The 111,152-nt window shown below is 62.9% G+C and carries 110 protein-coding genes and 1 tRNA gene (2 of these 111 running past the window's edge); 57 read left to right on the forward strand and 54 right to left on the reverse strand.

The window, feature by feature from the left end; all coding sequences use genetic code 11:
• The 3 genes from ACK2SD_RS15210 to ACK2SD_RS15220 form a co-directional block, all read left to right on the forward strand.
• Positions 1–1,220, forward strand: the 3' portion of a protein-coding gene (locus ACK2SD_RS15210; protein ID WP_029614857.1) for a saccharopine dehydrogenase family protein. It extends 25 nt beyond the left edge of the window; only the last 1,220 of its 1,245 coding nucleotides appear in the window; the start codon falls outside the window, past its left edge; it ends in the stop codon at positions 1,218–1,220.
• A gap of 179 nt (positions 1,221–1,399) precedes the next feature.
• A complete protein-coding gene (locus tag ACK2SD_RS15215) occupies positions 1,400–2,620 on the forward strand; it encodes a putative DNA modification/repair radical SAM protein (protein WP_412460216.1) in 1,221 nt (406 codons plus the stop codon).
• Positions 2,611–3,444 (forward strand): TIGR03915 family putative DNA repair protein, encoded by an 834-nt coding sequence (locus ACK2SD_RS15220; RefSeq protein ID WP_116888006.1) that lies wholly within the window; start codon positions 2,611–2,613, stop codon positions 3,442–3,444. Before ACK2SD_RS15215 ends, ACK2SD_RS15220 begins: the two co-directional genes overlap by 10 nt.
• A gap of 223 nt (positions 3,445–3,667) precedes the next feature.
• Here the strand turns inward: ACK2SD_RS15220 and ACK2SD_RS15225 are convergent, their stop codons facing one another.
• Positions 3,668–4,747 carry an ABC transporter substrate-binding protein gene (locus tag ACK2SD_RS15225; protein ID WP_412460217.1) on the reverse strand — a complete coding sequence of 360 codons (1,080 nt, stop codon included), beginning with the start codon at positions 4,745–4,747 and terminating at the stop codon, positions 3,668–3,670.
• A 216-nt stretch (positions 4,748–4,963) separates the two neighbouring features.
• Here ACK2SD_RS15225 and ACK2SD_RS15230 point away from each other — a divergent pair, with 216 nt between their 5' ends.
• From ACK2SD_RS15230 to ACK2SD_RS15240, 3 genes are all read left to right on the forward strand, one after another.
• Positions 4,964–6,616: a nitrite/sulfite reductase gene (locus tag ACK2SD_RS15230; RefSeq protein ID WP_029614854.1), complete on the forward strand. Its 1,653-nt coding sequence runs from the start codon at positions 4,964–4,966 to the stop codon at positions 6,614–6,616.
• Positions 6,600–7,094, forward strand: coding sequence for a DUF934 domain-containing protein (locus ACK2SD_RS15235; RefSeq protein WP_412460218.1), 495 nt, complete (start codon positions 6,600–6,602; stop codon positions 7,092–7,094). The genes ACK2SD_RS15230 and ACK2SD_RS15235 overlap by 17 nt, the downstream gene beginning before the upstream one ends.
• A 141-nt stretch (positions 7,095–7,235) precedes the next feature.
• Positions 7,236–8,816, forward strand: a complete 1,581-nt coding sequence (locus ACK2SD_RS15240) for a hypothetical protein (RefSeq protein WP_412460219.1) — start codon at positions 7,236–7,238, stop codon at positions 8,814–8,816.
• Positions 8,817–8,903: 87 nt separating this feature from the next.
• Here the strand turns inward: ACK2SD_RS15240 and ureG are convergent, their stop codons facing one another.
• From ureG to ACK2SD_RS15280, 8 genes are read right to left on the reverse strand one after another with little or no spacing between them, the layout of a single operon-like run.
• Positions 8,904–9,527, reverse strand: coding sequence for an urease accessory protein UreG (gene ureG, locus ACK2SD_RS15245; protein WP_295481499.1), 624 nt, complete (start codon positions 9,525–9,527; stop codon positions 8,904–8,906).
• A gap of 11 nt (positions 9,528–9,538) precedes the next feature.
• On the reverse strand, positions 9,539–10,213 hold the full coding sequence (locus ACK2SD_RS15250; RefSeq protein WP_412460220.1) for an urease accessory protein UreF: 675 nt from the start codon (positions 10,211–10,213) through the stop codon (positions 9,539–9,541).
• The gene (locus ACK2SD_RS15255; RefSeq protein WP_412460221.1) at positions 10,213–10,758 is read right to left on the reverse strand and encodes a HupE/UreJ family protein; all 546 of its coding nucleotides are present in this window, start codon (positions 10,756–10,758) and stop codon (positions 10,213–10,215) included. Before ACK2SD_RS15255 ends, ACK2SD_RS15250 begins: the two co-directional genes overlap by 1 nt.
• 30 nt (positions 10,759–10,788) lie before the next feature.
• Positions 10,789–11,256, reverse strand: a complete 468-nt coding sequence (gene ureE / locus ACK2SD_RS15260) for an urease accessory protein UreE (RefSeq protein WP_412460222.1) — start codon at positions 11,254–11,256, stop codon at positions 10,789–10,791.
• A gap of 10 nt (positions 11,257–11,266) precedes the next feature.
• Positions 11,267–12,970: an urease subunit alpha gene (gene ureC, locus ACK2SD_RS15265; RefSeq protein WP_116888001.1), complete on the reverse strand. Its 1,704-nt coding sequence runs from the start codon at positions 12,968–12,970 to the stop codon at positions 11,267–11,269.
• Positions 12,967–13,284: an urease subunit beta gene (locus ACK2SD_RS15270; protein ID WP_029614849.1), complete on the reverse strand. Its 318-nt coding sequence runs from the start codon at positions 13,282–13,284 to the stop codon at positions 12,967–12,969. Before ACK2SD_RS15270 ends, ureC begins: the two co-directional genes overlap by 4 nt.
• Before the next feature lie 19 nt (positions 13,285–13,303).
• Entirely contained in the window at positions 13,304–13,606 is a 303-nt protein-coding gene (locus ACK2SD_RS15275) for an urease subunit gamma (RefSeq protein WP_029614848.1), read from the reverse strand.
• A gap of 11 nt (positions 13,607–13,617) precedes the next feature.
• Positions 13,618–14,451: an urease accessory protein UreD gene (locus ACK2SD_RS15280; RefSeq protein WP_412460223.1), complete on the reverse strand. Its 834-nt coding sequence runs from the start codon at positions 14,449–14,451 to the stop codon at positions 13,618–13,620.
• A 510-nt stretch (positions 14,452–14,961) separates the two neighbouring features.
• On the opposite strand from ACK2SD_RS15280, the gene ACK2SD_RS15285 reads away from it, so the two are divergent.
• From ACK2SD_RS15285 to ACK2SD_RS15295, 3 genes are all read left to right on the forward strand, one after another.
• The gene (locus tag ACK2SD_RS15285) at positions 14,962–15,330 is read left to right on the forward strand and encodes a histone-like nucleoid-structuring protein, MvaT/MvaU family (RefSeq protein WP_295481474.1); all 369 of its coding nucleotides are present in this window, start codon (positions 14,962–14,964) and stop codon (positions 15,328–15,330) included.
• 223 nt (positions 15,331–15,553) lie between these two features.
• Positions 15,554–16,081, forward strand: a complete 528-nt coding sequence (gene gloA / locus ACK2SD_RS15290; RefSeq protein WP_412460224.1) for a lactoylglutathione lyase — start codon at positions 15,554–15,556, stop codon at positions 16,079–16,081.
• 97 nt (positions 16,082–16,178) lie between these two features.
• Positions 16,179–16,421 carry a hypothetical protein gene (locus tag ACK2SD_RS15295; protein ID WP_029614844.1) on the forward strand — a complete coding sequence of 81 codons (243 nt, stop codon included), beginning with the start codon at positions 16,179–16,181 and terminating at the stop codon, positions 16,419–16,421.
• Positions 16,422–16,461: 40 nt separating this feature from the next.
• On the opposite strand, the gene ACK2SD_RS15300 is transcribed toward ACK2SD_RS15295, so the two are convergent.
• Positions 16,462–17,283 carry a shikimate 5-dehydrogenase gene (locus ACK2SD_RS15300; RefSeq protein ID WP_412460225.1) on the reverse strand — a complete coding sequence of 274 codons (822 nt, stop codon included), beginning with the start codon at positions 17,281–17,283 and terminating at the stop codon, positions 16,462–16,464.
• A 160-nt stretch (positions 17,284–17,443) separates the two neighbouring features.
• Between ACK2SD_RS15300 and ACK2SD_RS15305 the strand changes: the two genes are divergently transcribed.
• Together ACK2SD_RS15305 and ACK2SD_RS15310 are read left to right on the forward strand one after the other, a co-directional pair.
• Positions 17,444–17,794: a hypothetical protein gene (locus ACK2SD_RS15305; RefSeq protein WP_039577049.1), complete on the forward strand. Its 351-nt coding sequence runs from the start codon at positions 17,444–17,446 to the stop codon at positions 17,792–17,794.
• A gap of 105 nt (positions 17,795–17,899) precedes the next feature.
• Positions 17,900–18,082, forward strand: coding sequence for a hypothetical protein (locus ACK2SD_RS15310; protein ID WP_029614841.1), 183 nt, complete (start codon positions 17,900–17,902; stop codon positions 18,080–18,082).
• 64 nt (positions 18,083–18,146) lie between these two features.
• On the opposite strand, the gene ACK2SD_RS15315 is transcribed toward ACK2SD_RS15310, so the two are convergent.
• The gene (locus tag ACK2SD_RS15315; RefSeq protein WP_412462326.1) at positions 18,147–18,791 is read right to left on the reverse strand and encodes a glycoside hydrolase family 19 protein; all 645 of its coding nucleotides are present in this window, start codon (positions 18,789–18,791) and stop codon (positions 18,147–18,149) included.
• 361 nt (positions 18,792–19,152) lie between these two features.
• Between ACK2SD_RS15315 and pbpG the strand changes: the two genes are divergently transcribed.
• Positions 19,153–20,073, forward strand: a complete 921-nt coding sequence (pbpG, locus tag ACK2SD_RS15320) for a D-alanyl-D-alanine endopeptidase (protein WP_039583114.1) — start codon at positions 19,153–19,155, stop codon at positions 20,071–20,073.
• A gap of 32 nt (positions 20,074–20,105) precedes the next feature.
• Here the strand turns inward: pbpG and ACK2SD_RS15325 are convergent, their stop codons facing one another.
• Both ACK2SD_RS15325 and ACK2SD_RS15330 read right to left on the reverse strand, forming a co-directional pair.
• Entirely contained in the window at positions 20,106–20,525 is a 420-nt protein-coding gene (locus ACK2SD_RS15325) for a hypothetical protein (RefSeq protein ID WP_039577044.1), read from the reverse strand.
• A 65-nt stretch (positions 20,526–20,590) separates the two neighbouring features.
• On the reverse strand, positions 20,591–21,292 hold the full coding sequence (locus tag ACK2SD_RS15330) for an NrtR DNA-binding winged helix domain-containing protein (protein ID WP_412460226.1): 702 nt from the start codon (positions 21,290–21,292) through the stop codon (positions 20,591–20,593).
• A 133-nt stretch (positions 21,293–21,425) separates the two neighbouring features.
• Between ACK2SD_RS15330 and ACK2SD_RS15335 the strand changes: the two genes are divergently transcribed.
• Together ACK2SD_RS15335 and pncB are read left to right on the forward strand one after the other, a co-directional pair.
• Positions 21,426–22,076 carry a nicotinamidase gene (locus tag ACK2SD_RS15335; protein ID WP_412460227.1) on the forward strand — a complete coding sequence of 217 codons (651 nt, stop codon included), beginning with the start codon at positions 21,426–21,428 and terminating at the stop codon, positions 22,074–22,076.
• Complete coding sequence (gene pncB, locus ACK2SD_RS15340) at positions 22,073–23,272, forward strand: nicotinate phosphoribosyltransferase (protein ID WP_029614836.1); 1,200 nt, start codon at positions 22,073–22,075, stop codon at positions 23,270–23,272. The genes ACK2SD_RS15335 and pncB overlap by 4 nt, the downstream gene beginning before the upstream one ends.
• A 58-nt stretch (positions 23,273–23,330) precedes the next feature.
• Here the strand turns inward: pncB and ACK2SD_RS15345 are convergent, their stop codons facing one another.
• Positions 23,331–24,530, reverse strand: coding sequence for an S-(hydroxymethyl)glutathione dehydrogenase/class III alcohol dehydrogenase (locus ACK2SD_RS15345; RefSeq protein ID WP_412460228.1), 1,200 nt, complete (start codon positions 24,528–24,530; stop codon positions 23,331–23,333).
• 138 nt (positions 24,531–24,668) lie between these two features.
• Between ACK2SD_RS15345 and ACK2SD_RS15350 the strand changes: the two genes are divergently transcribed.
• The 4 genes from ACK2SD_RS15350 to ACK2SD_RS15365 all read left to right on the forward strand — a co-directional run bounded on the left by ACK2SD_RS15350 (position 24,669) and on the right by ACK2SD_RS15365 (position 28,565).
• A complete protein-coding gene (locus ACK2SD_RS15350; RefSeq protein ID WP_412460229.1) occupies positions 24,669–25,655 on the forward strand; it encodes a GlxA family transcriptional regulator in 987 nt (328 codons plus the stop codon).
• 109 nt (positions 25,656–25,764) lie between these two features.
• Complete coding sequence (locus tag ACK2SD_RS15355; protein ID WP_412460230.1) at positions 25,765–26,205, forward strand: DUF4440 domain-containing protein; 441 nt, start codon at positions 25,765–25,767, stop codon at positions 26,203–26,205.
• 121 nt (positions 26,206–26,326) lie between these two features.
• On the forward strand, positions 26,327–27,700 hold the full coding sequence (ppnN, locus tag ACK2SD_RS15360) for a nucleotide 5'-monophosphate nucleosidase PpnN (RefSeq protein WP_412460231.1): 1,374 nt from the start codon (positions 26,327–26,329) through the stop codon (positions 27,698–27,700).
• 226 nt (positions 27,701–27,926) lie between these two features.
• On the forward strand, positions 27,927–28,565 hold the full coding sequence (locus ACK2SD_RS15365; protein ID WP_039577034.1) for a TIGR04211 family SH3 domain-containing protein: 639 nt from the start codon (positions 27,927–27,929) through the stop codon (positions 28,563–28,565).
• A gap of 59 nt (positions 28,566–28,624) precedes the next feature.
• On the opposite strand, the gene quiC is transcribed toward ACK2SD_RS15365, so the two are convergent.
• Positions 28,625–30,520 (reverse strand): 3-dehydroshikimate dehydratase QuiC, encoded by a 1,896-nt coding sequence (gene quiC / locus ACK2SD_RS15370; RefSeq protein WP_295481446.1) that lies wholly within the window; start codon positions 30,518–30,520, stop codon positions 28,625–28,627.
• Between the two features lie 277 nt (positions 30,521–30,797).
• On the opposite strand from quiC, the gene ACK2SD_RS15375 reads away from it, so the two are divergent.
• Positions 30,798–32,168, forward strand: a complete 1,371-nt coding sequence (locus ACK2SD_RS15375; RefSeq protein WP_304484307.1) for an MFS transporter — start codon at positions 30,798–30,800, stop codon at positions 32,166–32,168.
• Here the strand turns inward: ACK2SD_RS15375 and ACK2SD_RS15380 are convergent.
• The 4 genes from ACK2SD_RS15380 to ACK2SD_RS15395 all read right to left on the reverse strand — a co-directional run bounded on the left by ACK2SD_RS15380 (position 32,158) and on the right by ACK2SD_RS15395 (position 36,910).
• Positions 32,158–33,582 carry a DOPA decarboxylase gene (locus ACK2SD_RS15380; RefSeq protein WP_412460232.1) on the reverse strand — a complete coding sequence of 475 codons (1,425 nt, stop codon included), beginning with the start codon at positions 33,580–33,582 and terminating at the stop codon, positions 32,158–32,160. The genes ACK2SD_RS15375 and ACK2SD_RS15380 overlap by 11 nt on opposite strands.
• 108 nt (positions 33,583–33,690) lie before the next feature.
• Positions 33,691–34,635, reverse strand: a complete 945-nt coding sequence (locus ACK2SD_RS15385; protein ID WP_412460233.1) for a LysR family transcriptional regulator — start codon at positions 34,633–34,635, stop codon at positions 33,691–33,693.
• A 76-nt stretch (positions 34,636–34,711) separates the two neighbouring features.
• Positions 34,712–35,422, reverse strand: coding sequence for a YebC/PmpR family DNA-binding transcriptional regulator (locus ACK2SD_RS15390; protein ID WP_412460234.1), 711 nt, complete (start codon positions 35,420–35,422; stop codon positions 34,712–34,714).
• 96 nt (positions 35,423–35,518) lie between these two features.
• On the reverse strand, positions 35,519–36,910 hold the full coding sequence (locus ACK2SD_RS15395; RefSeq protein ID WP_412460235.1) for an FAD-dependent oxidoreductase: 1,392 nt from the start codon (positions 36,908–36,910) through the stop codon (positions 35,519–35,521).
• Positions 36,911–37,039: 129 nt separating this feature from the next.
• Here ACK2SD_RS15395 and ACK2SD_RS15400 point away from each other — a divergent pair, with 129 nt between their 5' ends.
• Positions 37,040–37,915: a LysR substrate-binding domain-containing protein gene (locus ACK2SD_RS15400; protein ID WP_412460236.1), complete on the forward strand. Its 876-nt coding sequence runs from the start codon at positions 37,040–37,042 to the stop codon at positions 37,913–37,915.
• A gap of 18 nt (positions 37,916–37,933) precedes the next feature.
• Here ACK2SD_RS15400 and tam read toward each other — a convergent pair whose 3' ends face one another.
• Positions 37,934–38,710: a trans-aconitate 2-methyltransferase gene (gene tam / locus ACK2SD_RS15405; protein ID WP_317871461.1), complete on the reverse strand. Its 777-nt coding sequence runs from the start codon at positions 38,708–38,710 to the stop codon at positions 37,934–37,936.
• A gap of 165 nt (positions 38,711–38,875) precedes the next feature.
• On the opposite strand from tam, the gene ACK2SD_RS15410 reads away from it, so the two are divergent.
• Complete coding sequence (locus tag ACK2SD_RS15410) at positions 38,876–39,610, forward strand: FecR family protein (RefSeq protein ID WP_162889506.1); 735 nt, start codon at positions 38,876–38,878, stop codon at positions 39,608–39,610.
• Between the two features lie 64 nt (positions 39,611–39,674).
• Here the strand turns inward: ACK2SD_RS15410 and ACK2SD_RS15415 are convergent, their stop codons facing one another.
• Positions 39,675–41,087, reverse strand: a complete 1,413-nt coding sequence (locus tag ACK2SD_RS15415) for an amino acid permease (protein ID WP_039577013.1) — start codon at positions 41,085–41,087, stop codon at positions 39,675–39,677.
• A 332-nt stretch (positions 41,088–41,419) separates the two neighbouring features.
• Between ACK2SD_RS15415 and ACK2SD_RS15420 the strand changes: the two genes are divergently transcribed.
• Positions 41,420–42,835 carry a PLP-dependent aminotransferase family protein gene (locus ACK2SD_RS15420; protein WP_412460237.1) on the forward strand — a complete coding sequence of 472 codons (1,416 nt, stop codon included), beginning with the start codon at positions 41,420–41,422 and terminating at the stop codon, positions 42,833–42,835.
• Positions 42,836–43,730: 895 nt separating this feature from the next.
• On the opposite strand, the gene ACK2SD_RS15425 is transcribed toward ACK2SD_RS15420, so the two are convergent.
• Complete coding sequence (locus ACK2SD_RS15425) at positions 43,731–44,756, reverse strand: IS110 family transposase (RefSeq protein WP_412460238.1); 1,026 nt, start codon at positions 44,754–44,756, stop codon at positions 43,731–43,733.
• A 158-nt stretch (positions 44,757–44,914) separates the two neighbouring features.
• Between ACK2SD_RS15425 and ACK2SD_RS15430 the strand changes: the two genes are divergently transcribed.
• Entirely contained in the window at positions 44,915–46,162 is a 1,248-nt protein-coding gene (locus ACK2SD_RS15430; RefSeq protein WP_412460071.1) for an IS256 family transposase, read from the forward strand.
• Between the two features lie 126 nt (positions 46,163–46,288).
• On the opposite strand, the gene ACK2SD_RS15435 is transcribed toward ACK2SD_RS15430, so the two are convergent.
• The 4 genes from ACK2SD_RS15435 to lexA are packed head-to-tail and all read right to left on the reverse strand — an operon-like array spanning position 46,289 to position 52,028.
• Entirely contained in the window at positions 46,289–49,390 is a 3,102-nt protein-coding gene (locus ACK2SD_RS15435; RefSeq protein ID WP_412460239.1) for an error-prone DNA polymerase, read from the reverse strand.
• Positions 49,366–50,784: a Y-family DNA polymerase gene (locus ACK2SD_RS15440; protein ID WP_412460240.1), complete on the reverse strand. Its 1,419-nt coding sequence runs from the start codon at positions 50,782–50,784 to the stop codon at positions 49,366–49,368. The genes ACK2SD_RS15435 and ACK2SD_RS15440 overlap by 25 nt, the downstream gene beginning before the upstream one ends.
• A gap of 6 nt (positions 50,785–50,790) precedes the next feature.
• Positions 50,791–51,411, reverse strand: a complete 621-nt coding sequence (gene imuA / locus ACK2SD_RS15445) for a translesion DNA synthesis-associated protein ImuA (RefSeq protein WP_116887992.1) — start codon at positions 51,409–51,411, stop codon at positions 50,791–50,793.
• Positions 51,411–52,028, reverse strand: a complete 618-nt coding sequence (gene lexA / locus ACK2SD_RS15450) for a transcriptional repressor LexA (RefSeq protein ID WP_412460241.1) — start codon at positions 52,026–52,028, stop codon at positions 51,411–51,413. The genes imuA and lexA overlap by 1 nt, the downstream gene beginning before the upstream one ends.
• Positions 52,029–52,122: 94 nt before the next feature.
• Here lexA and ACK2SD_RS15455 point away from each other — a divergent pair, with 94 nt between their 5' ends.
• Entirely contained in the window at positions 52,123–52,788 is a 666-nt protein-coding gene (locus ACK2SD_RS15455; RefSeq protein WP_412460242.1) for an HAD family hydrolase, read from the forward strand.
• A 24-nt stretch (positions 52,789–52,812) separates the two neighbouring features.
• On the opposite strand, the gene ACK2SD_RS15460 is transcribed toward ACK2SD_RS15455, so the two are convergent.
• Positions 52,813–54,018, reverse strand: a complete 1,206-nt coding sequence (locus ACK2SD_RS15460; protein ID WP_412460243.1) for an MFS transporter — start codon at positions 54,016–54,018, stop codon at positions 52,813–52,815.
• 410 nt (positions 54,019–54,428) lie between these two features.
• Between ACK2SD_RS15460 and ACK2SD_RS15465 the strand changes: the two genes are divergently transcribed.
• Entirely contained in the window at positions 54,429–56,039 is a 1,611-nt protein-coding gene (locus ACK2SD_RS15465) for a methyl-accepting chemotaxis protein (protein ID WP_412462327.1), read from the forward strand.
• 38 nt (positions 56,040–56,077) lie between these two features.
• On the opposite strand, the gene ACK2SD_RS15470 is transcribed toward ACK2SD_RS15465, so the two are convergent.
• Complete coding sequence (locus tag ACK2SD_RS15470; RefSeq protein ID WP_412460244.1) at positions 56,078–57,481, reverse strand: purine-cytosine permease family protein; 1,404 nt, start codon at positions 57,479–57,481, stop codon at positions 56,078–56,080.
• A 317-nt stretch (positions 57,482–57,798) separates the two neighbouring features.
• Between ACK2SD_RS15470 and ACK2SD_RS15475 the strand changes: the two genes are divergently transcribed.
• From ACK2SD_RS15475 to ACK2SD_RS15520, 10 genes are all read left to right on the forward strand, one after another.
• Positions 57,799–58,284: a flavin reductase family protein gene (locus ACK2SD_RS15475; RefSeq protein WP_039576989.1), complete on the forward strand. Its 486-nt coding sequence runs from the start codon at positions 57,799–57,801 to the stop codon at positions 58,282–58,284.
• Positions 58,285–58,395: 111 nt separating this feature from the next.
• The gene (locus ACK2SD_RS15480; RefSeq protein WP_412460245.1) at positions 58,396–59,439 is read left to right on the forward strand and encodes an LLM class flavin-dependent oxidoreductase; all 1,044 of its coding nucleotides are present in this window, start codon (positions 58,396–58,398) and stop codon (positions 59,437–59,439) included.
• A 146-nt stretch (positions 59,440–59,585) separates the two neighbouring features.
• A complete protein-coding gene (locus ACK2SD_RS15485) occupies positions 59,586–60,182 on the forward strand; it encodes an amino acid synthesis family protein (protein ID WP_029613156.1) in 597 nt (198 codons plus the stop codon).
• A 59-nt stretch (positions 60,183–60,241) separates the two neighbouring features.
• Positions 60,242–61,075 carry an alpha/beta fold hydrolase gene (locus ACK2SD_RS15490; protein WP_039576986.1) on the forward strand — a complete coding sequence of 278 codons (834 nt, stop codon included), beginning with the start codon at positions 60,242–60,244 and terminating at the stop codon, positions 61,073–61,075.
• Positions 61,072–62,553 carry an aldehyde dehydrogenase gene (locus ACK2SD_RS15495; RefSeq protein ID WP_116887985.1) on the forward strand — a complete coding sequence of 494 codons (1,482 nt, stop codon included), beginning with the start codon at positions 61,072–61,074 and terminating at the stop codon, positions 62,551–62,553. Before ACK2SD_RS15490 ends, ACK2SD_RS15495 begins: the two co-directional genes overlap by 4 nt.
• A 14-nt stretch (positions 62,554–62,567) precedes the next feature.
• Positions 62,568–63,053, forward strand: a complete 486-nt coding sequence (locus ACK2SD_RS15500) for a flavin reductase family protein (RefSeq protein ID WP_039576980.1) — start codon at positions 62,568–62,570, stop codon at positions 63,051–63,053.
• A gap of 97 nt (positions 63,054–63,150) precedes the next feature.
• Complete coding sequence (gene pcaC, locus ACK2SD_RS15505) at positions 63,151–63,540, forward strand: 4-carboxymuconolactone decarboxylase (protein WP_029613154.1); 390 nt, start codon at positions 63,151–63,153, stop codon at positions 63,538–63,540.
• Positions 63,541–63,625: 85 nt separating this feature from the next.
• Positions 63,626–64,378, forward strand: coding sequence for a GntR family transcriptional regulator (locus tag ACK2SD_RS15510; protein WP_029613153.1), 753 nt, complete (start codon positions 63,626–63,628; stop codon positions 64,376–64,378).
• Between the two features lies 1 nt (position 64,379).
• Positions 64,380–64,943: an NUDIX hydrolase gene (locus ACK2SD_RS15515; RefSeq protein ID WP_412460246.1), complete on the forward strand. Its 564-nt coding sequence runs from the start codon at positions 64,380–64,382 to the stop codon at positions 64,941–64,943.
• A gap of 93 nt (positions 64,944–65,036) precedes the next feature.
• Entirely contained in the window at positions 65,037–67,217 is a 2,181-nt protein-coding gene (locus ACK2SD_RS15520; RefSeq protein WP_412460247.1) for an ATP-binding protein, read from the forward strand.
• Between the two features lie 26 nt (positions 67,218–67,243).
• On the opposite strand, the gene ACK2SD_RS15525 is transcribed toward ACK2SD_RS15520, so the two are convergent.
• Positions 67,244–69,454 carry an ATP-binding protein gene (locus tag ACK2SD_RS15525; RefSeq protein ID WP_412460248.1) on the reverse strand — a complete coding sequence of 737 codons (2,211 nt, stop codon included), beginning with the start codon at positions 69,452–69,454 and terminating at the stop codon, positions 67,244–67,246.
• 381 nt (positions 69,455–69,835) lie between these two features.
• Here ACK2SD_RS15525 and ACK2SD_RS15530 point away from each other — a divergent pair, with 381 nt between their 5' ends.
• The 7 genes from ACK2SD_RS15530 to ACK2SD_RS15560 all read left to right on the forward strand — a co-directional run bounded on the left by ACK2SD_RS15530 (position 69,836) and on the right by ACK2SD_RS15560 (position 76,762).
• A complete protein-coding gene (locus ACK2SD_RS15530; protein WP_317870258.1) occupies positions 69,836–70,504 on the forward strand; it encodes a GntR family transcriptional regulator in 669 nt (222 codons plus the stop codon).
• Positions 70,505–70,564: 60 nt separating this feature from the next.
• Complete coding sequence (locus tag ACK2SD_RS15535) at positions 70,565–71,374, forward strand: ABC transporter substrate-binding protein (RefSeq protein ID WP_029613152.1); 810 nt, start codon at positions 70,565–70,567, stop codon at positions 71,372–71,374.
• Positions 71,375–71,389: 15 nt separating this feature from the next.
• Positions 71,390–72,160 carry an amino acid ABC transporter permease gene (locus ACK2SD_RS15540; protein ID WP_039576963.1) on the forward strand — a complete coding sequence of 257 codons (771 nt, stop codon included), beginning with the start codon at positions 71,390–71,392 and terminating at the stop codon, positions 72,158–72,160.
• Between the two features lies 1 nt (position 72,161).
• On the forward strand, positions 72,162–72,941 hold the full coding sequence (locus ACK2SD_RS15545; RefSeq protein WP_116887982.1) for an amino acid ABC transporter ATP-binding protein: 780 nt from the start codon (positions 72,162–72,164) through the stop codon (positions 72,939–72,941).
• Between the two features lie 10 nt (positions 72,942–72,951).
• The gene (locus ACK2SD_RS15550; RefSeq protein ID WP_317870253.1) at positions 72,952–74,043 is read left to right on the forward strand and encodes a polyamine ABC transporter substrate-binding protein; all 1,092 of its coding nucleotides are present in this window, start codon (positions 72,952–72,954) and stop codon (positions 74,041–74,043) included.
• Between the two features lie 33 nt (positions 74,044–74,076).
• The gene (locus ACK2SD_RS15555; RefSeq protein WP_039576956.1) at positions 74,077–75,693 is read left to right on the forward strand and encodes a gamma-glutamyltransferase family protein; all 1,617 of its coding nucleotides are present in this window, start codon (positions 74,077–74,079) and stop codon (positions 75,691–75,693) included.
• Positions 75,694–75,877: 184 nt separating this feature from the next.
• The gene (locus ACK2SD_RS15560; protein WP_412460249.1) at positions 75,878–76,762 is read left to right on the forward strand and encodes a hypothetical protein; all 885 of its coding nucleotides are present in this window, start codon (positions 75,878–75,880) and stop codon (positions 76,760–76,762) included.
• Between the two features lie 60 nt (positions 76,763–76,822).
• Here the strand turns inward: ACK2SD_RS15560 and ACK2SD_RS15565 are convergent, their stop codons facing one another.
• A complete protein-coding gene (locus ACK2SD_RS15565) occupies positions 76,823–77,896 on the reverse strand; it encodes an aldo/keto reductase (protein ID WP_304484291.1) in 1,074 nt (357 codons plus the stop codon).
• Between the two features lie 190 nt (positions 77,897–78,086).
• Entirely contained in the window at positions 78,087–78,533 is a 447-nt protein-coding gene (locus tag ACK2SD_RS15570; protein WP_412460250.1) for a hypothetical protein, read from the reverse strand.
• 394 nt (positions 78,534–78,927) lie between these two features.
• Here ACK2SD_RS15570 and ACK2SD_RS15575 point away from each other — a divergent pair, with 394 nt between their 5' ends.
• Together ACK2SD_RS15575 and ACK2SD_RS15580 are read left to right on the forward strand one after the other, a co-directional pair.
• The gene (locus ACK2SD_RS15575; protein WP_412460251.1) at positions 78,928–79,362 is read left to right on the forward strand and encodes a YeeE/YedE family protein; all 435 of its coding nucleotides are present in this window, start codon (positions 78,928–78,930) and stop codon (positions 79,360–79,362) included.
• Between the two features lie 2 nt (positions 79,363–79,364).
• Entirely contained in the window at positions 79,365–79,775 is a 411-nt protein-coding gene (locus tag ACK2SD_RS15580; protein ID WP_116887975.1) for a DUF6691 family protein, read from the forward strand.
• Positions 79,776–79,877: 102 nt separating this feature from the next.
• On the opposite strand, the gene ACK2SD_RS15585 is transcribed toward ACK2SD_RS15580, so the two are convergent.
• The 12 genes from ACK2SD_RS15585 to thrS all read right to left on the reverse strand — a co-directional run bounded on the left by ACK2SD_RS15585 (position 79,878) and on the right by thrS (position 88,888).
• Complete coding sequence (locus tag ACK2SD_RS15585) at positions 79,878–80,105, reverse strand: hypothetical protein (protein WP_029613145.1); 228 nt, start codon at positions 80,103–80,105, stop codon at positions 79,878–79,880.
• A 356-nt stretch (positions 80,106–80,461) separates the two neighbouring features.
• Positions 80,462–80,701 carry a hypothetical protein gene (locus ACK2SD_RS15590; RefSeq protein WP_412460252.1) on the reverse strand — a complete coding sequence of 80 codons (240 nt, stop codon included), beginning with the start codon at positions 80,699–80,701 and terminating at the stop codon, positions 80,462–80,464.
• A gap of 34 nt (positions 80,702–80,735) precedes the next feature.
• Positions 80,736–80,999, reverse strand: a complete 264-nt coding sequence (locus ACK2SD_RS15595; RefSeq protein ID WP_029613143.1) for a hypothetical protein — start codon at positions 80,997–80,999, stop codon at positions 80,736–80,738.
• A gap of 411 nt (positions 81,000–81,410) precedes the next feature.
• Positions 81,411–81,487: transfer RNA gene (locus tag ACK2SD_RS15600), tRNA-Pro, on the reverse strand.
• A 100-nt stretch (positions 81,488–81,587) separates the two neighbouring features.
• The gene (locus ACK2SD_RS15605) at positions 81,588–81,944 is read right to left on the reverse strand and encodes a MerR family transcriptional regulator (protein WP_009394050.1); all 357 of its coding nucleotides are present in this window, start codon (positions 81,942–81,944) and stop codon (positions 81,588–81,590) included.
• Positions 81,925–82,227: an integration host factor subunit alpha gene (gene ihfA / locus ACK2SD_RS15610; RefSeq protein ID WP_029613142.1), complete on the reverse strand. Its 303-nt coding sequence runs from the start codon at positions 82,225–82,227 to the stop codon at positions 81,925–81,927. The genes ACK2SD_RS15605 and ihfA overlap by 20 nt, the downstream gene beginning before the upstream one ends.
• Positions 82,228–82,231: 4 nt before the next feature.
• A complete protein-coding gene (gene pheT / locus ACK2SD_RS15615; protein ID WP_412460253.1) occupies positions 82,232–84,613 on the reverse strand; it encodes a phenylalanine--tRNA ligase subunit beta in 2,382 nt (793 codons plus the stop codon).
• Between the two features lie 33 nt (positions 84,614–84,646).
• Positions 84,647–85,663 carry a phenylalanine--tRNA ligase subunit alpha gene (pheS, locus tag ACK2SD_RS15620; RefSeq protein WP_029613141.1) on the reverse strand — a complete coding sequence of 339 codons (1,017 nt, stop codon included), beginning with the start codon at positions 85,661–85,663 and terminating at the stop codon, positions 84,647–84,649.
• 110 nt (positions 85,664–85,773) lie between these two features.
• Entirely contained in the window at positions 85,774–86,130 is a 357-nt protein-coding gene (gene rplT, locus ACK2SD_RS15625; protein ID WP_003250671.1) for a 50S ribosomal protein L20, read from the reverse strand.
• A gap of 28 nt (positions 86,131–86,158) precedes the next feature.
• Positions 86,159–86,353: a 50S ribosomal protein L35 gene (rpmI, locus tag ACK2SD_RS15630; protein WP_003250667.1), complete on the reverse strand. Its 195-nt coding sequence runs from the start codon at positions 86,351–86,353 to the stop codon at positions 86,159–86,161.
• Positions 86,354–86,414: 61 nt separating this feature from the next.
• On the reverse strand, positions 86,415–86,966 hold the full coding sequence (gene infC, locus ACK2SD_RS15635) for a translation initiation factor IF-3 (protein WP_205419309.1): 552 nt from the start codon (positions 86,964–86,966) through the stop codon (positions 86,415–86,417).
• Positions 86,966–88,888 (reverse strand): threonine--tRNA ligase, encoded by a 1,923-nt coding sequence (gene thrS, locus ACK2SD_RS15640; RefSeq protein WP_317870451.1) that lies wholly within the window; start codon positions 88,886–88,888, stop codon positions 86,966–86,968. Before thrS ends, infC begins: the two co-directional genes overlap by 1 nt.
• Positions 88,889–89,216: 328 nt before the next feature.
• On the opposite strand from thrS, the gene ACK2SD_RS15645 reads away from it, so the two are divergent.
• Together ACK2SD_RS15645 and ACK2SD_RS15650 are read left to right on the forward strand one after the other, a co-directional pair.
• Positions 89,217–89,531 (forward strand): hypothetical protein, encoded by a 315-nt coding sequence (locus ACK2SD_RS15645; RefSeq protein WP_412460254.1) that lies wholly within the window; start codon positions 89,217–89,219, stop codon positions 89,529–89,531.
• A 154-nt stretch (positions 89,532–89,685) separates the two neighbouring features.
• The gene (locus tag ACK2SD_RS15650) at positions 89,686–89,898 is read left to right on the forward strand and encodes a cold-shock protein (RefSeq protein WP_412460255.1); all 213 of its coding nucleotides are present in this window, start codon (positions 89,686–89,688) and stop codon (positions 89,896–89,898) included.
• Between the two features lie 61 nt (positions 89,899–89,959).
• Here ACK2SD_RS15650 and ACK2SD_RS15655 read toward each other — a convergent pair whose 3' ends face one another.
• Positions 89,960–90,283 (reverse strand): I78 family peptidase inhibitor, encoded by a 324-nt coding sequence (locus ACK2SD_RS15655; RefSeq protein ID WP_039576890.1) that lies wholly within the window; start codon positions 90,281–90,283, stop codon positions 89,960–89,962.
• 268 nt (positions 90,284–90,551) lie between these two features.
• Here ACK2SD_RS15655 and ACK2SD_RS15660 point away from each other — a divergent pair, with 268 nt between their 5' ends.
• The gene (locus tag ACK2SD_RS15660) at positions 90,552–90,764 is read left to right on the forward strand and encodes a hypothetical protein (RefSeq protein ID WP_039576887.1); all 213 of its coding nucleotides are present in this window, start codon (positions 90,552–90,554) and stop codon (positions 90,762–90,764) included.
• On the opposite strand, the gene ACK2SD_RS15665 is transcribed toward ACK2SD_RS15660, so the two are convergent.
• The 7 genes from ACK2SD_RS15665 to ACK2SD_RS15695 all read right to left on the reverse strand — a co-directional run bounded on the left by ACK2SD_RS15665 (position 90,736) and on the right by ACK2SD_RS15695 (position 97,718).
• Complete coding sequence (locus ACK2SD_RS15665; protein WP_412460256.1) at positions 90,736–91,755, reverse strand: nucleoside hydrolase; 1,020 nt, start codon at positions 91,753–91,755, stop codon at positions 90,736–90,738. The two genes, ACK2SD_RS15660 and ACK2SD_RS15665, sit on opposite strands and share 29 nt — an antisense overlap.
• 67 nt (positions 91,756–91,822) lie before the next feature.
• Positions 91,823–92,227: a D-ribose pyranase gene (gene rbsD / locus ACK2SD_RS15670; RefSeq protein WP_029613135.1), complete on the reverse strand. Its 405-nt coding sequence runs from the start codon at positions 92,225–92,227 to the stop codon at positions 91,823–91,825.
• Positions 92,224–93,132, reverse strand: coding sequence for a ribokinase (gene rbsK, locus ACK2SD_RS15675; RefSeq protein ID WP_412460257.1), 909 nt, complete (start codon positions 93,130–93,132; stop codon positions 92,224–92,226). The genes rbsD and rbsK overlap by 4 nt, the downstream gene beginning before the upstream one ends.
• A gap of 9 nt (positions 93,133–93,141) precedes the next feature.
• Complete coding sequence (locus ACK2SD_RS15680) at positions 93,142–94,164, reverse strand: LacI family DNA-binding transcriptional regulator (protein ID WP_412460258.1); 1,023 nt, start codon at positions 94,162–94,164, stop codon at positions 93,142–93,144.
• Positions 94,165–94,167: 3 nt separating this feature from the next.
• Positions 94,168–95,163: an ABC transporter permease gene (locus ACK2SD_RS15685; RefSeq protein WP_039576874.1), complete on the reverse strand. Its 996-nt coding sequence runs from the start codon at positions 95,161–95,163 to the stop codon at positions 94,168–94,170.
• Entirely contained in the window at positions 95,160–96,713 is a 1,554-nt protein-coding gene (locus tag ACK2SD_RS15690) for a sugar ABC transporter ATP-binding protein (protein ID WP_412460259.1), read from the reverse strand. Before ACK2SD_RS15690 ends, ACK2SD_RS15685 begins: the two co-directional genes overlap by 4 nt.
• Before the next feature lie 51 nt (positions 96,714–96,764).
• Complete coding sequence (locus ACK2SD_RS15695; RefSeq protein ID WP_039576869.1) at positions 96,765–97,718, reverse strand: sugar ABC transporter substrate-binding protein; 954 nt, start codon at positions 97,716–97,718, stop codon at positions 96,765–96,767.
• A gap of 319 nt (positions 97,719–98,037) precedes the next feature.
• On the opposite strand from ACK2SD_RS15695, the gene ACK2SD_RS15700 reads away from it, so the two are divergent.
• From ACK2SD_RS15700 to ACK2SD_RS15710, 3 genes are all read left to right on the forward strand, one after another.
• Positions 98,038–99,129, forward strand: coding sequence for an asparaginase (locus ACK2SD_RS15700; RefSeq protein ID WP_039576867.1), 1,092 nt, complete (start codon positions 98,038–98,040; stop codon positions 99,127–99,129).
• A gap of 199 nt (positions 99,130–99,328) precedes the next feature.
• Positions 99,329–99,568: a DUF1654 domain-containing protein gene (locus ACK2SD_RS15705; RefSeq protein ID WP_295487755.1), complete on the forward strand. Its 240-nt coding sequence runs from the start codon at positions 99,329–99,331 to the stop codon at positions 99,566–99,568.
• 57 nt (positions 99,569–99,625) lie between these two features.
• Entirely contained in the window at positions 99,626–100,597 is a 972-nt protein-coding gene (locus tag ACK2SD_RS15710) for an endonuclease (RefSeq protein WP_029613132.1), read from the forward strand.
• Positions 100,598–100,640: 43 nt separating this feature from the next.
• Here the strand turns inward: ACK2SD_RS15710 and ACK2SD_RS15715 are convergent, their stop codons facing one another.
• Positions 100,641–102,491, reverse strand: coding sequence for a polyurethanase (locus tag ACK2SD_RS15715; RefSeq protein WP_412460260.1), 1,851 nt, complete (start codon positions 102,489–102,491; stop codon positions 100,641–100,643).
• Between the two features lie 245 nt (positions 102,492–102,736).
• On the opposite strand from ACK2SD_RS15715, the gene ACK2SD_RS15720 reads away from it, so the two are divergent.
• From ACK2SD_RS15720 to ACK2SD_RS15735, 4 genes are all read left to right on the forward strand, one after another.
• Positions 102,737–104,737 carry a DNA topoisomerase III gene (locus ACK2SD_RS15720; RefSeq protein ID WP_412460261.1) on the forward strand — a complete coding sequence of 667 codons (2,001 nt, stop codon included), beginning with the start codon at positions 102,737–102,739 and terminating at the stop codon, positions 104,735–104,737.
• 110 nt (positions 104,738–104,847) lie between these two features.
• Positions 104,848–105,783 carry a glutaminase B gene (glsB, locus tag ACK2SD_RS15725; protein WP_039576861.1) on the forward strand — a complete coding sequence of 312 codons (936 nt, stop codon included), beginning with the start codon at positions 104,848–104,850 and terminating at the stop codon, positions 105,781–105,783.
• Positions 105,784–105,868: 85 nt separating this feature from the next.
• Positions 105,869–106,492: a glutathione S-transferase family protein gene (locus ACK2SD_RS15730; RefSeq protein WP_412460262.1), complete on the forward strand. Its 624-nt coding sequence runs from the start codon at positions 105,869–105,871 to the stop codon at positions 106,490–106,492.
• A 101-nt stretch (positions 106,493–106,593) separates the two neighbouring features.
• The gene (locus ACK2SD_RS15735) at positions 106,594–107,373 is read left to right on the forward strand and encodes a TSUP family transporter (RefSeq protein WP_039576859.1); all 780 of its coding nucleotides are present in this window, start codon (positions 106,594–106,596) and stop codon (positions 107,371–107,373) included.
• A 31-nt stretch (positions 107,374–107,404) separates the two neighbouring features.
• On the opposite strand, the gene nudC is transcribed toward ACK2SD_RS15735, so the two are convergent.
• Together nudC and ACK2SD_RS15745 are read right to left on the reverse strand one after the other, a co-directional pair.
• Positions 107,405–108,235 (reverse strand): NAD(+) diphosphatase, encoded by an 831-nt coding sequence (gene nudC, locus ACK2SD_RS15740; RefSeq protein WP_295487764.1) that lies wholly within the window; start codon positions 108,233–108,235, stop codon positions 107,405–107,407.
• Positions 108,236–108,269: 34 nt separating this feature from the next.
• Complete coding sequence (locus tag ACK2SD_RS15745) at positions 108,270–109,082, reverse strand: crotonase/enoyl-CoA hydratase family protein (RefSeq protein ID WP_039576855.1); 813 nt, start codon at positions 109,080–109,082, stop codon at positions 108,270–108,272.
• A gap of 148 nt (positions 109,083–109,230) precedes the next feature.
• Between ACK2SD_RS15745 and ACK2SD_RS15750 the strand changes: the two genes are divergently transcribed.
• From ACK2SD_RS15750 to ACK2SD_RS15760, 3 genes are all read left to right on the forward strand, one after another.
• Positions 109,231–110,196 carry a ribonuclease Z gene (locus ACK2SD_RS15750; protein WP_412460263.1) on the forward strand — a complete coding sequence of 322 codons (966 nt, stop codon included), beginning with the start codon at positions 109,231–109,233 and terminating at the stop codon, positions 110,194–110,196.
• A gap of 103 nt (positions 110,197–110,299) precedes the next feature.
• Entirely contained in the window at positions 110,300–110,728 is a 429-nt protein-coding gene (locus ACK2SD_RS15755) for a DUF2231 domain-containing protein (protein WP_039576850.1), read from the forward strand.
• On the forward strand, positions 110,725–111,152 hold the 5' portion of the coding sequence (locus ACK2SD_RS15760) for a PQQ-dependent sugar dehydrogenase (protein ID WP_412460264.1). 865 nt of this gene lie beyond the right edge of the window; 428 of the gene's 1,293 nt are visible here — the first part of the coding sequence; it begins with the start codon at positions 110,725–110,727; the stop codon falls past the right edge of the window. Before ACK2SD_RS15755 ends, ACK2SD_RS15760 begins: the two co-directional genes overlap by 4 nt.

The raw sequence follows: 111,152 nt of genomic DNA on the forward strand, positions 1-111,152 counted from the left end.
GTGCAGGAGGTGTCGCCAAGGTGGTGGCCCACAAGTGCGCACAGCATAACGACGAACTCGGTCGTATTGCCATTGCGTCACGGAACATCTCCAAATGCCAGGCCATCATCGACAGCGTCAAGGCCAAGGGTAGCCTCAAGGTACCCGCCGACATCCAGGCCTTCTCGCTCAACGCCCTCGATGTCGAGGCGACCAAGGCTTTGATCCGCGAGACCGAATCGCAGATCGTGATCAACGTCGGTTCCGCCTTCCTTAACATGTCGGTGCTGCGTGCCTGCATCGATACGGGTGTCGCTTATCTGGACACCGCGATTCACGAAGAACCGGGCAAGATCTGCGAAACCCCGCCCTGGTATGGCAATTACGAGTGGAAGCACCTCGAGGAATGCCAGCAGAAGAACATTACCGCCATTCTCGGCGTCGGCTTCGACCCGGGTGTGGTGAACAGCTACGCCAAATTGGCCCAGCAGCAGTACTTCGACCACATCGAGTCGATCGACATCCTCGACGTCAATGCCGGCTCCCACGGCAAGTACTTCGCCACCAACTTCGATCCGGAAATCAACTTCCGCGAGTTCACCGGGCAGGTGTGGAGCTGGCAGAACAGCCAGTGGACCCGCAATACCATGTTCGAGGTCAAGCGCACCGACGATCTGCCAGTGGTTGGTTCGCAGAACCTGTACCTGACCGGGCACGACGAAGTGCATTCGATCTCGAAGAACCTGGACGTGCCGAACGTGCGCTTCTGGATGAGCTTCGGCGAGCACTACATCAATGTGTTCACCGTACTGAAGAACCTCGGCCTGCTCTCCGAGCAGCCGGTCAAGACCGCTGAAGGCCTCGAAGTAGTGCCGTTGAAAGTGGTCAAGGCGGTTCTGCCCGATCCAGCCTCCCTTGCCCCGGGCTATACCGGCAAGACCTGCATTGGCGACCTGGTCAAGGGCACCAAGGATGGCCAGCCACGCGAAGTGTTCATCTACAACGTCGCCGACCACGAAGAAGCCTATGCCGAGACCGACAGCCAAGGCATTTCCTACACCGCCGGTGTGCCGCCTGTAGCCGCTGCATTGTTGGTGGCGCGTGGCGAATGGGATGCCAAGCGCATGGTCAACGTCGAAGAGTTGCCGGCAGAGCCGTTCCTCAAGGCGTTGGACGTGATGGGTCTGCCGACCCGGGTCAAGGACGAACACGGCGACCGCGCGTGGGATGCTGAAGTCTAAACGATAGACGCTCAGACACCACGCCTGCAGACGGCCCGCTCCGAACGAGGACTTTGCTCCTCGCCTTCGGGCGGGCCGTCTTGCTACAGGGCATCCATTCGCCCGCTGATCGGAAAGGCTCTTGCAAGCAAGCCATTCTCTTAATACTGTATGAAAAGCCAGTATATCGAGAAGCCTTCATGCAACTCATTGCCAAGCTCGGCATTCTTGCCGACGCCGCCAAGTATGATGCGTCCTGCGCCAGCAGCGGCGCGCCCAAGCGCAGCTCTCGCGGGCAAGAGGGGCTGGGCGCAACCAATGGCATGGGCATCTGCCACAGCTACACGCCTGACGGTCGATGCGTGTCGTTACTCAAGATACTGCTCACCAACTTTTGCTTGTACGACTGCCAGTACTGCGTGAACCGCCGCTCCAGCAATGTACCCAGGGCGCGTTTCAGCCCCGAGGAGGTGGTGCGTCTAACGCTGGATTTCTACCGCCGCAATTGCATCAGTGGTCTGTTCCTGAGCTCGGGCATCATCCGCTCGGCCGATTACACCATGGAGCAGTTGAACCGCGTCGCACGCCTGCTGCGCGAAGAACATGGTTTCCGCGGCTACATCCACCTCAAGACCATTCCCGATGCCGATCCGATGTTGATCGAGGAAGCCGGACGTCTGGCCGATCGCTTGAGCGTGAACGTCGAATTGCCCACCGACGCCAGCCTCAAACGCCTGGCGCCGGAGAAGCAGGCGCACACGATTCGCCAGGCCATGGGCATCATTCATCAGGGCCAGCAGGCGGTGGCCGGCGAGCCGCGAGCACCGCGGTTCACCCCGGCCGGTCAAAGTACTCAGGTGATCGTGGGTGCCGATGCCACCGACGACAGTACGCTGCTGCGCAATGCCGAATCGCTCTACCAGGGCTATGGCCTCAAGCGCGTCTACTATTCCGCCTTCAGCCCCATTCCTGACAGCCCCAACAGCGTGCCATTGGCCGCCCCACCGCTGCTGCGTGAGCACCGCTTGTACCAGGCCGATTTCCTCATGCGCGGCTATGGCTACAAAGCCGGCGAACTCCTCGGCCAGACCGGCAACCTGGCGCTGGACGTCGACCCCAAGCTGGCCTGGGCCCTGGCCAATCGCGACGTCTTCCCGCTGGATCTGAACCGCGCCGAACCCGCCCTGCTTGCCCGCATTCCCGGCATTGGCCTGCGTAGCGTTCAGCGCTTGGTGGCGCTGCGACGCGAGCGGCGCATTCGCTACGATGACCTGATTCAATTGCGCTGTGTGCTGGACAAGGCGCGCCCGTTCATCGTCACCACCGATTACCGACCTGCCCAAAGCGAATTGCGCAGCGGTTTGCTGAGAGAGCGCTTGCGCGAACCGCAAGCGCCCGTGCAGATGAGCCTGTGGGCATGATCGCGCTGGACTGCGACGACCTGTTCAGCACCTGGCGCTCTCAGGCGCGTACGCTACTGGGGCACGGCATCGACCCGAGCGAGGTCACCTGGGGCCAAGGCCCAATCGACGATCTGCTCGCACTGCCGACTCCGCTACCCGAAGGACCAGGCCCGTTCAGAGCGCGCATACCGGCTACGCTGCTCGAGCAGCTTGAACAGGCCGCACGTTACCGGGGTGATCAACGCTGGAACATGCTGTACGAGGTGCTGTGGCGCGTCGCCCATGGCGACCGCACGGCCATGCTGGCCGGCGACCGGCTTGGCAGCGAGTTGCACAGGCGAATCAAACAGGTCAGTCGTGAAGCCCACCACCTGCACGCGTTTCTTCGTTTCGTCCCGTTGCCAGAACCGATTGCCAGCCATTTGCAATTGGATCTGGTGGCCTTTCACGAGCCCGCACACGACATTCTCGAAAGCGCCAGCAGTCACTTCGCCGACCGCCTCGGACGCCAGCGCTGGCTGATTGCGACGCCAGAAGATGGCATCCGTTTCGATGGGGCGCAATTGGACTACCGCCGACGCTGTCCGCCCGAATGGATCGAGTGGGCTAGGCACGCCGAAGATCCCGGCGCGGAACTCTGGCGCACTTACTACCGCTCCACATTCAATCCTGCTCGGCTCAATCCCGACGCGCTACGCTTGCACATGCCTGGCAGGTTCTGGCGGCACTTGCCTGAGGGCATGCTCATTCCGCAACTTGAAGGGCTCGCTCGCCAAGGTAAACAACGCGACGGGCAGGCACTGGAAGTTGGCCAGCAGCGGGGTAAACGGGTGGGGCGCTAAGCCCGGCGTGAACCGGCAGCTTTGCGTCAGGGATGTCCGAGCCAATAGACAGCGGTCACCACCACCAGCACGATCAGACACAGGATCGCCCAGGTGTCGACGCTGACCGCGGGTTTGCGCAGCTTGGTAGGATTAGCCATTGCATTGCCTCTTGGAGTGATTATCGGAATGCACGTCACCCAGCAGTAAAGCCCAGCAATGCCCTTTGCTCAAGCAAGGTCTTTCAGTAATCGACGGGTGACGTCAAAAATGGGTAGCGGTAATCACTGGCCTTGCCCTGCGCGCTGTAGCGACGGAAATCGATGCCGTAGTCTGCCCGCTCTTGCAATGCCAACCAGCGCCGCGCCTTCGCCGGGTCGATCGGCTGCAATACCGGTAGGGTGCGCACCGTGTGACCGTCACGATCAAGCGCCAGGCCCAAGGCATCATCGTGCAGCATCACCATCGCCCAGCCGCCCAAGCTGAAATGCCCTCCGACCAGTGCGCTTAGTCGCCCATCGATTCGCGCCCGCAGCGCTTCGGGGGAACTGTTGATCGCGCTGAATAGCACATCGCGCCCCGGCACCCTGCCCGCCGCTTCGAACGCCTGCATGGCCCCAAAGGCCATCTCGTCGTTTGCCGACCACACCAGACGCACCTTCGGATAGCGTTGCACCAGAATCTGCGCCTGCTCGAAAGCCCGCTGGCGGCTCCAGCCACCGGAAACCACCTGACGCAAACGGACTTGGGGAAAATCAGCGAGCGCCCGGCGCATGCCCTGCTCACGCAATTGCGAGGCGGGCGTGGTGCTGATGCCCGAGAAGGCCAACAACTCGATGGGGCCGCTCGTCACTGGAAGACTGGCGACCAGATCGCGCAGCATCTGGTAACCGGCCTGCTCGTCGTTGGTGATCAGTGCACCCAGCAACGGTGCATAGCTACCAGGCCGCGCCTTCACCGAATCGGCCTGGCTGCGCGTCAGGCCGTTGTTGACCAGCACCAGCTTGATCCCGCTACCTCGGGCCAGGCGCATCACCTCCGGCGCTGCATATTGTTCGTTGACCAACATCAGATAGTCGGGTTTGTGTGGGCTGCGCAGCAACGCACGGACCTGTGCCAGTTGCCGTTCGGCCTGGCGCTCACCGTATTGCACCTGCAACTGCATGCCCAGATTGTCCGCAGCCGCCTGCATGAACCGCGTATAGCTGACCCAGAATGTTTCGTCTGAAAGGCCCGGGTTGAGAAACACTACCGAGGCCGCCTGCGCGTTGGCCATCAGCGCCAACCCGAGACAAAGGCCGTGACACAGTGCTCTGAAGAGCATTAGGAAAATCCCTACAGCACAAAGGGAAACAGTATACGGGCCTAGCGAGAGGGTTAGAGCAAATAGCAGACAATCTCACTTAGTCCAAATGGTTCTTTTTATATGCAAAAACATCACTTTTGCGCATAAATGCACTCTGCTATCGTTCCCCCGCTCCGATCCGGAGTGCGCGGCCGTGCGCGCGATTAGCTGCATGCAGCCTGAGACAGGACTTTTATGTACGTATACGACGAGTACGATCAGCGGATCATCGAGGACCGCGTCAAGCAGTTCCGTGATCAGACCCGCCGCTACCTGGCCGGTGAGCTGAGCGAAGAAGAATTCCGCCCTCTGCGCCTGCAGAACGGCCTCTACATCCAGCGTTTCGCCCCGATGCTGCGCGTCGCCGTGCCCTACGGTCAGTTGAACGCGCGCCAGGTCCGCATGCTGGCCAAGATCGCCCGCGACTACGACAAGGGCTACGCACACATCAGCACCCGGCAGAACGTGCAGTACAACTGGCCGGCGCTCGAAGACGTTCCCGAGATCCTGGCCGAGCTGGCCACGGTGCAGATGCACGCGATCCAGACCAGCGGCAACTGCCTGCGCAACGTCACCACCGACCAGTTCGCCGGCGTTGCTGCGGATGAATTGATCGACCCGCGCCCATGGTGCGAGATCGTGCGTCAGTGGACCACCTTCCACCCCGAATTCGCCTACTTGCCGCGCAAGTTCAAGATCGCCGTCAACGGCTCGAAGGACGACCGCGCCGCCATCGAAGTGCACGATATCGGCCTGGAGCCGGTGTACAACGCGGCCGGAGAGCTGGGCTTCCGAGTTCTGGTCGGCGGTGGCCTGGGCCGTACCCCGGTGATCGGTGCGTTCATCAACGAGTTTCTGCCCTGGCAGGACCTGCTCAGCTACCTCGATGCGATCCTGCGCGTGTACAACCGTTACGGCCGACGTGACAACAAGTACAAGGCGCGCATCAAGATCCTGGTCAAGGCGCTCACCCCTGAGGTCTTCGCCGAGAAGGTCGAGGCGGAGATGGCCCACCTGCGCGGCGGCAGCACCACGCTGACCGAGGCGGAGCTGCAGCGCGTGGCCAAGCATTTCGTCGACCCGCAGTATCTGGCGCTCGACAACGTCGACTTCACTGCCCTGGAGCAGGAAAACCCAGGTTTCGCCCGCTGGCGCTCGCGCAACACCCGTGCCCACAAGAAGCCCGGCTATGTCGCCGTTACCCTGTCGCTCAAGCCCACCGGCGTGGCGCCGGGCGATCTGACCGACAAGCAGCTCGATGCCGTCGCCGATTTGGCCGATCGCTACAGCTTTGGCCACCTGCGCACCTCGCACGAACAGAACATCATTCTTGCCGACGTCGAGCAGCGCCAGTTGCACGCGCTGTGGCTGGAACTGCGCGAAAGCGGTTTCGCCACGCCGAACATCGGCCTGCTGACCGACATCATCTGCTGCCCGGGCGGTGACTTCTGCTCCCTGGCCAACGCCAAGTCGATCCCGATCGCCGAATCCATCCAGCGCCGTTTCGACGACCTGGACTATCTGTTCGACATCGGCGAGCTCGACCTCAACATTTCCGGCTGCATGAACGCCTGCGGCCACCACCATGTGGGCCACATTGGCATCCTCGGCGTGGACAAGAAAGGCGAAGAGTTCTACCAGGTCTCGCTCGGCGGCAACGCTGCGCGCGACGCGAGCCTGGGCAAGATCCTCGGCCCGTCCTTCGCCCAGGACGACATGGCCGATGTGATCGAGAAACTGATCAACGTCTACGTCGAACGACGCAACGAAGACGAACGCTTCATCGACACCTATCAGCGTATCGGCATCGACCCATTCAAGGAACGCGTCTATGCAGCGAATCATTAAGCACAACGAAATCGTCGACGAGACCTGGCACCTGCTGCCCAAGGACGCCTCTTTCGATGAGCTGAGCAACTGCGACGACTACATCGTACCGCTGCAGATGTGGCGCGATCATGGCCACGCGCTGCTCGCGCGTGACGGCGGACTGGGCGTGTGGCTGGACAGCGACGAGGAAGCCGAGGAAATCGCCGAGCAGGTGCAGCACTTCCAGGTCATCGCGCTGAATTTCCCGGCCTTCACCGACGGACGCAGCTATTCCAACGCCCGTCTGCTGCGTGATCGCTATCAGTACAAGGGCGAATTGCGTGCCATCGGCGATGTACTGCGCGACCAGTTGTTCTACATGGCGCGCTGCGGCTTCGATGCCTTCGCTATCCGTGCCGACAAGGATCCGCAGGACGCACTGCAAAGCCTGAAAGACTTCTCGGTGACCTACCAGGGCGCCACCGACGAGCCGCTGCCTCTGTTCCGCCGCCGCTGACCGTCGCCGCTTATCCGTTACACCAAGGTAGAGCCGCTCCCTCTCGGAGCGGCTTTCACCGCCCCAACGCTCCGCCATTTTCCTCATGCATTTCATTGCCCGGCCGATACCCCGATATCCACTCGAATCGGCAGGACGCTCATGACTTCGATCACCGCCGTGCAAACCCTCGCCCCGAGGGTCGCCCTCGCGCAACCGCCCACAGCACTGACCAGCGCCGCAGATACCCTGACCGCCGCCGCCAATGTGCCGAGCAGCACCGTCTCCCTGGGGCAGCCGACCATCGCCAGCGAGCCGCAAACCTACACTCGCCAAGGGCTGCTGCCCGGGCAGACGCGCTATGTCTGGGAGAACGACAGCCAGGACAAGCTGGCTACCTCGCTGCTCACAGCGTTCAAGACGTCCAGTACCGCCGGACGTTTCAACGGCATCGGCGCGGCGTTGATCGAGCAGTTGGTACGCAACGGCGGCAGCGGCATTTCGCAATCGGTTTTCGCCGTTAGCGACGACTCGCCCATCAACCCTGCGGTGCTGAAGCTGCAGCAGACACGCTTGCGCGAGAACCCTGACAATGGCGTCAGCTTCAGCCTGACCACGGCCTCCGGCGCGACCATCAGGCTGTCGCTGGCCAGCGGCGAGAAAGGCCTGGCGGTCAGCGCCGAGGTGGATGGCGGCGAATTGAGCGACGACGAACTGCGCGGTTTGGGCAAACTCGCCGACAGCTTCCAATCGACCATCGATGGCTTGAACGCACAGCCCCCGCAGTTGAAATTGGGCGCACTGGCCAAGCTCGACACCACCCTGTTCTCGTCGCTGCAGATGAACGCCAAACTGCAGACGCCCACCGGCGAACAGCGTTTCACCCTCGACCTCAACGAGCGCACGCGCAAGCTCAGCCTGGAAGGCCCCACGGGGGACGTTCGCCTGAGCCTCGACACCCATGACGGCGAGCTGCTGGGCAGCGCAGATCAACGCAAGGCCGCGATCGCCAACTACCTGACCCAGTTCGATGCCGCCCAACGCCGCGGCCGCGCCGATGAGAATCTGATGGGCCTATTCAAGGACGCCTTCAGCCAGCTCAACAGCCTGGACGACACCCGCCCGACCGCTGTGCAGAAACCGTTCTCCATGACCGACAAGGACCGCGCCCTGCTCAGTGGCCTGGCCGATTTCAGCGCCTCGATCAGCGAAACTGCACAACGTAGCAACCCGATGCGCCAGGACGAAACGGACAGTTTCACCTTCAGTGCGTCGCAGCAGACCGATATTCAACGCCAGGGCCTGCTGGACTATTCGGTGCAGCAGCGCCAGCAAAGCAAGCTCGATGCCTCGTTCCACCAGGGTGCCAATCCGCTCATGGCGCTGTCGCTGGGCAGCGACCGCGAATCGCAGAACTACAGCTACCATGTGATCGACGACCAGGCCAGCAGCACCACGCGCCTGGGCTTCGACAAGGGCAAGCTGGTCGAAGCCAGTGCTACCCAGCAGGCGAGCCAGAAGGAGCGCATCCTCACCTACGTCAACGGCGACCTGAAGAGCGACGTGACCACGCCCAAGGCCGTGACCCAGTCGCGCAACCTGCAAAGCCTGCTCAAGGACGCGTTCGAGCAAGAGCGCATCGCTCAGCGCGACCGCGGCGACTCGGTGCTCGAAGGGCTGTTGCAGGGCCAGCGCAGCCAGTGGTGGCTGCAGACGGATCCGGCGAAGATCGCGGCGGGATGAGCGACACCGTGCGGCGCCTGCCCTGCGGCCACAGCCGCGATGCAGGCGCCGCGATTGCACGCACCGACTACGCCCAGACGACCCACACTATCCCCTGACCCCGAGCATGCCGCGATCAACGATGAAATCGATGATCGCCTGCAAGCCTTCGCCTTTCTTCAGGTTGCTGAACGTCCACGGCCGCGCTGGGCGCATGCGGTTGGTATCGCGCTCCATCACCTCCAGCGACGCACCCACGTAAGGCGCCAAGTCCGTCTTGTTGATGACCAGGAAGTCCGACTTGGTGATCCCCGGTCCACCCTTGCGTGGAATCTTCTCGCCTTCGGCCACATCGATCACATAGATCGTCAGGTCGGCCAACTCGGGGCTGAAGGTGGCGCTGAGGTTGTCGCCACCGCTCTCGACGAAGATCACCTCCAGGTTGCCGAACTTGCGCGCCAGCGCTTCTACCGCCGCCAGGTTCATCGAGGCGTCCTCACGGATTGCGGTATGCGGGCAGCCGCCGGTTTCCACACCGACGATACGCTCGGGCTCCAGCGCGCCGGCTTCGGTCAGGATGCGCTGGTCTTCCTTGGTGTAGATATCGTTGGTGACCACGGCGATGTGGTAGTGATCGCGCATGGCTTTGCACAGCGCTTCGAGCAGCGCGGTCTTGCCTGAGCCGACCGGGCCGCCGACACCGACGCGCAGGGGTTGCTGATAGCTTTGCATGCAGGTAGTCCTCAAGAACGGAACAATCGGGTGTATTGGGTTTCGTGACGCGAAGAAGCAATGGCCAGCAATGGCAGTCCGCCGCCGAGCTGGTCGTCTCCGCGCATCAGCGCCTGATCGAGCACAGTGGGCAACTCGGCGCTCAGATCGCGTAGCAGGGTCTGTGCCGCCTGCTGGCCGAACGGCACCAGCTTGACACCGGCCATCACCGCACCTTCCAGCCAGGCGAAGCCGTGGCCCAGGGCCAAGTCGCGCAAGGGAATGGCCCAGTGCGCGCCCAGCCAGGCCATGCCGCCGAGCTGCGACAGCTCGAGACTGTCGCGCCAGGCCGGGGCCTGAGCGAGTTGCCAGCCGTCGAGCAGACGCGCAAACGCGCTGCCGCGCTGGCGCTCCTCCAGGCGCAGCTCGGCCGTCTCGCGGTTGGCCAGGAGGAATCGCGTCCAATGGCCGAAGGCGTCGGCATCACCGTCTTGGCAGGCCTGATACAAGCGCGCCAACAGCGGCCAGTCCAGCCCGCCGAGGGTGTCGTGCAGTTGCTCGCGCTGCCAGGTGCAGAAGCCCGCGGTATCACGCACCCAGCCTGCTTCCACGGCCCACTCGAGGCCCTGCGAATAGGTGAAGCCACCCACTGGCAGGCCGGGGCTGGCCAGTTGCAGCAGGCGCAGCAGCGCCAGGTCGGCGCTCATCAGCCGACCAGCACGAAGGCAGCGCCCGCCAGCAGGCCGCCGCCGAACAACTGCTGCAACTTGCTCTGGCGACGCAGCAGGCAACCGACGCCGAAGCCGGCCACCAACAGCAACGCGCTGACGCTGACGAAACCTGCGCTGAACACCCAGAATGCGCTCGGGGTGGCCTCGACACCGTGGGCCCAGCCGTGGAACAGGGCGAACACCGGCATGACCAAGGCCAGCAGCATCTGCCGGCTGGGCAGCAACAGTGCGCCGGCAGCCACGACCAGCGACAGGGTGATCAGGGTTTCGACACCGACCAGGTCACCGACCAGATGACCCAGCACAGCGCCGCCGAACATCGCCGACAGCGTGGCCAGAGGCAGCGACAGGGTACGGCCCGTCAGCGCGGCCAATACGCCGGTCCCCAGCAGCATCAGCAGATGGTCCAGGCCGGTCAATGGGTGCAGCAGGCCATCCTGCAAGGGGTTGCTGTCGTGACCGGGGTGAGCGAAGGCTGGCAGGGCAATCATCAGCAACGCGAGGGCTAGGGTTTTTTTCATGGTGTGCTCCAAGGCAGTTCTTCAATAGATTTACAGGCGGACGAAGGGGTGATTGTGATGGTGTCCGTGCGCAGCGCTCTGATAGGCGCCCGCCTCCGGCTCGAACGGCGCCTGCTCCTGCAGCACATCGAGGCCTAGGCCGCTGACCATTTCGTCCAGCACATGGTCGTGCTGGTAGCGCAGCAGGCCAGGCTCGATCTGCAGCGGTACGTGACGGTTGCCCAGGTGATAGGCGGCACGGGCCAGCAGCAGCGGATCGGCGCAGCGCACCGTCGACACCTGCTCGGGCGCCGCCAGCACGCGCACTGCGTGCAGGCCGTCGGCATCGGCGAGCAGTTCGCCGCCGCGCAGCAAATGCCCGCGCGCCAGCATCAGGCCGGCCTCACGGCCATCATCGAGGGTCACGCGCAGGCGGCTCTTGATCCGGCTGTCCACGTCCAAGGTAACGGTGCCGGTCACCGAGGCGGCCTCGGCGATGCGGCGAGTCAGGACAATCATGCTTGCTCCTTCAAAACAGAAAATAGCGCTGGGCCAGCGGCAGTTCGCTGGCCGGCTCACAGACCAGCAGTTCGCCATCGGCACGCACCTGGTAGGTCTGGGCATCGACTTCGATCACCGGTTGCAGGCCGTTATGCACCATGTCCGCCTTGCGCACCCGACGACAGCCTCGGGTCACGCCGATGAGGCTGCGCAGCCCCAGCTCGTCGGGCAGCCCGCGATCCAGGGCGGCCTGGGGCAGAAAGGTCATGCGCGTGGCGTGGCGCGCATCGCCGAAACTGCCGAACATCGGTCGGTAATGCACCGGTTGCGGCGTGGGGATCGAGCCGTTGACGTCGCCCATGGGGGCGGTGACGATCATCCCACCCTTGATCACCAGCGCCGGCTTGACGGCGAAGAAGGCGGGCGACCAGAGCACCAGGTCGGCCAGCTTGCCCACTTCCACCGAGCCCACTTCGTGGGCGATGCCATGGCTGAGCGCCGGATTGAGGGTGTACTTGGCGATGTAGCGCTTGACCCGGAAGTTGTCGCTGTAGTCGCCATCGGGTGCCAGCGGGCCGCGACGCAGCTTCATCTGGTGCGCCACCTGCCAGGTACGCAGCACCACCTCGCCCACCCGGCCCATGGCCTGGGAGTCGGAGGAGGTCATGGAAAACGCCCCCATGTCGTGAAGGATGTCTTCGGCGGCAATGGTTTCGCGGCGGATGCGCGACTCGGCGAAGGCGACGTCTTCGGCGATGCTCGGGTCCAGGTGATGGCAGACCATGAGCATGTCCAGGTGCTCATCGACGGTGTTGCGGGTGTAGGGCAGTGTCGGATTGGTCGAGGATGGCAGCACGTTGGCCTGGCCGGCTGCGCGGATGATGTCCGGTGCATGCCCGCCACCAGCACCCTCGGTGTGGAAGGTGTGGATGGTGCGGTCGCCGATGGCCGCCAGGGTGTCTTCGATGCAGCCGGACTCGTTGAGGGTATCACTGTGAATGGCCACCTGAATGTCCATTTCTTCGGCCACGCCCATGCAGCAATCGATGGCCGCCGGCGTAGAACCCCAGTCCTCGTGCAGCTTCATGCCCATGGCGCCGGCGGCAACCTGCTCGCGCAGGGGCTCGGGTCTGGAGACATTGCCCTTGCCCAGCAAGCCGATGTTGATCGGCAGACAGTCTGCGGCCTGGAGCATGCGTGCCAAGTACCAGGGGCCCGGGGTGCAGGTGGTGGCGTTGGTGCCGGTAGCAGGTCCGGTTCCGCCGCCAATGAAGGTGGTGACGCCGCTGGCCAGCGCTTCATCCACCTGCTGCGGACAGATGAAGTGAATGTGGCTGTCGATGCCGCCGGCGGTGACGATCTTGCCTTCGGCGGCGATCACCTCGGTGCAGGCGCCGATCGGAATGGTGACCCCAGGTTGCACATCGGGGTTGCCAGCCTTGCCGATGGCCACGATGCGCCCGCCACGTACGCCGATGTCGGCTTTGACGATCCCCCAGTGGTCGATGATCAGCGCGTTGGTCAGCACCAGATCGACCGCGTCGGCGGCGACCATCTGACCTTGCCCCATGCCGTCGCGAATCACCTTGCCACCGCCGAACTTGACCTCCTCGCCATACAGCGTGAAGTCCTTTTCCACCTCGACCCACAGCGCGGTATCGGCCAGCCGTACGCGGTCGCCCACGGTGGGGCCGAACATGTCGGCGTAAGCCCGCCGAGAAATGCGGCTCATGCCCTGCCCTCCAGCGTGCCCATCACCTGGCCTTGGAAACCATAGACTTCGCGCTTGCCGGCGTAGCTCACCAGCTGCACGGTGCGCGATTGACCAGGCTCGAAGCGCACGGCTGTGCCGGCGGGAATGTCCAGGCGAAACCCGCGCGTCGGTGCGCGTTCGAAGACCAGCGCCTGGTTGACCTCGAAGAAGTGATAGTGCGAGCCGACCTGGACAGGGCGGTCGCCGTGGTTGGCCACACTGACGCTGACCCGCTCGCGGCCGACGTTGAGTTCGATGTCGCCCGCGGCGACCTGGATTTCTCCGGGAATCATGCTTGCCTCCTGGGCAGGTTCAGACGATCGGCTCGTGCACGGTCACCAGCTTGGTGCCGTCAGGAAAGGTCGCTTCGACCTGGATGTCATGGATCATCTCCGGCACGCCGTCCATGACCTGATCGCGCCTCAACACCTCGCGTCCCAGACTCATCAGTTCCGCGACCGTACGGCCATCGCGGGCGCCTTCCATCACCGCAGCACTGATCAGCGCCACCGCTTCTGGGTAGTTGAGCTGCAGTCCACGGGCCAGGCGACGCTCGGCCACCAGCGCGGCGGTGAACAGCAGCAGTTTGTCTTTCTCTCGGGGGGTCAGCTCCATGGCGGGCTCTCTCAGGTGGCCCAGATGCGCGGCGGGCACGGTGCCAGGCCGAGAACGGCCGGGCGCAGCACATGCCAGAGGCGCTGCAGGGTACGTTGCAAATGTTGGTTGTCGTGGTCGAGCAGGCGGATGACCAGTAAAGGCCCGAGCAGCGTGGCGCCAGCCGGGATGTTCAGTTCCTCGAGCAACTGACGCACCTGGTCGAGCAGGTGCGTGTCGGCCGGCGCGGCGCAGAACGTCGCCACGAGGGGGTGACCGCCGAGCTTTTCCAGCCGCCCGCCTTCGATGCGCAAGCGCTCGTGCAGGCCTGGATCGTCCGGCAGGTCGATGCGCAAGCAACTGTCCAGGACGCCGTGGTCGAAACGTTCGTTCATGGCTGGTCGGCCCAGGCACAGCGTTTCCCAAGCCAGTAACCGAGCGCCAGGCTCAAGCGTGAAACGACTCTCCAGGCGCACTCGGGCCCCGTCGAACAGGATGCTGTCCTGGGGCAGCCACTCCAGTGTGCTGCCGGCCTGCAGATGGAAATGTTGGGCGACCTGGGCGGTCGGCCCGATACTGCGGTAGAACTTGCTCGCGCCGGGCATGGTGAGCAAGGCATGACTGCCCGACTCCAACTGTATGTCGAGCTCCAGACGGTCACCGGCCACGATGCCGCCGGGTGGATGGAGAATATAGACATGACAGGGCGCGCCCTCCGGATAGAACGGACGCTGCACCAGAAGAGGGCCAAAATGCTTGCGCGCACCAAGACGAGTCACAGTTTCGCGTTGAACAAAGCGCAACTGCAGGAACGCGCTCCAGCCTTGGTCATGGTGCAAATTATCGAGTTGTAGCGCGAACGCCATCCTGCCGCCCCTGAAATCCGTGGTTCGGGCCACCTTCGAGTCACCGACGCGCCTAAGTGCAAGGCTGGGTGTGGGTGGCCTGTGCGAGATCGCCATCGAGATATTGCAGGTTGCGGGCCAACCGCGCGCATGAACAATGATGAAGAGTACGCGCCGGCATGGGGCGCACAGGGCCAGCGTGCTCGATCTCAGGGCTGGCGTGAGCGCGTTTTCGGTGCCAGACCGGCAATCGGGATCGAGCGCCGGATTAGCGCAATAGGTTATGCATCGGTTTGCATCCCGTTCCGAAGGCTGAATCCCGACCACGGATGAATGCGATAAACACCCCAAAGATGCAGCACGGGCGAACGGGAAAGTTCAAACATTCAGATATAAAAGTTGAGGTTTACCGAACTCCAGCACCCGACTACACTCCCAACACATAAGCAGTTTCTCTATCCAAGCGGCCAGCCTTAATTGTTCGAGCATGCTTTTTAAAGCTTGCCGCGCCCACTGACGGGAGTAGTCATAGTGTCCAGACTTGCAGAGTTTCGCGCAGCGGAAAAAGCACTCCAGGAGCAAATCGCCCAACTGGAAGCCATGAAAAAGGATTCCAGTCTCAAACGTGAAATAGAATTCGAACAGAAACTTCTCGGGCTGATGAAGACCTATGACAAGGGCCTGCGTGAAATCGTCGCGATCCTTGATCCAAAGGCCTCCAAAGCGCCCGCAAAAACTACAGGGAGTGCGCCGAAACAGCATCGCAGGCCTCGTGTGGTCAAGGTCTACGAAAACCCGCATACCGGCGAGCTGATCGAAACTAAAGGGGGCAACCATCGGGGCCTCAAGGCCTGGAAAGAACAGTACGGTGCAGCCACCGTGGATTCTTGGGTTCGCTGATGAAACGTCAACGCCCGCTTCACAGTTTTTTCACAAGCCGTGGGCGAATATTGAAGCAGCTAAAGGATTAGCGACCCCATCAAGCGCCCGCACATGCGGGCCTCTAATTCCAGCGCCCTGCTCATGCAGGGCGCTTTCGTTTGCGCAATCGGTTCAGTGCCGTATCATGGGCGTTCTGTTTTTCCGTCGACACTCAGGTGTCGACCCCGTCTGTGGAGTTCCCATGAGCCTGAATGATCTGCAAACACTGCCTGGCGTTACTGCCCAGCCCGACAGCGCAACCGCCCAGTTCGTGTTCAACCACACCATGCTGCGGGTCAAGGACATCGAGAAGTCGCTGGACTTCTACACCCGCGTTCTGGGTTTTCGCGTTGTCGACAAACGTGACTTCCCCGCTGCCGAGTTCAGCCTGTACTTCCTGGCCTTGGTGGATCCGGCACAGATTCCCGTCGATGACGCCGCACGTCACCAGTGGATGAAATCAATTCCCGGTGTTCTGGAACTGACCCACAACTACGGCACCGAGAAAGATCCCGAGTTTGCCTACCATGATGGCAATACCGATCCACGCGGCTTTGGTCACATCTGTGTCTCGGTACCCGATGTACGCATCGCCTGCGAGCGCTTTGAAGCGCTCGGCGTGCCCTTCCAGAAACGCCTGCAGGACGGGCGGATGAACCACTTGGCTTTCATCAAGGATCCGGACGGCTACTGGGTCGAGGTGATCCAACCTACCGAGCTCAAAGGCTGACTCCAGCCCACACGCTCGTCGGGGCCGGGAACTTCCGGCCCTTCGTTGTGGTACATAGCAAGAGGCCCTTGCACACCACCACAGCGAGGTAATCACGATGCAATCCCTTCATTGCGAGTACCGCGATCACACCATCACCGCCAGCGTGATGCCGCACCCTGACTCTCCCCTGCCCTACGCCGCTGGCTGCCTGATCACTGATCCAGAGGGTCATACCAGCCGACGTTTCTCGATACCCATGAAGTTCTTCTCGGATCTGGAGAACGCCCAGCATGTGTCACTGGCGCACGGACGGGCGCTCGTGGATGAGCGCTTGGACCGGGGACAACAGGTTGTCTGAACCTGTAGCGGCCATCACGGGCTGATCCGTGATGGTCGCTTCAACCTTCCCGTGCGTAGGCCACGGCGGATTCGACTTGCTCGGGCGTCGGCCTGATCCCGGTGTACAACACGAACTGCTCGAGCGCCTGCAACGCGATCACCTCCAACCCTGTGATCACAGGTTTACCCAGCTTCTCGGCCAGTTGCACCAAGGGCGTACGGACCGGCAATGCCACCACATCGAATACCCGCTCGGCAGCGGCGACCGCCGCATGCGGGAAGGCAAGCGCCTGCGCGTCCGCGCCACCGGCCATCCCGATGGGCGTGACGTTGATCAGCATCGGCGGGCATAGGTCGCCCAGCTCGGGCTGCCAGGCGTAACCGCAGACATCTGCCAACTGGCGCCCTGCCTGCTCGTTGCGGGCGACGATCAGCCCCTGGTTGAATCCGGCATCGCGCAAGGCACTGGCTACCGCCTTGGCCATGCCGCCGCTGCCGCGCAGAGCGAAGGCCGTTTGCGGGTCGAGCCCGTGCTGCTCCAACAACTGGCGCACCGCCAGGTAGTCAGTGTTGTAGGCTTTCAGACGGCCCTGCGTGTTGACCAGCGTATTGACCGATTCGATCGTCGCAGCGGAGGGATCGATTTCGTCCACCAGCGCCATGCACGCCTCTTTGTAGGGCATGGATACGCCACAGCCGCGAATGCCCAGGGCGCGGATGCCGGCCACTGCGGCCGGCAGGTCCTCGGTGGTCATGGCCTTGTAGTAATAGTCCAGACCTAACTGCTGGTAGAGATGATTGTGAAAGCGCACGCCAAAGGTGCCCGGCCGACCGGCCAATGAAATGCACAGTGTGGTGTCCCTGCTGGGTGCGATGGTCATCTTAGCTGAAGTCCTTGCGAGCTGAATCGATTCGCGCAGCGTAGCAGAGACGACCGCCGGTCGTCCTTACATAACCTTTACCTTGTCTTCGCACTGGCTTGACGGTTTTCCCGGTCTTATGAGCAAGCCCCATAGGTGGGGTCATCGCGAGGATCCATTCATGAATCGTCTCATCCCCGGAATCGCCCTGCTGGTCGGTGCCCTGGCCGTCAGCGGCCCTGCGGCGGCCCATGGTCACGGCTGGGGTCCAGGTCCGGTGCTTGGCGCCGCAGTGGTCGGTGCAGTCGTTGGCGCTACGGTCTACGGAGGGCATGACCGCACGGTGTATGTCGAGCGCGCGCCGACCTACTATGCGCCTCCACCGGTGTATGTACAGGCACCGCCACCCCCGCCGCCACCTCCGGGGTATTACCAACCCTACGTGGTCGAACGTTACGTGCCGGCGCCACCCCCGGTGTATCGCCGCTACTACGGACCACCGCCGGTGTATTACGGCCCGCCGCGGTGGTGAGCCACGGCGACCGTTGATAAAACTAATGACCACTATCGATGAAGTTGATTTTCACCTACACCAGGGACTGGGTAAGTTAGCAACATGTTCCGCAGGAGGTTCATCATGCCCACTATCCAAATCGTCTCAGTCGTAGGCAGTGCAGTCCCGGCCACGCTACGTGCGCAAGGACTGCTGGCTTGCTGGTATCTGGTGCGCAATGGCGAACCGGTCGGCGGCCCGGTGACGTCGCGGCACATGGCGCAAGCCATGGCAGATCGACTGGAAGCGGACGTGCTGACCGCCTGAAACACCTGTTCTTGCGTTGCTCCTTACGCTCTCTTGACCCGCCTTCTGGCGGGTTTTTTTTGCGCTACGCTGAGCCGATCGGTTTACCGAGCACCTCCAGCGCTCTCTGGTACAGCGCCATCCGTTGCGCAGCACCATGCGCAACACGTCCGGGCTGGCCGGTGTTGATGATGCTACCTATATCCGCGATTTCCTGCGCATCGGCCAGTTCATTCAAACCATGACTGGCCCACCACCACGCTGCGGACTGCGCAGCGGCTTCGGCCCCCTCCAGCAGCTCCGGTTGCTCTTCCAGGGGCAGCCCAAGTGCCTGAGCGGCCGCACGGTAGTTGTCCCGTCCGGTCAATTGGATCAGACCGCGTCCGCGATAGCGCCAGCCATCGCCTGAGTCTGCCGGACCATTGCCCATACGGGCGCTGTAGACATGATTGGCAATTTTCTCCGGCTGACGCGCGCAGGCTTCAGCGGTCTGCGCGTCAAACCGCTTGGGCCAGATCCGCAACAAGGCTTCGGCGCTGTAGTTGAGGTTTTCTACAAGGCAGCACAAATGTGCCGACTCGTGTCCCACCTGGGCGATAAAGGCGGCGAGTCGCAGAGGGCGGTCGATTTCCCACTGCGATACAGCACCATTGAGGGCGGGCAGGAACGATTCGGCGACGGGGCGCGAGTGGGGAAGTATGTGCAGCAATTGCTGCTCGGTAATCCGCATTGGGTAGTCTCCGGCCAAGAAACGCATGATGAACGTGGCTCGATCTGGCCGCATATGGCGGGATGACCGAGGCCGCCGTGCAGCTTGCGCACCCCAGTTGTGCGGTACAACGCGGCAACGTTTCCTGCCTTCGCTCCAGCGCAGCGAGACGCTGCAGGTGGTGTCACCTCAGCGCTGAATCCACCCGTAGACCTGTCCAGGTCACCGGCGCGAAATCGAAACAAGAATTAAATTTCCTTCACCTTGCGCCCATTCGGAATAAGGCATTCGACAGGGATCGGGCCATACTCCAGAATGCGCCGATCAGCCAAGGGGAAACCCTTGCCCAGCAACGACATACCCAAGAGTAGTGAGCCTCAACGTGAAAACTTCCCTGTCCATCTTCAGCCTCTTGCTGGCGCTCACAGGAACAATGACATTCCCGACGACCGCGGCTGCGCAGTCTTCGATTCAGGAGCAGCGCGACCCTTCCAAGCTGCACCTGGCGTCCGGCAGCGCGCTGCTGATCGACCTGAACACCAACAAGGAGCTGTACGCTAGCCACGCCGATCGTGTTGTTCCTATCGCTTCGGTCACCAAGCTGATGACCGCGATGGTGGTGCTCGACGCCAAACTGCCGATGGACGAAATGCTCACCATGACCATCGCCAACAACCCAGACCTCAAGGGCGTGTTTTCCAGGGTCAGGCCCGGCAGCGAACTGAACCGCCGCGAGACCTTGCTGATCACCCTGATGTCGTCGGAAAACCGCGCGGCCAACAGCCTCGCCAACCACTATCCTGGCGGCTATCCGGCGTTCATCAAAGCGATGAACGCCAAGGCGCGCAGCCTGGGGATGAGCAAGACGCGCTATGTCGAGCCGACGGGCCTGTCGACTCAGAACGTCTCCACCGCCCACGACTTGGCCAAGCTGCTGATCGCCTCGCGCAAGTACCCCATGCTCAGTGAACTGTCGACCACCCGCGAGAAGACCGTGGCGTTCAGAAAGCCCAACTACACCCTGGGCTTTCGCAACACCGACCATCTGGTCAACAAGAGCAATTGGGACATCAAGCTGACCAAGACCGGCTTCACCAATGAAGCAGGGCATTGCCTGGTGCTGCTGACGCGCATGGACAACCGTCCGGTGGCGATGGTGATCCTCGACGCCTACGGCAAATTTACCCACTTCGCCGATGCCGGACGCCTGCGCCAGTGGCTGGAAACCGGGTCGGCCAAGGCCGCACCGGCGGTAGCGATGCAGTACAAGTCCGATCGCCAGGGTCGAGCGCGGGTGGAGTGACACACGCGGGCGGCCACCCAGGGCCGCCCGTTTCAGGCCTGGGTGCTGACCATACCGCCCGAGCTGCTGCCACCCGATTTGGTCAGGGCCTTCAGCAACTCAGCGGTGGCCTTGAGAATCTGGCCATTGATAGCCGCGATCTGCCCCTGAGCGCCTGCAACTGCAGCCATCTTGGCCTTTTCCTCCATCGGCTGCGCCTGAATCTCGGCCAAGCGTTTCTGTGCCTCGGCCAACTGCTTCTGCAATTCTTTGATCAGGTCACGCATCTGCTTGATATGTGCTGGCTCATCGCTCTGCTCGCTGGCCTTGGCCTGTTCGGCCTTGCTCGCCTGCGTGGGCATCTGCACCTCGACGGTATTCGCCTTTGCAGTCGTCTGCTCACTGTCTCCACTGGCCTGAGCAGAGGATTGCGTCCCTTGAATCGTGAAGTTGACGCCGGTGATTCCGACCATTTCCTGTCTCCGCAAAGCGTTTGATCAAGCCTGTTTATCGACCGCAAACCGCCGATCTTGAGCCCTCAGCCCTCCGGCAACAGGCTGCGCTCGAACAGAAACGGCCCGTTGGCATGCGGCAGATGCTCGTAGACCTGCTGCGGTCGACCCAACCGTGGCTGAATGCGCTCGCCCGTATCACGCACCCAGCCCGCGTCCTTCAGGCGCTCCAGGCGTTTGCGCAATGAGGTGTTGTTGACCGTTCGCCCCAGACACGCCTGGGTCGCAGTCAGCGCCTCGAGCACGGTGAAACGTGCGGGCAACAGGTACAGGGGCAAGCTGCTGTAGAGGCTCTTGGCGGCCAGACGCTCACAGGCTCGCTGGATCAGCAGGGCGTGGTCGAATGGCAGCACCACTTTGCGCGCCGACAAGTCGTCCAGGTCGAAGAACGCCTGCTGTTCACCGTCGAGCACCTGTGCCGGATCGAGCAGGGCCAGATAGTAGGTGCTCAGCGACCAACCCCGTGGATCGCGAAACGCATTGCCCTCGGTACCGACCTGCTCCAGGTGCCGTGGCAGCACCTGAGCTTTTTCCTGCAACGCTCGCGCGGCGGCGGCATCCAAGCTGTTGTCTGGTGTACGGCCATTGACGATCACCCCCGGCAACGCCCATTGGCCCAGATGCGGTTCGCGTTCGCGGCGATGCAACAGAACCTGAAGGCGCTGAGCCTGCAAATCCAGGCGCAAGGCAACGATGTCCACGCTGGCCATGACGGCTATCGAACTCATCTCGACTCCTTTTTTCAGCCTATATTCCACCAGGTATTTTTTATGATGCAAGCCAAATCCCATAAATAAAAGCGCTTGACACACTTAAACTACCAGATGGATTATGTAGCCATTCCAGCCGAGGAGCCTTCCGATGAAAATCGCCAGTTTCGACGTAGACGCCCAGAACGGCTTCACTGCCAACGCCCCGCTCGAGCTGCCTGTGCCTGGCGGCCATCTGATCGTCCCGGCACTCAATGCCATGGCCCGCCGCGCCGATCTGCGTCTGGGCAGCAAGGACGCTCACCCGGCCAAGGCGGCCTGGACAGTCGATGAGGCCAGTCAAATGCTGCAACCCTTGCCGCTGGCCAACGCCGACCTGACCTGGGTCAGCCACTGCGTGCCGGGCACGCCAGGCTTCGAACTGCTGCCTGGCCTGCCGGCCCCGATCGACTACGACTACTTCGTCTGGAAAGGCGTGGAACCCGATCTGCATCCTTACGGCGCCTGCTACCACGACCTGGCCGAGCGTCGCTCCACCGGGGCGATCGAATTTCTCAAGGTGCAGGGCGTGGAAACGGTGATCGTCGGCGGCCTGGCGCTGGATTACTGCGTGCGAACCACCGCCTTGCAGCTCAGGCGCGCCAGTTTCCAGGTGTTGCTGTACCTCCCAGCCTGCCGCGCCCTGAGCACCCAGGGCGGCGAAGACGCCTGCTCCGAATTGACCCGCGCCGGCGTGCTGACATGCCCTGACGAAGCCGCACTCGACCGCCAACTGGCCCTGCTCAAGGAGACCCGCCCATGAGCGACGACGTATTCGCCCCACGCATCATCCAGAACTTGCTGGACACCGATTTCTACAAGATCACCATGATGCAAGCGGTCTTGCACAACTACCCTAACGCCGAAGTGGAGTGGGAGTTCCGCTGCCGCAACGCCGAAGACCTGTCGCCCTACCTTGCGGAGATCCGCTATCAGATCGAACAGTTGGCCGATGTCTCGGTCACTCACGACCAGCTCGCTTATCTGGAAAAGATCCCTTTCATCAAGCCGGACTTCATCCGCTTTCTCAGCCTGTTCCGCTTCAACCTGCGGTATGTCCAAGTCGGCCTGGACGATGCCGGGCAACTGGCGATCCGCGTGCGCGGGCCCTGGTTGCACGTGATCCTTTACGAAATCCCTCTGCTGGCGATCGTCTCCGAGGTGCGCAACCGCTACCGCTATCGCGAAGTGACCATGGAGCAGGTCGGAGAACGCCTGTATCAAAAGCTCGACTGGCTCAAGCGCGAAGCCAGCGCCGATGAACTGGCGGGCTTGCAACTGGCCGACTTCGGTACCCGCCGTCGATTCTCCTATCCGGTCCAGGAGCAGGTGGTACGCATCCTCAAGCACGATTTTCCGGGCCGTTTCGTCGGCACCAGCAACGTGCACCTGGCCCGTGAATATGAACTTCGGCCGATTGGCACCATGGCCCACGAGTGGTTCATGGCCCACCAGCAACTCGGTCCGCGCCTGGTCGACAGCCAAGTGGCCGCACTGGAATGCTGGGTGCGTGAATATCGCGGCTTGCTGGGCATCGCGCTGACCGACTGTATCGGCATGGATGCGTTCGTCAGGGACTTCGATCTGTATTTCGGCAAGCTCTTCGATGGCCTGCGTCACGACTCGGGCGATCCGCTGGCCTGGGCGGAAAAAGCCATCGCCCACTATCAGCGCCTGGGCATCGATCCGTTGAGCAAGACCCTGATCTTCTCCGACGGCCTGGACTTCGCCAAGATGCTGCAGCTCTACCGCGCCTTGCATGAGCGCATCAACGTCAGCTTCGGCATCGGCACCCACCTCACCTGCGACATTCCCGATGTGACACCGATGAACATCGTGATCAAGATGACCGCCTGCAACGGCGCGCCGGTGGCGAAAATTTCCGACAGTCCGGGCAAGACTCAATGCCGTGACGAAAACTTCGTCGCCTACCTGCGTCATGTGTTCAACGTGGTCTGATGCAGACCACTGCTGTCGCCGGCACCGGCAAGGCCGGGCGGCGACAGCGGATCCTCAATCAGGCAAGCCGCTCGACGGGCTTGGGGATGACTCGACCGTTACGGTCCAGGATTACGCCCGGCAAGTCATGGCTAAGCGTTTCGCGCTCCTGGAAATGGATGACCGAGCGGATCGCCTCACCGCGTTTGAGTAAGTCGAAGGCGATGTTCAGCGACTCATGGTCCATGTTGTGAGTGATGTAGGGATCGACGTCGATCTCGCCGCGCAGCCATTCGTCGACCATTCCCGGTAGCTCGGAGCGCCCCAGCACCCCACCGAACGCACTCCCTTTCCACGTTCTTCCGGTGACCAGTTGAAACGGCCGCGTGGCGATTTCTTCGCCGGCACCGGCAACGCCGATGATGATGCTCTCGCCCCACCCTTTGTGGCAGCACTCCAGCGCCGCGCGCATGAGCTCAACGTTACCCACGCACTCGAAGGAAAAATCGACGCCACCATTGGTCATGTCGATGATCACATTCTGCAGCGGCTCCCGGTAATCCCGTGGGTTGACGCATTCGGTCGCACCGAGGGTTTTGGCCAGGGCGAACTTGTTGGGGTTCACATCGATGCCTATGATGCGGCCGGCGCCCTGCAGCACCGCGCCCTGGATCACCGCCATCCCGACAGCGCCCAGGCCAAAGACCGCCACCGTGTTGCCCGGACGTACCTTTGCGGTATTGCGAACGGCGCCAATGCCTGTAGGAATGGCGCAGCCCATGATCGAGGCTTTGGCCAAGGGCGCAGCGGGATCGATCTTGGCCACGGCGATCTCCGGCAGCACCGTGTACTCGCTGAAGGTTGATGTGCCCATGTAGTGGAAAATCGTCTGCCCTTTATAGGAAAAGCGGCTGGTGCCGTCCGGCATCAGCCCTTCGCCTTGAGTCTTGCGAATGGTCTGACACAGGTTGGTCTTGCCGGATTGGATAAAGGGACAGTTAGGATCCTCCGGCGTGTACAGCGGTATGACATGGTCACCCGGTTTGACCGAGGTCACCCCACGTCCGACGTCCTCGACAATCCCCACCCCCTCATGGCCGAGAATGCACGGAAACTTGCCTTCCGGATCACGCCCGGAGAGGGTGAAGACATCGGTGTGGCACAGACTGGTGGTCACGATTCGAATCAATACCTCGCCGTCCTTCGGACCTTCCAGATCGATTTCTTCGAACTCAAGGGGCTGGTTCGGCACCCACGCGATGGCTGCACGTGTTTTCACAGGTCGTCTCCGTTATGTTATTACGTTTGAGACTTTACCTTAGCGGGCGGGTTCTGAAAGCGTCTGGTCTGCACCTTGGCCAGATCTGACAGCGATTTGTCCGCCAGCCAACGCATCAAGAAGAAAAAGGCGCTACTGATGTCACCCACCACCTTTTGCGACCCGCCCCACCGCGTGCACATCGTCATCTACTCGGGTTTCAAATCGTTCGAGGCTGTGGCGGCTGCCACGGTGTTGGACTACGCCAATGCGCACCTGGCCGCAGTAGGCAAGTCCCCCGCCTACGACATTCACCTGGTGGCACCGAAGGCTGGTCTGATCCACTCCGACACCCTGATCGCATTGCAGGCGCAGGGCCTGGACGAGGTGCCAACTGCGCACACCGCCATGGTCGTAGGTGCCCGCGATATCGAGGCAGCGGTGAGTGAGCATCGCCGCATCGTCGACTGGTGTAGGCATGAAGCGGCGCCCTTGCAGCGACTGGTCGGGGTCTGTTCAGGGGCGTTCTTCCTAGCTCAGGCCGGCTTGCTGGACGGTCTGCAGGCCACTACGCACTGGAGCGTGGCCGCCAGGCTGGGCAGCGATTTTCCCGCTGTAAAGGTGCAAGCCGAAGCGATTTTCATCCGTAACGGACGAATCTGGACCTGCGCGGGCGTCTGCGCGGTACTCGACCTGAGCCTCGCCCTGGTCGAGCAGGACCTGGGCGCAGATGTCGCGCTGGCGGTCGCCCGCGATCTAGTGATCTACCTCAAGCGCCCCGGCGGCGAACCACAGTTCAGTCAACACTTGGGTAGTCAAATGACCCCGCACGATGGCGTTCGAGAACTTCAGCAGTGGATTCTCGGGCATCTGGATCAAACGCTGGACCTGGACAGTCTTGCAGCGCGCGCCAACATGAGTCCGCGCAACCTGCGGCGGGTCTTTCACAGGCACACGGGCCGCTCGCCTGCGCACTTCATCGAGCGGGCCCGCCTGGAACAGGCCCGACGCCTGTTGGTCGATGGCGACGCGGCACTCAAGCGCATCGCTGCGCAGTGTGGGTTCGGCTCCGAGCAGCATATGCGTAGGGTTTTTCAACGACATTTGGGCATGACGCCCAGGATTTATCGAGCGCAAAACGGATGAAGCACGTTAGGGAAGTCCAATCAACCTGAATTTCAATGTTATATTATAACATTTGAAACATAATCCAACCGTCCTAACTCCCGCCCCTTCCGTCACTCCAGAGCCCACCATGACCCATAACCCAGCAGTCGCCTCCCACCCAACCGACCTTTACGCCGACACCGAGATGGCCTGCCTCGCCGGCGCCAAAGCCGCGCTCTATCGCTGGGCTGCGACCGTGGCCACGCGCGATGTCGACCAGGTGCTGGCCCTCTACGCCGAAGACGCGATCCTGGTGCCGACCTTGTCCAATCAGGTACGCGACTGCCAGGACAGTCGCCGCAACTACTTCGAGAACTTCCTGGCCAACGACGGCCTGGTCTGCGATATCCAGGTGTTCAAGAAGCGCGTCAGCCGCAAGCTCGGCACCGTGGTGGTCGGCGGCCTGTACACCTTCGTCTACCGCCAGGCCGGCGAACAGCGGGTGGTGCCTGCGCGTTTCCTGTTCACCTTCGAACGCATCGAAGCGCAGTGGCTGATCACCGGCCATCACTCCTCCATCGAGGCCTGAGCAGCCCCGCGCACGCCGAGCGCGCAGCCGCAGATTCTTTGCCGGCCCTCTCGTTGCCAGGTGCAATTGTCGGTATGGTGGTGTCAAAGAAGGATGTTTTACCCGCACAGGAAAGACTTTGATGCCCCACCGCAATGTCATCAACGCCTCCGTCAGCCCCAGGGGCAGCCTGGAGACACTGTCGCAACGTGAAGTCCAGCAACTGAGTCAGGCCGGTACCGGCAGCCTCTATACCCTCTTCCGCCAATGCGCCCTGGCCATCCTCAACACCGGCGCGCATGTCGACAACGCCAAGACCATCCTTGAAGCCTACAAGGACTTCGAGGTGCGCATTCACCAGCAGGACCGAGGCGTGCGCCTGGAGCTGCTCAATGCACCGGCCGACGCGTTCGTCGACGGTGAAATGATCGCCAGCACCCGCGAAATGCTGTTCAGCGCGCTGCGCGACATCGTCTACACCGAAAGTGAGTTGGCCAGCCAGCGCATCGACCTGGAGAGCTCCCAGGGCATCACCGACTATGTCTTCCACCTGCTGCGCAACGCGCGCACCTTGCGCCCGGGCGTGGAGCCGAAGATGGTGGTGTGCTGGGGCGGTCACTCGATCAGCACCGAGGAATACCAGTACACCAAGAAGGTCGGCCACGAACTGGGCCTGCGCAAGCTCGACATCTGCACCGGCTGCGGCCCCGGCGTGATGAAAGGTCCGATGAAGGGCGCCACCATCGCCCATGCCAAGCAGCGCATGGCCGGCAGCCGCTACCTGGGTCTGACCGAGCCGGGCATCATCGCCGCCGAGGCGCCCAACCCCATCGTCAACGAACTGGTGATCCTGCCGGACATTGAAAAACGCCTGGAGGCGTTCGTACGTGTCGGCCACGGCATCATCATTTTCCCCGGTGGCGCGGGCACGGCCGAAGAGTTCCTGTACCTGCTCGGCATTCTCATGCACCCGGACAACCACGACCTGCCCTTCCCGGTGATTCTTACCGGACCGCGCAGCGCCGAGCCATTCCTGCAGCAACTGCATGCGTTCGTCGGCGCCACCCTCGGCGAGGCCGCGCAGCGTCATTACCAGATCATCATCGACGACCCGGCCGAAGTGGCTCGACACATGGTTGAAGGCCTCAAGGCGGTCAAGCAGTTCCGCCGCGAGCGCAACGACGCCTTCCACTTCAACTGGCTGCTGAAGATCGACGGCGGCTTCCAGCATCCGTTCGACCCCACCCACCAGAACATGGCCGACCTGGCCCTGCGCCGCGACCTGCCGCCCCACGAACTGGCCGCCAACCTGCGTCGGGCGTTCTCCGGCATCGTCGCGGGCAACGTCAAGGACAAGGGCATCCGCCTGATCGAGGAGCATGGTCCTTACCAGATCCGCGGTGACCAGGCGATTCTCGACCCGCTCGGCAAGCTGCTGCAGGCGTTCGTCGACCAGCACCGGATGAAGCTTCCTGGCGGTGCGGCCTATGTGCCGTGCTATCAGGTCGTGACCTGAGTTCCTGGCATTTTGCCTCTGCCGCAGTGGCGCTTCGTCGCTGCGGCTTCCTTCACCGAACGATGTCGTGGGTAATACATTTCTCGCAACACCTCGCAGACTTTTCCTCCGCTGAGCAGTGAACCAGCCTACAAAAAAAAGGTCTTTGGCTGACGGTCAATCCACCGATCGGCTCACGGCCCATTCACCGGGCTTTTCATCCGTTACTGCTTCTGCGAAGACCACCATGCCCGAATTCCGCCGCGCCACCCTCGCCCTCCCCGTGCTGTTCGCCTCGCTGCTCGTTGCGGCCCCCTTGGCCGATGCCGAAGAGGCCAGCACCGATGCGCGCTGGGTCAGTGACAGCCTCAGCACCTACGTGCGCAGCGGTCCGACCGACGGCCACCGCATCGTCGGCACGTTGAAATCCGGACAGAAGGTGACGTTGGTCAGCAGCCAGGGCAACTACAGCCAGGTGCGCGGCCAAAGCGGCGACCTGGTGTGGATCCTCACCAGCGACCTGCAAGCGGTGCCCGGCCAGAATGAGCGCCTACCCCAGCTCGATGCTCAGGTGGCGGAGCTCTCTGGTCAGCTCAAGACCATCGACGACAGTTGGAAGACCCGCGTGCAAGGCATGCAGGAGACCCTCGACTCACGCAAGGCGTTGATCGACGAGCTGCAAGCGCGCAACAAAACCTTGGATGAGCAGCTCGAGCAGTCCCAGTCGACTCTGCGCGATACCCAGGCGCGCCTGGGCGACGAGAACAAGCAGGTGATGATGCGCTACATGGTGTACGGCGGCAGCATTGCCGGCGCCGGCCTGTTGGTGGGCCTGATCTTGCCGGCGCTGACCCGCGGCCGTAAACGCAACGACCGCTGGTTCTGACCTGGCACTCGAAGGGCTTCGTCGCGACGCCTGAAGGCCGCAGCGAAGCCCACATCTGGCTATTTCGTCGCACTACCGCGCAGCTTGGCCAGCGCCGCCAGACGCACCGCCACGTTCGCCGCGCCATACCCTGCATAGCCGCCCTTGCGCTGGATGATCTCGAAGAAGAAACGCCCCTCGAACGGCTCGGTGTACACATGGAACAACTCACCGCCTTGGGCATCGCGGTCGTACAACACGTTGTAGTAGGCCAGCTCACTGAGAAATTCGTCGTCGAAGTCGAAGCGCGCCGCCAAGTCATCGTAGTAGTTCAGGGGGATCTCCAGCAACGGCACCCCGGCGTCCTTGGCACGCGTGACCTCGGCGAAGATGTCTGCACAATCGAAGGCAATATGGTGGACGCCCGAGCCGCGATAGCTCGATAGCGCATGGGCGATGGCAGTATTGCGGTTCTCCGAGATGTTCAGCGGCAGACGCAACGTCCCGCAGGGACTGCGCAGCGCCCGACTCTTCACCAGGCCATAGGGGTCGGGTAATACCACTTCGTCATCGGCCGTAAAATCGAACAGGCTTTTGTAGAACAGCACCCAGCTGTCCAAGGCATCGGCCGGCAGCGCCAGGGCCATGTGATCGATGCGTTGCAGCCCACCCGTAGCGCTGGCCTGTGGGTCCACACGGAAGTCGCTGTCATAGATGCTCTGCCCGGCCGTGGCAGACTCGACCAGGTAGATCAGGCTGCCATCAGGCGCGCGCACGGCAGCGAGCTCACGCTCGTTGGGCCCGACCAGCCCGCGAAACGGCTGACCACCGTAGGCCACCGCGCGCTGCAGCGCGGCCTGCGCATCGTCCACCCGCAGCGCCGCCGCGCACAGCGACGGGCCATGCGCCTCGAAAAAGTTGTGGCCGAACGAATAGGGTTCGGCGTTGAGCACGAGATTGATGTCACCCTGGCGCAGCAGCCTGACCGCCTTGCTGCGGTGCTGGCCCGCCTCGGCAAAGCCAAGCCGTTTCAACCAGCCGCCCAGACGCGCACCGACCGCCTCGTCCACCGCGAATTCGAGAAACTCGACGCCGTCGTAGCGACTGGCCGCGGGCGGCGCGAACAAGATACCGGGCTCCACCGCCTGGGCTTGCTCAGCCAGGCGCAGACGTGCCTTTTCCTCCAGATACAACAGCGAACGCAGTCCGTCAGCGGCATTCTGCCGAGTCGGCGCCGCACGGAAGCCATCGTTGAAGATTTCCAGCGACAGCGGGCCGCGATAGCCACTGGCAATGATCGGCGCGAGAAAACCCGCCAGGTCCAGTTCACCCTGGCCGGGGAAGCAGCGGAAATGTCGGCTCCACTCCAGCACATCCATGGCCAGGATCGGCGCATCGGCCATCTGCACGAAGAAGATCTTGTCGCCGGGCAGGTCGCGGATGCCGCGCGGATCGCCCTTGAGCGAGAGGGTATGGAAACTGTCGAGAATCACGCCCAGCGCGGGGTGATCGGCCTGGCGCACCAGGTTCCACACCTGTTGCCAGGTATTGACGTGTCGGCCCCAGGCCAGACCTTCGTAGCCGATGCGTAAGCCGCGTGCACCCGCGTGCTCGGCCAGTAGCCTCAGGTCATCGACCAGCACCTGTTCCTCGCCCAGGGCATCGGCCTGCACATTGCTGCACACCAGCACCAGATCGGTGCCCAGTTCCTGCATCAGGTCGAACTTGCGCTCGGCGCGGTCGAGGTTTTTCTGCAGGCGCTCGCGCTTGCATCCCTCGAAGTCGCGGAACGGCTGAAACAAGGTGATGGCAATGCCCAAGTCCGCGCACAACTGGCGGATCTCCCGTGGGGCGCCGGCGTAGTGCAGCAGGTCGTTCTCGAAGATCTCGACGCCGTCGAAGCCAGCGGCAGCAATGGCTTCGAGCTTCTCAGGCAGGGTGCCGCTCAAGGATACGGTGGCAATGGAGCGCTGCATGGTAAGTCCCTTGTTGTTCGCGCAGGCACCGGTTCGTCTACCGAAGAGCCCGCTTGTTCTCGACGATGGCAGGATCGATTATTCGCAGGTAAAGTCGCATCGGCAACGCTCTTTGTACGAAATGGTTAGTTTGCGTTCGATAATCGAACAGAACCCATCAACGCCAATTGATTCACTCTGAATCTCTGGACAACCATGCGTTCGTCGCTGCCATCCGGGCCCATGCCTGCCCGAGGGCGACTGCCTTCCGACAACAGACAAGAACAACGGAGACACCATGGCCCATTCTTCCCAGGCCAAGAAAGCCACCGCCAGTGGCTGGATCGGCTCGGCCCTCGAGTACTACGACTTTTTCATCTATGCCCAGGCGGCAGCACTGATCTTCCCGCAGATCTTCTTCCCATCCACTGACCCGAAAATGGCCATCATTGCCTCCCTGGCCACCTATGGCGTCGGCTACCTGGCCCGCCCCGTCGGCGCCTTCGTGCTCGGGCACTGGGGCGATACCCGCGGGCGCAAGAACGTGCTGCTGCTGTGCATGTTCCTGATGGGGCTGTCGACCATGGCCGTGGGCCTGCTGCCCACCTACCATGACATCGGCCTGCTCGCCCCCGCGCTGCTGGTGGTGCTGCGCCTGATCCAAGGCTTCGCCGTAGCCGGAGAAATTTCCGGCGCCAGCTCGATGATCATGGAGCACGCGCCGTTCGGTCGCCGTGGCTACTACGCCAGCTATACCTTGCAAGGCGTGCAGGCCGGCCAGGTGATGGCGGCGGCCGTGTTCCTGCCGCTGGCCTACTTCATGCCCAGCGAGGCCTTCAACGATTGGGGCTGGCGCATCCCGTTCCTGATGAGCGCCGTGGTGCTCATTGCCGGCTTCATCATTCGCAAAGAGGTGCATGAAACTCCGGCGTTCGTTCAGGAGGAACGCCAGGACAAGGTGGCCAAGTCGCCCATCGGCGAGGCCTTCCGCCACAGCTGGAAGCACATGGTGCTGGTGATGTTCATGGCGCTGATGAACGTGATCCCGGTGGTGGCGACCATCTTCGGCGCGGCCTATGCGGTGCAACCGGCCTACGGCATCGGCTTCGACAAGAGCGTGTACCTGTGGATTCCGGTGGTGGGCAATGTCGTCGCGGTGCTGGTGATTCCCTTCGTCGGCAACCTGTCCGACCGTATCGGGCGCCGCCCGACCATGATCGCCGGATGTCTGGGCTCGGGGCTGCTGGCGTTCGTCTACCTGTACGCCATCAGCATCCAGAACGTGCCGTTGGCCATCGCCGGCTCGATCCTGATGTGGGGCCTGGTCTACCAGGGTTACAACGCGGTGTTCCCCAGCTTCTACCCCGAGCTGTTCCAAACCCGCTACCGGGTTTCGGCCATGGCCATCGCGCAGAACATCGGCACCATGCTCACCGCCATGCTCCCGGCGCTGTTCGCAGCCGTCGCACCGCCGGGCTCGACGCACATCTGGCTAGTGGTCGGCGGGCTGGCGTTCGTCATCACCTGCGTCTGTGCGCTGGCCGCTTACTTGGCCCCGGAAACCTACCGCCTGGCCATGGACGACCTGGGTAATCCGCAGGCCAAGCCCTTGGAGAAAGCCGCGTACGATGCCAGTCGCAAGAGCAGCTTCGAGGTGGTCAGCCCCTGACAGGGGCCTTCACCACCGCCTGCAGATTCGCCCAAAGACGCTCGACATCCGCCCGTTCGGTCGGCAACGCGCCGACCGACACCCGTACCATCCAGCGGCCGTCCAGGGTCGCGGGAGTGACATAGGCCTTGCCCGAAGCATTGAGCCGGTCCGCCCAGCCGCGCGTATGCGCGTCCAGGGCGTCGCCGTCCAGCGTTGCCGGACGGTGGCGCAGGCACAGGGTCTGCAACCGCACCGGTGCCAGCAGTTCCCAGTCTGGCGCTGCGCCGACCTGCTCGGCCAGCCAGCGGGCGTTGTCCAGGTCTCGGCGCAAGCGCTGCTGCAACGCCTCGACCCCTTCGCTGCGCAACATGAACCACAGCTTCAGGGCACGGAAGCGCCGGCCCAGCGGTATGCCCCAGTCGCGCAGGTTCTTCACCTCACCGTCCACCGACGACTGCAAGTAGCTGGGGTTGGTGCTCATCACCCGGATCAGGTGCTGTGGATCGCGCACGTAGTACAGCGAGCAGTCGAAGGCCACCCCCAGCCATTTGTGCGCATTGACCACCAGCGAATCAGCCAGCTCGATGCCGTCCCACATCCAGCGGCACTCCGGCAGGATCATCGCCGAGCCGGCCATCGCCGCATCGACATGCAGCCACACGCCCCTCGCCTGAACGATGTCACCGATGCCCCGCAGCGGGTCCAGTGCGGTGGTCGCGGTAGTGCCGAGAGTCGCGACCACCGCGCAGGGCTGATTGCCGTCAGCCAGGTCCTGGTCGATGGCCGCTTGCAGCGCCTCGGGACGCAGCGCGAAGTGCTCGTCGGTCGGGATCTGGCGGATGTTGTCGCGGCCGAAGCCGGCCAGCAGCGCCGCTTTGTCCACCGAGCTGTGGGCCTGGGCGCTGACGTACACGATCAACGGTTTGTCCTGGCGCTGCAGACCGCCCCGGGCCAAGGCATAGCCGCTACTGCGTTCACGGGCACTGATCAGCGCGACCAAGGTGCTGGTCGAGGCGGTGTCCTGGATCACCCCACTCCACTGCGGCGACAGGCCCAACAACTGGCGCAGCCAGTCGAGCGTGACTTCCTCCAGCTCGCTCAAGGCCGGGCTGGATTGCCAGGACAAGCCCAAGACGCCTAGACCGGTGCTGAGAAAATCGCCGAGTACCGACGACAACGTGCCATTGGACGGGAAGTAGCCGTAGAAATCCGGATGCTGCCAATGGGAGAGGCCAGGCATCACCTGCTGGAGCACATCGTCGAGAATCGCGGCGAAAGGCTCGCCTTGTTGTGGCGCTTGCTCGGGCAGCGCCGCCTTCAAGTAGCCCGGCTCGACCTGAGCCATCACCGGATGCTCGCCAACGCGCTGGCGGTAATCGGCGATCAGGTCGATGAGCTGGTGGCCGTGCTGACGGAATTGTTCGGGGGTCACAAGAGGGCTCCTGGGCGGATGAAGTGTCGGGGCAGCCCCTGACACGCGGCAATCGGTCCAGTCTAGGCCAGCCGCCTCCCAGCAATAACCCCGCTTCGCGCATAGCTGCTATGGCACATGCGCATGCCCACCCTCGACTCCGAAGGACGACTGACGCCACAGCTCGAACACTCGATTGCGCAACCAGCGGTGCTCGGCAGACGCCTGCAAGCGCTGGTGCCAGACCACCCAGTAGCGCTGGCTGTGGGCGACGAAACCCAGCGGTCGCCAGGCCAGGCCGTGCAGACGGCACAGTTGTCGGGCGATGTGTTCCGGCACGGTAGCCAGCGCCTGGCCCTGGCCGACCACCTTGACCATGGCGCCGAAGAACGGCACCTGCAATTGCAAGCGTCGCTGCAGGCCTTGAGTGCGCAAGTGGCGATCAATGAAGCTGTCCTTGTCACCGCCGCCAGACACCCGCACATGCCGATAGGCCAGATAGTCCGCTTGACTGACGGCGACGCCTGCGGTCAGTGGGTGATCGGCGGCCATCAGGCACACCGCCTGATCCTCGCCGAGCAGCCGGCCATGCAGGTTCGCCGGAGACTCGTCGAACAGGGTAGTGGCGAGGTCAACCTCACCGCTGGCCAATAGCCCGTATTCCCCGGCCTGCCAAGTGCGGTACTCCAGCGACACGCCTGGTGCTTCACGCTCCAGCGCTTCCACCAATACGGGCAGCATGAACTCGGCCACGTAGTCGGATGCAGCCAGACAGAACCGACGCTCGCACCGGGCCGGATCGAACACCGGCGGCTGGCGCAGCGCACTGAGTTCTTCGAGTACCTGACGCAGCGGCTCGACCAAGGTTTCGGCATGCTCACTGAGTACGTAGCCACGGCCCTGACGCACCAGCAGCGGATCGTCGAAGGCGTCGCGTAGATGGGCCAGTTGACGGCTCAGTGCCGGCTGACTGCAGCCCAGGCGTTCGGCGGCATGGCTGAGATTCTTCAACCGCAGCAGACAGTCGAGGGTACGCAGGTGGGCAATACTCAGGGAGGCGAAAGTGGGGGTCATGGCGGGCCTTCCTGAAACGCTGGCCGCCCCGTGGCGAGCGAATTGGCCAAGGGGCGGCAGCGGCGCTTGGTGCTGATCAGTCGGTCAGGCCGACATACACGTTCTGAACGTCGTCATTCTCGTCGATCGCTTCCAGGAACGCCTCGACCTCGGCCAGGGCCTCGGCGCTCAGGCTGGCCGCGCTCACCGGGTTCTTGGGCGTGTAGCCGATCTTCGCCGACGTCACGGTGAAGCCGTGATCAGGCAGGGCTTTCTGCACCGCGTCCAGGTCGGTGGTGTCGGTGATGAACAAGGTCGAACCTTGTTCGTCTCCTTCCTCGAAGTCCTGGGCACCGGCTTCGATGGCAGCCATTTCCGGGTCGGCGTCGCCCACCGGGGTGGCTTCGATCAGACCGACGTGGTTGAAGTCCCACGCCACCGAGCCGCTGGCGCCCAATTGACCCTTGCGGAACAGCACGCGGACCTGCGCAACAGTTCGGTTGACGTTGTCAGTCAGGCACTCGACGATCAGCGGCACCTGATGCGGTGCGAAGCCCTCGTAGCTCACGGCCGAGTACTGCACCGTATCGCCATCCAGGCCGGCGCCCTTGCGGATCGCGCGCTCCAGGGTCTCGCGGGTCATCGACGCCTTCTTCGCCTGCTCCACGGCCAGGCGCAGGCGCGGGTTCATGTCCGGGTCGGCGCCAGACTTGGCCGCGATCTGAATTTCCTTGGCCAGCTTGCCCATGATCTTGCCCTTGGCATTGGCGGCGGCTTCTCTATGTTTGGCTTTCCACTGTGCGCCCATCTCGACTCTCTTGTCTGCGCGGCCGGTTCAGGAAGCGACCGGCCAAAAAGTGGGGAGAGTTTATACGCCCTCGCCGACCGGTTCGACAAGAAATCCTCACCCCTTGTCGGCCTTCCCCGCCGCGGCCGCGAACTTGGCCAGGCGGACATCGAGCCGCCGAGGCCGTTGCCCTCGGTCTTCGGCGCGCTCCTTGCGGCGGATGGCCTCGCGCACCAGCAACGAACCGAGGTAGCGGATGGGCTCTGGCGGAAACAGTCCCAGCGGCCCACGCACCAGCGGCGAGCGGGTCCAGGCATTGTCCAGGCCCAAGGCCAGCGACGAGAGGATCTGTCCGCCCATGTGGCAGGGTCCGACACCGCTGCCGGAGTAACCCAAGCCGTAGAGCACGTTGGCTTGCCCGTCTAACTGACCGAAGAACGGCAGGCCGCTGACCGATCGATCCGATGGGCCGTTCCAGCTCGCCGCCAGCGGCACCTCGGCAAGACTCGGAAAGAACTCGCCCAGGGTGCGTTGCAGCAGCGCACGATACGGCGAAGGCTGGTCGAACACCTTGGACAGCCGCCCACCGTAGGCGAACGTATTACCGCCCTTGCCCAGCATCAGCCGACCATCGACGGTAGTGCGGTAGTAATGTACGAAAATCCGTGAGTCGAGCACGCTGATGCCGCTGTCCAGTCCGGTCTGGTGCAGCAACTCAGCGCATGGCTCGGTGATGACCATGTCGCTGGAAACGATCGCCACGCTGCGCTCGAACGCCCGGAACTGGCGCGCCATCGCGGCATTAAGCCCCAGCACCACGCGATCGGCGCGGACAGTGCCGTGAGGCGTGTGCACCGCCACCACTGGGCCATGCTGCAACTGCGTCATCGCCGTGCCTTCATGAATTCGCACGCCGTGCTGCAGCGCCACCCGGCGCAGCCCGCGCACCAGCTTCGCCGGTTGCACGGTGGCCGCCGCTGGCGAGAACCAGCCCTCCAGGTGCCGGCGCGAGCCAGCGCGGCGCTGCACCTGCGGCAACGGCAGACGCTGGAAGCTGCTGATGCCCTGGCGCTCGAGCGCCGCGATCACCGCATCGGTGCTGCCCACCTGTGCGGCATTAGTGGCCGTATACAGCGTGCCGTCACGGCGGTAATCGCATTCGATGCCGTGCGCCTGGCAGAACGCGCCGATGGCGGCGATGCTGCGCTCGGACTCGCTCACCAGGCGCACCGCCTCGGCCACACCGAACAGCCGTTCCAAGGTGAAATACTTGGCTGACCACGACAGCGCACAGCCGCCATTGCGACCACTCGCGCCGGCCCCGCAGATATCCGCCTCGATCAGCAGCACATCCAGCGTCGGCTGGGCCTGCTTGAGCATCAGCGCGGTCCACAGGCCGGTGTAGCCGCCGCCGACGATGCAGACATTGCAACGCACATCGCCCTGCAATGGGGGACAGGGCGACTCAGACTGTGACGCCAGCGCCTGCTGCAGCCAGAACGGTCTCATTGCGCGAGTTCCTTGTAGACGAAAGCAAAAGACAGGGCGGTATCAAAACAAGCGCTGAACGATAAGAAAAATCGATTTATCGTATTTCAGTCATAAGCCAAGCTTTCACTACTGTCGTTGGAGACGTCCATGTCGGTTTCGCATGCTCAGCTCAAAGCCTTCCACGCCGTCGCCCTGCATCACAACTTCACCCGTGCCGCCGAGTATCTGTGCCTGACCCAGCCAGCCGTCTCCGATCAAGTACGCAAGCTGGAAGAACGCTTCGGCATCCTGCTGTTCCAGCGCAACAAGCGCACCGTGGGGCTGACCGACCTGGGTGAGCGCCTGTTCGGCATCACTCGACGGCTATTTGCCTGCGAAGCCGAGGCCGTCGAGCTGTTGCAGGCCTCCCACGCGTTGGACACCGGCAGTCTGGTGCTGGCGGTAGACGCGCCGGTGCATGTACTGCCGCAGATCGCACGCTTCTGTCAGCGTTACCCGGGCATCCAGGTCAAGGTCGAAACGGGCAACAGCGACCAGGCGCTGGCCCGGCTCTTTCGCTACCAGGCCGACTTGGCGCTGCTCGCCTGCGAGGTGACGGATGAACGGCTGTTCTGCCTGCCGATCCGCAGCGACCCGCTGGTGGCATTCGTTTGCGCCCAGCACCCCTGGGCGACACGCGGCGCCCTCCGTCTTGCCGACCTGGACGACACGCCACTGGTGCTGCGCGAACCCGGCTCGGTGACCCGGCAGGTACTGGAAGAGGAAATGCAGCGCGCCGGCCTGCGCGTGCGCACGGCCATCGAGGTGCAAGGCCGCGAAGCCGCGCGCGAAGCGGTCGTGGCGGGAATTGGCGTGGGCGTGGTGTCGGCGGCCGAATTCGGCGCCGATGCCCGCTTGTGCGCACTGCCGATCGAGGACTGCCATCGGCGCTTGAGCGAAACCCTGGTGTGCCTGGATGAGCAGCGCTCGCGCCGGGTGGTGGCGACGTTCCTGCAGATGGTCCAGGAAAATGCCGAGGATTGAGGCTCGCCGGCGCCGCACTCAGCGCGTGGCCACCACGAACAATCGTGGAAAGGGTAGCAGCACCTTGCCGTCGGTCGCGGCTGGGTAATCCTGCTGCATCGCTTGCAGGTACAACTGCAGGAACGCCGCGCGTTCGTCCTCATCCAGGCGCGCCAGGTAAGGCCGCAGACCCGAGCCCTTGAACCACTCCACCACCGCTTCGGCGCCACCGCTCAGTGGGTGGTGATAGGTGGTGCGCCAGACGTCTACCCGTGCGCACAGCGGGCTGAGCAGGTCGTAGTAGAACGTGGCGCTGTGCCGTGGCGGCAGGGCGAAGTCGCTGAATTTTTCTTTCCACGGTCCTTGGCCGGCAATCTCGCGCATGCGCCGATGTGCAGGCTCGTCCAGGTTGTCAGGGGTCTGCACCGCCAGGCTGCCACCTTCGGAAAGCTGTTGCACCAGGTGTGGGTACAGCGCGCCATGCTCGGGCAGCCACTGCAAGGAGGCGTTGGCGAGAATCAGGTCCTGAGGTTCGGCGGCGTTCCAAAGCGCGATGTCCGCCACCTCGCAGCGTACCCGGGGCACCTTCAGACGGGCACGCTCACGGGCCTTGTCGATCATGTCCTGATCACTGTCCAACGCCACCACCAACGCATCACCGTACTGTTGCAGCAGCACTTCGGTGGAGTTGCCGGGGCCACAGCCCAGGTCGGTAGCGTGACGAACCGGGCGCGGCGGCACCGCCGCAAGCAAGTCGCGCACGGCGCGGGTGCGCTCGTTTTCGAACAACGAATACTGAGTGGCAGACCAGGCCATGGGCAGCTCCTTGGGCAGGGGGAAGTATCAGCATATGCCTTTCGGTGCTCGTCTGGGGTAAGTGCCGCACCGATTCGTTTCGTCAGAAACAGATCATGCCTGCGAAGGCTGGAACTGACAGGCGAATGCGAAGGTCATCCGCTTAGTCCATACATGCTGCCAACCATGAAATCCTTGCGCTCCTCACCCCTTGCCTTGCCCATCGCTCTCCTCGCTCTGGTCGGCGCATCGCTGCTGCTCGCCTCGCCCTGGATGGGCCAAGGCTTCGACGTGTCGGATCTGTCCACCGATAGCCAGAACCGCCTGACCCGGCAACTGGAAGACGGCAGCCTGCTGACCCTGGATAACGGCTCGGCCGTGGATCTGGAGTTCGACAGGACGCAACGCCGCATCCACCTACTCAAGGGGCAACTGCTGCTGGAAGCGGCCAGGGGCGACACCCGACCGCTGTACATCGTCACCCCGTACGCCACCCTACGGCCACTGGACGCCACGCTGATCGTCGAACGGCTGCAGGACAGCAGCGAGGTGACCGTGCTCGACGGTCGGGTCGAATTCCAAGGCAATGATGGGCGCCTGTCACTGAACCGCAGTCATTACCTGCGCTTCGATGCCCAAGGCCACAGCACACCGATCAAGGCCGATGGTGGCGATGCCCAAGCGGCCTGGTATCTGGAACGCCTGCCGGGCACTGGCCAAGCGTTGAACGAAGTGCTCGAACGCCTGGCTCGACATCACCGTGGCGTGCTGCTATTCAGCGCCGCCTCGCTGGCCGACCTGCGAGTGGCCGACGATCTGGCGCTGGACGACAGCGACGAGGCCTTACAGTCGCTGGAAGCCGCGCTGCCCATCACGGTCAGCCACTACACCGACTGGATCACCGTGGTCAGGCGCCGCTAGCGGCCACCTACAAAAACGCGGCCGACCCTGGGAGAGTCGACCGCGCGTGGCGAGCCGCGAAACGTCAGTGACGCTTGGCGCTGCGGATCTGGTGCACGACGCCCATGGCCACCACGACGGCCGCGGCAATGCCGGTGGACAGCACGATTTCCTGGTAGTCAGCCATGAACGCCATGGTCACCAGTGCGGCCACGATGAAGGCGATCACCAGGTAGGTCAGCCAAGGGAACAGCCACATCTTCAGGCGTACCTCGCGGCCTTCGGCAATCAGCTTGCGACGCATGCGCAACTGCGAGAAGGCGATCACCAGGTACACCAGCAAGGCGATCATGCCCGTGGTGTTCATCAGCGTGTCCAGGACATCCTTCGGACGCAGGGTGTCGCTGAAGTTGATCAGTGCGCAGAAAATCGCCACCACGCACGACCCCATGATCGCGTACACCGGCACGCCAGTACCGGCGCGGGTGATCTTGAAGAACGACGGTGCGTCGCCGCGCTGGGACAGCGAGAACAGCATGCGCGAGGCGGTGTAGTGGCCGGAAATCAGGCAACTGCTCACCGAGGTCAGCACCACGAAGTTCATCAGCAGTTCGGCATAGGGCACGCCCAGCAGTTCCAGGGTGCGACGGTAGGCGCCGTAGCCGGAAACGCCCAAATGCGGGTCGTTCCACGGCACCAGGCAGACGATCAGGAAGATCGAGCCGACATAGAACAGGCACACGCGCCAAACCACCGAGTTGGTGGCCTTGACGATCTGGGTGGCCGGGTCCTTCGCTTCGGACGCGGCAATGGTGACGATCTCGGCGCCGAGAAAGGCGAACATCACCCCGAGCAGGGCCCCGATCACCGTGGTGATGCCGTTGGGCATGAAGCCTTCGGCGGTCAGGTGGGTAATCCCGCGCACCTCACCGAATTGCCAGATGTTCAGCACCGCCGCGGTACACACCACCAGGAAGCAGACAATCGCCACCACCTTGATCAAGGCGAACCAGAATTCGAACTCGCCGTAGTGCTTGACGTTGAAGAAGTTCACAGTGATCAGCAGCAAAGTGGTCGCCAACACGAACACGTTGACGCTGACGCCGGGGAAGAAACCGTGCAGGATCTTGCCCGCCACGTAGGCTTCCCAAGCCATGAGGATGACCCAGTACCACCAGTACAGCCATCCGATGGTGAAACCGGCCCAGCGCCCGATGGCGCGGTCGGCGTAGGTGGAGAACGAGCCGGTGTCCGGCGAAGACGTCGCCATCTCGCCGAGCATGCGCATGATCAGCACCACCAGGATGCCGCCGGCGAGATACGCCAGGACAGCCGCTGGACCGGCGCTGTGGATCACGCTGCCGGAGCCGACGAACAAGGCGCCGCCGATCACCCCGGCGATCGACATCATCGTCAGGTGGCGCGACTTGAGCGAGGCACTGAGCTGGCTCTCGTGCCCGCCTTTCGCGGTGGTGGAGGATGTGGATGTTGCGTCCATCAGTTGTGTACCCCGTGTTTCTTTTTATCCAAGGAAAACTGTGAAACCCCGATGGTTATCGGCCTCACCTTTACATCAGCGCTAATGCGGGCAGGAGGTGTGAGAAACACACGCAGACCTTCCATGGCGGCCTGCTGACGCGTCCGAACGTGGCCGCTCGGACGTACTGAACGTGCTACATCTGGCGATATCTAACACCTAATGTAAAAATGTCCGACACAGAGAGCCATGCACAGTGGCATGAAATCCGCACTGCACTGTACAGGCCGCCCATGCAATACACCTGCGACACCGCGCAGGCGCCCGCCGCTCTGCACCCCTGAAGGCCCCCCATGCTGCGACTACACCCCGACGCCCCTACCCCGCTGGTCAACCAGATCATCGACGGCCTGCGCGCACTCATCGACAACCAGACCCTCAAGCCCGGCGCCAAGGTGCCGTCGATCCGCGCGTTCGCCTCGACCTACTCGGTGAGCACCTTCACCGTCGTCGAAGCCTACGACCGTTTGGTGGCCCAAGGGCTGCTGGTCAGTCGCGGCAACGCCGGCTTCTTCGTCAGCCGCACGGCCGGCGAGGTGCTCGACGCCCAGACCCCGACCGCAGACGCAACCCGACCATCGTTCAACTCGGAATGGTACCTGCAGCAGATCTTCGAAACCCGCCAGTTGCCGTTCAAGCCCGGTTGCGGCTGGCTACCCAACGACTGGATGTATGAAGACGGCCTGCGCCGGGGCATGCGCCAGGTGGCCGGCAGTCCGCTGGAGCTGTCCGGCTACGGCGACCCGATGGGCCTGCCGGAGCTGCGCACGCTCACCGCGCAGAATCTGCAGCAGGAGCTGTCGATCGTGGTCAACCCGGCGCAGCTGATGCTCACCCACGGCGCCAGTCAGGCACTGGACCTGGCGGTACGCACGCTGGTCCGCCCGGGTGACGTGGTGCTGGTCGACGACCCGGGCTATCCCAACCTGATGAGCATCCTGCGCTTTCAGGGTGCCACGCTGGTGGGGGTGCCGCGCACGCCGGCCGGCTATGACCTGGACCAACTGCAGCGGCTGCTGGCCGAACATCGACCGACGGTGTTCTTCACCCAGCCGCACCTGCACAGCCCAACCTGTTCGCGCACGCCGCTGGCGCAACTGCACCGTCTGCTGCAACTGGCGTCGCAGCATGGGGTGCGCTTGGTGGAGAACAACTTGTATGCGGACATGATCGCCAATCCGCAGCCTTGCCTGGCCAGCCTCGACCACTTGCAGCAGGTGGTGTATGTGGGCAGCTATTCCAAGAGCATCTCGCCGAACGTGCGGGTCGGCTATCTGGTGGCTGAGTCGGAACTGATGCAAAGGTTGTTGCAGTTGAAGATGCGCTCGGGGCTGACCACCTCTCAAGTGATGGAGCGGGTGGTGTATGCGGCGGTGATCGATGGGCGCTGGCGCAAACACCTCAAGCGTCTGCGCCAGCGCCTGGCGCAAGCGCACCAAGTGGTCGGGGGGCGCTTGCAGCGGATGGGGTTCGAGCTGTTCACCGAGTCGGATGAGGGGATGTATATCTGGACGCGGCATCCGGGGATTCCTGATAGCGCGGCGTTGTTGGACGAGGCGCTCGAGGCGGGGGTGATGTTGGGGCCTGGGCAGTTGTTCATGGTCGATGCGGGGGTGACGGGGTGGATGAGGTTCAATGTGGCGTTTAGTTTGGATGAGGGGATGTGGGGGGTCTTGGAGCGGCTGGTTCGGGGGCGGTTGGGGTTGTAGGGGGGCTGGTGGTGCCTGCTACTTTTGTTGCATCTCTTTGATTTGTATTGGGTTTTAGTCACCTTTTCGCCTTTACGGCGACCCCCTTTTTTTCTTGGAAAAAAGGGGGCAAAAACCGCTTGCTCCCGCATCCGGCCCCTGCGCTGTGCGCAGGGGTTCCCTCGCGCCGGCGTTGCTCCGGGAGGACCGCGCTTAGGGACCATCGTGGTCCCAAGCGCTTGACGGGCATCCATGCCCGTCACCTCCCTGCGCAACGCCTCTGCTCGGCCTCCTGAGGTCGCGTTTGGCGGTGTTCGAGCTACCGCGTACCAAGATCAAGATCAAGATCAAGATAACGGCAACGGCAACGGCAACGGCAACGGCAACGGCGGTTTGATCGCGCAGCGCTCCAGAACATCTGCCCCACCGCCCTGCTTCTAAGCGCGCGCCAGTTCAGACGCCGCCCATCGCGACCTCAGGAGGCCGAGCAGAGGTGGCATGGAGGGGGTTGACGGGCATGGATGCCCGTCAAGCGCTTGGGGCCATGGATGGCCCCTAAGCGCGGTACCCCCGGAATGCCACCGTCGCGAGGGAACCCCGCAGCGCAGCGAAGGGGCCGGATGCGGGAGCAAGCGGTTTTTGCCCCCCTTTTTTCCAAGAAAATCTATGGTCACCCCCTTTTTTGCAATACTGATCATTGGGTGAAATGGATGGCTTGCGTAAATCTATCCGGCGTCGATTGGGCTGGTATCCCGCGCCACGATGAGTATTCGCACCTGGCGATCCTAATAAAGTAAGCGGCTTCTGAGAGCCAATTTTTCTTCCAGGATCATCGCCAGGCCGATCGGCCGTTTATTTCATCCGTTGTTCAGCTATCGCAAAACCTGATGGTAAAACTCGGTGCAGCACAACGGGGTCAGGCGTTCAGCGCGCCTGGCTCCGTTTCATATTGCGAGTGTCGAGTGGCAATGGCCCACGCGATGCGTGCCAGTTTGTTGGCCAACGCGCAGGCCACCACGTTGGAGTGGCGTCGTGTTGATAGCGTACGTACCCAGTCGGCCAATGGGCCACTCTGGTACTTCAAACGAAGCATGTAGACACGGGCGCAGAGCACCAGCAAATGCCGAAGGTTCTTGTCGCCACGTTTGCTGATTCCCAGCAAAGCCGGCTTGCCGCCGGTGCTGTATTGCCTGGGGACCAAGCCTACGGATGCTGCAAAATCACGACTGCTGCCGTACTGCCGAGCATCTCCCATTTCTACGGCCAGCAGGCTGGCGGTGATCGGCCCGACACACGGAATAGTCAGCAAGCGACTACCCAGATCATCGTCAGCCAGCTGGCTTGCCAGCTCTTCATCCAGCAGCTTGATCTGCTCGGCCAGGTAGACAAAGTGATCATGCAGGCGCTGCAGCAGTGCGACGAGGCGTACAGGCAGGTCGTGCTCTTCAAGCACTGAAGCGAGGCGTTTGATCACCGCCAGTCCCGTCGGCAGGCTGACGCCGAACTCGAGCAGGAAACCATGCATCTGGTTCACCGTTTTGGTCCGGTCGCGAATCAGTGATTCACGCATCCGATGAGAAACAGAGAGCGTCTGCTGCTCAGGCGATTTTGGCGTCACAAAGCGCATGGAAGGTCGGGAAGCGGCTTCACAGATGGCTTGCGCATCGACAAAGTCATTCTTGTTGCCCTTGACGAAAGGCTTAACGAACTGAGGTGAAATCAGCTTTGCTTCATGCCCTATCGCTTTGATTTCTCGCGCCAGGCAGTGTGAGCCGGCACAGGCCTCCATCACTACCGTGCAAGGGGGATGATTGGCCAGAAACCGCATCATCTGCGGCCTTGAACATTTCTTGCGCAACACTTCTTTGCCGGACTTTTCCTGGGCGTGTAGGTGGAAGGTATGTTTGCCGATGTCGATGCCAATCAGGGTCACGTTGCTCATGATGACGGTCTCCGAAGTAAAAACACCCTACGAAAGCGTACGCCTCGTAGGGTGCCGGGGTGACCATCTCATTAAGGGGGTCGCCGTAAAGGCGAAAAGGTGACTCGGGTATGTCAGAAATTTTGTGTTCGGGCATAACATGAGCAAGAGGTGCATGTATGCCAACCAAGAAAAAACCCGTGCGTGACCTACCAAAAATCCCCAAGGAGCTGCTTGAGCAGTTCGGTGAGGGCCTGATGACTGCGGAGGCTATCGAAGATGCCTCTGCGGCGTTCAAGAAGGCGCTGATCGAACGGGCCTTGAACGCCGAGCTCAGTCACCATCTGGGGTATCTGCCGGGCGCGCAGCGCCCAGAGGATGAAACCAATCAGCGCAATGGCAGGACTGGCAAGACGGTTCTGACTGGAGAGGGGCCGCTGCGGCTGGATATCCCCCGTGATCGAGACGGTAGTTTTGCGCCCATTCTGATTCCCAAACATGAGCGCCGTTACACCGGTTTCGATGACAAGATCATCGCCATGTATGCCCGAGGCATGACCGTTCGGGAAATTCGCGCATTCCTCTCCGAGCAATACGGAACGGATGTTTCGCATGACTTCATCAGTTCGGTCACGGCCGAGGTGATGGAGGAAATCGGCGCGTGGCAACAGCGGCCGCTGGAGCCGATGTACCCGGTCATTTTCTTTGATGCACTGCGAGTCAAGATTCGCGAAGAAGGGCTTGTGCGCAACAAAGCGATTTACTTGGCGCTGGGCGTTCTACCCGATGGAACGCGCGATATTCTCGGGATCTGGATCGAAAATACCGAAGGTGCGAAGTTCTGGATGAAGGTCTTCAATGACCTCAAGACGCGCGGCGTTGAGGATGTGCTGATCGCCGTCACCGACGGCCTCAAAGGGATGCCAGAGGCGCTAAGCGCCGTGTTTCCGGCCACCACGCTGCAAACATGCATCGTCCACTTGATCCGCAACAGTCTCGATTATGCGGCGTGGGATAAGCGTCGTGATCTGGCCAAAGCGCTCAAGCCGATCTATCAGGCCATCAACGCCGAGGCGGCTGAGCAGGCACTGGATGCCTTTGAAAACGGCCCTTGGGGCAAACAGTACCCAACGGTAGTTGCGGCATGGAGAAGAGCCTGGGATCGAGTGATTCCATTCTTTGTCTTCCCGTCAGGCATTCGAAAAGTGATCTATACGACCAACGCGATCGAAAGCATCAATGCCCGGCTACGCAAGATCATCAAAACGCGCGGTCACTTCCCAACGGATGAGGCCGCCACCAAGCTGATCTGGCTGGGGCTGCGGAACATCACGGCAAACTGGGGCTCAGCGGCCCATGATTGGAAAAATGCGATGAATCAATTCGCGATTCTGTACGGAGATCGATTTATCAGGCCGACCTGGTAAAAGCATGGCCAGCCTGAGGGCAGGCCGTTATCGGCCCGCACACAAAAAATCTGACACTCTCGGTGACTCAGCCTCACCACAGCCACCGGATAAGCCCCCAAACCACCCGTCCCCTCCCCAAAAGAATCAATGAAAATCCCGGCTCCTAACCTCAAGCCCCTCCAACAACCCACTGACATCTTCAAGCCGCCGAGCAACAAGATGCAGCACCCCTTTCTCCCGTTCCAACCTCCCCCTGACCTTCAACAACCGAGCCCCCACCAATACCCCCCGCTGCCGCTCCGCCAACTCCCGCCACACCACCACATTCAGCAACCCATGCTCATCCTCAAGCGTCACAAAGGTCACCCCACTGGCAGTTTGCGGTCGCTGCCGCCCCACCACGATCCCAGCCACGGCAACCGCATCCCCATGCCCCAACGCCTCGAGCTCCACCAGACTGCGGCACCCCAACCCCCGCAAACGCCGCCGTAACAGAACCAACGGATGAGGTCCAAGCGTCGTACCCAACGAGGCATAGTCGGCAAACACCTCTTCAGCCACCGTCGGCACCGGCAATGACACCGCCGCTTCCGCCACAGGTTCGAGCCCTGCGAACAAGGGCAACTGCGCCTGCACCGCAGCCACCTGCCAACGCGCCTGGTGCCGGTCCGCAGCCAGCGCCCTCAGGGCTCCAGCATCGGCAAGACGCGCGCGGGCGCGGCTGTCCAGGGCGGCACGCACACACAAATCCTCGACATCGCGCCAGGCACGCTGCGCCCGCGCCTGCTCCAGACGCCGCGCATCCTCCTCGCTGAAGCCGCGGATCTGCCGCAACCCCAGACGGATCGCCAAGTCGCCGTCTTCCCTCAATTCCAACGTACAGTCCCATGCACTGTGGAACACATCCACCGCACGCACCTCAATGCCCTGCCGACGCGCGTTCTGCAACAACTGGTCGGGACTGTAGAAACCCATGGGCCAGCTATTGACCAACGCACAGGTGAAGATCGCCGGCTCATGGCACTTCAGCCAACTGCTGGCGTAGCACAACAAGGCGAAGCTGGCCGCATGGGATTCGGGAAACCCATAACTGCCGAAGCCCTTGATCTGCTCGAAGATGCGTTCGGCGAAGGCTGCTTCGTATCCGTTGCGCTGCATGCCCTCGAGCAGCCGCACACGATGTGGCTCCAGCCCACCGTGTCGCTTCCATGCCGCCATGCTGCGACGCAATTGGTCGGCCTCGCCTGGGCTGTAGTCGGCCGCGACCATCGCCAGCTCCATCACCTGCTCTTGGAACAAAGGCACACCCAGGGTGCGTTCGAACACCGCTTCGAGTTTCTGCGACGGGTAACTGACAGGCTCATCGCCCATGCGACGACGCAAGTACGGGTGCACCATGTCGCCTTGGATCGGCCCAGGCCGCACGATGGCCACCTCGATCACCAGGTCATAGAAGGTGCGTGGCTGCAGGCGTGGCAGCATGGCCATCTGCGCCCGCGACTCGATCTGGAACACGCCCATGGTCTCGGCGCGGCTGATCATCGCATAGGTGGCCGGGTCTTCCTGGGGGATGGTGGCCAGGGTCAGATCACGACCCCGGTGCTGCCTGAGCAGGTCGAAGCAGCGACGCAAAGCGCTGAGCATGCCCAAGGCGAGCACATCGACCTTGAGCAAGCCGACCATGTCCAGGTCGTCCTTGTCCCACTGGATCACCGTGCGTTCGGGCATCGCCGCGTTCTCCACCGGCACCAGGCGATCCAGCGGTTGCTCGGAGATGACGAAGCCGCCGGGGTGCTGCGACAGGTGTCGGGGGAAGCCGATCAATTCGCCTGCCAACACCAGAATGCGCCGCAACCACGGGCTCTGCGCCTCGAAGCCGGCCTCGCTCAGGCGTTGCGCGTCGGGTATGCGGTCGCTCCAGCGTCCGCAGCACTGGGCCAGGGCATCGATCTGGTCGGCCGGCAAGCCCAGCACCCGGGCCACATCGCGTACCGCACCGGCAGCATGGTAGGTACTGACCACCGCAGTCAGTGCTGCGCGATGACGACCATACCGGCGAAACACGTACTGGATGACCTCTTCACGCCGGTCGTGCTCGAAGTCCACGTCGATGTCCGGCGGCTCATTGCGTTCGCGTGATAGAAAACGCTCGAACAGCAGGTGATGGCGGGTGGGATCCAGCTCGGTGATGCCCAGCACGAAGCACACCACTGAGTTGGCGGCAGAGCCCCGGCCCTGGCAGAGAATGCCTTGGCGTCGAGCGAAGGCGACGATGTCGTGCACCGTCAGGAAGTAGCTTTCGTAGCCCAGTTCTTCGATCAAGGCCAATTCGCGTTGCAACGCCTGATGAACCTCGTCGTCGGCGCCGTGTGGCCAGCGCTCCGGTATGCCCTGCAGGCACAGGTGACGTAACCAGGTGGCGGGGGTATGGGTGTCTGGCACCAACTCGCGCGGGTACTGATACTTGAGCTCGCTCAGGTCGAACCGGCAACGCTCGGCGATGACCAGGGTCTCGGCCAACAGTGGCGCGGGATACAGCTGAGCGAGTTGATCGCGGCTGCGCAAATGTCGCTCGCCGTTGGGGTACAGATAGCCGCCTGCCTCAGCCACCTTGCAGTGCTGGCGGATGGCGGTCATGCAGTCCTGCAAGGCCCGGCGACCGCGCACATGCATGTGCACATCGCCGCAAGCCACGAGCGGTAATTGCAATTGCTGCGCGAGAAGGTGGACTGCTCGCAGGCGCTGATCGTCGTCGGGGCCACGGTGCAGGTGCAGCGCCAGCCACAAGCGCTCGGGAAACAGGCGCTGCAACCAATCGGCATCGGCATGATCGGCGAGTGAATCGGCAACCCACAGCGCCAGCAGACCTTGGGTGCGATGCTCCAAGTCCTCGGCAAGCAATTGATACTCGCCCTTTTCAGCCCGGCGCCGCGCACGGGTGATCAGCGCACAGAGATTCTGGTAGCCCTCGAGGTTTTCGACCAGCAGCACCAGGCGTGGCCCGTCGTGCATCCGCACTTCGCTACCGACGATCAGCCGCACGCCGTGCTCGCGGGCCGCCTGCCAGGCCCTGACGATACCGGCCAAGGTGCATTCGTCGGTTATGGCCAGGGCCTGGTAACCCTGTTCACCTGCCCGACGAAACAGCTCGTCGGCACTTGAGGCGCCGCGCTGGAAGCTGAAGTTCGACAGGCAGTGCAGCTCGGCGTATTCGGGCGGCGTCATGCGAACCAGCCCTGCAGCCACAAGGGTCCAGGCTGCGCGAGATCGCGATAGGCCCAGCCGCGCAAGCCGTCGCGGGTTTCGATGCGGTAGTAGTCGCGGCGCACGTCGCCACCGTCCCACCAGCCCGACTCGATGCGTTCGGCCTTGCCCAACCAGTGCACACCCGATTCGGGCAAGGCTTGAGCCTGGCTCAGCAGCCAGCCAGGACGGCTGCCAGGGATGACCACAAGGCCGCTCGCCGCGCCCTGCTCCGCTGTCTGCCAAGCGTGTTCCGGACGATGATCGGCAGCGGCGCACAGGCTCTTGACCGCCTCGTCGCCCAAGCGGGCGCGCAGACGCTCGCGCAATTGCTCCCAGGGCTGGGCCTGCTGCGCACGCGGGTCGAACAACGCTCGGTGCTGGGGCACGAACGCTGGCAGGTCCTCGGCCAGCAAGCGCAAGGTGCGCACTGGGGCGGCAATACGCAAGGGCTCGAGGCGACCACGCGCCAGCTCGAACAACATCGCAGGCTCCCGCTCGGCAGCCAGCAGGCCAACCTTGAGTACGGTGTCCGGACCTTCGACATGCTCCAGGTGCAGCTCGAAGCGCTGCACGCCACAGTCACGTCCGGCAAGAAAGGCTGCCAGGTCGTTGAGCAGACGGCGCAACGGAAACAGCAACGCCTGATGCGACTCGACATCGAAATTCAATTCCAGCCGTGACTCGAAGCGATCAGGCGGCTGATAGAAAGCCAGGCCAAGGGCACGCAGGCCGAACAGGTGATCCAGGTGTAACTGCACACTGGCGGCGAAGCGTCGGGCCACGGCATCGCGAGGCAAAGCCTGCACCTGCGCGAGTCGATGCAGGCCCATACGGGACAACGCCTGGGCAGCCTCGGCCGGCAAACCGACGCGGTCCAGCGGCATGTTCGCCAACGCGGCGCGGGTCTGCTCGGGGCAGGTCAGCGCGAGGCCATCGTGACCGTTTGCCAGCATGCGAGCGGCCACTGGATTGCTCGCCAGCACGATGCGATGGCGCAGGCCCAACGCCTGCAGCTCTTCGCGCAGGCGCGCCTCGAAACGTGACCAGGGGCCGAACAATTGCAGGCTCGAGCCCACTTCCAGCAGCAGTGCGCGTGGGTAGTGCAGGCTGACCTGGGCGCTGAAGCGGTAGGCCCAGGCTGCCAGCAGTTGCTGCACCTGCTCGATGCGCGCCGGTTCCACCTCGACACAGGTGAATCCTTCGGCCAAGGCGCGGGCGGCGGTCAGCGTCTGGCCCGCACGCAGCCCCAGCGCTGCGGCGGCGCCATTGACCGCTTGCAACACCCGACGCTGCGCGGGACCGGCCAACAGCACCAGCGGCGCATCGGCGTCGTCGCGCCCGCGCAGGACGGTGTCCAGCGCCAGTTGCGGCAGCAGGATGCAAGCCCAGAGCATGGCGCATCAACCTCGCCCGGCAGTGCTGATGGGGGCCGCCGGCACCAGGCCACCGCGGCACTTGAGCACCCGCCACTGCGCCGGGCGGGTATCGATGGCGATGCGCAGGGCCGCAGGCGATGGGTTGTGTGCCGCCTGTTGCGGGCGACAGGCGAACGCCAGCGCCTCACCGGTTTCGGCAGCCACCTGCAAGCGACGCAAGGCGCGATCGTCGACCCGCTCCGGCCAGCACAGCACCGCCGCACAACTGCCCGAACGCAGGCATTGCTCGGCAGCCCAGAGCGCTTCGTCCGGTTTGGCCTCGACCTGCGCCAGCCAGCGCAGGTCGACCCCGGCGGCCTGCCAGGCCGGGGCATAGGGAATGAACGGCGGCGCCACCAGCAGCACCCGCCCGCCCTCACCGCTCAGGCGCGCCAGTGTGGGCCACAGCAAGTGCAGCTCGCCGCAGCCCGGGCTGGCCAGCAGCAGTTCACTGAGCGCCGCCGGTGGCCAGCCGCCTTCGGGCAGGCGTGCATCCAGGTCGGCATGACCAGTGGGCTGCAGGCCCAGGGCACGGGGTTGAGCCTGTCGCCCTCGCCAGACACGACGCTGGTCGAGCAGCCCGTCGAGATCGACCACCGCGCCCATCAGTCACGCCTCACCAGGCCACAGAACACCCCTTCGATGCAGAAGTCGTGCTCGGGGCCAACCTCGATAGCAGCATAGGCCGGGTTGCGCGGCAGCAGCCGATACCCACCGCTGACCCGCTCCAGCCGCTTGATGGTGACCTCGCCGTCGAGCCGGGCGACGACGATCTGCCCGTCGCGGGCCTCGGCCTGCTGCAGGATGCCCACCAGATCGCCATCGAGTATGCCGTCGCCGATCATCGAGTCGCCGCGCACCTTCAACAGGTAGTCCGGTGTGCGCCGAAACAGGCTGGGGTCGATCAGCAGTTGCTCGTGGATGTCCAGGTCCGGCCCGATCGGCGCACCGGCGGCCACCCGACCGAGCACCGGCAATTCCAGCACCTGCGGACGGCGCACGGGTTGGGCCAGGCGAATGCCTCGCGCCTGGTTAGGCGTGACCTCGATGAAACCCGCCTGATGCAAGGCGCTGATGTGCTTGCGGGCCACGCTGCGCGAAGCGAAGCCGAAGCGCTGGGCGATGTCGGCCAGACTCGGTGGCTGACCGTGCTCGGCGATGCGTTCACGGATGAAGTCGAGGATGGCGCGGCGTTTGGGAGTGAGCGTATTCATGGAGCACATTTGTACTCTTTTCGCAAAACACTGAACAGCCCCCTTCGTCGCCACATTGGTTATAGTGGCCGCTGAATTGTTTCTTCACCTGACAGGAAGCCCGATGCTGACCGCCCTGCTGTTCGACCTCGACGGGACCCTTACCGATACCGACACCCTGCACCTGCAGGCCTTTCGCAAGCTGCTGCACGATCACGACGGTCGCGAATTGACCCAGGCACAGTTCAACGAACAGGTCAGCGGTCGCTCCAACGGCCTGCTGTTCAAGGAACTGTTCCCTCAGGCCGATGCCGCCCAATGCCAGGCCTTGGCCGAACGCAAGGAGGCACTGTTCCGCGAGCTGTCGCCCCGGCTCGAGCCGCTGCCCGGTCTGCTGCCCCTGCTGGCGCACGCCAAGCAGCAAGGCCTGGGCATGTGCGTGGTCACCAATGCGCCACGCCTGAATGCCGAACACATGCTTCAGGCCCTGGGGCTGATCGAACGCTTCGAGCATGTGCTGGTGGCTGACGAGCTGGCGCGGCCCAAGCCCGATCCCTTGCCCTATCTCACTGGCCTGCAACGCCTGAACGCCAAGGCCGAGCAGGCGCTGGCCTTCGAGGATTCGCTGCCAGGCGTGAAAGCAGCGGTCGATGCCGGCATCTTCACCGTGGCCCTGGCCACCACCCAGCCGGCCGAGCGCCTGCTTCAGGCGGGGGCAGGACTGGTGATCGACGATTACCAGGACCCGCGCCTATGGACACTGATCGAGTCCATGCAAGCCAACGCCTGATGCACCAATGCCAGGGTGCAGCGCTCAACCCCGAGCGCGTCGCCCCTGTATCAGGAAGACCAACAGCCCCATTGCCGGCAACGCCGCGCCCACCAGCACCACGCCCGTCCAGCCGTACCCGGCATAAACGGCGCTGGCCACCGCCGAGCCGAGGGCGCCGCCAATGAAGATACTGGTCATGTACAGGGCATTGAGCCGTCCACGGCTGGCCGGATCCAGTGCATACACCTCGCGTTGACCGATCACCATGTTCATCTGCACGGCAAAATCCAGCAGCACACCGGTCAGCGCCAGGCCCACCACACCCGCCCCCGGCGCTGTCAGCCCGAACAGCAGCGACAGCGGTGCCAGCGTCAGGGCCAACAGAGTGCCCAGACGCGCATGGCCCGCGTCGGCCATGCGCCCCGCAATCGGCGCGGCGATCGCGCCCACCGCGCCGATCAGGGCGAATACGGCGATCTGGCTCTGCGACAAACCGTGCTCCTGCGTCAGCGCCAGGGGTACGGCAGTCCAGTACAGGCTGAACCCACCGAACATCAGCGCCTGATACAACGCGCGCTGTCGCAACGCCCGGTGGCGCCGCAACAGCCCGACCAACGAGGCCATGAGGGCCGCATAACTGGCCCTGTGCTCAGGCACCCGACGCGGCAAGGTCAGTGCCAGCAACAGCACCATCGCCGCCATCAGCCCCGCGGCCGCGATGAATACGGCACGCCAGCCGAAATGGTCGGCGATCAGGCTCGATAGCGGACGCGCCAGCAGAATCCCCAGCAGCAGACCGCCCATGATGTTGCCCACCACACGCCCGCGTTGATGCTCCGGTGTCAGGTGGGCCGCCAGCGGAATGAGCATCTGCACCGACACCGAACTGAAGCCGATCAGCAAGGCGTAGGCCAGGAACAGATGGCCCTGCCCCTGCCCACTGCTTCCAGCCAGCAACAGGCTGACGCACGCCAGAACAGCCGTGGCGATCATCAGCCGGCGGTTCTCCAGCAGGTCGGCCAGCGGTACCAGCAGCAGCAGGCCCAGGGCATAGCCGATCTGGGTGAGCGACACGATCAGGCTGGCGCGTTCGGTGGACAGCCCCAGGTCCGGCGCGATCAGGCCGACGATGGGCTGGGCGTAGTACAGGTTGGCGACGATGGCGCCGCAGCAGAACGCGAGCAGTATCACCAGACCTCGGCTGATCGGCGCTGCGGCGGGTGAAGTCAAGGTGCGGGGACTTGTCATGGTCAGGTTGATACCGGGCGGAGTATGCCGCGCACCTTAGCGGCTACGCAGCGCGGAGGAAACCATGAGGACGCGAGATGCACGAAGTGCCTGACTGCGACCCAAGGTCGCGGCCGACCACAGACGCAAAACCGGCTTTAGAACACCGCAAAGTAGTCAATTTAAAGATAAAAACTGACAGATTCGTCAAAAAATGACGTATCAGTTTGTAAACGTTGTTACATCGAACAAGTGGTCACAGATCGTGGCGACATGGCATCATTGACGTCAAAAATCTTACACATGGTGACGAAAGCATACTTTGCCGCAGGTCACCCAGCGCCAGATGTGTTGCCTAGATGCCGCGACACGCCGGCCACCGAGGGCCTGCCTGCCACATCCCAAGGAGTAGCGAGATGCAGTTAAGGAATATGAAGATCGGAATCAGGGCGGCGTGTGTCTTCGCACTGCTGGGCGTGCTGGTGCTGATCATGGGCCTGGTCGCCCTGTACGAGACCCGGCGCATGGACAGCGCCACCGACGAAATCCGCGTGACCTGGATGCCGGCGATCATCGCCCTCAATGAGGTCGGCACCAGCCTGGGCCGGGCCCGTGCACTCACCTTGCGCAGCGTGATCGAAGAAGACCCCGCCGCACGCCAAGCCACGCTCAGCCACATCGGCGACATCAACAACGAGCTTGCCGAAGGTATCAAGACCTACGAAGCCACCATCGAGGAACAGGACGACCGCGCCCTGTTCAACACCTTCATCCGCTTGTCCGAGCGCTACCACGGCCTGCAGAAGTCCATCCGCGAGGCTGCCGCCAATGGCGATATCGCCCAGGCCCAGCGCCTGGTCAATGGCCCGCTCGCCGAATACGCCGACACCATGATGAAAGCCCTCGGCGAGTTGATGCAGTACAACACCAACGGCGCGGACAAAGCCTCTCAACTGAGCAGCGACACCTACGACGAAGCCTTCCTGCTGATCGTCGCCGCGCTGGTCACCATTCTCATCGCCCTGGCCGCAATCGCCGTGTTGCTGACCCGCAGTATCGTGCTGCCTTTGGGCGAGGCCGTCCGGGTAGCCGAACGCGTGGCCACCGGTGACCTCACCCAAGAGATTCACATCGTCGGCCGTGACGAGCCGGCCTTGCTGCTGCGCGCCCTGAGCCGCATGCAGCAGAACCTGCGCGACACTATCCGGCAGATCGCAGCGTCCTCCGACCAACTGGCCTCGGCTTCCGAAGAGCTGCACACGGTCACCGAAGACACCAGCCGCGGCCTGCATCAGCAGAGTGCCGAGATCGATCAGGCAGCCACTGCCGTCAACCAGATGACGGCGGCGGTAGAAGAAGTGGCGAACAACGCGGTCAGCACGGCCGATGCGTCCAAAGGCGCCGACCAGACCACCCGCGACGGCCGCGATCAGGTCAACCAGGCCTTGAGCTCGATCCAGCATCTGGTCGAAGACGTTACCGGCACCTCCACCGAGATCGAAGCGCTGGCCACCAGCGCCAATGAGATCAGCCGCGTGCTCGATGTGATCGGCTCGATTGCCGGGCAGACCAACCTGCTGGCACTCAACGCGGCCATCGAAGCGGCGCGCGCGGGCGAAGCCGGACGCGGCTTCGCCGTGGTGGCTGACGAGGTGCGGGCACTGGCGCACCGCACGCAGCAGTCCACGGCGGAAATCGAACAGATGATCGGCGGTATCCAGACCGGCACCGAGCGCGCCGTCGGTTCGATGCACAGCAGTCAGGGGCGTGCCAGCGGCACCTTGGAAGTGGCCCAGGCCGCTGGCCAAGCGCTGGAGTTGATCGCCGAGGCCATCGCGGCGATCAACCAGCGCAATCTGGTGATCGCCAGTGCCTCGGAACAGCAAGCGCAGGTGGCGCGCGAAGTGGACCGTAATCTGGTCAACATCCGTGACCTGGCGATGCAGACCTCGGCGGGAGCCAACCAGACCAGCGCGGCGGCGCAGGACCTATCGCGCCTGGCGGTGGAGTTGAATGGGATGGTGGCGCAGTTCAAAGTCTGATTCAGAGAGACCGGGGCCGCCCTGCGGCCCCTAGCGCTTCATTCATTTACCCGCACCACCCTCCCCGCCTTCACCGGCTGCCCGCGCGTGGCCAGGCAGTAGTAAAGCGGCACGGTCACCAGCAGACCAAACAACCACGACAAGTCCGCACCTTCGACAAGATTCGAGTAGGGCCCCACATACAGCGCGGTATTGGCGAACGGCAACTGCACCAGAATCCCGCACACGTAGGCGACGATGGCGTGATGGTTGAAGCGTCCATAGATGCCGCCATCTGCGCGGAAGAACGAGGCGATGTCGTACACGCCCTTCTTGATCAGGTAGAAGTCCACCAGGTTGATCGACGCCCAGGGCACCAGCACCAGCAGCAGTGCCAGGATCAGGCCGATGAACTGACCGATGAAGCCGGCCGAGGCGTTGAGTGCCACCAGCGCACAGCCCAGCAGAATCAGCGAAGCCAGCACCACCCGCACGCGCACGCTCGGCGTCCACCGAGCGGCGAACGTCTGGATCGCGGTGACGATCGACAGCACCGCCCCGTACAGATTCAGCGCGTTGTGACTGACGATGTTGAGCAGGAACAGCACCATCAGAATCGGTCCGAGCCAGCCGGTGGCCTGCTTCACCGCCTCCATGGCATCGGTGCCTTCGGGCACGCACAACACCGCCACCGCGCCAAAGCTGAAGCACAGGATAGTGCCCAGGGTGGCGCCTAAGTAGGTCGCCCAGAATGGCTTGGCGATGCCGATTTCCTTGGGCAGATAGCGCGAGTAGTCCGAGGTGTAGGGCGAGAAGCTGATCTGCCAGATGGTACCCAGCGACACGGTGGCGATGAAGCCCGACAGGTTGAAGGCGCCGCGGCTGTAGAAGTCGGCCGGCAGGTCCTGGGCGAACATCATGATGAAGCCGGCCAGCAGCGCCGAACCCATCACCCAGGTGCCGATGCGGTTCAGGCTATGGATGAAGCGATAGCCGATCACCCCGATGGCCGTAGCGCTCAGGGCGCCGATCACGATCGCGCTCGGCATCGGCACGCTCGGGGCGATGCCATGGATCGATTTGCCCGCCAGGACGATATTGGAAATGAAGAAGCCGACGTAGATCAACGCGGTGAAGAACACGATCAGCAACGCGCCGTAGCGCCCGAACTGACCGCGGCTCTGCACCATCTGCGGAATGCCCAGCTGCGGTCCCTGCGCAGAGGCCAGGGCGATGACGATACCGCCCAGCAGATGCCCCATCACGATGGCGACCAGACCCCACATCAGGTTCAGGTGAAACACCTGGATCACCATCGCGCCGGTGACGATCGGCAGGGGGGCGATGTTGGTGCTGAACCAGAGGGTGAACAGGTCGCGCGCCTTCCCGTGGCGCTCGGAGGGGGGAACATGATCGACCGTATGATTCTCGACAAACTGGTGTTGCGACGACGGTTGGGACATAGGATTTCAGCTCGAAAGGATCATTTTTATCGTTGTATGGAAACCGCTCTGGGCGGCCTCTCAGCTGAAGACCATATTATGGTATTCCAAACTTTTGACAACACTGCTCCGCACTTTTTCGGCGCACCTGATCCGTTTAGCGCCTCACGCCAGGGCAGTCGCCTAGCCCAGCAGACCAGTGATTACGGGCTTTGCACCGTTCATCGCCGCCCGTGGGTCGCGGAAAAATTCGCTTGCAATATAGGTATTACGGTATACCATCAGACACATCAACGATAAAAAACGCGGACCACCGCACGCCCCATCGAGGTAACGCCATGATCGACGCAACCCTCTATAAGCACGTCCTGGGCTCCTTCCCCTCCGGCGTCACCGTCATCACCACCCTGGACGACGACGGCTCGGTCGTCGGCCTCACTGCCAGCGCTTTTTCCTCCCTGTCGATGGACCCGCCGCTGGTGCTGTTCTGCCCCAACTACAGCTCCGACTCCTACCCCGTGCTGATCAAGCAGAAGCGCTTCGCCATTCATCTGCTCTCCGGCGATCAGCAGGCCGAAGCCTATGCGTTCGCGAAAAAGGGCAAGGACAAGGCCAACGGCATCGAGTGGACCCTGAGCGCCTTGGGCAATCCCCTGCTGACCGGTGCCACGGCGATCATCGAGTGCGAGCTGTGGCGCGAATACGAAGGCGGCGATCACGCCATCATGGTGGGCAAGGTGCACAACCTGATCGTCCCCGACGAGGCCCCCAGCCCGATGATCTATTGCCGCGGCAAGATGGCCAGCCTGCCCGCGCTCGCCTGACACCACCTGCCTGAGCGAGCGACAGGGGTCTCACCTGAGTACACGGCCCGAGCCGTTGTCATCCGCCCCCTGCCCCGCCAGGCGACCACCACTCGCTCCGAGGAAAACCCCATGAAATTTTCGCTGTTCGTGCACATGGAACGTTGGGATGACCAGGTCAGCCACCGCCAGCTGTTCGAGGACCTGACCGAACTGACCCTGATGGCCGAGCGCGGCGGATTCAGCACGGTCTGGATCGGCGAACACCACGCCATGGAATACACCATCTCGCCAAGCCCAATGCCGCTGCTGGCCTACCTGGCCGCCCGCACCGAAACCATTCGCCTAGGCGCCGGCACCATCATCGCGCCGTTCTGGAACCCGATCCGCGTGGCGGGCGAATGCGCCCTGCTCGATGTCATCAGCAACGGCCGCATGGAAGTGGGCCTGGCCCGCGGCGCCTACCAGTTCGAGTTCGACCGCATGGCCGGCGGTATGCCCGCCACCGACGGCGGCAAGGCCCTGCGCGAAATGGTCCCGGCGGTGAGCGCGCTGTGGCAGGGCGACTACGCCCACCAAGGCGAGGTGTACAACTTCCCCACCTCGACCAGCGTGCCCAAGCCGGTACAGGCGGGCATGCCGCCGATGTGGATCGCTGCGCGCGACCCGGACTCGCACAACTTCGCGGTCAAGCATGGCTGCAACGTCATGGTCACCCCATTGATGAAGGGCGACGAGGAAGTGCTGGACCTGAAAAACAAGTTCCAGGCCGCTCTGGACAACAACCCCGAGGTGCCACGCCCGCAACTGATGGTGCTGCGCCACACCCACGTGCACAGCCCGGCCGACCCGGACGGCTGGAAAGTCGGCGCCCAGGCCATCTCGCGCTTCTACCGCACCTTCGACGCCTGGTTCGGCAACAAGACCACGCCGGTCGATGGTTTCCTGGAGCCGAGCCCGGAGTCCAAGTTCGCCGAAGTGCCGGCGTTCGCGCTGGACAACATCCGCAAGAACACCATGATCGGCACCCCCGAAGAAATCATCGCGCGCATCCGCTACTACCAGGAATTAGGTGTCGATGAGTTCAGCTTCTGGTGCGACAACAGCCTGCCGCACGAAGAAAAGCGCAAGTCGCTGGAGCTGTTCATCAAGGAAGTGGTCCCGGCCTTTGCCTGAGACAGGCCGTCACAAGCGGCAGGTTGATCGCAGCCTGCGTTGACTTGCCGCTTGAAGCTCGCCACTTGGCACTTCCATAATTGGTATTATGGTATACCATAAGACAAAACTGGTTAATCACTGTCTTTCCTCACCAGGAGCCCCCCATGAGTTTCGAAATCCGCAAGATCGTCACCTACTCCGAAGAAACCCGCATCGAAGGCGGCAAGGCCACCGACAAGCCAGTGACCATGGTCGGACTGGCCGTGGTGATCAAGAACCCATGGGCCGGTCGCGGTTTCGTTGAAGACCTCAAGCCAGAAATCCGTGCCAACTGCTCCGAGCTGGGCGCCCTCATGGTCGAGCGCCTCACGGCAGCCATCGGCGGCGCGGACAAGATCGAAGCCTACGGCAAGGCAGCGGTAGTGGGTGCCGACGGCGAGATCGAGCACGCCTCGGCGGTGATCCACACCCTGCGTTTCGGCAATCACTACCGCGAGGCCGTGCAGGCCAAGAGCTACCTGAGCTTCACAAACAAGCGCGGTGGCCCTGGCACTTCGATCCAGATCCCGATGATGCAAAAGGACGACGAGGGCCTGCGTTCGCACTACATCACCCTGGAAATGCAGATCGAAGACGCCCCGCGCGCCGACGAGATCGTCGTGGTCCTGGGCGCAGCCGACGGCGGCCGCCTGCATCCGCGCATCGGTAACCGCTACATCGACCTGGAAGAACTGGCGGCCGAGAAAGCCAGCGCCCAATAACAACATGCACACCGGCCGCAGCGACGCGTCGACGCTGCGGCCTTCAAGGAGCACCACCCATGATTCAGCCTGTCGCTGAACGTACACCGGCCGGGACCAGCTACCTGAGCCTCGGCCAGGGCCAACCCGTGGTGCTGATCCACGGCGTGGGCCTGAACAAGGAAATGTGGGGCGGACAATTCGTCGGCCTGGCCGCCGATTACCGGGTCATCGCCTACGACATGCTCGGCCATGGCCAGAGCGCTCGCCCCGCTGTCGATACCGACCTGCAAGGCTACGCCGCGCAACTGGTCGAGTTGCTCGATCATCTGCAGATCGCCCAGGCCACCGTGATCGGCTTCTCCATGGGCGGGCTGATCGCTCGCGCCTTCGCCCTGCACTATCCGCAGCGGCTGTCGGCGCTGGTGGTGCTCAACAGCGTGTTCAACCGCAGCCCCGAGCAAAGCGCCGGGGTCATCGCCCGCGCCGCCCAGGCCGCCGAACTGGGCCCGGACGCCAACGTCGATGCGGCGCTGGAGCGCTGGTTCAGCCGTGAATACAAGGCCGCCAATCCGGCCCAGGTCGCGGCCATCCGTCAGGTGCTGGCCGGCAACGACCCGCAGGGCTACCACACCACCTATTCGCTGTTCGCCACCCAGGACATGTACCGCGAAGCCGACCTGGGCAGCATCCAGGTGCCGACGCTGATCGCCACCGGCGAACTCGACACCGGCTCCACCCCGGCCATGACCCGCCAGCTCGCCGCGCGCATTCCCGGCGCCCGCAGCGTGGTGCTGGCCGAGCAACGGCATATGATGCCGGTGGAAGCCCCACGTGACGTCAACCGCATGCTGCTGGACTTCCTGCGCGAAGCGCGCACCCTCACCGAATCCGCCAAGGGGATAGTTGCATGACCCTCGTTCGTTTCCAGATGTGCATCGACGGCCAGTGGCGCGATGCCCAGAGCGGCAAGACCTTCGACAGCCTCGATCCGTCCACCGCCCAGGCTTGGGCGCAATTGCCCGATGCCGACGCGCAGGACGTCGAACTGGCCGTGCAGGCCGCCCAACGCGCCTTCGACAACCCAGCCTGGCGCGGCCTCACCGCCACTGCGCGCGGCAAGTTGCTGCGCCGCCTCGGCGACCTGATCGCCGAGAACAAGGAACACCTGGCGCAACTGGAAAGCCGTGACAACGGCAAGCTGATCCGCGAGACCCGCGGCCAGGTCGGCTACCTGCCGGAGTTCTTCCACTACACCGCCGGTCTGGCCGACAAGCTCGAAGGCGGCACCCTGCCGCTGGACAAGCCCGACCTGTTCGCCTACACCGTGCACGAGCCGATCGGCGTGGTAGCGGGCATCATCCCGTGGAACAGCCCGTTGTACTTGACCGCGATCAAGCTGGCCCCGGCACTGGCCGCCGGTAACACCATCGTCCTCAAGCCGTCCGAGCACGCCTCGGCGACCATTCTCGAACTGGCCCGCCTGGCCCTCGAGGCAGGCTTCCCTGCGGGCGTGGTCAACGTGGTGACGGGCTACGGCCCCAGTACCGGTGCCGCCCTCACCCGTCACCCGCTGGTGCGCAAGATCGCCTTCACCGGCGGCGCTGCCACGGCCCGCCATGTGGTGCGCAGCAGTGCCGAAAACTTCGCCAAGCTGTCGCTGGAACTGGGCGGCAAGTCGCCCAATATCATCTTCGCCGACGCCGATCTGGACAGTGCCATCAATGGCGCGGTCGCAGGTATCTACGCCGCCTCCGGGCAAAGCTGCGTGGCCGGTTCGCGCCTGCTGGTGCAGGACGAGATCTTCGATGAGTTCGTCGCACGCCTGATCGAGCGCGCCAAGCGTATTCGTATCGGCAACCCGCAGGACGAGGCCAGCGAAATGGGCCCCATGGCCACGGCCCAGCAACTGGCGGTGGTGGAAGGCCTGGTGGCTGCGGCCCAGGCCGAAGGCGCCAAGCTGCGCCTGGGCGGCAAGCGCGCCGAGGTCGAGGGCGACGGCTGGTTCTACGAACCGACCCTGTTCGAATGCGACAGCCACTCGATGACCATCATGCAAGAGGAAGTGTTTGGCCCGGTCGCGGCAGTGATCCGCTTCAAGACCGAGGAACAGGCCCTGGCCATGGCCAACGACTCGCAGTTCGGCCTGGCCGCCGGCATCTGGACCCGCGACCTGGGCCGAGCCCATCGCCTGGCGCGCGACGTGCGCTCGGGCATCATCTGGGTCAACACCTATCGCGCCGTCTCGGCCATGGCGCCGATCGGCGGTTTCAAGAACAGCGGCTACGGCCGTGAGAGCGGCATCGATTCGGTGCTCGCCTATACCGAGCTGAAGACCGTGTGGATCAACTTGTCCACCGCGCCGATGCCCGATCCGTTTGTGATGCGTTGAAGAGGTAGCACGAGATGATCGAACCTGGCATCTACAAAGACGTGATGGGCTCCTTCCCGTCCGGCGTCACCGTGGTCACCACCCTCGATCCGCAGGGCGGTATCGTCGGCATCACCGCCAGCGCCTTCAGTGCGCTGTCGATCGAGCCGGCGCTGGTGTTGTTCTGCCCCAACTACGCCTCCGACACCTACCCGATCCTGCGCGACAGCAAGCAGTTCGCCATCCACCTGCTGTCCGCCGAGCAGACGGCCGAGGCCTATGCCTTCGCGGGCAAAGGCAAGGACAAGGCCAAGGGCATCGACTGGCACCTGAGCGAGCTGGGTAACCCGCTGCTGGCCAAGGCCACGGCGATCATCGAGTGCGAGCTGTGGCGCGAGTACGATGGCGGTGATCATGCGATCATCGTCGGCGCCGTGAAGAACCTGGTGCTGCCGGCCGAACCGGTGACGCCGATGCTCTATCACAAGGGCAAGCTCGGCGCGCTGCCGCCGCTGGGCTGAGGACCGGGGTTGAATTCATCGTCGGTGAGCCGACGATGGATTCACCCCAGGCTTCGCGCTCATTTCATCTTATCGACCTTCTCCAGGAGCCCCGCCGATGAGCAACGAGAAGTACGAAAAAGGCCTGCAGATCCGCACCCAGGTGCTGGGCGAGGCGTACGTCAACCGTTCGATGCAGAACGCCGACGATTTCACCAAGCCGCTGCAGGACCTGGTCACCGAATACTGCTGGGGCCATGTCTGGGGCCGTGACGGCTTGTCGCTCAAAGAGCGCAGCATGATAAACTTGGCGATGATTTCCGCCCTCAACCGGCCCCACGAGCTCAAGCTGCACATCCGCGGCGCTTTGCGTAATGGTCTGAGCCGGGAACAGATTCGTGAAATCCTGCTCCAGGTCGGCATCTATTGCGGCGTACCCGCGGCGGTGGACAGCTTCCGCCTGGCCCGCGAAGCGTTCGCCGAAGCCGACGCGGAGCCCACCCGTTAACAGCGGGCTGTCGAACCACTGCAAGGAGCGTCTGGGTTCGGGGCGCTTCGAGCCTGGCGCAACAGCCACACACAGAGCTCCCCTGATGAAACGCCAGCCACTCGACGACAGCTTCAAGGTCAACCGCAACCCCGTCACGCTCCGCGAAATCGTGCTCGACAAGCTGCGCGCGGCGATCATGAACTTCCACCTGCTGCCCGGCGACCGCCTGGTCGAGCGCGACCTCTGTGACCGCCTGGGCGTCAGCCGCACCTCGGTGCGTGAAGCGCTGCGTCACCTGGAGTCCGAAGGCCTGGTGGAGTTCGCCGACGCCAAGGGCCCGCGAGTGGCAATCATCACCTTGGAGGATGCGCGCGACATCTACGAGCTGCGCTGCGTACTCGAAGGGCTGATCGTCCAACTGTTCACCCTCAACGCCAAGGCCAAGGACATCCGCGCCCTCGAGCGTGCCCTGGAAGTGAACCGTGAAGCGCTGGAAGAAGGCGAGCTGCAGCAGGTGCTCGATTCGGTGCAAGGCTTCTACGATGTGCTGCTCGAAGGCTCGGGCAACCACGTCGCCGCCACCCAGTTGCGCCAGTTGCAGGCCCGCATTAGCTACCTGCGCGCCACCTCGGTGTCGCAGCAGAACCGCCGTGGGGCCAGCAACCGGGAGATGGAGAAGATGGTCGAGGCGATCAAGAGCGGCGACCCGAAAGCAGCGCACCAGGCCTCCGTCGATCACGTGCGCGCCGCCGCCAAGGTGGCCCTGGAGTACCTGCGCCAGAAGCAGGACGACAACGCCCAGGTGCGCGACATCGTCGCGCCCTTGGCCCTGAAGGACCCTCGCATAGGCCGCTAATATGCCCAACGCCCCGCGCTACTGCCCGCACTGCACCACGGCACTGGACCGGGGCGTCCCCACCGGCGACACCCATGCTCGCCAGCACTGCCCGGCCTGCGGCTATATCCACTACATCAATCCGAAGATCATCGCCGGCTGCATCATCGAGCGCGACGGTCGCTACCTGCTGTGCCAGCGCGCCATCCCGCCGCGCCCTGGTACCTGGACGCTGCCAGCCGGGTTCATGGAGGCCGGGGAAACCACCGAGCAGGCGGCGCTGCGCGAGGTGTGGGAGGAGACCGGCGTGCGCGCCGACATCATCTCGCCTTACTCGATCTTCAGCGTGCCGAAGATCAGCGAGGTGTACATCGTCTTCCGCGCCATCGCCACCGAGGAAACGGGCCAATTCGGCCCCGAAACCCTCGACTACCGTTTCTTCGCACCCGAAGACATTCCCTGGGACGAGATCTACTACCCTGCGATCCGGCAGATACTCGAGCGCTATATCCTCGAACGCCAGGCAGGTGTGTATGGCATCTACATGGGCAACGACGACAGCGGCAAAGTGCACTTCATGCGCTGAGGCCTGCTGCGCGCCCGATTGGCACAAATCACTCGCCAGCCAGCCATTCCCGGTGCACCCTATGCGCTCCTGACAAGCGAAGCGGCAATTTTCATGGCGAATTGGCTGGAAGGCGGCGGACATATGGCCGAGCGCATCCGCACCCACGACTGGGCGGCAACGCCGCTTGGCCCCCTGGACACCTGGCCGGATGTCCTCAAGACCACCGTGGCCCTGTGCCTGGGCTCGCGCTTCGCCCAGGCGGTGCTGTGGGGCGACGAGCTGATCACCCTGTATAACGACGCCTTCATCGAAATCCTCGGGGACAAACCCCTGGCCCTGGGCCGTCCGTTCAGCCACGTGTGGCAGGAGGCCTGGAGCGAGATCGAAGGTATGGCGCAGCGCGCCCTCGCGGGTGAAGCCGTGTACATCGAAGACTTCCCGTTGATCATCGAACGCCATGATCGGCCCGAACGGGCCTATTTCACCTTCTGCTACAGCCCGATCCGTGACCAGCACGGTCGCGTGGTCGGCATGCTCGATACGGTCAACGAAACCACCGCCAACGTGGTGGCCAACCAGCGCCTGAAATTTCTCGACGACCTTGGCCGCGCCGTGGCCAACGTCACCGAGCCGGAGTGCATTCTGGCCATCACCACGGCTCGACTGGGCGAGCATCTGAACCTGTCCAGTTGCGCCTACGCGCTCATGGCCCCGGACCAGGATGGCTTCACCGTCTGCGGCGACTGGGTCGCCCCTGGGTTACCGCAATTGCTTGGCCAGTACCGGCTGGCCGACTTCGGGCAGTTGGCCCAGCAGCGCCTGCGCGCCGGTGATGCGCTGGTGATCAACGACCGCGACGCCGAACTTGATCCCGCCGAGGCCGTGGCTTTCGCCGGCATGGGCGTCAGCGCGACGATCTGCAGGCCGCTGGTCAAGGACGGGCGCCTGACGGCCCTGATGGCCATCAACGACCAGCAGCCCCGGCTGTGGACCGGCTACGAGTACGCGCTGATCAGCGAAGTGACCGAGCGCTCCTGGGCACACATCCAGCGCGTGCAGGCCAGCACCGAGGCGCGCGAGACGCTACAGGCGCTAGAGGTGCTCAACGCCACGCTGGAACAGCGGGTGGAGGAACGCACCGAACAGTTGCTGCACACCGAAGCACTGCTGCGCCAGACCCAGAAACTCGAAGCCATCGGCCAGCTCACCGGCGGCGTGGCCCACGACTTCAACAACCTGCTGACCATCATCCGCTCTTCCCTGCACTTCCTGCAGCGTCCGGACCTGGACGACAGCCGCCGTCAGCGCTATCTCAAAACCGTGGCCGACACCGTCGATCGCGGCGCCAAGCTCACCGGCCAGTTGCTGGCCTTCGCCCGCCGGCAAGCCCTCAGCCCGCAGGTGTTCGAAGCCGGGCCACGGCTCGAGGCCATGGCCGAAATGCTCGATACCGCGACCGGCGCACGCATCCAGGTCAACCTGGAATTGCCGGACACGCCGTGCCATATCCGTGCCGACCTCGCCCAACTGGAGACGGCTGTGATCAACCTGATGATCAACGGCCGCGATGCCATGAATGGTGAAGGCGTGCTGCGCCTGCGCCTGCAGCCGGATCAGGTGGTGCCGACGCTGCATGGGCAACCGGGCCTGAGTGGAACCTTCGCCGCGATCTCGGTGATCGACAACGGCGTGGGCATCGCCCAGGACCTGCTCGAACGTATTTTCGACCCGTTCTTCACCACCAAGGCGTCCGGCCAGGGCACGGGTCTGGGCCTGTCGCAGGTGTTCGGTTTCGTCAAGCAATCCGGCGGCGACGTGCAGGTCACCAGCGTGCCCGGCCAGGGCACCACCTTTACCCTTTATCTGCCGCAGGAGCGCGCCACCGACGCCCACGCCGCCCCCGAGCCCAGCTCGCCGGTCACCGTGGAGCACGGGCCACGGCGAATACTGGTGGTGGAAGACAACCGCGACCTGGGCAGCTTCACCGCGCAGATTCTCAAGGACCACGGCTACCAAGTCAGTTGGGCCACCTCGGCCGAAGATGCCCTGGCGCAGATGCACATGACCGAAGACCCCTTCGACGTGGTGTTCTCAGATGTGGTGATGCCTGGCATGGGCGGCTTGGCCCTGGCCCGTGAACTGCGTCGCAGCCAACCGCACCTGCCAGTGATCCTGGCTTCCGGATACAGCGATGCCATCGCTGAAGGCGGCCATCAAGGCTTCCCCTTCCTGGCCAAACCTTACTCGGCCGAACAGGTGTGTCAGATGCTCGACAGCGTCCTGGCCGGCTAGCACCGCCAGGGCGCGCGGACTCGGCGTCAGACCGACGGCACCAACCGCGCCAGGCTACGGGCCAGCTCGCTCCGCCGAAAGGGTTTGCGCAGCACCTCGAACCCGCACAGTTCACGGGGCGTGAGGTTGGCGTAACCGGTGATGATCAGCACAGGCAGTTCGGGCAAATGCATGCGTAAGTGCTTGGCCAGCTCGGCGCCAGTCTGCTCGGGCATCACCTGATCGGTGACCAGCACCTCCAGCGCCAAGCCCTGCTCCAGCAGCGTCCGTGCTTCGGCGGCACTGGCGGCCTCGGTGACCTGGTAGCCCAGATCGCGCAACTGCATGGCCGTCACCTGACGCACGATAGCTTCGTCGTCCACCAACAGCACCCGCACCGGCCCTTGAGCGCTGGGCACCTCCTGAGCGTAGTCTTCCCGGCTTGGCCGGTAATCGGCACTCACTGGTAACCACAGCGTCGCTACCGTCCCCTTGCCCAGTTGCGAGCGGATGGCGAAGTCGCCGCCGGACTGCAGCGACAGCCCCTGCACCATGGGCAGTCCCAGCCCGGTACCCTTGCCGACGCCCTTGGTGGAATAGAACGGTTCGAAACAGTGGGCAAGCACGTCTTCACTCATGCCGCAGCCGGTGTCGGCCACCTCCAACCAGATCACCTGGCCTGCTTCCAAGCCTGCCGGACGATCCTCGCGCGCGCTGTCCAGGCCGGCGCTGATCCGCAGGTGCCCACCCTGAGCCATGGCGTCACGGGCGTTGACCACCAGGTTGAGCAGCGCCACCTCCAATTGATGCGGATCGATCACCGCGGCGGGCAGGTCGGCGGCAATGTCGATGTGGATGGCGATGGTCGGCCCCAGCGAACGGCTGATCAGTTCGTGCATGTCGCTGACCAGCGTCGCCAGTGACACCGGTTGCGGCTTGAGGGTCTGGCGCCGGGCAAAGCTGAGCAGGCGGCCGACCAGGCTGCGGGCGCGGTCCGCCGCCTGCAGCGCACCTTCGATCAGGCGCGCCGAGCGCGCGGTGTCGTCGGGGCGTCGGGCGATCAGCTCCAGCGTAGCGATGATGGGCGTGAGCATGTTGTTGAAGTCATGGGCAATGCCGCCAGTGAGCTGGCCGACGGTTTCCATCTTGCGCGCTTCGTGCAACTGCATGAGGTCCGACTCACGCTCTGCCAGCATGCTGGCGACGCGCTCCTCCAGCGTGGCATTGAGCGTCATCAGTTCCAGCAGCGTGGCTTCCAGGTGCGCGGAACTGGCGTGCAACGCCTGTTGGGCGCGGGCATGGAGGATCGCCGACCAGGCCAGTTGGGCGGCTTCTTCCACCAGGCGACACTGGTCCACGGCGAGCACCTGGGGACGGTCGAAATCCACGCACAGCATCGCCTCCAACACACCCGCACGTAACAACGGCACCTTCAGGCTGGCGCAAGGTTCAGCCGATGCGCTGGCCAGACGATCCCCGAGCAGCGGATGGCCGGTCTGCAAATACGCGTGCACCTGTGCGCCGTGCTCGCTCCAGGCGCCTTCACCGGTCTGCGACGGTACGCCGTCGACCCAGTCGCGGGTGACACGATAGCGCTCGCCATCGCCCAGGTCCTCGGCCAACCACACCCGTGACGCGCGCAACTCTTCGCCGAGTCTGCGTGTGACGTGAACCTCGATGGCCTCGGCCTCGGCGATCTCCGGCAAGGCCTTGCCCAGCGCCAATAGAAACGCTTGGCGCCGCTCGAACTGCACCCGCTCAGTGGTCTCGGTGACGATGCACAGCACGCCGCCGACACTGCCATCGGCCTCGCGCACCGCCGAGTAGGACACATCGAAATACACGGTCTCACCGACGCCGTGACGTTCCAGGTAAAAGGCACGGTCCTTGGCCGAAAACGTCTCGCCGGTCTCGCGCACGTTGCGCAACAGCGGCTCAAGGTCGTCCCACAGCTCGCGCCAGTGCTCGATGGCCGGGCGGCCCAAGGCATGCGGATGCTTGGCGCCGATGGTCGGGGCGTACGCATCGTTGTACAGCGCCAAGTACTGCGGCCCCCAGAACAGTACGATTTGCGCCTGGGCAGGAAGAATGGTGCCCATCAAGGTTTTCAGGCCCAGCGGCCAGCTCTGAGGATCGCCCAGGGGCGACGCGCTCCAGTCCCGCCGCAGCAGCAACGTAGCCACCGTTCCGCCATCGCGCAGAAAGCCGGGCTCAGGCGAGCGAGTACGGGATGTATCGCTGTCCTTGATTGAGTTCATGTTGGGCGGACCATCAGGGTTTTTACGGCACGGTTAGCGGATTCTGAGCGTATGAAATCAGCGACTTGGATACGTTCCCTTGAGAGCAACGCAGATTGCTCAGCGGTCGACTTGTTCACGCTCCAGACGTGAACCGCCTCTCAAAAAGCGGTTGATACGGGCGTAGCCAGCAATAAGCCCCCTTTGTTACCGAACGTTTCCAGACGCCCGCCGACGGGGCACAAAAGTGACACCTGCTCCGACTCAGCGCACCAATCGCACCCGCGTCTTTTCAACATTCCTTTGCCATTCAACAGCTTGCTTCGAACACAAAAACTGGCACGCGCGGTGCATTACTGCCTACATGGATAATTGGATACAAAAATCCACAAGGAATTCGGTATGCATCTGGTCTCGCCCTACCCCCGTCAGCCCGCCACCGCCGAAGAAGAGGCCTACGCCTTTCTGCTCGACGCCATCTGCAAGGGCCGCTACCGCACCGGTGACCGGCTGATCGCCGAAGACATCGCCAATGACATCGGCATGAGCCGCATGCCGGTGCGCGAGGCGTTCCGCCGCCTGGCCGCCGAAGGCCTGGTGAACCTGCGGCCGAACCGTGGCGCCATCGTCAGCGGCCTGAACATCGAAGAAATGCGTGAAGTGTTCGAGATGCGCAGCGCGCTCGAAGGCCTGGCCATCCGCCTCGCCGTCGCGCACCTGAACGAACGCCACCTCAGTCGCCTGGAGCGGTTGCTCGACGAGATGGACGAGTGCCGCGACGACAGCGCCGAATGGATCGGCCGTCACCGCGCCTTTCATCACTACCTGTGCAGCCTGGCCGAGCGCCCGCGCCTGCTGCGCCAGATCAGCGCGCTGTACTCGGTGATCGAGCCGCACCTGCGCCTGTGGCTGCAGCATGTCGACAAACCCTTGAGCGCCCGCGAAGAACACGCCGCCATCCTCGATGCCTTGCGCAGCGGCGACGCCGTCCAGGCCCAGCGCGTGCTCTGCGAACACATCGAGGGCACGGTGCCCTCGCTGCTGGAATTCCTCGAAGCAACGGGCACCTGAGACCCGCACTTCGACTGTCCCACTGAACTGCCACGGCAACCTCACCTTCTGGAGCTGACCATGTTCGTACGCAGGATCCCGCAGTGCCTCATCGCCCTTTGCCTTGCCGCGCCCCTGGCGCATGCCGACGCGGTCAAGATTCCCGACCGTCTGCAGCACGCCGACAAACTGGTGTTCTGCGGCGCCATGGACTCGCCGCCGATGGGCTTCTTCGACGCCGCGCAGAAACCGGCCGGGGTCACCGTGGAACTGGGCCAGGCGATTGCCAAACGCCTGGGCGACAAGCCCATCGACTGGCGGGTGACGCCCTTCTCCGGGCTGATTCCGGCGCTGCTGGCCGGGCAGTGCGACATGCTCGCCGACCAGCTGTTCGACAAGCCCGAACGGCGCGAAGTGATCGACATGGTCAACTACATGTATTCCAGCCAGGCCGTGGTGGTCGGCAAGGGCAACCCCAAAGGCATCCATACCCTGGATGACCTCTCCGGCAAGAAAGTCGCGGTGCTCAACGGCTCCACCATCCGCACCCTGCTCGAAGCCCACAACGAAAAGCTCAAGCAGGCCGGCAAAGCGCCCATGCAGGTGGTGGTGTACAACTCCGACACCGACGCCTTCCAAGCCCTACGTATCCAACAGGCCGATGCCTACGGCACCACCCTGGAAACCGCAGGCTATTACCAGGGCATGGCCCCCGACCTGTTCGAGACCGGCGTGCCGGCCTTCGCCCGCATCCTCACCGGTTTCGGCTTTCGCAAGGACGACCCGCAGTTGAGCGCGGCGGTGACGCAGATCATCAAGGACATGCAGGCCGACGGCAGCTACCAGGCGCTGCTCGCCAAGTGGCACATCGAAGGCGACAAGCTGGACTGACCTGAGGCGACCACGATGAATTTCAATTGGGACGTGTTTTGGCAATACCTGCTGCGACCCAGCGACATCTACCTGTACGGCCTGTGGCTGACCTGCGTGATCGCGGTCAGCGCCATGCTCCTGGGGTGTCTGCTGGGCCTGTTGGCAGCCCTGATGCGGCTGTCGTCCAACCCGCTGCTGCAATATCCGGTGCGCTGCTACGTGTGGCTGATGCGCGGTACGCCACTGCTGGTGCAGATCGTGTTTCTCTACACCGCACTGGCCGCCGGCGGCATCTTCCGCTTCCAGGACCTGGACCTGGGGCTGTTCGTGCTGCCCGGCAACATCCAGGCAGCGATCATCGCCCTGGGCCTGAACGAAGGCGCCTACATGGCCGAGATCATCCGCGCCGGCATCGGCGCGGTAGACAAGGGCCAGTACGAGGCCGGACGCTCGCTGGGCATGACCTTTGCTCGACTGATGCGGCGCATCGTGCTGCCCCAGGCGTTGCGGGTGATCGTGCCGCCGCTGGGCAACGAGTTCAACGTGATGCTCAAGAACACCACGCTGGTCAGCGTGATCGGCGTTCAGGAACTGCTGCTGAGCACACAGATGGTCACCTCCGCGACTTTCCGGGTGTTTGAGCTGTATCTGGTGGTCGCGATCTACTTCCTGGCACTGACCACGCTCTGGGGCCTGTTCCAGCGCTGGCTGGAGAAACGTTTCGGGCGCGCCGACGGCCACGTGGCGTCGGCCCCACGACGAATGTTCGGCCTGCAGGCCATGAAACTGCTGAGGGGGCGCTGAGATGACCGGCACACATCACCCGGTGGTGATCCAGGCGAACGACGTGCACAAGTCGTTCGGCGAACTGCAGATTCTCAAGGGCGTGTCCCTGGAGGTGCACAAAGGCGAGGTGGTGGTGCTGATCGGCGCCTCCGGCTCCGGCAAGACCACCTTCATCCGCTGCATCAACCTGCTCGAGGACATCCAGGGCGGCAGCATCCGCGTCAACGGCGAGCTCATGGGCTACCGCGAGCGCCCTGACGGCAAGCGCGTACGTGACTCCGAAAGCAACATCGCCCGCCGCCGTCGCGACATCGGCATGGTGTTCCAGCGCTTCAACCTGTTCCCGCACATGACGGTGCTGGAGAACATCATCGAGGCCCCAACCGGCGTGCTCGGCGTGCCCCGCGCCGAGGCACTGGAGCAGGCCCGAGCGCTGCTGGCCCGGGTGCGCCTGAGCGACAAGGCCGAGCACTACCCTGCGCAGCTTTCAGGCGGGCAGCAGCAGCGCGTCGCCATCGCCCGCGCGCTGGCCATGAAGCCCCAGGCCATGCTGTTCGACGAACCCACCAGCGCCCTCGATCCGGAGACCGTTGGCGAAGTGCTGCAGGTCATGAAGGAGCTGGCCGAGGACGGCATGACCATGGTGGTCGTGACCCACGAGATGGGCTTCGCCCGCGAAGTGGCCGACCGCGTGGTGGTGCTGCACCAGGGCGAGCTGATCGAGCAAGGCCCGCCGGCCCAAGTGTTCGGCAACCCTCACCACCCGCGCACGCGGGAATTTCTCAGCCGCGTCCTGTAGAGGTCGACCCATGCGCACATCCCTGCCGTCCCTCGCCGCACTTGGCCTGTTGGCCTGCGTCAACGCCCAGGCCGACCAGTCACTGGTACGCTTCTACAACTGGTCCGACTACATTGGCCCCGACACCCTCAAGGCGTTCGATCAGGCCAGCGGCATCAAGGTCCAGTACGACGTCTTCGACACCAACGAGATGCTCGAAGCCAAGCTGCTCTCCGGCCACTCCGGCTATGACCTGGTGGTGCCGTCCAGCCAGTTCCTCACCAAGCAGATCAACGCCGGTATCTACCAGCCGCTGGACCGTAGCCAGTTACCCAACTGGAAGCACCTGGACCCGCGACTGATGCAACGCCTTGAGGCCGCCGACCCCGGCAACCGCTTCGCGGTACCCTACATGTGGGGCACCGTGGGCATTGGCTACAACGTCGCCAAGGTCAAGGCCGTACTCGGCGACAACGCGCCGGTGGACTCCTGGGACCTGGTGTTCAAACCGGAAAACCTGGCCAAGCTCCATCAGTGCGGTGTGGCCTTCCTCGATGCGCCGGTGAAGATCATTCCTCAGGCCCTGCACTACCTCGGCCTGGACCCCAACAGCCAGAATCCTGACGATTACCGCAAGGCCTCGGCCCTGTTGCAGAAACTGGCGCCGTCGGTGACCTATTTCCACTCCTCGCGCTACACCACGGACCTGGCCAATGGCGACATCTGCGTGGCGATCGGCTACTCGGGCGATGTCATGCAGGCGCAGAGCCACGCCAAGGAAGCCGGCAAGGCCATCGACATCCGCTACTCGATCCCCAAGGAGGGCGCCAACCTGTGGTTCGACATGCTCGCCATCCCGCGTGACGCGCAGAACCCCAAGGGCGCCTTGGCGCTGATCGACTACCTGCTGCGCCCCGAGGTGATCGCCAAGGTCAGCGACTACGTCGGTTATGCCAACCCCAACCGCGACGCCACCGCCCTGCTCGACCCCAAGGTGCGCGACAACCCCGGCATCTACCCCAGCGACGCGGTGATCGAAAAACTGTTCGTCTCCGCCGACCTGCCGCCGAAGATCCAGCGCGTGATGACCCGCGAATGGACCCGGATCAAGACCGGCCAATGACGGCTGCAGAGCCCTTTTTAAGAGTCCCCCGACATGCTTGATTTCTCCGCCCACGAATACCCCTACGCCTCCCAGCGCCAGAGCGTCTTCGCCCGCAACGGCATGGTCGCCACCTCGCAGCCCCTGGCGGCCGAGGCCGGCATCGCCATGCTGCGCGCCGGCGGCAACGCCATCGACGCCGCCATCGCCACCGCTGCCGCGCTCACGGTGGTCGAGCCCACCGGCTGCGCCATCGGCGGCGACGCGTTCGCGCTGGTTTGGGTCAAAGACCAGTTGCACGGCCTGGACGCCAGCGGCCGCGCCCCGGCGTCGCTGTCGATCGAGGCGGTGAAGGCTGCCGGTCACGACAAGATGCCCGTGCACGGCTGGCTGCCAGTCACCGTGCCCGGCATCCCCTCGGCCTGGGCCGCGCTGTCCGAGCGCTTCGGCAAGTTGCCCTTCGCCGACCTGCTGCAACCGGCCATCGCCCTGGCCCGCGACGGCTTCCCGGTGTCGCCGGTGGTCGCCCATCAGTGGCGCATTGCCCAGGACGAATACCAGGCGAGCCTGGAACGCGAACCGGCCCTGCAAGCCTGGTTCGACACCTTCCTGATCGACGGCCAGGCGCCCCAGGCGGGCCAGTTGTTCCGCAATCCGGCCCAGGCCCGCAGCCTGGCCGAGCTGGCCGAAACCCGCTGCGAAAGCTTTTACCGTGGCCCGCTGGCCCAACGCCTGGCCGACCATGCGGCGGCCAGCGGTGGACACCTGAGCGCCGCCGACCTGGCCGGCTACCGGCCCAAATGGGTCGAGCCGATCAAGCTCAACTACCGCGGCTATGACGTCTGGGAGATTCCGCCCAGCGGCCAGGGTCTGATCGCGCTGATGACCCTCAACATTCTCCAGGGCTACACCTTCGACCAGCGCGACAGCCAGCTCACCTGGCATCGCCAGCTCGAGGCCATGAAGAAGGCCTACGCCGACGGACTGCACTACATCACCGACCCCGAACACATGCGCATGGCCACCGAGCAGTTGCTGGGCGAAGCCTACGCCGCCCGTCGCCGCGCCGAGATCGGCGAGCGCGCCCAGGCCCCGCTGCACGGCGATCCGCACGCCAGCGGCACGGTGTACATCGCCACCGCCGACGGCGAAGGCAACATGGTCTCGTTCATCCAGAGCGCCTACCACGGGTTCGGCTCCGGCGTGGTGCTGCCCGACAGCGGCATCGGCCTGCAAAACCGCGGCTCGGAGTTCAGTCTCGACCCTGGGCACTCCAACGCGCTGGCGCCGGGCAAGCAGACCTTCCACACCATCATCCCGGGCTTTCTCAGCAAGGACGGCGTGGCGGTCGGTCCATTCGGCGTGATGGGCGGCTACATGCAGCCCCAGGGCCATGTGCAGATGGTGATGAACCTGGTGGACTTCGGCCTCAATCCCCAGGCCGCCCTGGATGCCCCGCGCTGGCAGTGGCTGGGCGAGATGAAGGTCGGCATCGAACAAGGCGCCTCGCGAGATCTGGCCTTCGCCCTGGCCCGGCGTGGACACCAAGTGGAAATCGCCCATGACCTGACCGATTTCGGCCGCGGCCAGATCATCGTGCGCGACCCTGTCACGGGCGTGCTGTGCGGCGGCACCGAGCCGCGAGCGGATTCGCATATCGCGGTCTGTTGAACCGCGGCGTGGCGCTGACAGCACTTCGGCTGCCAGCGTCCTGTCGCCTAGGCGACAAGCAGCTTTTGCGAACCGACCTACAGCGCGGCGCGCCTACTTCACCTTGCAGGAGCAGCTTCCTCCTCAGAAAATTCGCAACCGATCCATCGCCCCCCAGGCGTGCGGTCGTGGCTGAACTGACTGAATGGAATCTGACCTGCCCATGAACGCGCTAAAAACCAAACTGCTCGACGCCTACCGGCGAACCCCCGTCTCACATCGTTTCTACCTCGCATCGATAGTCCTCTACCTGCTCGGCTTCGCCTGTCACCTGAAGACTGGGCTTCCTTCGCTCACTGCGCTCACCGGCCTGACCAGTGCGTTGGTACTGTGCGGATTCATCGCTTGGTGCCTGCCTTTGACGCGTTGGGTGCACGCCGCCTGGGAAAGGCCCGTCGCAAAAACGCCCATCATCTTGCTGCATTTGCTGGCGCTGCTGATCGCCACTGCCTGCGCCCGATTTGCGGTGGCCGAGAGCCTCGGCCTACCGCCACAAAGCTTCGATCTCACGGTCGGCTTCCTGGCTGCGCTGTTCTATCTCCCGGCCTGGTTGGCGGTGGTGGGGATCCTGCTCGGACTGGCGGCGGTAATGATCATGATCGTCGCCTTCGCCACCCTGCCCTTCGAGGCGGTGTGGCAACAATTGGCCTTTTTGATCAACCCGTGGCGAAGCAAGCCTATGACCGGGCCGCCCCGCCAGATGATGATCTTCCATGGTCTGGGCGCCCTGTATGCCGGCGTTCTTCTTTCGACGGGCTATAGCTACGCCACGGAAGATTTCAGCGCGACCTTCAAGACGCTGGTAACGGTCGTCGCGTTCAAGAGCGACTTCCACCAAACACCGAACTATCCCGGCTATCGCTCCGGCGAGTACGTACATCCCTTGGAGAATGGCTATATCGCTTTCGTCCGCAGTCAAGACGACCACAGCACGGTGTTCGGGGTGAGGTCTCAGGCGGCAGATGCAGCGGAGGTCGAAATTGGAACATTGCCAGGGCCTGGCTCGTTTCTGAAATCACTGTTTCAGTAGGAAGGCCGACAGCCGCCGAGTCGTGGAAAAGCGGCAGACAGACTGCCGCCTCGCATCCTGTCATTCGCCGCGCTGCTTCATGGTTTCACGATACAGTGCGATGAACGGCGCCTCGGCCGGGTCGATGCGATCCATCTCGGCTGCAATTCGATGCCAGTAGGGATACTGCGGTGCAATGCGAGTAGCTTGCTCGATCTGTGCCAGATCCTCGGCCGTCAGCACCAGATCCACCGCCTGCAGGTTGTCTTGCAACTGCTCGAGCGAGCGGCCAGCAGTGATCACACTGGTGATGCCCGGGCGGTCCTTGAGCCATGCCAGGCACACCCGCGCCGGCGAACAGCCGTGGCGCTGACCAACTTCGATCAAGGTCTCGATGATGTCGTAGGCGCGCTCACGGTCATGCACGTAGGGTTCTGGCCAGTTATTACCCTGGCGTGTGCCTGGCGGCGTCTGCTGACCACGGCGCACCTTGCCGGTAAGCAGACCCTCGCCCAGCGGCCCCCACACCAGGGTCGCCAAGCCTTGGTCCAGCGCCATCGGCAGCAGTTCGTACTCCGCCTCGCGTGCCTCGGGGGTGTAATAGATTTGCTGCGACACCGGCTGTTGCCAGCCATTGAGTCGCGCGCTGCCCAGGGTCTTCATCATCTGCCAGGCGGTGTAGTTGGAAGTGCCGAAATAGCGGACCTTGCCGCTCTGCACCAAGTGTTCCAGCGCCGCCAGGGTTTCCTCCACCGGGGTGATACCGTCCCAGTTGTGGATCTGGTACAGGTCGATATGGTCAGTGCCCAGGCGCTTGAGGCTGGCCTCGCAGGCGCGGATCAGGTGATAACGCGAGGCACCGCTGTCGTTGGGGTTATCCCCCATCGGGCTGCGCGCCTTGCTGGCGAGAATGATCGACTGACGTTTGGCACCCAGTGCTTTGCCGACGATTTCCTCAGCCAAACCGTGAGAGTACAAGTCAGCGGTGTCGACCAGGTTGACCCCCGCCTCGAACGCCAGGTCGAACTGACGTCGAGCCAGATCAACGTCCACACTGCCGGTTTTCTCGAATGCGCCACGCCCACCGAATGGGACCGTGCCCACCACCAGCTCGGATACCAACAGGCCAGTGTTGCCGAGTGCTCGATACTTCATGGGGTACCTCCGTTGAAAGACACTTGGAAGTACCGACGCAATCGCGAGCTGAAACGTTCAATCCGATCAACATCGCCTGGTTACCGAGCGTCGCGGCTGGCCGCAGCATCCTCGACGCAGATGCAAAGAAGCGTCGTGGCTACTGGCCAAGGACACGGGTCGCAAGCAAATAGAGCGCCGGCCCTTATGATCAGGGCCGCATCAAAGGCTCGATACCGATCCAGCGCTTGACCGGATGATGACAAAGCTCCAGCGGCGGGATCTCGATCCTGCGCCCCTGAACCTGCAGCTCACCCAGATGAATAGTCCATTTGGAGTCCGGTGCGAACTTATCCGTCGGAAAAATCACGTACGTCGAGCCATAACGTGTGTTGTTGGTGATCTTTGGAATCAGCCGGTGCACTTCATCACTGTTGATGTCGTACGGCGAAGGCCGAGCGTCGCGCTCGTCTTTCCATGGATAGTCGTAGGTCTCGTTGCTCCCCACGTACACTTCAGGCCGCGCTTTGAGCTGTGAGCCGTCCTCGAAAGTGATGTACGCCTGTCGGCTGTCGTACAGCATCGGAATCGGTGCTTCACCGCGACTGGAGGTAGACGTGGGCCGGCGCCGGTCCTCGTTGTAGGCGATCAATTGCACGTAGAACTCCGCTCGCTTGTATTGCTCGCCGGGATACTGCACATGCAGCACCTGCTGGAACGGCTGGTCGCTCCAGCGCGCAGCATGATCGTAGAGGTAGGTTTCCAGGTGAAGCGTGGTTTCGTCTTTGGGGCCGACTGCTTTGAACTAGAACGCGGACTGGCACAGGTCCGCGTAGGCTGGCCGTTCGCGCTGCCAAGGTACGCAGGCAGTGAGCGAGGTAACAACGAGAACCAGCGGGAGCAATAGTACGCTGTAGGAAGAGTTCATGACCGGCCCTGGTCCGCAGCTCAAACGTCAGATTTTCCAGGCCCGCGGCGACGCTGTCCAGACAGCCATTTTGCTATCATCGCCCGCCAGACTCCGACACAACCGTCTCCACAGGAGAGGCCGCATGACTATCGACTGGAGCAATTTCACGCCATGGGCGTCACTGGCCGGCGGCGCGCTGATCGGCCTGTCCGCCAGCCTGTTCATCGTCGCCAACGGCCGCATCGCTGGCATCAGCGGCCTGCTCGGCAGCGTATTGCAGCGCGGGAGCGAGGGCTGGAGCGAAAAAGCCCTGTTCCTGCTGGGTCTGCTGTTGGCACCGCTGCTGTGGGGACTGTTCACCGTGCTGCCTGAGATCGACATCCACGCCAATTGGCCGATCTTGGCCATCGCCGGCCTGCTGGTCGGCATCGGCACGCGCTACGGCGCGGGCTGCACCAGCGGCCATGGTGTGTGCGGTATTTCTCGCCTCTCGCCTCGCTCGCTGCTGGCCACCCTGTGCTTCATGGCTGCTGGCTTTGCCACGGTCTACCTCATGCGCCACGTGCTGGGGGGTTGAAGATGCGCAGATTAACCGCGCTTCTCGCTGGGCTGATCTTCGGCTTCGGCCTGCTGCTCGCCGGTATGGCCAACCCTGCCAAGGTACTGGCGTTTCTCGATGTGACCGGCACCTGGGACCCGTCCCTGGCGTTGGTGATGGCCGGTGCCATTGTTGTAGCTGCAATCCCTCTGAACTGGGCGCGTAAACGCACGCACTCGCTGCTCGGCGCACCCATCCAATTGCCCAGCAAACGGGCGCTGGATGCCCGCCTGGTGGGCGGCAGCCTGCTGTTCGGCGTGGGCTGGGGATTGGCCGGGCTCTGCCCTGGGCCGGCTGTAGTGCTACTGGCAACGGGACGTTGGCAGGTGCTGCTGTTCGTGACGGCGATGCTGTTTGGGATGTGGATCTTCGCGCAGTTGGAGAAGCGGTAGACGTCTTGACGACTGTTTCTTGGAGAACGTCTTTCGCAGAAAAAGAAAGAGGGCCGCATCGCGGCCCTCTATGGCATTGACTCGCTAAAGATTATCGACGCCTCACAGGTCTTTCTTCACCGTCTTGTCGATGTGCTTGCCTTCTTTGTGGCGTTCTTTGTTCAGGTGATGAGCGCCCTTGTCGATTTCCTTGCCATCATGTTTCGCACCCTTGTCCACTTCGCGGACATCATGCCGGACGCCCTTTGCCACCTCGCCTTCCGCCTGTGCCATGGACACCGTCATGAGGGTGGTCAGGGCAATCGCAATCGCAGCAACCGTTTTCTTGATCATGTCAGCACTTCCTTCGAGGGGTATATGTTCTTGGGTCTTGCACGCTGAATGTAGCCGAAGACAGACACGAAAAAAGGTAGGTAAACGGGGTTTAATCTGGGGTGAGTTTGCCAGGATCGAAAACGGAGATGATTGACGAGCGACGATGAGCTGGAGCGGCTGATGGATGGGGACTCTGGCTGAAGTCGTTGTGGGCTTGGAGTCGTGAATAAGATGAACGTACCTTCATCCGTGCAGGGCACGCACAGCGCTCAAAAATGCAGATCGAGCCGTAGGTATCAAAACGCGAACCAGTGAAAAGGGCTGCAATGCAGCCCTCTTGCAACATAGGGATCAATGATCAAATCTGACGGTCAGCCCGGCTTCTGATGAGACAGGGCTTTCTCTGCCTGGTCAGCACATTTCTTGTAATCACCAGACTTGTGAGCCTCTTTTGCCTGCTGGTGCTCATGATGGCCATTACCTGTGAAGGTAGCTTCAGTGGCATCTTTCAGTTTGTCCAAAGCAGACTCGCACTTGTGGCGATCCTCTTTGGCCATTGCGATACCAGGAAGCAGAACTGCGCAGAACAACAGTGCTAAGGTCTTCTTCATAAGGCAGTTTTCCTTGATCGACTAAGCGGTAAGATCAGAGATGCTTTTTGGCTTCTTTGTCGAGGTGCTTGTCTTCTTTGTGGCGCTCTTTGTCGTCGTGCTTCAAACCTTTGTCGATCTCCTTGTCGTCGTGCTTGACGCCCTTGTCGATTTCTTTGGCATCGTGATCGACACCACGGTCAACGTCACGGACGCCGTCTCGAACATCTTTGGCAACATCGCCTTCGGCATGAACGAGCGAGGTGGCCATGAGCGCGCTGAAAGCGACAGCGGTGAGGGTCAAGGTCCGTTTGAACATAGGTACTACTCCTTACAGGTATTGAGAAATAGGGATATGTCATCTGACCGTAGACAAGATTCGGAGGGCGTCAAGGGAGCTGTCGTGTTTGCTATAGGTCCATTTGCTCCACAGTAGGCATCCGCTCCCGACTGAGGTACAGATGCCGCGCTCTCACGGGGTGCGAGCACTATCGATCCACCTCAAAAAAGGATCGGGAAGATGGCGAGACAATAGCCGGGTACATCACGGAGAACATGACCAAAAGCTAATAGAAGGGGCACGAGGATGTGCTCGTGTCTGGGGTCGAAGCGAACTTCGATATGGGTGACAATGCTTGAAAAGATTGCGCAGGTTGTGCGCGGCTTTTGTGCACAAAAGCCCATAAAAAAATCCAGCCACCGCTAAGTGACTGGATTTCTTGGAGTATTTTGGTCGGGACGGAGTGATTCGAACACTCGACCCCTTGCACCCCATGCAAGTGCGCTACCGGGCTGCGCTACGCCCCGACATCATTCTCTATACCGCTGAGAACGGTGAAGAATTTAACCTAACCTTTTGAATAATGGAAGCTTTTTTTCAAAAATTTTCCATCGCTCAGTCGACAGATCACTTCTTCAGCACCACCAGCACATCCTCCAACTCGACAATCATCTGCCGAATCAGCTGCTTGTACTGGGTCGTATCATCCTTGGCCTCATCACTGGAGAGCCGCAAGCGCGCCCCGCCAATGGTGAAGCCTTGGTCATACAGCAAGGCGCGGATTTGCCGAATCATCAAAACGTCCTGACGCTGATAATACCGCCTATTACCGCGACGCTTGACCGGATTAAGCTGCGGGAACTCTTGTTCCCAATAACGGAGCACGTGCGGCTTTACCGCACAGAGCTCGCTCACCTCACCAATGGTGAAGTAGCGTTTCCCCGGAATGGGGGGCAGCTCGTCGTTATGACTTGGTTCCAGCATAGGCCTCAACCCGGGCTTTCAGTTTCTGCCCTGGACGAAAGGTGACGACACGGCGAGCGGTGATCGGGATCTCTTCCCCGGTTTTGGGGTTGCGGCCCGGCCGCTGGCGTTTGTCGCGAAGATCGAAGTTACCGAAACCGGACAACTTGACCTGCTCGTTCTCTTCAAGCGCATGACGAATTTCTTCGAAAAACAGCTCGACCAGCTCCTTGGCCTCGCGCTTGTTCAGCCCCAGCTCCTCGTACAGCCTTTCGGCCATCTCAGCTTTCGTCAGAGCACCCATGCCGTTATTTCCTTAACGTGGTGTTCAACCTGTGTTCGAGCGAGGTGAGGATATTCTGCAAGCTGGCGTTCACCTCATCGTCGTTAAGAGTGCGCGATGGATGCTGCCAGGTCAAGCCGACCGCCAGGCTTTTTCTATCAGGATCAATGCCTTTACCCTGGTAGACATCAAACAGCCTGAGGTCTGTGAGCCATTCGCCTGCATTGTCACGAATCAATTCAAGCACCGCGCTCGAAGCAACCTCTCGGCCTGCAATCAATGCCAGGTCGCGACGGGTTTCAGGGAACTTGGACAGCTCGCTGAACTTCGGCAAGCGGCCTTCGACCACATCGCCCAGCACCAACTCGAAGACGAACACCGGACGCTCCAGACCCAGCGTCCTGGCCAGTTCCGGATGGATGGCGCCCACATAGCCCACTTCCTTGCCGTCACGCTCGATACGGGCGGTCTGACCAGGGTGCAGGGCCGGGTGGTTGCCTGCGCTGAAGGTGAAGTCGGACAGCGCACCCGAGTAGCCCAACAGAGCCTCGACGTCGGCCTTGACATCGAAGAAATCGACGCTATCACGGCCGTTGGCCCAGCCTTCTGGCAGGCGACTTCCAGTCATCACGCCGGCAATCATCGGTTGCTGTTTGAGGTCGCCCAGTTGTCCAACGAAGCGCAGGCCGCTTTCGAACAGACGCACGCGATCTTGCTGGCGGTTGAGGTTATGCTGCAGCGCCTTGATCAGACCCGGCCACAGCGACGCGCGCATGGCGGCCATGTCGCTGGAAATCGGATTGGCCAACAGCAGCGGTTCGACACCTGGCGTGAACAGCTCGAACAACTTGGGATCGATGAAGCTGTAGGTGATCGCTTCTTGGTAGCCGCGGGCCACCAACAGACGACGCAGAATCGGCAGCTCGCCGCGGGCTTCCGAACGGGCCTTGGGTGCCAGGCGCGCTTGTGGATAGCGCACGGGCAGGTTGTTGTAACCGTACAGACGCGCCAGCTCTTCGATCAAATCGACTTCAAGGCTAATGTCGAAACGATGACTCGGGATCTGGACAGTCCACACCCCTTCCCCATTGGACTGAGTTTTCAGCTCCAGGGCATTGAGCAACTGCTCGACCTGGGCAGGATCCATGTCCATGCCGAGCATCTGGCTGAGGCGCTCAGCGCGCAGGGTGACCGGCGCGACCTTGGGCAGGTGTTGCTCGCTCACGGCTTCGACAATCGGGCCGGCCTCACCGCCTACGATCTCCAACACCAAGCCGGTAGCACGCTCCATGGCTTCGCGGGCCAGTTGCGAATCGACTCCACGCTCGAAACGGTGCGAGGCATCGGTGTGCAAGCCGTAGGAGCGCGCCTTGCCAGCGACGGACACGGGCTCGAAGAACGCGCTTTCCAGGAATAGATCGCGGGTTTTCTCAGTATTGACGCCACTGTGCTCACCGCCCATCACACCCGCGATGGCCAGGGCGCGCGAGTGGTCGGCGATGACCAGCGTGTCGCTACGCAGTGCAACCTCCTGACCGTCGAGCAGAACCAGCTTCTCGCCCTCCTCGGCCATGCGCACGTGGATGCCACCATTGATCTCGGCGAGATCGAAGGCGTGCATGGGCTGGCCGAGCTCGAGCATGACGTAGTTGGTGATGTCGACAGCGGCGTCGATGCTGCGCACATCACTGCGACGCAGGCGCTCGACCATCCACAAGGGTGTGGGTTTGCTCAGGTCGACGTTACGGATGACGCGCCCCAGATAACGCGGACACGCGGTGGGGGCGCTGACTTCGACCGGGCGTACTTCGTCATGGACTGCCGCCACGGCAGGCACCACTGGGCGGGTGACCGGGACGTCGTACAGGGCGCTGACGTCGCGCGCCAACCCCGCCACCGACAGGCAATCGCCACGGTTGGGGGTCAGGCCAATCTCGATACTGGCGTCATCCAGGCTGAGGTACTGGCGGATGTCTTCGCCCACAGGCGCATCGGCAGCCAGCTCCAGCAAACCGTCGTTTTCTTCGCTGATCTGCAGTTCAGCGGCCGAGCAGAGCATGCCGAACGACTCGACGCCGCGCAGCTTGGCCTTCTTGATCTTGAAATCGCCCGGCAGTTCGGCGCCAATCATGGCGAAGGGGATCTTGATGCCGGGGCGAGCGTTGGGCGCGCCGCAGACAACCTGGAAAGTCTCCTGGCCGTTGCTGACCTGGCACACACGCAACTTATCGGCGTCCGGATGCTGTTCGGTGGCGAGAATCTCACCCACCACGATACCGCTGAACTGGCCAGCCGCCGGCGTAACACTGTCGACTTCCAGGCCGGCCATGGACAGGCGGGCGACCAGTTCGTCACGGGAGACATGCGGGTTGACCCAACCGCGCAGCCACTGTTCACTGAATTTCATGCTGTTCTCCTGAAGATTGCGTCGAGGTGTGGCCTAGCGGAATTGCGCCAGGAACCGCAGGTCGTTGTCGAAGAACAGACGCAAGTCGTTGACGCCATAACGCAGCATGGCGAGGCGTTCGACACCCATGCCGAAGGCGAAGCCGGAGAATTCTTCGGGATCGATTCCGGACATGCGCAGCACGTTCGGGTGGACCATGCCGCAGCCCATCACTTCCAGCCAGCCGGTCTGCTTGCACACACGGCAGCCTTTGCCGGAGCACATCACGCACTCCATGTCGACTTCGGCGGACGGCTCGGTGAAGGGGAAGAACGAGGGACGGAAACGCACCGCCAGTTCTTTCTCGAAGAACACCCGCAGGAATTCCTCGATGGTGCCCTTGAGGTCGGCGAAGTTGATGTCGCGATCAACCAGCAGGCCTTCGATCTGGTGGAACATCGGCGAATGGGTGATATCCGAGTCGCAGCGATAGACCCGGCCTGGGCAGACGATGCGGATCGGCGGTTGGCTGCTTTCCATGGTGCGTACCTGCACCGGCGAGGTGTGGGTACGCAGCAACATGTTGGCATTGAAATAAAACGTGTCGTGCATCGCCCGGGCCGGATGGTGGCCGGGGATGTTGAGCGCTTCGAAGTTATGGTAGTCGTCTTCGACCTCTGGACCTTCGGCGATGCCGTAGCCGATATGAGTGAAGAACTGCTCGATGCGTTCAAGGGTGCGGGTGATCGGGTGCAGGCCACCGGTGGTCTGGCCACGACCTGGCAGCGTGACGTCAACGCATTCGGCGGCCAGGCGAGCGTTCAGCTCAGCTTCTTCGAAGGCAGCCTTACGGGCGTTGAGCACGTCGGTGACGCGTTCCTTGGCGTCGTTGATCAGCGCTCCGACCTTGGGGCGCTCTTCGGCGGGTAAGTTGCCCAGGGTCTTCATCACCTGGGTCAGTTCGCCCTTCTTGCCGAGAAATTGGACCCGGATCTGTTCCAGGGCATTGATGTCTTCAGCGCGCTCCACGGCCTCAAGGGCCTGGGAGACCAGCGCGTCCAGGTTTTCCATGTACAGACTCCAGATACGAAAATAGGGGAAGAGCTTTGAAGGCTCTTCCCCTATCGATGACGTTTTACACCCGCCGGCACGGTGTGCCGGTGGATGATTGTCGCGGGTACTTAAGCCAGAACGGCTTTAGCTTTCTCGACAATCGCAGCAAACGCCGCTTTTTCGTTCACTGCCAGGTCGGCCAGAACCTTGCGGTCGATTTCGATCGACGCCTTTTTCAGGCCAGCAATCAGACGGCTGTAAGACAGACCGTTGGTGCGGGCACCGGCGTTGATACGAGCGATCCACAGAGCGCGGAACTGACGCTTCTTCTGGCGACGGTCGCGGTAGGCGTACTGGCCTGCCTTGATGACCGCTTGCTTGGCAACGCGGAATACGCGCGAGCGTGCACCGTAGTAGCCTTTAGCCAGTTTCAGAATTTTCTTGTGACGCTTACGAGCGATGACGCCACGCTTTACACGAGCCATGAGTAACTTCCTCTATCTTTGACCGAAATTAACGTACGCGCAGCATGCGCTCGACTTTTGCCACGTCAGACGGGTGCAGCAAGCTGGCACCGCGCAGTTGACGCTTACGCTTGGTCGACATTTTGGTCAGGATGTGGCTCTTGAAAGCGTGCTTGTGCTTGAAGCCGGAAGCTGTTTTCAGGAAACGCTTCGCAGCACCGCTCTTGGTTTTCATTTTTGGCATGTTGGAACTCCGCATTCGATAAAATTACACAATAATCATCAGGCCTGCCGTGCCCGGGAGATTACTTCTTCTTTTTGGGAGCGATGACCATCATAAGCTGGCGTCCTTCCATCTTAGGATGCTGTTCAACGGAACCGTATTCGGCAAGGTCGGCTTCGACCCGCTTCAACAGCTCCATGCCCAGCTCCTGGTGGGCCATCTCGCGGCCGCGGAATCTCAGAGAGATCTTGGCCTTGTCCCCATCGCTAAGGAAACGTACCAGGTTGCGTAGTTTTACCTGGTAATCCCCTTCTTCCGTCCCTGGACGAAACTTGATTTCTTTAATCTGGATCTGTTTCTGGTTTTTCTTCGCTTCGTTGGCTTGCTTCTTCTTCTCGAAGAGGTGCTTGCCGTAGTCCATCACCTTGCAGACAGGCGGGACAGCGTCGGCGGAAATCTCCACCAGATCCAGCTTCGCTTCATCAGCGATTCGAAGCGCTTCATCAATCGAGACGATGCCAATCTGCTCGCCGTCAGCGCCAATTAACCGAACCTCGCGTGCCGAGATATTCTCGTTGATCGGGGCTTTCGGTGCAGTTCGTTTATCGTTTCTCATTTCACGCTTAATAGTCATTACTCCGATTCTTGGCGACCACGCCGGGAAACCGCATGCGACAGGAGCTCAACGAACTGGGCGACGGGCATGGAGCCCAGGTCTGCGCCTTCGCGAGTCCGCACAGCGACGGTTTGCGTTTCGACTTCGCGATCCCCTATAACCAAAAGGTACGGGACCTTGAGCAAAGTATGCTCGCGGATTTTAAAGCCGATCTTCTCATTTCTCAAGTCGGACTTGGCACGGAAACCGCTACCGTTCAGGGATTTTTCCACTTCAAGGGCAAAATCAGCCTGTTTGTCGGTGATGTTCATGATCACCGCCTGGGTCGGCGCGAGCCAAGCCGGGAACACACCAGCATAGTGCTCGATGAGCATGCCGATGAAGCGCTCGAACGAGCCGAGGATGGCGCGGTGCAGCATCACCGGACGCTTGCGCGCATTGTCTTCGGCGATGTAGCTGGCGTCCAGGCGCTCCGGCAGGTTCGGGTCGTACTGCAGCGTACCGCACTGCCAGTTACGACCCAGGCAGTCGCGCAGGGTGAACTCGATCTTCGGACCGTAGAAGGCACCCTCGCCTGGCTGGTACTCCCACTCCAGACCGGATTCATTCAAGGCGTCTGCCAGCGCACCTTCAGCGCGATCCCACAACTCTTCGGAACCGACGCGCTTGACCGGACGAGTGGACAGCTTCATGGCGACATCGGTGAACCCAAAGTCTTTGTACACGTCCAGGGTCAGCTTGATGAAGTCGGCCGCCTCCTTCTTCACCTGCTCTTCGGTGCAGAAGATATGTGCATCGTCCTGCACGAAGCCACGCACACGCATGATGCCGTGCAGCGCACCCGAGGGCTCATTGCGGTGGCACGCACCGAATTCCGCCAAGCGCAGCGGCAGGTCACGGTAGGACTTCAGGCCCTGGTTGAACACCTGCACATGGCAAGGGCAGTTCATCGGCTTCACCGCGTAGTCACGATTCTCCGACGACGTGGTGAACATGTTCTCGGCATAGTTGGACCAGTGCCCGGAACGCTCCCAAAGAATACGGTCGACCACTTGCGGGGTCTTGATTTCCTGGTAGCCGTTCTCACGCTGAACCTGACGCATGTACTGCTCGAGTACTTGGTACACCGTCCAGCCGTTGGCGTGCCAGAACACCATGCCTGGAGCCTCTTCCTGCAGGTGGAAGAGGTCGAGCTGCTTGCCGATCTTGCGGTGATCGCGCTTTTCAGCTTCTTCGATACGCTGGATATAGGCCGCCAACTGCTTCTTGTCAGCCCAGGCGGTGCCGTACACACGCTGCAACTGCTCATTCTTGGCATCGCCACGCCAGTAGGCGCCAGACAACTTGGTCAGCTTGAACGCTTTGAGGAAGCGCGTGTTCGGCACGTGCGGACCACGACACATGTCGACGTATTCTTCGTGGTAGTACAGGCCCATGGCCTGTTCGTCCGGCATGTCTTCGACCAGACGCAGCTTGTAGTCTTCGCCGCGGGCAGTGAACACATCGATGACATCGGCACGTGGAGTCATCTTCTTGACGACGTCGTAGTCTTTGTCGATCAGTTGATGCATGCGCTGCTCGATGGCGGCGAGGTCCTCGGGCGTGAAAGGACGCTCGTAGGCGATGTCGTAATAGAAGCCCTCGTCGATCACCGGGCCGATCACCATCCTGGCGGTGGGGTACAGCTGCTTCACCGCGTGGCCAATGAGGTGGGCGCACGAGTGACGGATGATCTCCAGTCCCTCTTCGTCTTTGGGGGTGATGATCTGCAGGGTGGCATCGCGTTCGATCAGGTCGCACGCGTCGACCAGCTTGCCGTCTACCTTGCCGGCCAGGGTGGCCTTGGCCAGGCCTGCGCCAATGGAGGCGGCGACTTCGGCTACGGTTACGGCCTTGTCGAATGAACGTTGACTGCCATCGGGAAGAGTAATGGTGGGCATGGCGCCTCCTCTCCTAGTGGTGACCCCTACCAAAGGTCACGTGGGTTGGGATGAGCCAGTACAAGATCCGACCTGACTTTCCCGTGGGAGAGCCTGCCTCACAGTGGCAGAAGCCTTTCGGCCTTTCAGGGACGAACCAGAGTGACTGGAAAAAAGTTGCGAGCTGCAAGGGTTGAGCTGCAAGCCGGGCATGCTAGCACGCAGGTTGCGGATATCGCAGAAATATTTGGAAATTACACGGCAGGGGTGAACTTGTGCGGAAAAAACCCTATCAGACGGACTGAAGCATCCTACTCTTGATGAGACCTAAACCAAGGAGTGTCTGGTTATGCGAGTTCAGTCTCTTCTGGCCGCGTGCGCTGCGAGCGTCTTGCTGCTGCCGCTGGCTGCCCATGCAGGTAACTTCCCACCAGGCGGGGAACAGGAGTTCATGGCTAAATGCCAAGTGGCCGCCACCGCCCGGGGGGTGAGCGCGACTGAAGCCAAGCAGCACTGCGAATGCGGCGCGACCGCCCTGAAAGCGAAGCTAAGCGACAAAAAAATCCAGGATCTCGACAGCAATAACGGCGTAGATGTGTCGTTGAAGCAAGAGGCGGAGAATGTTGTGAAAGCGGCCTGCAGCAAGGGCGAAGATAAATCCTGACACGCCGCTGGTCACGCATTCTTTGCGGTAGATCAGTATCGAGCTAAGGTAAACGGCGCTACATAAGCAGAATTAGACTATGATGTTGCCGGTGCGCATGTAGCCCCGGCCACATTGCACCACTGAAAAACTAAATGTTCTGGAGATTCACCTCATGTCCAACCGCCAACAAGGCACCGTCAAATGGTTCAATGATGAAAAAGGCTACGGCTTCATCACCCCAGCTGGCGGCGGCGACGACCTGTTCGTTCACTTCAAGGCCATCGAAACCGACGGCTTCAAGAGCCTGAAAGAAGGTCAAACTGTTTCCTTCGTCGCCGAAAAAGGCCTGAAGGGCATGCAGGCTGCTCAGGTTCGTCCGGAGTAATTCGGTCGCTGCAGAAAAAAACCCGCCTTCATCGGCGGGTTTTTTTGTGGGCGACTGTCACTCAGCCACAGTTGGCGCGTACCACTCTGCCCTGCTGATCGACATTCAGGTTCAGACGCTCGGAACGGTACTCAAGCGTAACCACGTCCTGCGGCTTGAGGATTCGCGCGATCTGCGCACCACTGGCTTTGCGTGCCTGCTCGAGCAGCTCTGGCGTGCCGGGCTTGCCAACAGTGAAGTCGGCGCCGCTGGCGCTGCAACGGCCATCGCCGCCTGCTGCGGCAACAGGGGCAGTACCGGCAGCATCAGACGAGCCACCAGTGCTGCAGCCGGCCAGTGCCGCTGCAACCAGCAGGGCTGCCAGGGAAACGCGAGTACGGAACATGAATCCTCCTAATCGATCTTGGGAACTGTCATATGCGACCGTGATGCTTACAGTTCGTTGCAAAACCGCCTAAGTCTGCCTCAGCCCATCAAGCGAAGCGAAATGCAATCGTGACGGGATTTTGCATCGCACCCTTGGTGGCAGCACGCTGGGGACTTATGCTTAGGTCGCAGCGCGCCGACAGCACAGGCATGGTCTACTGGCGCGCCGTGGAGTGCGTCAGCCTCCTCCCTCCGACCCAGGCTCCAGCAGCTTCGCGAGTACATCCATGAACAGCCACAGTATCGTCGCCGACATCAAGGTCAAATGGGCCGAGGGCCAAAGTGCCTACAGCCCAAGTACACCGGAGGAGCTGCTGTTGATCGCCGTCGACCTGCTGGTACGCGAACGCGGTGGGGAAGCGGCACGCGGCTTCATCGAACAGGTGTTCGAGCGCTACGCGCCGCAAACGATCATTTCAAACGAGCCAGGCGCGCGCTGAGCAGGTCGAAGAAGCCCTGCGCATTGCCCTCTTCGATCCAGTTCACATTAGCCGGCTGCTCCAGCACGCCATACCAGTCGGCCACCGTCTGACCGAAGGTCGGCCCTTCACGGCTGTCGACGCTCATGTGGACCTGCCGCCCACTGAACAGCCCCGGGTCCAGCAGGTAAGCAATGACTGTGGCATCGTGCACGGGGCCGCCGGTCATGCCGTATTTGTCGATGTCGTACTGAATGTAGGCATTGAGAATGTCGACCACCTTGTGGCTGGCGTCGTTGCCAACGGCGGCCAGTTGCTTGAGCCGTGCATCGCTGGTGATGATCTTGTGGGTCACATCCAGCGGCAGGTACGTCAGCTTGACGCCACTGGCCAGCACCACCTCGGCCGCGTGCGGGTCAGCATAGAGATTGAACTCTGCCACTGGGGTGATGTTGCCGCCGTTGAAATGGGCGCCGCCCATCACCACCACTTCCTTGATGCCCTTGACGATCTCCGGCTTCTGGATCAATGCCAGGGCCAGGTTGGTCTGCGGGCCGAGCATGGCCAGGGTAATGCTGTGGGGCTCAGCCGCATCGAGGGTATCGATCAGGTATTGCACAGCATTGCCGTTGGCCAGCGGTTGACGCGGCTCATGCACGGCGACACCGGTCAAGCCCTCTTCGCCGTGGACGTTGGCCGCGTAGATCGGCGTGCGCACCAGTGGCCGCCCTGCCCCGGCATACACCGGAATGTCTTCGCGCCCGGCCCACTCGCGGGCCAGGCGGGCGTTGCGCGAAGTCTTGTCCAGGCGCACGTTGCCAGCGACGGTGGTGATAGCGCGGATCTTCAGTTCCTCTGGCGAGGCCATCGCCAGGAACAGCGCCACCACATCATCGGCACCGGGGTCGGTATCGATGATCAAATCGCGCGGGGCGGCGAAGGCACCGGTGGCGGCTATCGTGGACATCAGCACTGCTCCTTGTAGCAAACGTCTGATTTTTTCGATCGACATTCAGCTCGTCTCCTTCAGCTTGGTTAACAACTCCGACCCGGCAAGCGGACCGCACGAACAATACGGTTCAAAAAGTCACACCGGCAATCAACGCGATGTTGCTGTAGGGCTTGCACTCACCACTGCGAATCACCGCCCGCGCCCGTCGGCTGAGCACCTTGAATGCCTCGTGCGACAGACGCTCGCGCGCGCCCAACAGCCCCAGCGCATGCTGCTCCTCGACCGCCACCAACCCCGGCGGCGAAGCCTGGAACATCTCATCAGCCAGCACATGCCGCTCTACCTGCATCTCACTGAGCACCACACGCAGCACGCTGGCAAAATCCGGAATGCCTGGCGTCAAGGCCAGATCGATCACCTCGACTCCCGGCGGCACGGGCAGACCGGCATCGCCGATCACCAGCACATCGCCGTGACCCAGTCCGGCGATGGTGCGCGACAAGGCGATATTGAGCAACGCGGTCTTCTTCATGGCGCCAGCTCCGCAAGATGCGGGATCGAAGGCTGCGCCCCCACGCGAGTGACCGACAACGCCGCAGCGCGCTGGCCGCGCACGATCGCTTCACCCTCCTCCAGGCCGCAGGCCAACCCGGCAGCGAATCCGCCGACGAAGGTGTCGCCGGCCGCCGTGGTATCCACAGCATTCACCCGATTCGCCGGGAAGTGCCGGTCACCTGCTGCGCTGACAAACAGCGCACCCTGAGCGCCGAGCGTCACGATGACCTTGCCCGCCCCCCACTCACGCAGGCGCTCGGCCGCACGACGGGCGCTGTCCAGGTCCGTGACTGGCAGGCCGGTCAGTGCCTCGGCCTCGCTCTCGTTGGGAATCAGGTAGTCGATATGGGCGAACCAATCTGTCGGCAGTTGGCCGCTGGTCGGTGCTGGATTGAGAATCACCGTCTTGCCCAGTTCGCGGCCGCGGGCCAATGTCCAGGCGACCGTGGCCGGCGGCACCTCCAACTGGCAGACAACCACCTCGGCTTGCTGCAGCAGGGCGTCAAAGCGCTCTACCGACTCGGCGGTCAACTGACCGTTGCCACCGGCAATGATGACAATCGCATTCTGACTTGCAGCATCCACCACGATCAGCGCCAGACCGCTGGACACGCCTTCGCAGATGGCCACCGCCTGGCAATCGACACCTTCGTCCTGCAACGCTTGGCGCAGTTGCTGGCCATAGGCATCGTCTCCGACATTACCGATCATCGCTACGCTGGCGCCCAGACGCGCCGCGGCCACGGCCTGATTGGCGCCCTTGCCACCGGGAGCGGTGAAGAAACTGTCGCCGGCGAGGGTTTCACCGCCTCGCGGCAAACGCTCGGCACGGGCCACCAGGTCCATGTTGAGGCTGCCGACCACTACGACCTTGGCATGCATGGGTGTTCCTTAACGGTAATCATTGAACAGATCCGGGCGCGGCCCGGTGGATTCGCGCAGCACGATGCGCGGCGCGACGATACGTTGCTCACCCGCCTCGCGGCGCAGGGTGACGATGCGCGACAGCAGCAATTGCGCAGCACTGTCACCCAGCTCACGGATCGACTGGCCGACCGTGGTCAGCGGCGGATACACATAACGGCTGAGCTCGATGTCGTCGAAGCCGATGACCGACAGTTGACCCGGCACGTCGATGTTGCGCTCGGCCGCCGCCCTCAGCACGCCGAAGCCGATCATGTCGTTGCCGGCGAAGATCGCCGTGGGCCGCGCACCATCGAGCAACTGCGCGGCCGCTGCGTGACCACCAGGGCTGGTGAAGTCGCAATGCAGCACCTGCTGCTCGGCGACCGGTAGCCCTGCCTCAGCCATGGCCCGGCGAAAACCGTTGACCCGCAATTGGCTAACCCCGGTATTGGCCGGACCACCGATGCAGGCAATGTCGACATGTCCGAGTTCGAGCAGGTGCTGGGTGGCCAGATAGGCGCCCAGTTCGTGATCGATACGCACCACATCGGTGTCGACGCCCTCCAGCGCCCGGTCGACCATGACGATTGGCGTACGCACGGCAGCCAGGCTCTGGAGCAGGTCCAGATCCTCGCCCACCGAGGCGACGATCAAGCCGTCGATGCGCTTTTCCAGCAGTACGCGCAGGTAATTACGCTGCTTCTTCGGGTCGTCGTCGGAGTTGCACAGAATCACGCAGTAACCGTTGCGCTCGCAGCCGTCCTCGATGCCACGGGCCAGCTCGGCGAAATAGGGGTTGACGCTGCTGGGCACCAACAGGCCGATGGTGGCCGTGCTGCGCGCCTTGAGCGAACGCGCCACGGCGCTGGGCACATAGTCCAGCTCGGCAATGGCGGCCTCGACCTTCAACCGTACCGGTTCGCTGACCGGACGGGTCTTGTTCAGCACATGGGACACGGTGGTGTAGGAAATCCCCGCCAGTGCCGCCACGTCTTTGATGGTAGCCATGGTTCAGTTCCGCCGAGTCGCGCGCCGGCTGCGGTAGGTGTCGAGGACCACGGCGATGACGATCACCGCACCGGTGATGATGCGCTTGGTCGGCTCGGAGGCGCCGATCTGCGCCAGGCCTGCGGCCAGCACGGAGATAATCAGCACGCCGAAGAAGGTGCTGATGATCGAGCCGCGTCCGCCCATCAGGCTGGTGCCACCGATCACCACGGCGGCGATCACCTGCAACTCCAGACCGGAGCCGGCATTGGGGTCTGCCGCCTCCAGGCGGGAAATCTGGAACAACGCGGCGAGCCCGGCGAGCAGGCCCATCAAGGCGAACACCAGCACTTTATAGGGGCGCGGATCGATACCAGCCAAACGCACCGCTTCTTCGTTGGTGCCGATACCGATCAGGTAGCGGCCGAATACGGTGCGAGTGAGCACCAGTTGTGCCAGCAGGATCACCAGCAAGGCAATGATGAACGCCGGCGAGATGCCGAACGCAATGGGGTCGGAGAACCAGGCGAAGGCATCGCCAATGTAGGCAGTGCGCGAGTCGGTGAACTGATAGGCCAGGCCCCGCGCCATTTCCAGCACGCCAAGCGAGACGATGAACGAGGGAATGCGCCAGGCCACGGTCACCGCGCCGGTGATGCTGCCGGCCAGGGCGGCGATGGCCATGCCCAGCAGCGCGGCGGGCACCACGCTCCAGCCCCAGCCAAGAATGGCGACACTGACGGTGGACGCCGCCAACGCCAGCACCGAGCCGACCGACAGGTCGATGCCTCCGATGATCAGCACGAAGGTCATGCCGACCGCCAGCACCATCAGGTCGGGAATCTGATTGGCCAAGGTGCTGAATGTGGCGTAGGACAGGAAATGGCTGCTGAGGAACGAGAACAGCACGATCATCGCCAGCAAGGCGCCCGCCAGCCCCAGGTAAGTGCCCAGGCCGAAGTAGGTGCCGGAGCGGCGAGCCGGCTTGCTGCCAGCGGAGTCGAGGGTGGGAGTTTTCATGCGTCCATCCTGGGAGCTGCCTGATGCAGCAGTGCGTCACGTTTCTGGTAACCGGCGAAGGCAGCGGCGAGGATCTGATCCTGGCTCCAGCCATCACGGTCGAAGGTCTCGATCAGGCGACCGGCCGAGAGCACGGCGATTCGGTCGCAAATCAGCATCAGTTCGCGCAGGTCGCTGGACACCACCACCAGCGCCTTGCCCTGACGCGCCAGCTCGGCCAACAGGCCATAAATGTCGAACTTGGCGCCCACATCGATGCCGCGGGTCGGCTCGTCGAACATCAGCACCTGGCAGTCGCGCTCCAGCCAGCGACCAATCACCACCTTCTGCTGATTGCCCCCGGACAGCTCACCCACCGCCTGGGCTGGGCTCGCGCTACGGATACGCATGGCGGCGATCTGTCGTTCAGCCAGTCCGCGCTCGGCTTGTGCGTCGAGCACCCCGCACCGGGACACTGCCCCCAGGTTGCCTAAGGCCACGTTGGCGCTGATCGAGTGCGGCAGCAGCAAACCTTCGCCCTTGCGGTCCTCGGTGATCAGGGCAATCCCCGCGCGCACGGCGGCCTTCGGCGAATCGATGGTCACCGGGCGCAGGGGCTGGCCAAGCTGAATACAGCCGCTGTCGGCACGATCAGCGCCATAGATCAGCCGCAGCAGTTCGGTGCGCCCGGCACCGATCAGACCGGAAATGCCGAAGATCTCCCCGGCGCGAACCTCGAACGAGACATCGCGCACTTTATCGGCACGATTCATGTGTTCGACCTTGAGCAGCGGCGCGCCGATCTCCCGGCGACCCAGGTCGATATGCTCGCCCACTTCGCGGCCGACCATCAGGTTGACCAGCTCGTTGCTGCTGTAACGGGCGATCGGCTCGGCGCACACCAGCTTGCCATCGCGCAACACGGCGATGCGTTGCGAAACCCGCTGCAGCTCTTCCAATCGATGGGAAATGTAGACGATGGCCACGCCGCGCTGACGCAGACGCTCGATCTGGGTGAACAGCAGCTCAACTTCGCGAGCCGTGAGCATGGCCGTGGGCTCGTCGAAGATCAGTACGTGGCAATCGCCAATCAGGTTGCGGGCAATTTCGACCATTTGCTGATGGCCGATGCCCAGCTCGCCGACCGGAGTATCGGGATCGATGGCCTCCAGCCCCACCTGCGCCATGGCCGCCGTCGCCAACTGGCGCAGGCGCTTCTGGCTGATCCAGCCGGCGCGACTGGGCAAGTTGTCAAGGAACAGGTTCTCGGCGACGGTCAGGGTCGGCAGCAGGTTGAGCTCTTGCATCACCATGCGCACGCCGAGCCGCTCGGCCTCGCTGCGGCTAGCCGGGCTGTAGGGCTGGCCGCGGTAGCTCATGTGCCCGGTGGTCGGGGTTTCCAGGCCACTGATGAGCTTGGACAGGGTACTCTTGCCGGCACCGTTCTCGCCGGTCAGGGCAAGCACCTCGCCGGCATGCAACTGCAAGGTGACATCGCCAAGCACGGGCTGGGCGTAAGTCTTGCCCAGCCCGCTGACGGCAAGCACCACTTCATTGGCCGATACGGACATGGCCACTTCTCTCCTGAATTGACTCTACGCGCCCCGCGAGGCGCGCAACGGTCACTCGGTGATCAACTTCACCGGGGTCTGGATCACATTGTCGGCATCGACATCGGGCTTCTCGCCTTTGACCATCTTCAGCGCCGCCTGAATACCGAACACCGCTTGCTGGCTGGCGGCCTGATCGAGGGTGGCGAGTACCCGGCCATCCTTGAGCATCGGTTTGATCGCGTTGATGTTGTCGTACCCGACCACCTGCACTTTGCCGGCCTTGCCAGCCGCGCGCACGGCCGAAACCGCACCCAGCGCCATGCTGTCGTTGCCGGCCAGCAGCGCTTTGAGGTCGGGGTATTCATTGAGCATCGAGGCGGCGACCGCATTGCCCTTGTCGATTTCCCAGTTGCCGGACTGCACCGAGACGATCTTCATCTGCGCAGCGTCCATCGCATCCTTGAAGCCTGCGGTGCGCTGCTGAGCATTGGTGGTGGTCGATACGCCTTCGATGATGCCGACTTCATCGCCAGCCTTGAGTTTTTCCTTGACCAGGTACTCGCCGACCATACGTGCACCCTTGCGGTTGTCGGGGCCGACGAAGGGCACGCTGATACCCTTGCTCTTGAGCAGCTCAGGATCGAGGCGGTTGTCGATATTGATGACCACGACGCCGCGGTCCATGGCTTTCTTCACGGCCGATACCAGCGCTTTTGAATCGGCCGGCGCGATGACCAGCGCCTTGGCACCCGCATTGACCATCTGTTCGACGATGCGGATTTGCTCACCGGTGTCGGTTTCGTTCTTGATACCGTTGGCGATCAGCTCGAATTCATCGGCATGGCTTTTCTGATAGTCCTTGGCGCCGTCTTCCATGGTGCGGAAGAACTCATTGGCCAGCGACTTCATGACCAGCGCCACTTTCGGTTTGTCTTCGGCGTGCGCCGCAGGCAGCGAGACGGCAAGCGAGAGTGTGGAGAGTACGGCAATGGCCAGCAGACGGCCGGGGAATGGCAATTTCATGGAATCAACTCCGAATCTTGTGTTTTTTATCGGATCGCAAACGTTTGCGTTCGCTCACTATGAGAACGGTGGTCTGTTTTGTCAAATGACATCGCGCCAGACGCTTGCCGCTGCATTCACGGAGTTTATCCGCCTGAAGAGTCGGAATGCCGAATAACTTTCATCGAACCGTTCGGGACTTCGAACATAAACAGCAGCGGGGTCTCACGGGTAATCACTGCCCTGTCGCATTTGGGCTCACACTTCCCGCTTTGGTACGGAACATGCCTACATTGCAGCGCGAATAAAACAACCATCTCATTTGGAAGAGAGAAGAAAAATGCAGACCGCAGCACTCAAGACCCTCGCCCCCACTGCCCTCGCCCTGCTCCTGGCCCTGCCGCTGTCGGTCAGCGCGAAAGAAGCCGAGCAGCAGCAGAAGCTCGCCAACGTGGTCATTCTCGCCACCGGCGGTACCATCGCCGGTGCCGGCGCCAGCGCAGCCAACAGTGCCACGTACCAAGCCGCCAAGATGGGCATCGACAAGCTGATCGCCGGCGTACCGGAACTGGCCGACATCGCCAACGTGCGCGGTGAGCAGGTGATGCAGATCGCTTCGGAAAGCATCAGCAACGACGACCTGCTCAAACTGGCCAAGCGCGTCGCCGAGTTGGCCGACAGCAGCGACGTCGATGGCATCGTCATCACCCACGGCACCGACACCCTGGAAGAAACGGCCTACTTCCTCAACTTGGTGGAAAAGACCGACAAGCCGATCGTGGTGGTGGGCTCCATGCGCCCGGGTACCGCGATGTCCGCCGATGGCATGCTCAACCTCTACAACGCCGTGGCTGTGGCAGGCGACAAGCAGTCGCGCGGCAAAGGCGTACTGGTGACCCTGAACGACGAAATCCAGTCCGGTCGCGACGTGAGCAAAGCGGTCAACATCAAGACCGAGGCCTTCAAGAGCGCCTGGGGTCCGATGGGCATGGTGGTCGAGGGTAAATCGTACTGGTTCCGTCTGCCGGCCAAGCGCCACACCCTCAACTCCGAGTTCGATATCAAGCAGATCAGCAGCCTGCCCCAAGTGGACATCGCCTATGGCTACGGCAACGTGACCGACACCGCCTACAAAGCCCTGGCCCAGAACGGCGCGAAGGCGCTGATCCATGCCGGTACGGGCAACGGCTCGGTCTCGTCGCGGGTCGTGCCGGCCTTGCAGGAACTGCGCAAGAATGGCGTGCAGATCATCCGCTCGTCCCACGTCAACCAAGGTGGTTTCGTGCTGCGTAACGCAGAACAACCCGATGACAAGAACGACTGGGTAGTCGCCCACGATCTGAATCCGCAAAAAGCGCGGATCCTGGCGATGGTCGCAATGACCAAGACCCAGGACAGCAAAGAGTTGCAGCGAATCTTCTGGGAATACTGATTGCCAATGGGCGCAAGGCTGGTGCATCGGGCACTGGCCTTCGCCTCATCGACCTGTCGAGTGGGCGAACCTACGCCAGCGCTCACCCTGCCCTCTACCATCAGCAGCTACAAAACCTGAGCTTATACCCGACACGCTGTTGCGAAAAAACTGACGGTGAAATACTGTACGCACATACAGCAAAACAAGGAAAAGCTCCATGGCCAGTCCCGCCGCTGCGCTCAGCAGCTACGCGCAATTGGGCACCCGTATCCAGAAGATCATCAACAGCCCCATGGCCCAACGCAGCCGCGCCGCGCTGATCTTCCGCCTGGAACATGAGTCGCCCGACGATTGGGAAACCCTGCTCGGAGAAATTGCCGAGAACGACAACGTCACCCTTGCCCACCGCGACGATGGTGGCATCCAGATCTTCTGGACCGTTCCCAAGGACGACTGATACTGCCTGCCTTACCCCACCTCCCCCGACTACCGAACGATGATGTTGCGTTGACCCATGAAAAGACTGTTGTCCGTTGTTGCCCTGCTCCTGTTCGTCACCACCCCCGCCCTCGCCGCCCCTCCAGCGACCTTCGCTGAAGCCAAGGTGGTCGCCAAACAAAAGATTTACCTCGACCAGGCCAGCAGTGCCATGGGTGACCTGTACTGCGGCTGCCAATGGACCTGGGTGGGCAAATCCGGCGGGCGCATCGATCCCGCCTCCTGCGGCCTGCAGCCGCGCAAGCAAGCCAACCGCGCCGAGCGCACCGAGTGGGAGCACATCGTGCCCGCCTGGACCTTCGGCCATCAGCGCCAGTGTTGGAAGAACGGTGGCCGCGAGCACTGCGTGGACGACGATCCGGTGTTCCGCGCCATGGAGGCCGACCTGTTCAATCTGTATCCGGCCGTAGGCGAAGTGAATGGCGATCGCAGCAATTTCAACTACGGCATGGCTTCTGGAGTCGGGCCGCAGTACGGCCAGTGCAAGACCCGCGTGGACTTCAACCAACGGGCTGCCGAGCCGCGCGACGAGGTCAAGGGCTTGGTGGCGCGTACCACCTTCTACATGTTCGATCGCTACGGCCTGAACATGTCGCGCCAACAACAGCAACTGCTGATGGCCTGGGACAAGCAGTACCCCGTCTCAGCGTGGGAGCGTGAACGCGACGGTCGTATCGCTGCGGTCATGGGCCATGGCAATCCGTTCGTCAGCGGCGAGCGACGCTGGGTCGCTGGCTACAAGACCGTCGGCGATGGCGTGGTCAGCCGCCTGCCCGACACCCCGGCCAAACCCTCGACCCCGACGCCGCAGCCCAAGGCGGGAACGGGGTCGGCTGGCATGATTGTCGGCAACCAGAACAGCCGGGTCTATCACCTGCCCACGGGCTGCCCGAGCTATGGCCAGGTATCGGCGAAGAACCTGGTGACATTCGAATCCGAGTCCCAGGCCCAGTCGGCGGGTTATCGCAAGGCCGGCAACTGCCGCTGAGCGCTGGGAGCGATGATTCGAGGGCCGCTTGGCGGCCTTTGGATCAGGCGATGACGACCTGTCCGTCGGCCAGCCCGTGGCTGGCGACGCCCACCAAGGTCACGCTGTCGGCCCCGAAACTGAGCAGCAGATCATCGCCCGCCCGGCTCAGGTGATCGCGCCAGTCCGGCAGCGCAGTCCCCCCCTCCACACCGATGAACACCAGTCGATCCTGCGCGCTGAAGTCCAGCACACGATCCTGGCCGAAATGCCCGCTGAACAGGAAGGTGTCGCGTCCAGCACCGCCACTGAGCATATCGTTGCCGGTGCCGCCGATCAGTACGTCGTCGCCGGCACCTCCTGCCAGCCGGTCATCCCCGGCCAAGCCGAACAACCAACTGCCCTGCGAACCGGCCTGCAGGTGATCGGCGCCCTGGCTGCCTTGCAGCGACAGCGCGTAGGGTTCGACTTTGCCGCTGCTCAGTAGCCCCTGCTCCGTCACCGCATGGGACACCTCCTTGCGCAGGAGCATCAGGCTGGCTTCTTTGCTGACCAACGTCTCGACGTTGCGCACCAGGCTGATACCGCCGGCGGCATCGCGCACGTAGAGCGTGCCCTGGCCATCGCGGGCAATTGCAAAGCTGGCCAGCGCATGGTCGAGCTGCAAGGTGTCATGACCCGAACCACCGTCGATCATGTTGAAGCCGCCGCCATCGCGGAAGGTATCGTTACCCGCGCCGCCGTCCAGGTAATCGTTGCCGCGTCCGCCCTGGATCAGGTCATCCTGGCTGGAGCCGACGATGAAGGTGCTGCCAGTGTGAGGCTCGGCATTGCGATTCAGATCCTGGACCCAGGTCGAGCCGCGGGTGACGTCGGACAAGTTACTGACCACAACGGTCGAGTCGCGGCGGGTCCATTGATAGAACGGCGAATCGACGACCCTGCTCAGGCCGTCGGTGTAGGCACCCGGCAGGTGCGAAAGCCAGGTGGCGATGTTACCGATGGAGAACGGCAGCAGATTCCAGGCGTCGGAAGCGTAGTGATCGTTGAAATTGACGAGGTTATCGGTGGTCGAGGGCTTGGCGGCATCGTGCACGCCCAGCGTGGCCCAGGTCACCGAGGTGCCGTCGAGCACGCGGAACACCGGATCGTTCTCGTAGCCGATGTTGAGCACTTGGCTGGCATCGGCAGCCTGGGTCGGCGAGGCAAAGGCCAGATAGCGGGCCTGCTGATAGAAACCGTCCCACCGGCTGGCGCTCAGGTCGGCCAGACTGTTGACCGCCAGCCCGCCCAGGCTGTGTCCGGTGACGGTGATGTCCGCGCCGGTGAGGCCATGGGCACGGGCCAACGTGGCGACATCGCCGAGCAGGCGATCGAAGGCGTTGCCAGCATAGTTACGCGCATAGTCGGCCGGGCCAATGGCAGCCAGCAGGTCGTTGATGGCATCGCCGAGGGTATCGCCGATGAGGTTTTCCCGCGGGCCGCTGGTGCCGCGAAAGGCGATACCGATGGCACTGAGTTGACCCTCGGCGCCGTAGCGACCCAGCACCTCCACCTGCGCGCTGGTATAGCCCGCCGCCTCGCCATGGAACGTGCCACGGGCATCGGTCTTGCCCTGATAGCCCAGTTGCGCGGCGCTGATCGGCGTCCATCCGGCGGCTTTGACCTGCGCCAGGGCGCGGGCTTCGGCATCGGGGTTCCAGGGGATGCCAGGGATCACGCCTTGGCTGTCGGTACCACCGATCAGCGCCTTGACCAACGTCGCCGGCAAACCCAGGCCGAAGCCGTGTTTCTGGTAGCCGGCGATGAAGCCATCGTCGATGGCGTGATACGCGTAACTGGCCAGCATCAAGGCGTCTTTGAACAGCGCAGATGAAGTCGCGGAGTCGAGTTGACGGTAATCGAACAGTGGCATGGGTGACGTCCTTGTAATGAGACAGAGGAAAGGCCCGGTGACATCGTCCACTGACACATCCGGGTCATCTGGTAACGCTGGCACGAGACCGGTGAGTCAGCCAACCCTGCGGCACTGACGTTCATGCCAAATCCAAGGACATATTCGCTGACTGCAAAACTGTACATACATACAGATAAAGCTTGCGTGAGCGCGTTGGCTTGCCCATCCTAGCGTCCATCGTCTCTGATCAAGCGTTCACCGCCATGCGTCTTTTTCTCTGTGAAAAGCCTTCCCAAGCCAAGGATATCGCCAAGGTACTGGGCGCCAACCGCAAGGCCGACGGCTGCTGGCAGGGCACCGATGTGTGCGTGACCTGGTGCATTGGCCACCTGCTGGAAACCGCACCGCCAGACAGCTACGACGCCCGCTATAAACGCTGGACGCTGGACGACCTGCCGATCATCCCCGAACGCTGGAAGATGCTGGTCAAGCCCAAGACCGCCAGCCAGTTCAAGGCGGTCAAGCGCTTGCTGGGCGAAGCCCGCGAGTTGGTGATCGCCACCGACGCCGACCGTGAAGGGGAAATGATCGCCCGTGAATTGGTCGAGCACTGTCGTTATCGCGGCCCGGTCCAGCGCCTCTGGCTGTCGGCACTGGACGACGCCTCGATCCGCAAGGCCCTGGGCCAGTTACGCCCAGGCAGCGACACGTTCAGCCTCTACCATTGCGCGTTGGGCCGCTCCCGGGCGGACTGGCTGATCGGCATGAACATGAGCCGCTTGTTCACGCTGCTCGGGCGTCAGTCGGGCTATCAAGGCGTGCTGCCAGTGGGCAGGGTACAGACCCCGACGCTGCGCTTGGTCGTGGACCGTGATCGCAGCATCGCCGACTTCGTACCCGTGGCCTATTGGGCCATCGAAGCGCAGCTTTCCCATGCCGACAGTCTGTTCAGCGCGCACTGGCGCGCGCCCCAAGAGGCTTGCGACGACCAGGGCCGCTGCCTGAATCAGGCGCTGGCCCAGCTCGCGGCGAGCCAGATGCAGGCCGCTGGCAGCGCCCGGGTACTCAAGGTGCAGACCGAGCGCGTACGCGAGGCGGCGCCGCTGCCCTTCGACCTCGGCACGCTGCAGGAGCTGTGCTCGAAGAAGTTCGGCCTGGGTGCACAGGAAACCCTGGATATTGCCCAGGCGCTGTATGAAACCCACAAGCTGATCACCTACCCGCGCAGCGACTGCGGCTACCTGCCTGTCAGCCAGCACGCGGAGGCGCCCGCCATTCTCACAGCGCTGCAACGTGCCGACTCAAGCCTGGCCCCCCTGCAGCCGTACCTGCAGTCAGAGCGGCGCTCGCGCGCCTGGAACGACGCCAAGGTCAGCGCCCACCACGGCATCATCCCGACCGTCGCAGTCAGCGATCCGGCGCGCCTGCCGCCCAAGCACAAGTCGGTCTACACGCTCATCCGTGCACGCTACCTGGCGCAGTTCCTGCCCCACCACGAATACGACCGTACTCAAGCCGAGCTCGAGTGCGCTGGCCATGCGTTGCGCGCAATCGGCAAGCACATCGTCGAGCCCGGATGGCGCCGCGCCTTGCCCGAGGCCCTGAGCTCGACGACCAAGTCCTCCTCGGCCACCGCCACCAAGGGTCGCGAAGCCCCGCCAGTTCAGGTGCTGCCCTCACTGAAACAAGGTGACGACTGCCCACTTCAGGAACTGCAACTCAAGGACCTGTGGACCCAGCCGCCCAAGCCCTTCACCGAAGGCGACCTGATCAAGGCGATGAAAAACGTCGCCAAGCTGGTGGACGACCCCAAGCTCAAGCAGAAGCTCAAGGAGACCACCGGTATCGGTACCGAAGCCACCCGCGCCAGCATCATTCAAGGCCTGCTCGATCGTGGCTACCTGATCAAGCACGGCAAGGCCCTGTCGGCCACTCCCGCCGCGTTCAGCCTGATCGACGCGGTGCCCAAGGCGATTGCCGACCCTGGCACGACGGCCATCTGGGAGCAAGCGCTGGACATGGTGCAGAACGGTGAAATGAGCCTGGACGAATTCGTCACGCGCCAGTCGGCCTGGATGGGCAAGTTGGTGCAACGCTACGCGGGCATGCGCTTGACCATAAACGGGCCACCCGCGCCCGCCGCCGGCAAGGGCGCGCCATGGAAGAAGAAACGCCGCAGCTCAGGCAAACGCAAGACCACGACAGGCACCGCCGATACCGGCAAGAGCAAAAGCACCGGACGCCGTACCCTCAAGCCGCGCTGAGCCACTGGCACGTGCCGACAATCGCCAGTCACGGGTGTGTCGTCGGCAAGCCGCGGCGCGTCTTGTAGACCAGTTCCCCAGCTCCTTTCCAATCGCTTTCGCAGGCCCCCATGCAAGCACTACTGCAAGAGATCCTCGATCAAGTCCGCCCACTGCTCAGCCAGGGCCAGGTCGCCCAATACATCCCCGCCCTCGCTCAGGTCGACCCCAACCAGTTGGGCATCGCCGTGCAGAGCCTGGACGGCCAGTTGCACTGTGCAGGCGATGCGCGAACGCCCTTCTCGATCCAGAGCATCTCCAAGGTGTTCAGCCTGGTACAGGCGATCAACCACAGCGGCGAGGCCATCTGGTCGCGACTGGGCTACGAGCCCTCCGGGCAGGCGTTCAACTCGCTGGTCCAGTTGGAGGTGGAGAAAGGCCGCCCGCGTAATCCGTTCATCAACGCTGGAGCGCTGGTGATCTGCGATATCAATCAATCGCGTTATGCCACACCGACGCTGTCGATGCGCGACTTCGTCCGGCGCCTGGCGGCCAATCCGCGTATCGTCAGCGACGCAGTGGTCGCCGAATCCGAGTATCAACACCGCGCCCGCAACGCCGCCATGGCCTACCTGATGCAGGCGTTCGGTAATTTCCACAACGATGTCGATGCCGTGCTGCGCAGTTACTTCCACCATTGCGCGCTGTCGATGAGCTGCGTGGACGTGGCCCGAGGCTTCGCCTTCCTGGCCAACAGCGGCTACTGCCCACACAGTGGCGAGCAGGTACTGAGCCCTCGTCAGGCACAGCAGGTCAACGCGATCATGGCCACCAGTGGTTTGTACGACGAGGCTGGCAACTTCGCCTACCGGGTTGGCCTGCCAGGCAAGAGCGGCGTAGGCGGCGGTATCGTCGCCGTGGTGCCAGGGCGCTACAGCATCTGCGTGTGGTCACCTGCGCTCAACGCCTCGGGCAACTCACTGGCCGGTATGCGCGTGCTGGAACTGCTCAGCGAGCGAATGACCGGCTCGGTGTTTTCCGCCGTGGCGCAGGAGCTGGCGCGCTGACGCTGTGCTCTTGCTTCGAGTAATCGGTTATCGGGTAAGCTCAGCGCTACCTGTGCAACACGCCAACTCGAACAAGGACGATCACATGCTGCGAATACTGGGCAGGGCAAGTTCGATCAACGTACGCAAGGTACTGTGGACCTGCGCCGAGATAGGCCTGCCCTTCGAGCGCGAAGACTGGGGCTCAGGCTTTCAGCCGACTGCTACAGCCGAATTCCTCGCTTTGAATCCCAATGCCATGGTGCCCGTCATTCAAGACGGCGACGTGACCCTGTGGGAGTCGAATACCATCATTCGCTACCTGGCCAACCGCTACGGTCACTCCACGCTCTATCCCGACACCGCGATTGAGCGGGCGCGGGTGGATCAGTGGATCGACTGGCAAGCGAGCGACCTCAATCGCGCCTGGAGCTATGCCTTCATGGCGCTGGTCAGGCAATCCCCAGCGCATCAGAACCCCCAAGCGCTGGCAGCCAGTACCGGCGAGTGGTCGCGCTACATGCAGATACTGGAACGGCAACTGACAGCCACCGGTGCCTACGTCGCCGGGCAGACCTTCTCACTGGCGGACATTCCTATTGGCCTGTCGGTCAACCGATGGTTGGAAACGCCTTTGGAGCATCCTGCGCTGCCGGCCGTGGCGGATTACGCGGCACGTTTGGGTGAACGGGAAGGCTACCGACTGTTCGGCCGCAATGGCCAGCCCTGATATCGCCGCCCTTGACTGGCAACCGCGCGTCTCGGCCAGTACCATGGCCGCTCGCGCGCGACGTTTTGCCGCGCTCTTGCCCGCTGCCTGAAAGCCGTCCCATGCCCTTCGAACTCACCGTAGAACCGCTCACCCTGCTGATCCTCACTGCAGTCGCCTTCGTCGCCGGTTTCATCGATGCCATCGCCGGCGGCGGCGGGCTGCTCACCACGCCCGCCCTACTCACCGCCGGCATGCCGCCGCACCTGGTGCTGGGTACCAACAAGCTGAGCTCGACTTTCGGCTCGGCCACTGCAAGCTTCACCTACTACCGCCGTAAGCTGTTCCATCCCGCCCAATGGCGTCGGGCGATTCTCGGCACACTGGTCGGTGCATTGATCGGCGCGGTGGTTGCCCACTACATGCCTGCCGAGTGGCTGAACAAGATGCTGCCGGTGATCGTTTTCGCCTGTGGCCTGTACTTGCTGTTCGGCGGCACGCCCAAGGCCCCCCTGGACGCTGAAGCCCCGATCAAGCGGACCTGGCAGTTCCCACAAGGCTTCGGCCTGGGGTTCTACGACGGTGTCGCCGGCCCTGGTACCGGCGCGTTCTGGACCGTGAGCACGCTACTGCTCTACCCCATCGACCTGGTCCGCGCCAGCGGTGTGGCGCGCAGCATGAACTTCGTCAGCAACATTGCAGCGCTGACGGTGTTCATGGTTTCCGGGCAGGTGGATTACATCGTCGGCCTGGCCATGGGCCTGGCGGTGATGGTCGGCGCGTTCTTCGGCGCTCGAACTGCGATCAGCGGCGGCAGCAAGTTCATCCGTCCGGTCTTCATCGCCGTGGTACTGGCGTTGACCGTGCGCCTGGCCTGGCAGCACTGGTTCGGCCAGGCCTGACTCAGAGGCGACGGCAACAGCCGCCGCGGCCTCAGTTGGGCAGCGTCGGCTCGGGCAAGCCCAAACGCCGCGCGACATACAGGTCGATCAAGTAGCGCGCGATGGAACGATTGGCCGGCAGCGGCGGCAGGTCATGCACGTTGAACCAGCGCGCATCTTCGATTTCGTCCGGCTGCATGACGATCTCGCCGCCGGCATACTCGGCGTGGAACCCCAGCATCATCGAATGCGGGAACGGCCAGCACTGGCTGCCCACATAGTGAATGTTACCGACCTCCACCGCGACCTCCTCGCGGACCTCGCGCACCAGACAATCTTCCGCCGACTCGCCCGGCTCGGCAAATCCGGCCAAGGTGCTGTATACCCCGCTGACGAAACGCGGCGAGCGCGCCAACAGCACCTCGTCGCCCCGTGTCACCAACACGATCATGCTCGGCGAGATGCGCGGATAACTGCGCAGGTCGCAGGCCAGGCAGTGCATCGCCCGTTCCCAGCGGATCTGCGTCATCGGCTGGCCGCAGCTGCCACAGAAGCGATGCTCGCGGGCCCAGGTGCCGATCTGCGCGGCATAGCCAAGCAGCTTGTAGGTCTCGAAGTCGCCTTCGAGCATGAATGGACGCAGGCCGCGCCAGGTCATGCCAGGCACGTCGGTGGCGCTGCGCAGTTCGAGGAGGAAGACGGGCTCGCCGTCGAAATGGCCGATGCCGTGCTCGCAGAGCACGTCCAGCCCTTGGCGCTTGAGCCAGTCGCGTGGAAACAAGGCACCGTTGTCATCCACCAGGAACCCCGCCGGGCTGCGGGCGACGGCCCAGCCACCGGCGATCTGCGGGTCGAGTACTGCGGTAGTCCAGCGTGCTGACATGGTCATGGTCCTTCAGGCACGTACGTCGAACGGCTCAGTCGGCGAACGTCGGTTTCTGTTTATTCATGTGGGCCGCCACCGCGACCCGCAAGTCCTGCGATTGCAGCATGGCAGCATTCCAGGTGGCGATGTACTGCAGGCCATCGTCGATGCTGTGGTCACGCATGTAGCTGATCATCTCCTTGGTGCCTGCCACCGCCAGCGGCGATTTTCCGGCTATGTCCCGGGCAATGTCGAATACCGCTTCAAGCAGGGCCGAGGCCTCTTCGTGCACCCGATTCACCAGGCCGATGCGCAGTGCCTCCTGGGCATCGATCATGCGGCCGGTGTAGGCCAGCTCGCGCATCATGCCGTCACCGATGATACGCGGCAAACGTTGCAGCGTGCCGACATCGGCCGCCATGCCCATGTCCACTTCCTTGATCGAGAACTGCGCATCGGCGCTGCAATAGCGCATGTCGCAAGCCGACACCAGATCGATGGCGCCGCCGATGCAATACCCCTGGATCGCCGCCAGTACCGGCTTGCGGCAGCGGTCGACGGCATTGAACGAGGCTTGCAGACGCAAGATGGTGCGACGCAGCAGGCGCGCATTGCGGCCCACATCCGGGCCCATCTCGCCGGCCAACGAGGCCAGCATCATCAAGTCGATACCCGAGGAGAAATGCTTGCCCGCCCCGCTGATGACCACTGCCCGTACCGATTCGGTGTCGTCGATCCACTGGAAGATCCTCACCAGCTCGTCCCAGAACGCCGCGTTCATCGCATTGACCTTGTCCGGGCGGTTGATCTGCACATGGGCGATGTGGTCGGTCAGTTCGACCTTGAAGGCGGTGTACTCGGTCACGGACAGCACTCCTGTGAAGGTGAGGATGGTGCGCCGGACTATAGCGTAGCGCCCCGGCGAGACGTGTGCCAAAAGCCGGACTCCCGCCGCCTGTGCACTTCTGCCATCGCCCCCTAGAATAGCCACACACTTCAAGGAAAGATCCAGCATGGACCTGTTGTTCCTCGGCACCAGCGCCGGCATTCCCACCAAGGCGCGCAACGTCAGTGCCACGGCTGTCATCGAGGCGACCGGCAGCGGCTGGTACCTGGTCGACTGCGGCGAAGCCACTCAGCACCAACTGCTGCACACCCCGCTATCGGTACGCGACCTGCGCGCGATCTTCATCACCCATGTGCACGGCGATCACTGCTTCGGCCTGCCCGGCCTGCTGGCCAGCGCGGGGATGTCCGGGCGCCGCGAACCGCTCGATGTGATCCTGCCGACCGCGTTGCACGATTGGGTGCGTCTGGGATTGGCAGCGAGCGACACCTACCTGCCCTTCGAGCTGCGTCTACTCGCGGTGGAAGATTTCGTCGGTTGGCGCTCGGCCAGCGTGCAGGTCAGCGCAGTGCAACTGTCGCACCGGGTGCCCAGTCGGGGCTATGTGTTCACCGAGGTCAACCCGGAACCGCGCCTGGATACAGCACGGTTGGAGACCGAGCACATCCCGCGCGGCCCGCTGTGGGGGCAACTGGCGCAGGGCATCGCCGTAGCGCACCAAGGCCGTACCCTCGACCCTCAAGACTATCTGCGTGCCTCCCGCGCCCCGCGCAAGATCATCGTCTGCGGCGACAACGACCGCCCCGAGTTGCTCGCCGAAGTGGCCAAAGACGCGGACGTGCTGGTGCACGAGGCGACCTTCACCCAAGCGCTGATCGAGCGCACCGGCGCCAGCTTCGGCCACAGCAGCGCCGCCGCGATTGCGCAATTCGCCCAGGACGCAGGCGTGCGCAACCTGGTCTTGACTCACTTCAGCGCACGCTATCAGGGCGATCCACGGCGCAGCCCGAACATCGATGACATCCGCAATGAAGCCCGCGCGCACTATGGCGGCCACCTGATTCTGGCGCAGGATCTGCACCGTTATCACCTCGACCGCAGCGCGCGCCTGGTGCCCGAGGCGAATGTTTGAGCGCGAAATTACGCTGAACTAACGCCTTTACCCGACGATCCTTGACTAGGCGCAGCCAGCGCAAAACGCGCTGGCCAGTACCGCCGAACGACAAGGAGCCGCCATGACCACGACCGTCCATGACCCCTACCGCTGCCGACCCGGGCCGCTGCACGCGACACTGCTGGCCGGCACCGTGCCGTTGTTCCTGGGGGCATTGATCAGCGATATCGCCTACTACCAGAGCATGCAGATTCAATGGAGCAACTTCGCCGCCTGGCTGATCGCCGGCGGTCTGCTGTTCTGCGGCTTGGCGTTCCTGTTCGCGCTGGCCAACCTGGTGCGCGCCGAGCGCAAGGCCGGACGGCCGGTGCTCTACGTGTTGCTGTTGCTGGTGACCTGGGTACTGGGGCTGATCAACGCCTTCGAACACGCCAAGGACGCCTGGGCGGTGATGCCTTCGGGGTTGGTGCTGTCGGTGATCGTCAGCGTGCTGGCGTGCATCGCGACTTGGGTCGGCCTGACCAACCTGCGTTCCGGAGGTGCTGCATGAAAACGCCACTGACGTTGTCCGTTCTGAGCATGAGCCTGCTGCTGACCGCCTGTGGCGGCGACGGCGATGCCACCCAGGCACGCGGTCCCGATCCGAAGCTGCCTGCCCCGGAACGTGGCTTGCTGCCCAGCATGAAGATCGCCGAGCCCACTCAGTGGGGCGAGCAGAAGCCCACCGTACCCCAGGGCTTCAGCATCACCGCCATCGCCAGCGACCTGAAGATTCCGCGCCAAACGCTGGTGCTGCCCAACGGTGACATCCTGGTTGCCGAGGGTCGCGGCGGCAATGCGGCCAAGCTCAAGCCCAAGGACGTGATCGCCAGCCAGATCAAGGCCAAAGGCAACACCCAGGTCAAGGGCGGTAATCGCCTCACGCTGCTGCGCGACGCCGACGGTGACGGCCGCTACGAAGTGCAGACGGTGTT

This window comes from Pseudomonas sp. SC11 (assembly GCF_047039205.1).
GTDB lineage: Bacteria > Pseudomonadota > Gammaproteobacteria > Pseudomonadales > Pseudomonadaceae > Aquipseudomonas > Aquipseudomonas boreofloridensis.

What these genes read in the sequence shown, in the direction of transcription:
- pcaC (WP_029613154.1), top strand. Translation starts at nt 63,151, where the DNA reads ATGAGCAACGAGAAGTACGAAAAAGGCCTGCAGATCCGCACCCAGGTG.
- ACK2SD_RS15310 (WP_029614841.1), top strand. Translation starts at nt 17,900, where the DNA reads ATGCCCACTATCCAAATCGTCTCAGTCGTAGGCAGTGCAGTCCCGGCC.
- ACK2SD_RS15335 (WP_412460227.1), top strand. Translation starts at nt 21,426, where the DNA reads ATGAAAATCGCCAGTTTCGACGTAGACGCCCAGAACGGCTTCACTGCC.
- nudC (WP_295487764.1), bottom strand. Translation starts at nt 108,235, where the DNA reads ATGTCAGCACGCTGGACTACCGCAGTACTCGACCCGCAGATCGCCGGT.
- ACK2SD_RS15560 (WP_412460249.1), top strand. Translation starts at nt 75,878, where the DNA reads ATGGAATCTGACCTGCCCATGAACGCGCTAAAAACCAAACTGCTCGAC.
- ACK2SD_RS15230 (WP_029614854.1), top strand. Translation starts at nt 4,964, where the DNA reads ATGTACGTATACGACGAGTACGATCAGCGGATCATCGAGGACCGCGTC.
- ACK2SD_RS15215 (WP_412460216.1), top strand. Translation starts at nt 1,400, where the DNA reads ATGCAACTCATTGCCAAGCTCGGCATTCTTGCCGACGCCGCCAAGTAT.
- ACK2SD_RS15525 (WP_412460248.1), bottom strand. Translation starts at nt 69,454, where the DNA reads ATGAACTCAATCAAGGACAGCGATACATCCCGTACTCGCTCGCCTGAG.
- ACK2SD_RS15480 (WP_412460245.1), top strand. Translation starts at nt 58,396, where the DNA reads ATGAAATTTTCGCTGTTCGTGCACATGGAACGTTGGGATGACCAGGTC.
- ACK2SD_RS15705 (WP_295487755.1), top strand. Translation starts at nt 99,329, where the DNA reads ATGGCCAGTCCCGCCGCTGCGCTCAGCAGCTACGCGCAATTGGGCACC.
- tam (WP_317871461.1), bottom strand. Translation starts at nt 38,710, where the DNA reads ATGGCCTGGTCTGCCACTCAGTATTCGTTGTTCGAAAACGAGCGCACC.
- ACK2SD_RS15550 (WP_317870253.1), top strand. Translation starts at nt 72,952, where the DNA reads ATGCGCACATCCCTGCCGTCCCTCGCCGCACTTGGCCTGTTGGCCTGC.
- ACK2SD_RS15590 (WP_412460252.1), bottom strand. Translation starts at nt 80,701, where the DNA reads ATGAAGAAGACCTTAGCACTGTTGTTCTGCGCAGTTCTGCTTCCTGGT.
- ACK2SD_RS15660 (WP_039576887.1), top strand. Translation starts at nt 90,552, where the DNA reads ATGAACAGCCACAGTATCGTCGCCGACATCAAGGTCAAATGGGCCGAG.
- ACK2SD_RS15470 (WP_412460244.1), bottom strand. Translation starts at nt 57,481, where the DNA reads ATGTCCCAACCGTCGTCGCAACACCAGTTTGTCGAGAATCATACGGTC.
- ACK2SD_RS15400 (WP_412460236.1), top strand. Translation starts at nt 37,040, where the DNA reads ATGTCGGTTTCGCATGCTCAGCTCAAAGCCTTCCACGCCGTCGCCCTG.
- ACK2SD_RS15355 (WP_412460230.1), top strand. Translation starts at nt 25,765, where the DNA reads ATGACCCATAACCCAGCAGTCGCCTCCCACCCAACCGACCTTTACGCC.
- ACK2SD_RS15275 (WP_029614848.1), bottom strand. Translation starts at nt 13,606, where the DNA reads ATGGAGCTGACCCCCCGAGAGAAAGACAAACTGCTGCTGTTCACCGCC.
- ACK2SD_RS15415 (WP_039577013.1), bottom strand. Translation starts at nt 41,087, where the DNA reads ATGGACGCAACATCCACATCCTCCACCACCGCGAAAGGCGGGCACGAG.
- ACK2SD_RS15710 (WP_029613132.1), top strand. Translation starts at nt 99,626, where the DNA reads ATGAAAAGACTGTTGTCCGTTGTTGCCCTGCTCCTGTTCGTCACCACC.
- ACK2SD_RS15330 (WP_412460226.1), bottom strand. Translation starts at nt 21,292, where the DNA reads ATGAGTTCGATAGCCGTCATGGCCAGCGTGGACATCGTTGCCTTGCGC.
- pheT (WP_412460253.1), bottom strand. Translation starts at nt 84,613, where the DNA reads ATGAAATTCAGTGAACAGTGGCTGCGCGGTTGGGTCAACCCGCATGTC.
- ACK2SD_RS15500 (WP_039576980.1), top strand. Translation starts at nt 62,568, where the DNA reads ATGATCGAACCTGGCATCTACAAAGACGTGATGGGCTCCTTCCCGTCC.
- ACK2SD_RS15700 (WP_039576867.1), top strand. Translation starts at nt 98,038, where the DNA reads ATGCAGACCGCAGCACTCAAGACCCTCGCCCCCACTGCCCTCGCCCTG.
- ACK2SD_RS15225 (WP_412460217.1), bottom strand. Translation starts at nt 4,747, where the DNA reads ATGCTCTTCAGAGCACTGTGTCACGGCCTTTGTCTCGGGTTGGCGCTG.
- ACK2SD_RS15300 (WP_412460225.1), bottom strand. Translation starts at nt 17,283, where the DNA reads ATGACCATCGCACCCAGCAGGGACACCACACTGTGCATTTCATTGGCC.
- ACK2SD_RS15605 (WP_009394050.1), bottom strand. Translation starts at nt 81,944, where the DNA reads ATGCTGGAACCAAGTCATAACGACGAGCTGCCCCCCATTCCGGGGAAA.
- thrS (WP_317870451.1), bottom strand. Translation starts at nt 88,888, where the DNA reads ATGCCCACCATTACTCTTCCCGATGGCAGTCAACGTTCATTCGACAAG.
- ACK2SD_RS15455 (WP_412460242.1), top strand. Translation starts at nt 52,123, where the DNA reads ATGCTGACCGCCCTGCTGTTCGACCTCGACGGGACCCTTACCGATACC.
- ACK2SD_RS15465 (WP_412462327.1), top strand. Translation starts at nt 54,429, where the DNA reads ATGAAGATCGGAATCAGGGCGGCGTGTGTCTTCGCACTGCTGGGCGTG.
- ACK2SD_RS15495 (WP_116887985.1), top strand. Translation starts at nt 61,072, where the DNA reads ATGACCCTCGTTCGTTTCCAGATGTGCATCGACGGCCAGTGGCGCGAT.
- ureE (WP_412460222.1), bottom strand. Translation starts at nt 11,256, where the DNA reads ATGATTGTCCTGACTCGCCGCATCGCCGAGGCCGCCTCGGTGACCGGC.
- ureG (WP_295481499.1), bottom strand. Translation starts at nt 9,527, where the DNA reads ATGCAAAGCTATCAGCAACCCCTGCGCGTCGGTGTCGGCGGCCCGGTC.
- ACK2SD_RS15395 (WP_412460235.1), bottom strand. Translation starts at nt 36,910, where the DNA reads ATGAGACCGTTCTGGCTGCAGCAGGCGCTGGCGTCACAGTCTGAGTCG.
- ACK2SD_RS15295 (WP_029614844.1), top strand. Translation starts at nt 16,179, where the DNA reads ATGCAATCCCTTCATTGCGAGTACCGCGATCACACCATCACCGCCAGC.
- ACK2SD_RS15485 (WP_029613156.1), top strand. Translation starts at nt 59,586, where the DNA reads ATGAGTTTCGAAATCCGCAAGATCGTCACCTACTCCGAAGAAACCCGC.
- ACK2SD_RS15420 (WP_412460237.1), top strand. Translation starts at nt 41,420, where the DNA reads ATGCTGCGACTACACCCCGACGCCCCTACCCCGCTGGTCAACCAGATC.
- rbsK (WP_412460257.1), bottom strand. Translation starts at nt 93,132, where the DNA reads ATGCATGCCAAGGTCGTAGTGGTCGGCAGCCTCAACATGGACCTGGTG.
- ACK2SD_RS15385 (WP_412460233.1), bottom strand. Translation starts at nt 34,635, where the DNA reads ATGACCCCCACTTTCGCCTCCCTGAGTATTGCCCACCTGCGTACCCTC.
- glsB (WP_039576861.1), top strand. Translation starts at nt 104,848, where the DNA reads ATGCAAGCACTACTGCAAGAGATCCTCGATCAAGTCCGCCCACTGCTC.
- ACK2SD_RS15350 (WP_412460229.1), top strand. Translation starts at nt 24,669, where the DNA reads ATGTCACCCACCACCTTTTGCGACCCGCCCCACCGCGTGCACATCGTC.
- ACK2SD_RS15750 (WP_412460263.1), top strand. Translation starts at nt 109,231, where the DNA reads ATGGACCTGTTGTTCCTCGGCACCAGCGCCGGCATTCCCACCAAGGCG.
- ihfA (WP_029613142.1), bottom strand. Translation starts at nt 82,227, where the DNA reads ATGGGTGCTCTGACGAAAGCTGAGATGGCCGAAAGGCTGTACGAGGAG.
- ACK2SD_RS15595 (WP_029613143.1), bottom strand. Translation starts at nt 80,999, where the DNA reads ATGTTCAAACGGACCTTGACCCTCACCGCTGTCGCTTTCAGCGCGCTC.
- infC (WP_205419309.1), bottom strand. Translation starts at nt 86,966, where the DNA reads ATGACTATTAAGCGTGAAATGAGAAACGATAAACGAACTGCACCGAAA.
- ACK2SD_RS15580 (WP_116887975.1), top strand. Translation starts at nt 79,365, where the DNA reads ATGCGCAGATTAACCGCGCTTCTCGCTGGGCTGATCTTCGGCTTCGGC.
- ACK2SD_RS15440 (WP_412460240.1), bottom strand. Translation starts at nt 50,784, where the DNA reads ATGCTCTGGGCTTGCATCCTGCTGCCGCAACTGGCGCTGGACACCGTC.
- ACK2SD_RS15545 (WP_116887982.1), top strand. Translation starts at nt 72,162, where the DNA reads ATGACCGGCACACATCACCCGGTGGTGATCCAGGCGAACGACGTGCAC.
- rbsD (WP_029613135.1), bottom strand. Translation starts at nt 92,227, where the DNA reads ATGAAGAAGACCGCGTTGCTCAATATCGCCTTGTCGCGCACCATCGCC.
- ACK2SD_RS15730 (WP_412460262.1), top strand. Translation starts at nt 105,869, where the DNA reads ATGCTGCGAATACTGGGCAGGGCAAGTTCGATCAACGTACGCAAGGTA.
- ACK2SD_RS15665 (WP_412460256.1), bottom strand. Translation starts at nt 91,755, where the DNA reads ATGTCGATCGAAAAAATCAGACGTTTGCTACAAGGAGCAGTGCTGATG.
- ACK2SD_RS15735 (WP_039576859.1), top strand. Translation starts at nt 106,594, where the DNA reads ATGCCCTTCGAACTCACCGTAGAACCGCTCACCCTGCTGATCCTCACT.
- rplT (WP_003250671.1), bottom strand. Translation starts at nt 86,130, where the DNA reads ATGGCTCGTGTAAAGCGTGGCGTCATCGCTCGTAAGCGTCACAAGAAA.
- ACK2SD_RS15645 (WP_412460254.1), top strand. Translation starts at nt 89,217, where the DNA reads ATGCGAGTTCAGTCTCTTCTGGCCGCGTGCGCTGCGAGCGTCTTGCTG.
- ACK2SD_RS15430 (WP_412460071.1), top strand. Translation starts at nt 44,915, where the DNA reads ATGCCAACCAAGAAAAAACCCGTGCGTGACCTACCAAAAATCCCCAAG.
- ACK2SD_RS15390 (WP_412460234.1), bottom strand. Translation starts at nt 35,422, where the DNA reads ATGGGCGCACAGTGGAAAGCCAAACATAGAGAAGCCGCCGCCAATGCC.
- ACK2SD_RS15510 (WP_029613153.1), top strand. Translation starts at nt 63,626, where the DNA reads ATGAAACGCCAGCCACTCGACGACAGCTTCAAGGTCAACCGCAACCCC.
- ACK2SD_RS15690 (WP_412460259.1), bottom strand. Translation starts at nt 96,713, where the DNA reads ATGTCCGTATCGGCCAATGAAGTGGTGCTTGCCGTCAGCGGGCTGGGC.
- imuA (WP_116887992.1), bottom strand. Translation starts at nt 51,411, where the DNA reads ATGGGCGCGGTGGTCGATCTCGACGGGCTGCTCGACCAGCGTCGTGTC.
- ACK2SD_RS15680 (WP_412460258.1), bottom strand. Translation starts at nt 94,164, where the DNA reads ATGGCTACCATCAAAGACGTGGCGGCACTGGCGGGGATTTCCTACACC.
- ACK2SD_RS15755 (WP_039576850.1), top strand. Translation starts at nt 110,300, where the DNA reads ATGACCACGACCGTCCATGACCCCTACCGCTGCCGACCCGGGCCGCTG.
- ACK2SD_RS15520 (WP_412460247.1), top strand. Translation starts at nt 65,037, where the DNA reads ATGGCGAATTGGCTGGAAGGCGGCGGACATATGGCCGAGCGCATCCGC.
- ACK2SD_RS15575 (WP_412460251.1), top strand. Translation starts at nt 78,928, where the DNA reads ATGACTATCGACTGGAGCAATTTCACGCCATGGGCGTCACTGGCCGGC.
- rpmI (WP_003250667.1), bottom strand. Translation starts at nt 86,353, where the DNA reads ATGCCAAAAATGAAAACCAAGAGCGGTGCTGCGAAGCGTTTCCTGAAA.
- ACK2SD_RS15460 (WP_412460243.1), bottom strand. Translation starts at nt 54,018, where the DNA reads ATGACAAGTCCCCGCACCTTGACTTCACCCGCCGCAGCGCCGATCAGC.
- ureC (WP_116888001.1), bottom strand. Translation starts at nt 12,970, where the DNA reads ATGAGCCGCATTTCTCGGCGGGCTTACGCCGACATGTTCGGCCCCACC.
- ACK2SD_RS15720 (WP_412460261.1), top strand. Translation starts at nt 102,737, where the DNA reads ATGCGTCTTTTTCTCTGTGAAAAGCCTTCCCAAGCCAAGGATATCGCC.
- ACK2SD_RS15235 (WP_412460218.1), top strand. Translation starts at nt 6,600, where the DNA reads ATGCAGCGAATCATTAAGCACAACGAAATCGTCGACGAGACCTGGCAC.
- ACK2SD_RS15280 (WP_412460223.1), bottom strand. Translation starts at nt 14,451, where the DNA reads ATGGCGTTCGCGCTACAACTCGATAATTTGCACCATGACCAAGGCTGG.
- ACK2SD_RS15555 (WP_039576956.1), top strand. Translation starts at nt 74,077, where the DNA reads ATGCTTGATTTCTCCGCCCACGAATACCCCTACGCCTCCCAGCGCCAG.
- lexA (WP_412460241.1), bottom strand. Translation starts at nt 52,028, where the DNA reads ATGTGCTCCATGAATACGCTCACTCCCAAACGCCGCGCCATCCTCGAC.
- ACK2SD_RS15715 (WP_412460260.1), bottom strand. Translation starts at nt 102,491, where the DNA reads ATGCCACTGTTCGATTACCGTCAACTCGACTCCGCGACTTCATCTGCG.
- quiC (WP_295481446.1), bottom strand. Translation starts at nt 30,520, where the DNA reads ATGCAGCGCTCCATTGCCACCGTATCCTTGAGCGGCACCCTGCCTGAG.
- ACK2SD_RS15650 (WP_412460255.1), top strand. Translation starts at nt 89,686, where the DNA reads ATGTCCAACCGCCAACAAGGCACCGTCAAATGGTTCAATGATGAAAAA.
- ACK2SD_RS15565 (WP_304484291.1), bottom strand. Translation starts at nt 77,896, where the DNA reads ATGAAGTATCGAGCACTCGGCAACACTGGCCTGTTGGTATCCGAGCTG.
- ACK2SD_RS15270 (WP_029614849.1), bottom strand. Translation starts at nt 13,284, where the DNA reads ATGATTCCCGGAGAAATCCAGGTCGCCGCGGGCGACATCGAACTCAAC.
- ACK2SD_RS15490 (WP_039576986.1), top strand. Translation starts at nt 60,242, where the DNA reads ATGATTCAGCCTGTCGCTGAACGTACACCGGCCGGGACCAGCTACCTG.
- gloA (WP_412460224.1), top strand. Translation starts at nt 15,554, where the DNA reads ATGAGCCTGAATGATCTGCAAACACTGCCTGGCGTTACTGCCCAGCCC.
- ACK2SD_RS15365 (WP_039577034.1), top strand. Translation starts at nt 27,927, where the DNA reads ATGCCCGAATTCCGCCGCGCCACCCTCGCCCTCCCCGTGCTGTTCGCC.
- ACK2SD_RS15530 (WP_317870258.1), top strand. Translation starts at nt 69,836, where the DNA reads ATGCATCTGGTCTCGCCCTACCCCCGTCAGCCCGCCACCGCCGAAGAA.
- ACK2SD_RS15535 (WP_029613152.1), top strand. Translation starts at nt 70,565, where the DNA reads ATGTTCGTACGCAGGATCCCGCAGTGCCTCATCGCCCTTTGCCTTGCC.
- ACK2SD_RS15255 (WP_412460221.1), bottom strand. Translation starts at nt 10,758, where the DNA reads ATGAAAAAAACCCTAGCCCTCGCGTTGCTGATGATTGCCCTGCCAGCC.
- ACK2SD_RS15305 (WP_039577049.1), top strand. Translation starts at nt 17,444, where the DNA reads ATGAATCGTCTCATCCCCGGAATCGCCCTGCTGGTCGGTGCCCTGGCC.
- ACK2SD_RS15695 (WP_039576869.1), bottom strand. Translation starts at nt 97,718, where the DNA reads ATGAAATTGCCATTCCCCGGCCGTCTGCTGGCCATTGCCGTACTCTCC.
- ACK2SD_RS15410 (WP_162889506.1), top strand. Translation starts at nt 38,876, where the DNA reads ATGAAATCCTTGCGCTCCTCACCCCTTGCCTTGCCCATCGCTCTCCTC.
- ACK2SD_RS15515 (WP_412460246.1), top strand. Translation starts at nt 64,380, where the DNA reads ATGCCCAACGCCCCGCGCTACTGCCCGCACTGCACCACGGCACTGGAC.
- ACK2SD_RS15325 (WP_039577044.1), bottom strand. Translation starts at nt 20,525, where the DNA reads ATGGTCGGAATCACCGGCGTCAACTTCACGATTCAAGGGACGCAATCC.
- pheS (WP_029613141.1), bottom strand. Translation starts at nt 85,663, where the DNA reads ATGGAAAACCTGGACGCGCTGGTCTCCCAGGCCCTTGAGGCCGTGGAG.
- ACK2SD_RS15540 (WP_039576963.1), top strand. Translation starts at nt 71,390, where the DNA reads ATGAATTTCAATTGGGACGTGTTTTGGCAATACCTGCTGCGACCCAGC.
- ppnN (WP_412460231.1), top strand. Translation starts at nt 26,327, where the DNA reads ATGCCCCACCGCAATGTCATCAACGCCTCCGTCAGCCCCAGGGGCAGC.
- pncB (WP_029614836.1), top strand. Translation starts at nt 22,073, where the DNA reads ATGAGCGACGACGTATTCGCCCCACGCATCATCCAGAACTTGCTGGAC.
- ACK2SD_RS15685 (WP_039576874.1), bottom strand. Translation starts at nt 95,163, where the DNA reads ATGAAAACTCCCACCCTCGACTCCGCTGGCAGCAAGCCGGCTCGCCGC.
- ACK2SD_RS15375 (WP_304484307.1), top strand. Translation starts at nt 30,798, where the DNA reads ATGGCCCATTCTTCCCAGGCCAAGAAAGCCACCGCCAGTGGCTGGATC.
- ACK2SD_RS15425 (WP_412460238.1), bottom strand. Translation starts at nt 44,756, where the DNA reads ATGAGCAACGTGACCCTGATTGGCATCGACATCGGCAAACATACCTTC.
- ACK2SD_RS15315 (WP_412462326.1), bottom strand. Translation starts at nt 18,791, where the DNA reads ATGCGGATTACCGAGCAGCAATTGCTGCACATACTTCCCCACTCGCGC.
- ACK2SD_RS15240 (WP_412460219.1), top strand. Translation starts at nt 7,236, where the DNA reads ATGACTTCGATCACCGCCGTGCAAACCCTCGCCCCGAGGGTCGCCCTC.
- ACK2SD_RS15655 (WP_039576890.1), bottom strand. Translation starts at nt 90,283, where the DNA reads ATGTTCCGTACTCGCGTTTCCCTGGCAGCCCTGCTGGTTGCAGCGGCA.
- ACK2SD_RS15475 (WP_039576989.1), top strand. Translation starts at nt 57,799, where the DNA reads ATGATCGACGCAACCCTCTATAAGCACGTCCTGGGCTCCTTCCCCTCC.
- ACK2SD_RS15250 (WP_412460220.1), bottom strand. Translation starts at nt 10,213, where the DNA reads ATGAGCGCCGACCTGGCGCTGCTGCGCCTGCTGCAACTGGCCAGCCCC.